Source organism: Actinophytocola sp. NPDC049390 (assembly GCF_044466355.1).
Classification (GTDB): domain Bacteria; phylum Actinomycetota; class Actinomycetes; order Mycobacteriales; family Pseudonocardiaceae; genus Actinophytocola.
The window spans coordinates 290,509-385,589 of sequence record NZ_JBITMQ010000008.1 but is presented as its reverse complement, the minus strand read 5'-3'; the positions used below and the strand labels follow the sequence as shown (position 1 = coordinate 385,589).

Annotated in this window: 92 protein-coding genes (1 of these 92 running past the window's edge); 37 read left to right on the top strand and 55 right to left on the bottom strand. The window is 70.7% G+C overall.

What is annotated here, in order from left to right:
* Positions 1–225 precede the first annotated feature (225 nt).
* Together ACIBVP_RS24335 and ACIBVP_RS24330 are read left to right on the top strand one after the other, a co-directional pair.
* On the top strand, positions 226–828 hold the full coding sequence (locus ACIBVP_RS24335; protein ID WP_396108567.1) for a peptidoglycan-binding protein: 603 nt from the start codon (positions 226–228) through the stop codon (positions 826–828).
* The gene (locus tag ACIBVP_RS24330) at positions 825–1,367 is read left to right on the top strand and encodes a hypothetical protein (protein WP_396108566.1); all 543 of its coding nucleotides are present in this window, start codon (positions 825–827) and stop codon (positions 1,365–1,367) included. The genes ACIBVP_RS24335 and ACIBVP_RS24330 overlap by 4 nt, the downstream gene beginning before the upstream one ends.
* Here the strand turns inward: ACIBVP_RS24330 and ACIBVP_RS24325 are convergent.
* The 3 genes from ACIBVP_RS24325 to ACIBVP_RS24315 form a co-directional block, all read right to left on the bottom strand.
* On the bottom strand, positions 1,364–4,393 hold the full coding sequence (locus ACIBVP_RS24325) for a helix-turn-helix transcriptional regulator (protein ID WP_396108565.1): 3,030 nt from the start codon (positions 4,391–4,393) through the stop codon (positions 1,364–1,366). The two genes, ACIBVP_RS24330 and ACIBVP_RS24325, sit on opposite strands and share 4 nt — an antisense overlap.
* Positions 4,394–4,631: 238 nt before the next feature.
* Positions 4,632–4,838: a DUF397 domain-containing protein gene (locus ACIBVP_RS24320; protein ID WP_396108564.1), complete on the bottom strand. Its 207-nt coding sequence runs from the start codon at positions 4,836–4,838 to the stop codon at positions 4,632–4,634.
* 23 nt (positions 4,839–4,861) lie between these two features.
* Complete coding sequence (locus ACIBVP_RS24315; RefSeq protein ID WP_396108563.1) at positions 4,862–5,713, bottom strand: helix-turn-helix domain-containing protein; 852 nt, start codon at positions 5,711–5,713, stop codon at positions 4,862–4,864.
* A gap of 325 nt (positions 5,714–6,038) precedes the next feature.
* On the opposite strand from ACIBVP_RS24315, the gene ACIBVP_RS24310 reads away from it, so the two are divergent.
* Complete coding sequence (locus tag ACIBVP_RS24310; RefSeq protein WP_396108562.1) at positions 6,039–6,368, top strand: hypothetical protein; 330 nt, start codon at positions 6,039–6,041, stop codon at positions 6,366–6,368.
* A 335-nt stretch (positions 6,369–6,703) separates the two neighbouring features.
* Here ACIBVP_RS24310 and dacB read toward each other — a convergent pair whose 3' ends face one another.
* The 5 genes from dacB to ACIBVP_RS24285 form a co-directional block, all read right to left on the bottom strand.
* Positions 6,704–8,251, bottom strand: coding sequence for a D-alanyl-D-alanine carboxypeptidase/D-alanyl-D-alanine-endopeptidase (gene dacB, locus ACIBVP_RS24305; RefSeq protein ID WP_396108561.1), 1,548 nt, complete (start codon positions 8,249–8,251; stop codon positions 6,704–6,706).
* An 80-nt stretch (positions 8,252–8,331) separates the two neighbouring features.
* Positions 8,332–9,255, bottom strand: coding sequence for an acyl-CoA thioesterase II (gene tesB / locus ACIBVP_RS24300; RefSeq protein ID WP_396108560.1), 924 nt, complete (start codon positions 9,253–9,255; stop codon positions 8,332–8,334).
* A gap of 23 nt (positions 9,256–9,278) precedes the next feature.
* Positions 9,279–10,703 carry a pyruvate kinase gene (pyk, locus tag ACIBVP_RS24295; protein WP_396108559.1) on the bottom strand — a complete coding sequence of 475 codons (1,425 nt, stop codon included), beginning with the start codon at positions 10,701–10,703 and terminating at the stop codon, positions 9,279–9,281.
* 214 nt (positions 10,704–10,917) lie between these two features.
* Entirely contained in the window at positions 10,918–11,583 is a 666-nt protein-coding gene (locus tag ACIBVP_RS24290) for a DUF2461 domain-containing protein (RefSeq protein ID WP_396108558.1), read from the bottom strand.
* Positions 11,584–11,639: 56 nt separating this feature from the next.
* Positions 11,640–12,605, bottom strand: a complete 966-nt coding sequence (locus ACIBVP_RS24285) for a trypsin-like serine peptidase (RefSeq protein ID WP_396108557.1) — start codon at positions 12,603–12,605, stop codon at positions 11,640–11,642.
* Between the two features lie 139 nt (positions 12,606–12,744).
* On the opposite strand from ACIBVP_RS24285, the gene ACIBVP_RS24280 reads away from it, so the two are divergent.
* Together ACIBVP_RS24280 and ACIBVP_RS24275 are read left to right on the top strand one after the other, a co-directional pair.
* Entirely contained in the window at positions 12,745–14,181 is a 1,437-nt protein-coding gene (locus ACIBVP_RS24280) for an aromatic amino acid ammonia-lyase (RefSeq protein WP_396108556.1), read from the top strand.
* A 17-nt stretch (positions 14,182–14,198) separates the two neighbouring features.
* Positions 14,199–14,585, top strand: a complete 387-nt coding sequence (locus ACIBVP_RS24275; protein ID WP_396108555.1) for a hypothetical protein — start codon at positions 14,199–14,201, stop codon at positions 14,583–14,585.
* A 39-nt stretch (positions 14,586–14,624) separates the two neighbouring features.
* Here ACIBVP_RS24275 and ACIBVP_RS24270 read toward each other — a convergent pair whose 3' ends face one another.
* Positions 14,625–15,047 carry a MarR family winged helix-turn-helix transcriptional regulator gene (locus tag ACIBVP_RS24270; RefSeq protein ID WP_396108554.1) on the bottom strand — a complete coding sequence of 141 codons (423 nt, stop codon included), beginning with the start codon at positions 15,045–15,047 and terminating at the stop codon, positions 14,625–14,627.
* Between the two features lie 70 nt (positions 15,048–15,117).
* On the opposite strand from ACIBVP_RS24270, the gene ACIBVP_RS24265 reads away from it, so the two are divergent.
* Positions 15,118–16,002, top strand: a complete 885-nt coding sequence (locus tag ACIBVP_RS24265) for an LLM class flavin-dependent oxidoreductase (protein WP_396108553.1) — start codon at positions 15,118–15,120, stop codon at positions 16,000–16,002.
* A 68-nt stretch (positions 16,003–16,070) separates the two neighbouring features.
* On the opposite strand, the gene ACIBVP_RS24260 is transcribed toward ACIBVP_RS24265, so the two are convergent.
* Positions 16,071–17,591, bottom strand: a complete 1,521-nt coding sequence (locus tag ACIBVP_RS24260; RefSeq protein WP_396108552.1) for a glutamate synthase subunit beta — start codon at positions 17,589–17,591, stop codon at positions 16,071–16,073.
* Entirely contained in the window at positions 17,584–22,155 is a 4,572-nt protein-coding gene (gene gltB, locus ACIBVP_RS24255) for a glutamate synthase large subunit (protein ID WP_396108551.1), read from the bottom strand. Before gltB ends, ACIBVP_RS24260 begins: the two co-directional genes overlap by 8 nt.
* Positions 22,156–22,527: 372 nt before the next feature.
* Between gltB and ACIBVP_RS24250 the strand changes: the two genes are divergently transcribed.
* From ACIBVP_RS24250 to ACIBVP_RS24225, 6 genes are all read left to right on the top strand, one after another.
* Positions 22,528–23,910, top strand: coding sequence for a carbohydrate-binding protein (locus ACIBVP_RS24250; protein WP_396108550.1), 1,383 nt, complete (start codon positions 22,528–22,530; stop codon positions 23,908–23,910).
* A 220-nt stretch (positions 23,911–24,130) separates the two neighbouring features.
* On the top strand, positions 24,131–25,402 hold the full coding sequence (locus ACIBVP_RS24245; RefSeq protein ID WP_396108549.1) for an ABC transporter substrate-binding protein: 1,272 nt from the start codon (positions 24,131–24,133) through the stop codon (positions 25,400–25,402).
* Positions 25,399–26,391 carry a carbohydrate ABC transporter permease gene (locus ACIBVP_RS24240; RefSeq protein ID WP_396108548.1) on the top strand — a complete coding sequence of 331 codons (993 nt, stop codon included), beginning with the start codon at positions 25,399–25,401 and terminating at the stop codon, positions 26,389–26,391. The genes ACIBVP_RS24245 and ACIBVP_RS24240 overlap by 4 nt, the downstream gene beginning before the upstream one ends.
* A complete protein-coding gene (locus tag ACIBVP_RS24235) occupies positions 26,391–27,227 on the top strand; it encodes a carbohydrate ABC transporter permease (protein ID WP_396108547.1) in 837 nt (278 codons plus the stop codon). Before ACIBVP_RS24240 ends, ACIBVP_RS24235 begins: the two co-directional genes overlap by 1 nt.
* On the top strand, positions 27,224–28,597 hold the full coding sequence (locus ACIBVP_RS24230; protein WP_396108546.1) for a GH1 family beta-glucosidase: 1,374 nt from the start codon (positions 27,224–27,226) through the stop codon (positions 28,595–28,597). The genes ACIBVP_RS24235 and ACIBVP_RS24230 overlap by 4 nt, the downstream gene beginning before the upstream one ends.
* Positions 28,594–29,598, top strand: coding sequence for a LacI family DNA-binding transcriptional regulator (locus ACIBVP_RS24225; RefSeq protein ID WP_396108545.1), 1,005 nt, complete (start codon positions 28,594–28,596; stop codon positions 29,596–29,598). Before ACIBVP_RS24230 ends, ACIBVP_RS24225 begins: the two co-directional genes overlap by 4 nt.
* On the opposite strand, the gene ACIBVP_RS24220 is transcribed toward ACIBVP_RS24225, so the two are convergent.
* Complete coding sequence (locus ACIBVP_RS24220) at positions 29,595–30,575, bottom strand: hypothetical protein (protein ID WP_396108544.1); 981 nt, start codon at positions 30,573–30,575, stop codon at positions 29,595–29,597. The two genes, ACIBVP_RS24225 and ACIBVP_RS24220, sit on opposite strands and share 4 nt — an antisense overlap.
* A 251-nt stretch (positions 30,576–30,826) precedes the next feature.
* On the opposite strand from ACIBVP_RS24220, the gene ACIBVP_RS24215 reads away from it, so the two are divergent.
* From ACIBVP_RS24215 to ACIBVP_RS24195, 5 genes are all read left to right on the top strand, one after another.
* On the top strand, positions 30,827–31,789 hold the full coding sequence (locus ACIBVP_RS24215) for an ABC transporter substrate-binding protein (RefSeq protein ID WP_396108543.1): 963 nt from the start codon (positions 30,827–30,829) through the stop codon (positions 31,787–31,789).
* Positions 31,786–32,817, top strand: a complete 1,032-nt coding sequence (locus ACIBVP_RS24210) for a FecCD family ABC transporter permease (protein ID WP_396108588.1) — start codon at positions 31,786–31,788, stop codon at positions 32,815–32,817. Before ACIBVP_RS24215 ends, ACIBVP_RS24210 begins: the two co-directional genes overlap by 4 nt.
* On the top strand, positions 32,814–33,611 hold the full coding sequence (locus tag ACIBVP_RS24205; RefSeq protein WP_396108541.1) for an ABC transporter ATP-binding protein: 798 nt from the start codon (positions 32,814–32,816) through the stop codon (positions 33,609–33,611). Before ACIBVP_RS24210 ends, ACIBVP_RS24205 begins: the two co-directional genes overlap by 4 nt.
* Positions 33,612–33,706: 95 nt before the next feature.
* Positions 33,707–34,486 carry an SDR family oxidoreductase gene (locus ACIBVP_RS24200; RefSeq protein ID WP_396108539.1) on the top strand — a complete coding sequence of 260 codons (780 nt, stop codon included), beginning with the start codon at positions 33,707–33,709 and terminating at the stop codon, positions 34,484–34,486.
* Positions 34,483–35,547: a diacylglycerol kinase gene (locus ACIBVP_RS24195; protein ID WP_396108538.1), complete on the top strand. Its 1,065-nt coding sequence runs from the start codon at positions 34,483–34,485 to the stop codon at positions 35,545–35,547. Before ACIBVP_RS24200 ends, ACIBVP_RS24195 begins: the two co-directional genes overlap by 4 nt.
* A 23-nt stretch (positions 35,548–35,570) precedes the next feature.
* On the opposite strand, the gene lgt is transcribed toward ACIBVP_RS24195, so the two are convergent.
* The 6 genes from lgt to ACIBVP_RS24165 form a co-directional block, all read right to left on the bottom strand.
* On the bottom strand, positions 35,571–36,701 hold the full coding sequence (gene lgt / locus ACIBVP_RS24190; RefSeq protein WP_396108537.1) for a prolipoprotein diacylglyceryl transferase: 1,131 nt from the start codon (positions 36,699–36,701) through the stop codon (positions 35,571–35,573).
* A gap of 87 nt (positions 36,702–36,788) precedes the next feature.
* Positions 36,789–37,580 (bottom strand): tryptophan synthase subunit alpha, encoded by a 792-nt coding sequence (gene trpA, locus ACIBVP_RS24185; protein WP_396108536.1) that lies wholly within the window; start codon positions 37,578–37,580, stop codon positions 36,789–36,791.
* A 73-nt stretch (positions 37,581–37,653) separates the two neighbouring features.
* Entirely contained in the window at positions 37,654–38,904 is a 1,251-nt protein-coding gene (trpB, locus tag ACIBVP_RS24180) for a tryptophan synthase subunit beta (RefSeq protein WP_396108534.1), read from the bottom strand.
* Positions 38,883–39,692 carry an indole-3-glycerol phosphate synthase TrpC gene (gene trpC, locus ACIBVP_RS24175; protein ID WP_396108532.1) on the bottom strand — a complete coding sequence of 270 codons (810 nt, stop codon included), beginning with the start codon at positions 39,690–39,692 and terminating at the stop codon, positions 38,883–38,885. Before trpC ends, trpB begins: the two co-directional genes overlap by 22 nt.
* Before the next feature lie 214 nt (positions 39,693–39,906).
* Positions 39,907–40,428, bottom strand: a complete 522-nt coding sequence (locus tag ACIBVP_RS24170) for a Trp biosynthesis-associated membrane protein (RefSeq protein ID WP_396108531.1) — start codon at positions 40,426–40,428, stop codon at positions 39,907–39,909.
* Positions 40,421–41,962, bottom strand: a complete 1,542-nt coding sequence (locus tag ACIBVP_RS24165) for an anthranilate synthase component I (RefSeq protein ID WP_396108530.1) — start codon at positions 41,960–41,962, stop codon at positions 40,421–40,423. Before ACIBVP_RS24165 ends, ACIBVP_RS24170 begins: the two co-directional genes overlap by 8 nt.
* 185 nt (positions 41,963–42,147) lie before the next feature.
* Here ACIBVP_RS24165 and ACIBVP_RS24160 point away from each other — a divergent pair, with 185 nt between their 5' ends.
* Positions 42,148–42,756, top strand: coding sequence for a TetR family transcriptional regulator (locus tag ACIBVP_RS24160; RefSeq protein WP_396108529.1), 609 nt, complete (start codon positions 42,148–42,150; stop codon positions 42,754–42,756).
* 28 nt (positions 42,757–42,784) lie between these two features.
* Here ACIBVP_RS24160 and hisI read toward each other — a convergent pair whose 3' ends face one another.
* Positions 42,785–43,123, bottom strand: a complete 339-nt coding sequence (hisI, locus tag ACIBVP_RS24155) for a phosphoribosyl-AMP cyclohydrolase (RefSeq protein ID WP_396108528.1) — start codon at positions 43,121–43,123, stop codon at positions 42,785–42,787.
* A complete protein-coding gene (gene hisF, locus ACIBVP_RS24150; protein ID WP_396108527.1) occupies positions 43,120–43,881 on the bottom strand; it encodes an imidazole glycerol phosphate synthase subunit HisF in 762 nt (253 codons plus the stop codon). Before hisF ends, hisI begins: the two co-directional genes overlap by 4 nt.
* 43 nt (positions 43,882–43,924) lie before the next feature.
* Between hisF and ACIBVP_RS24145 the strand changes: the two genes are divergently transcribed.
* Genes ACIBVP_RS24145 through ACIBVP_RS24125 form a run of 5 tightly spaced genes read left to right on the top strand, consistent with a single transcriptional unit; the run spans position 43,925 to position 47,005 of the window.
* Positions 43,925–44,491, top strand: coding sequence for a TetR family transcriptional regulator (locus ACIBVP_RS24145; RefSeq protein WP_396108526.1), 567 nt, complete (start codon positions 43,925–43,927; stop codon positions 44,489–44,491).
* Positions 44,492–44,551: 60 nt separating this feature from the next.
* Entirely contained in the window at positions 44,552–45,277 is a 726-nt protein-coding gene (locus ACIBVP_RS24140; protein WP_396108525.1) for an ABC transporter ATP-binding protein, read from the top strand.
* Entirely contained in the window at positions 45,274–46,008 is a 735-nt protein-coding gene (locus ACIBVP_RS24135; RefSeq protein ID WP_396108524.1) for an ABC transporter permease, read from the top strand. Before ACIBVP_RS24140 ends, ACIBVP_RS24135 begins: the two co-directional genes overlap by 4 nt.
* A gap of 16 nt (positions 46,009–46,024) precedes the next feature.
* The gene (locus ACIBVP_RS24130) at positions 46,025–46,591 is read left to right on the top strand and encodes a Uma2 family endonuclease (RefSeq protein WP_396108523.1); all 567 of its coding nucleotides are present in this window, start codon (positions 46,025–46,027) and stop codon (positions 46,589–46,591) included.
* A gap of 36 nt (positions 46,592–46,627) precedes the next feature.
* Complete coding sequence (locus ACIBVP_RS24125) at positions 46,628–47,005, top strand: PPOX class F420-dependent oxidoreductase (protein ID WP_396108522.1); 378 nt, start codon at positions 46,628–46,630, stop codon at positions 47,003–47,005.
* Here the strand turns inward: ACIBVP_RS24125 and priA are convergent.
* From priA to ACIBVP_RS24095, 6 genes are all read right to left on the bottom strand, one after another.
* The gene (gene priA, locus ACIBVP_RS24120; RefSeq protein ID WP_396108521.1) at positions 46,992–47,723 is read right to left on the bottom strand and encodes a bifunctional 1-(5-phosphoribosyl)-5-((5-phosphoribosylamino)methylideneamino)imidazole-4-carboxamide isomerase/phosphoribosylanthranilate isomerase PriA; all 732 of its coding nucleotides are present in this window, start codon (positions 47,721–47,723) and stop codon (positions 46,992–46,994) included. The genes ACIBVP_RS24125 and priA overlap by 14 nt on opposite strands.
* A gap of 13 nt (positions 47,724–47,736) precedes the next feature.
* Positions 47,737–48,366: an imidazole glycerol phosphate synthase subunit HisH gene (hisH, locus tag ACIBVP_RS24115; RefSeq protein ID WP_396108520.1), complete on the bottom strand. Its 630-nt coding sequence runs from the start codon at positions 48,364–48,366 to the stop codon at positions 47,737–47,739.
* A gap of 9 nt (positions 48,367–48,375) precedes the next feature.
* Entirely contained in the window at positions 48,376–48,984 is a 609-nt protein-coding gene (locus tag ACIBVP_RS24110) for a fibronectin type III domain-containing protein (protein ID WP_396108518.1), read from the bottom strand.
* 16 nt (positions 48,985–49,000) lie between these two features.
* The gene (locus ACIBVP_RS24105; RefSeq protein WP_396108517.1) at positions 49,001–49,594 is read right to left on the bottom strand and encodes a hypothetical protein; all 594 of its coding nucleotides are present in this window, start codon (positions 49,592–49,594) and stop codon (positions 49,001–49,003) included.
* 86 nt (positions 49,595–49,680) lie between these two features.
* Complete coding sequence (locus tag ACIBVP_RS24100; RefSeq protein WP_396108516.1) at positions 49,681–50,556, bottom strand: transketolase family protein; 876 nt, start codon at positions 50,554–50,556, stop codon at positions 49,681–49,683.
* Positions 50,557–50,559: 3 nt separating this feature from the next.
* Positions 50,560–51,231 (bottom strand): thiamine pyrophosphate-dependent enzyme, encoded by a 672-nt coding sequence (locus ACIBVP_RS24095; RefSeq protein ID WP_396108515.1) that lies wholly within the window; start codon positions 51,229–51,231, stop codon positions 50,560–50,562.
* 84 nt (positions 51,232–51,315) lie between these two features.
* On the opposite strand from ACIBVP_RS24095, the gene soxR reads away from it, so the two are divergent.
* On the top strand, positions 51,316–51,777 hold the full coding sequence (gene soxR / locus ACIBVP_RS24090) for a redox-sensitive transcriptional activator SoxR (protein ID WP_396108514.1): 462 nt from the start codon (positions 51,316–51,318) through the stop codon (positions 51,775–51,777).
* 52 nt (positions 51,778–51,829) lie between these two features.
* Here soxR and ACIBVP_RS24085 read toward each other — a convergent pair whose 3' ends face one another.
* Entirely contained in the window at positions 51,830–52,249 is a 420-nt protein-coding gene (locus tag ACIBVP_RS24085; RefSeq protein WP_396108513.1) for a DUF1992 domain-containing protein, read from the bottom strand.
* Between the two features lie 30 nt (positions 52,250–52,279).
* Between ACIBVP_RS24085 and ACIBVP_RS24080 the strand changes: the two genes are divergently transcribed.
* The gene (locus tag ACIBVP_RS24080) at positions 52,280–52,837 is read left to right on the top strand and encodes a TetR/AcrR family transcriptional regulator (protein ID WP_396108512.1); all 558 of its coding nucleotides are present in this window, start codon (positions 52,280–52,282) and stop codon (positions 52,835–52,837) included.
* On the opposite strand, the gene ACIBVP_RS24075 is transcribed toward ACIBVP_RS24080, so the two are convergent.
* Genes ACIBVP_RS24075 through hisD form a run of 4 tightly spaced genes read right to left on the bottom strand, consistent with a single transcriptional unit; the run spans position 52,834 to position 56,040 of the window.
* On the bottom strand, positions 52,834–52,992 hold the full coding sequence (locus ACIBVP_RS24075) for a hypothetical protein (RefSeq protein ID WP_396108511.1): 159 nt from the start codon (positions 52,990–52,992) through the stop codon (positions 52,834–52,836). The genes ACIBVP_RS24080 and ACIBVP_RS24075 overlap by 4 nt on opposite strands.
* Before the next feature lie 38 nt (positions 52,993–53,030).
* A complete protein-coding gene (gene hisB, locus ACIBVP_RS24070) occupies positions 53,031–53,630 on the bottom strand; it encodes an imidazoleglycerol-phosphate dehydratase HisB (protein ID WP_396108510.1) in 600 nt (199 codons plus the stop codon).
* Complete coding sequence (locus ACIBVP_RS24065) at positions 53,627–54,721, bottom strand: histidinol-phosphate transaminase (RefSeq protein ID WP_396108509.1); 1,095 nt, start codon at positions 54,719–54,721, stop codon at positions 53,627–53,629. Before ACIBVP_RS24065 ends, hisB begins: the two co-directional genes overlap by 4 nt.
* Positions 54,718–56,040: a histidinol dehydrogenase gene (gene hisD / locus ACIBVP_RS24060; RefSeq protein WP_396108508.1), complete on the bottom strand. Its 1,323-nt coding sequence runs from the start codon at positions 56,038–56,040 to the stop codon at positions 54,718–54,720. The genes ACIBVP_RS24065 and hisD overlap by 4 nt, the downstream gene beginning before the upstream one ends.
* Before the next feature lie 179 nt (positions 56,041–56,219).
* Between hisD and ACIBVP_RS24055 the strand changes: the two genes are divergently transcribed.
* Positions 56,220–57,491 carry a M14 family metallopeptidase gene (locus tag ACIBVP_RS24055; RefSeq protein WP_396108507.1) on the top strand — a complete coding sequence of 424 codons (1,272 nt, stop codon included), beginning with the start codon at positions 56,220–56,222 and terminating at the stop codon, positions 57,489–57,491.
* Between the two features lie 45 nt (positions 57,492–57,536).
* Here ACIBVP_RS24055 and ACIBVP_RS24050 read toward each other — a convergent pair whose 3' ends face one another.
* The 3 genes from ACIBVP_RS24050 to ACIBVP_RS24040 are packed head-to-tail and all read right to left on the bottom strand — an operon-like array spanning position 57,537 to position 61,324.
* Positions 57,537–58,619, bottom strand: coding sequence for a TIR domain-containing protein (locus ACIBVP_RS24050; protein ID WP_396108506.1), 1,083 nt, complete (start codon positions 58,617–58,619; stop codon positions 57,537–57,539).
* A gap of 12 nt (positions 58,620–58,631) precedes the next feature.
* Complete coding sequence (locus ACIBVP_RS24045) at positions 58,632–59,807, bottom strand: aminotransferase class V-fold PLP-dependent enzyme (protein ID WP_396108505.1); 1,176 nt, start codon at positions 59,805–59,807, stop codon at positions 58,632–58,634.
* Positions 59,804–61,324: an ABC transporter substrate-binding protein gene (locus tag ACIBVP_RS24040; RefSeq protein ID WP_396108504.1), complete on the bottom strand. Its 1,521-nt coding sequence runs from the start codon at positions 61,322–61,324 to the stop codon at positions 59,804–59,806. Before ACIBVP_RS24040 ends, ACIBVP_RS24045 begins: the two co-directional genes overlap by 4 nt.
* 75 nt (positions 61,325–61,399) lie before the next feature.
* Between ACIBVP_RS24040 and ACIBVP_RS24035 the strand changes: the two genes are divergently transcribed.
* On the top strand, positions 61,400–62,164 hold the full coding sequence (locus ACIBVP_RS24035) for a carbon-nitrogen hydrolase family protein (RefSeq protein WP_396108503.1): 765 nt from the start codon (positions 61,400–61,402) through the stop codon (positions 62,162–62,164).
* On the opposite strand, the gene ACIBVP_RS24030 is transcribed toward ACIBVP_RS24035, so the two are convergent.
* Positions 62,161–63,468: a cytochrome P450 gene (locus tag ACIBVP_RS24030; protein ID WP_396108502.1), complete on the bottom strand. Its 1,308-nt coding sequence runs from the start codon at positions 63,466–63,468 to the stop codon at positions 62,161–62,163. The two genes, ACIBVP_RS24035 and ACIBVP_RS24030, sit on opposite strands and share 4 nt — an antisense overlap.
* A 49-nt stretch (positions 63,469–63,517) precedes the next feature.
* Here ACIBVP_RS24030 and ACIBVP_RS24025 point away from each other — a divergent pair, with 49 nt between their 5' ends.
* Positions 63,518–64,090 carry a TetR/AcrR family transcriptional regulator gene (locus tag ACIBVP_RS24025; protein ID WP_396108501.1) on the top strand — a complete coding sequence of 191 codons (573 nt, stop codon included), beginning with the start codon at positions 63,518–63,520 and terminating at the stop codon, positions 64,088–64,090.
* A gap of 848 nt (positions 64,091–64,938) precedes the next feature.
* Here ACIBVP_RS24025 and nadC read toward each other — a convergent pair.
* Genes nadC through nadA form a run of 3 tightly spaced genes read right to left on the bottom strand, consistent with a single transcriptional unit; the run spans position 64,939 to position 68,398 of the window.
* Positions 64,939–65,784, bottom strand: coding sequence for a carboxylating nicotinate-nucleotide diphosphorylase (gene nadC / locus ACIBVP_RS24020; RefSeq protein ID WP_396108500.1), 846 nt, complete (start codon positions 65,782–65,784; stop codon positions 64,939–64,941).
* A complete protein-coding gene (locus tag ACIBVP_RS24015; RefSeq protein WP_396108499.1) occupies positions 65,781–67,391 on the bottom strand; it encodes an L-aspartate oxidase in 1,611 nt (536 codons plus the stop codon). The genes nadC and ACIBVP_RS24015 overlap by 4 nt, the downstream gene beginning before the upstream one ends.
* Positions 67,388–68,398, bottom strand: coding sequence for a quinolinate synthase NadA (gene nadA / locus ACIBVP_RS24010; protein ID WP_396108498.1), 1,011 nt, complete (start codon positions 68,396–68,398; stop codon positions 67,388–67,390). The genes ACIBVP_RS24015 and nadA overlap by 4 nt, the downstream gene beginning before the upstream one ends.
* A gap of 70 nt (positions 68,399–68,468) precedes the next feature.
* On the opposite strand from nadA, the gene ACIBVP_RS24005 reads away from it, so the two are divergent.
* Entirely contained in the window at positions 68,469–69,185 is a 717-nt protein-coding gene (locus tag ACIBVP_RS24005) for an NUDIX hydrolase (RefSeq protein ID WP_396108497.1), read from the top strand.
* Between the two features lie 10 nt (positions 69,186–69,195).
* Entirely contained in the window at positions 69,196–69,936 is a 741-nt protein-coding gene (locus tag ACIBVP_RS24000; RefSeq protein WP_396108495.1) for an LON peptidase substrate-binding domain-containing protein, read from the top strand.
* 2 nt (positions 69,937–69,938) lie between these two features.
* Here ACIBVP_RS24000 and ACIBVP_RS23995 read toward each other — a convergent pair whose 3' ends face one another.
* From ACIBVP_RS23995 to bioD, 5 genes are all read right to left on the bottom strand, one after another.
* Complete coding sequence (locus tag ACIBVP_RS23995; protein WP_396108494.1) at positions 69,939–70,544, bottom strand: hypothetical protein; 606 nt, start codon at positions 70,542–70,544, stop codon at positions 69,939–69,941.
* Positions 70,545–70,565: 21 nt separating this feature from the next.
* Positions 70,566–70,928 (bottom strand): hypothetical protein, encoded by a 363-nt coding sequence (locus ACIBVP_RS23990; RefSeq protein ID WP_396108493.1) that lies wholly within the window; start codon positions 70,926–70,928, stop codon positions 70,566–70,568.
* A 30-nt stretch (positions 70,929–70,958) separates the two neighbouring features.
* Complete coding sequence (locus ACIBVP_RS23985; RefSeq protein WP_396108492.1) at positions 70,959–71,564, bottom strand: DUF2567 domain-containing protein; 606 nt, start codon at positions 71,562–71,564, stop codon at positions 70,959–70,961.
* A gap of 258 nt (positions 71,565–71,822) precedes the next feature.
* Complete coding sequence (bioB, locus tag ACIBVP_RS23980) at positions 71,823–72,857, bottom strand: biotin synthase BioB (protein WP_396108491.1); 1,035 nt, start codon at positions 72,855–72,857, stop codon at positions 71,823–71,825.
* Between the two features lie 188 nt (positions 72,858–73,045).
* A complete protein-coding gene (bioD, locus tag ACIBVP_RS23975; protein WP_396108489.1) occupies positions 73,046–73,765 on the bottom strand; it encodes a dethiobiotin synthase in 720 nt (239 codons plus the stop codon).
* Positions 73,766–73,830: 65 nt separating this feature from the next.
* Between bioD and ACIBVP_RS23970 the strand changes: the two genes are divergently transcribed.
* On the top strand, positions 73,831–74,523 hold the full coding sequence (locus ACIBVP_RS23970; protein ID WP_396108488.1) for a barstar family protein: 693 nt from the start codon (positions 73,831–73,833) through the stop codon (positions 74,521–74,523).
* Positions 74,524–74,701: 178 nt separating this feature from the next.
* On the opposite strand, the gene ACIBVP_RS23965 is transcribed toward ACIBVP_RS23970, so the two are convergent.
* Together ACIBVP_RS23965 and ACIBVP_RS23960 are read right to left on the bottom strand one after the other, a co-directional pair.
* On the bottom strand, positions 74,702–75,967 hold the full coding sequence (locus ACIBVP_RS23965) for an adenosylmethionine--8-amino-7-oxononanoate transaminase (protein ID WP_396108487.1): 1,266 nt from the start codon (positions 75,965–75,967) through the stop codon (positions 74,702–74,704).
* Between the two features lie 58 nt (positions 75,968–76,025).
* A complete protein-coding gene (locus ACIBVP_RS23960) occupies positions 76,026–76,904 on the bottom strand; it encodes an NADP-dependent oxidoreductase (RefSeq protein WP_396108486.1) in 879 nt (292 codons plus the stop codon).
* Between the two features lie 70 nt (positions 76,905–76,974).
* Here ACIBVP_RS23960 and ACIBVP_RS23955 point away from each other — a divergent pair, with 70 nt between their 5' ends.
* On the top strand, positions 76,975–77,928 hold the full coding sequence (locus tag ACIBVP_RS23955) for a GlxA family transcriptional regulator (protein ID WP_396108485.1): 954 nt from the start codon (positions 76,975–76,977) through the stop codon (positions 77,926–77,928).
* A 568-nt stretch (positions 77,929–78,496) separates the two neighbouring features.
* Here the strand turns inward: ACIBVP_RS23955 and ACIBVP_RS23950 are convergent.
* Both ACIBVP_RS23950 and dnaE read right to left on the bottom strand, forming a co-directional pair.
* Positions 78,497–80,050, bottom strand: a complete 1,554-nt coding sequence (locus ACIBVP_RS23950; protein ID WP_396108484.1) for a phosphodiester glycosidase family protein — start codon at positions 80,048–80,050, stop codon at positions 78,497–78,499.
* A gap of 110 nt (positions 80,051–80,160) precedes the next feature.
* The gene (gene dnaE, locus ACIBVP_RS23945; protein ID WP_396108482.1) at positions 80,161–84,900 is read right to left on the bottom strand and encodes a DNA polymerase III subunit alpha; all 4,740 of its coding nucleotides are present in this window, start codon (positions 84,898–84,900) and stop codon (positions 80,161–80,163) included.
* Positions 84,901–85,063: 163 nt separating this feature from the next.
* Here dnaE and ACIBVP_RS23940 point away from each other — a divergent pair, with 163 nt between their 5' ends.
* From ACIBVP_RS23940 to ACIBVP_RS23930, 3 genes are all read left to right on the top strand, one after another.
* Complete coding sequence (locus ACIBVP_RS23940; RefSeq protein WP_396108481.1) at positions 85,064–85,690, top strand: uridine kinase; 627 nt, start codon at positions 85,064–85,066, stop codon at positions 85,688–85,690.
* 131 nt (positions 85,691–85,821) lie between these two features.
* On the top strand, positions 85,822–86,247 hold the full coding sequence (locus ACIBVP_RS23935; RefSeq protein WP_396108480.1) for an OsmC family protein: 426 nt from the start codon (positions 85,822–85,824) through the stop codon (positions 86,245–86,247).
* 43 nt (positions 86,248–86,290) lie between these two features.
* Positions 86,291–86,809, top strand: coding sequence for a GNAT family N-acetyltransferase (locus tag ACIBVP_RS23930; RefSeq protein WP_396108479.1), 519 nt, complete (start codon positions 86,291–86,293; stop codon positions 86,807–86,809).
* On the opposite strand, the gene ACIBVP_RS23925 is transcribed toward ACIBVP_RS23930, so the two are convergent.
* Positions 86,806–87,006: a helix-turn-helix domain-containing protein gene (locus ACIBVP_RS23925; protein WP_396108478.1), complete on the bottom strand. Its 201-nt coding sequence runs from the start codon at positions 87,004–87,006 to the stop codon at positions 86,806–86,808. The genes ACIBVP_RS23930 and ACIBVP_RS23925 overlap by 4 nt on opposite strands.
* 68 nt (positions 87,007–87,074) lie before the next feature.
* Here ACIBVP_RS23925 and ACIBVP_RS23920 point away from each other — a divergent pair, with 68 nt between their 5' ends.
* Positions 87,075–87,707, top strand: coding sequence for a LysE family translocator (locus ACIBVP_RS23920; RefSeq protein WP_396108477.1), 633 nt, complete (start codon positions 87,075–87,077; stop codon positions 87,705–87,707).
* Here the strand turns inward: ACIBVP_RS23920 and ACIBVP_RS23915 are convergent.
* From ACIBVP_RS23915 to ACIBVP_RS23895, 5 genes are all read right to left on the bottom strand, one after another.
* Positions 87,704–88,759: an ABC transporter ATP-binding protein gene (locus ACIBVP_RS23915; RefSeq protein WP_396108476.1), complete on the bottom strand. Its 1,056-nt coding sequence runs from the start codon at positions 88,757–88,759 to the stop codon at positions 87,704–87,706. The genes ACIBVP_RS23920 and ACIBVP_RS23915 overlap by 4 nt on opposite strands.
* Complete coding sequence (locus tag ACIBVP_RS23910; RefSeq protein WP_396108475.1) at positions 88,759–89,580, bottom strand: carbohydrate ABC transporter permease; 822 nt, start codon at positions 89,578–89,580, stop codon at positions 88,759–88,761. Before ACIBVP_RS23910 ends, ACIBVP_RS23915 begins: the two co-directional genes overlap by 1 nt.
* On the bottom strand, positions 89,577–90,467 hold the full coding sequence (locus tag ACIBVP_RS23905) for a carbohydrate ABC transporter permease (protein WP_396108474.1): 891 nt from the start codon (positions 90,465–90,467) through the stop codon (positions 89,577–89,579). The genes ACIBVP_RS23910 and ACIBVP_RS23905 overlap by 4 nt, the downstream gene beginning before the upstream one ends.
* Positions 90,468–90,588: 121 nt before the next feature.
* Positions 90,589–91,992 carry an extracellular solute-binding protein gene (locus ACIBVP_RS23900; RefSeq protein ID WP_396108472.1) on the bottom strand — a complete coding sequence of 468 codons (1,404 nt, stop codon included), beginning with the start codon at positions 91,990–91,992 and terminating at the stop codon, positions 90,589–90,591.
* Positions 91,993–92,246: 254 nt separating this feature from the next.
* On the bottom strand, positions 92,247–93,485 hold the full coding sequence (locus ACIBVP_RS23895; RefSeq protein WP_396108471.1) for a CehA/McbA family metallohydrolase: 1,239 nt from the start codon (positions 93,483–93,485) through the stop codon (positions 92,247–92,249).
* 149 nt (positions 93,486–93,634) lie between these two features.
* Between ACIBVP_RS23895 and ACIBVP_RS23890 the strand changes: the two genes are divergently transcribed.
* Complete coding sequence (locus ACIBVP_RS23890; protein ID WP_396108587.1) at positions 93,635–94,633, top strand: AsnC family protein; 999 nt, start codon at positions 93,635–93,637, stop codon at positions 94,631–94,633.
* On the opposite strand, the gene ACIBVP_RS23885 is transcribed toward ACIBVP_RS23890, so the two are convergent.
* Positions 94,630–94,914 (bottom strand): hypothetical protein, encoded by a 285-nt coding sequence (locus tag ACIBVP_RS23885; RefSeq protein ID WP_396108470.1) that lies wholly within the window; start codon positions 94,912–94,914, stop codon positions 94,630–94,632. The two genes, ACIBVP_RS23890 and ACIBVP_RS23885, sit on opposite strands and share 4 nt — an antisense overlap.
* A 66-nt stretch (positions 94,915–94,980) precedes the next feature.
* Positions 94,981–95,081, bottom strand: partial view of an RluA family pseudouridine synthase gene (locus ACIBVP_RS23880; RefSeq protein WP_396108468.1) — the final stretch only. The gene runs 832 nt beyond the window's last position; the window shows 101 of its 933 coding nt (coding positions 833–933); its start codon lies beyond the right edge, outside the window; its stop codon occupies positions 94,981–94,983.

Genomic DNA, 95,081 nt, shown 5'->3' with positions numbered 1-95,081 from the left:
ACTCACAACATCAGATGTCATCACTCACAGTGCCCATCCCGCCAGACCATCAGCCCGGCGTGTCGGGCCAGAAACACCGATCTTGGAACAGTCCCGCGACTCGCGGTGTTCTGGGGCGTGACTCGCGGGGGGAGCGCCCCAAGTTCTGCCCTATTGGCCATCGGTTTCGTGATCAACGGGGACGTACGGTCGGGTGTGGGGTTGTGCTCGTGTTGGAGGAGTGCCATGGCGGGTGAGCCGGAGCTGTGTGGGGGCGACGGCGGAGAATGGGTGCTCTACCTCCAGCAGTCGCTCAACCACCACTACCAGCAACAGGTGATCGCCGAGTCGGGCGAGTTCGACGCCGCGCTGGACGGTGCCGTCCGGCACTTCCAGGCCCAGCAGGGACTCGACCCGACCGGCGTGGTGGACGCGGCGACGTGGCAGGCGCTCACCGGCACCCGCTACCGCTGGCCGGACGGCCCGGTGGCCACCGCCGAGGTACGGACCGGTGACGTCGTGGTCCACCTGGCGCTGACCCTCACCGGCGAGGCCGTCGACGCACTGGCCGACCTCACCGTCGAGAACCTGTCCGCCGAACCGGTGTTGACCTGCCCCGGCGCCACGTTCCTCCCCGGCAGCGCGGCACTGGTGACCGCGGCGACCGTCGAGTTCACGGGCACGTGCGCCCTCTCCGGCGCCGCCGACGCGACGGAGTACGTCCTGGCCGTCACGGTCGACCCGCCGACTCCGGCCACGTCGGTGACCGAGTGGCTCACCAACGAAGCGCTCACCGAGGTGGGCGTCGTCGCGCTACCGGTCACCGCGGGCCTCGAGGAGGTGGCGTGATGGTCGCCGCCGAGACCGACGACCACGTGGCGTTCCGGTACGCGCTGCCCCCGACCCCACTGGCGAGCGCGGCCATGGAGATCGGCCACGTCGCGGTGACCGTGGACCTGCGTCTGACGGGTGACCTGGACGTGCTGGCGACCGCGGGCCCCGACGACCGCACCAGGGCGCTGACCGCGCTGCGCACCGTCGCGAAAGGACTGATGGTCCGCGGCCTCGGCTCTCCGACCCCCAGCGTCTCCGCCTCGGCGGGGCACCGGTTCACGCAGAGCCACCACGACTTCCGCGCCCCGAACACGATCACCTTCACCGGCGACTGCGCGATCGGCTTCACGCACAGAGCGGTGACGATCCAGGGCTCGGCGACCTACGCGCTGTCGGTCACCGCCCTCCCCACCGGCAACCGCACTCCCGTTCCCGACGACACCGCGAGCGGCTGGTTCCTCCACCACGAGAAGGAACTGGCCTCGATCGGCATCGTGCTGCTGGTGGCCGCCCCCGTAACCCCGGCCAGACTCACCCCACGCCGACCGGCCTAGACGTTCTCCTCCTCCAGCAACCCCCGGTCGTAGGCGATGGCGACCGCCTCCGCACGACGGGCGGCGCCCAGCTTGGCCATGATCCGCGAGAGGTGCACGCTCACCGTCTTCTCGCTGATGAACAGCTCCTCACCGACCTGCCGGTTGGTCCGGCCCAACGCGACCAACCGCAGCACCGACCGCTCCCGAGGGGTGAACGGGTCCACCGTCTCCCTCGGCGTCTGCCCGTCGGACAACACGATCCGCCCCCGGCGCGCCAGCTTCCGCAGCGCCTCGCGCAGCGGCCGGGCGTCCAACCGGACCGCGACCTCGTCCGCCGCCTTCAGCACCTCCGCCGCCTCGTCCCGGCGCTCCGCCCCGAGCAGCGCCTCACCCAGCCGCCACCGGCAGATCGCCTGCTCGTAGACGGCGCCGTAGCCGAACGCCGCGGCCGCCTTCTCCCACAGCGCCGGATCGCTGGGGCCCCGCAGCCTGCTCCCCTCGGCCTCGGCGCGCGCGAGCCACGCCCGTCCCTCCGGCCCGAGCGTCCCGGTGCGGGGCCGGCCGAACTTGGCCGTCTTGCGCGCCAGCTCGACCAGCCGAAGCCCCTCGTCGAGCAGCGACCGGTGCTCGGCCGCGTCCTTGCGCCGGGCGGCCCGTTCCGCGCAGTCGGCGTACAACGCGGCTCCCAGCGCGGCCAGCCGGATGTTGACGAGCACCCACTGGCCACCGACCCGCTCCGCCCACTCCACGGCCTCGCTCACCAGCTTCGCGCCCTCCTCGGGGCGCCCCTGCCACAGCGCCAGCTCCGCCCCGACCGCGCTCATGGACGAGAAGATCTGGAAGTCCCGGTGCCACTCCGACCGAAGCTCCCCCGCCAGCCGGGCCGCCTCGGCGAGCCGCCCACGCGACACCATCACGTAGCTGCCGACCGCCGCGAGCCGCGCGGACACCGTGCTCGACACCCGCATGCCGGGTGGCTCCGCGGCCGCCTCGCTCTGGTCCCAGTCACCGCGGGCGTACCGGGCGATGACCGTGATGGCCCGCAGCTCGAAGCCGTACGTGCTCCACGTCAGACCGGTGTCGCGGGCCCGTTCGACGCCCTCCTCGATGATTCGCACCGCGTCGTCCAGCTCACCGGCCTCGTACGCGTTGAACCCGAGGTAGTAGCGGGCCCGCAGCTCGACGCTCAGCGCGTCGTCGTCACGGGCGAGGCGGATGGCCTCCCGCAGCCGTTCCCGGCCCGCTTCGACGCGGCCCTCCGACTCGTCCAGCGCGCCGAGGGTGATCAGCGCGTCGGCGATCACGCCGACCTCGTCGCACGCCCGTGCCTCCCGCACGGCCAGCTCCGCGAACTTCCGCGCCTCGACCGGCTCCCGCTCGGCACGCAGGATCAGCGCGTACACGGCGAGGATCCACGACTTCTCACAGCTCGGCGGCAGGTCCTCGGCGAGCTCCCAGGCCCGTTCGATGGCCTGCCGGGCCTCGTCCTCGCGGCCCTCGACCACGAACAGCGCCGAGGCGAGGCGCCTGCGCATCATCGCCCCGACCTCTTTGTCCCCGGCGGCGTCCGCGAGCTTCACCGCGGACCGCGCGAACGACACCGCCCGTTCTGGGTCGCCGGAGCTGCCCGCCATGAACGACGCCGTGCGCAGCAGTGTCACCTCGTCCATGCCCTCCGGCCGGTCGGCGGGTGCGACGCCGTCCCACAGCTTCAGCGCACGCTCCAGGTGCCCGAGCGCTTCGGCGGGCGCGCCGCTGTCGGCGGCCTCACGGGCGGCGACGACCGACGCGGCGAGTGCCTGCGGCAGCTGGTGGCTCTCCATGCTGTGGTGCGCGAGCGCGGCCGCGGCGCCGCGGCGGCCCTGCTCACCGACCAGTTCGCGGGCGTACGCCGCGTGCAGCCGCACCCGCTCGCCCGGCAGCAGGTCGCCGTAGACGGCCTCGGACAGCAGCGCGTGGCGGAACGCGTACACGTCCATCCACTGGTCCCGCTTGGCGACCAGCACGTGGTGCTGCACGGCCTCGCGCAGCGCCTCCTCCAGCTCGGGTTCCGACAGTTCGGAGACGGCGAGCAACCGGGCGTGCGGTGCGCGGCGGCCGGCCACCGACGCGACCCGCACGACACGCTGCGCGGCCTCGCTCAGCCGCTCCACCCGCGCGAGCAGCACGTCGACCAGCGTGGCGGGCAGCTCGTCGCCGTCCTCGGTGTACGCGGCGAGCAGTTCCTCGGCGAAGAACGCGTTGCCCTCGGAACGGCCCGCGACCTCGCGGACCAGGTCGTCGGGCAGGCCCTCCTCGGCCAGCGAGCTGACGAACAGGCGGGAGTCGGCGTTGTTGAACGGTGTCAGCTCCATCCGCTCCATCGCGGGCTGGCGGAGCAGCTCGGCGAGCAGCGGCCGCAGCGGGTGGCGACGGTGCAGGTCGTCGCTGCGGTAGGTGCCGACGATGAGGATGTGCTGGTCACGGAGCCGCGCGACCAGGAACGACAGGAGCCGCCGGGTGGAGCCGTCCGCCCAGTGCAGGTCCTCGAGGACCAGCACGACGGGTGCCGCCGCGGCGAGGTCGGTGAGGGAGGCGTGCACCGCGTCGAACAGCTGGAGCTGGCCGATGTCCTGTTCCGGCCGGTTGCCGACGCGGCCGCCGACGCCGGGGACGACGGCGGTGATCGCGGACATGTTCGCCTCGCGGCGTTCGGCGCCGACGGGCAACGTCACGTCGGGGAACAGGCGCGCGAGTGCGGGGTGGGCCAGCACGGCCTGCTCCCGGTCGGGGACCTGCGACATGGCCTCGGCGAACGGCAGGTACGGCAGACCGGTCTCACCCGCGTCGAGGCACCGGCCCGTGAGCACGAGCGCGCCCTTGTCCCGCGCGAGTGCGGCGAGTTCGTCGGTCAGCCTGGTCTTGCCGACACCGGCGTCGCCGGAGATGAGCATCGCGGTGGCGGTACCACTCGCGGACTGTTCGAAGGCGCCACGCAACCGGTCGAGCTCCCGGTCACGTGCCACCAGTGGAATTCCTGATCCGAGACGCGCCACGCTCTGCATACTGTCACGCCCCACCCAGGCCGGCGCGCATCATTTTCGTGGTCAGGAACACGGGGGCCACCCTGCCGCTGAGGGGCGGTGGCACGGCATCGGGTGTTCACGCAGATCCGGCGGGAACACGGAGGTGAGGGGGTAAGGGATCGGCCCGGCGGGCCGTGGGCGGTGCTCCGGGGTCAGGAGAGCACCTGGGCTGCGGTTGTGCAGGGGCTGGACGGTGTCCGGCGCAGCCTGGGGAGCCTCACACGCTGTCGAGGCGCCCCTCCTTGACGACTCCCATGAACGCGTCCCAGCCGGTCGTCTCGAACGAGACGTGTCCGGCGTCCGGGTTCTTGGAGTCACGCACCGCTGCGCCGATTCTGGCCACGACGAGTTCGACACAGTCGTTGCCCGCGCCGCTGCGGCTGCTCTTGCGCCACCGCGCCCCGGTCAGGTCAGAAACGGTCACGCTCTGCTCCTCTCGGTGTTGCACTAGGACAGCCGGTCGGCTGCCCGATCGACCATCTCGACGGTGTCGTCCGGTTTCAACGCAGCCGCACGCAAATGGTCAAACATCAACGTATACCGATGAACGTCCTCCGGTTGTTCCAAGTAGACACCGGAAGTGGAGTTCTCGACATACACGACATCGGGATCCGCCTGCTCCGGGAAGCCGAGGATCAGGAACGGCGCCTCCATGCCGGCGTGCGCGCCCGCGGAGAACGGCACGACCTGCAGGGTCACGTGCGGCAGCGAGGCCAGTTCGACCAGCTTCTTCAACTGGTCGCGCATCGCCTCCGGCCCACCGACCACACGGGTCAGCACCGCCTCGTCGAGCACCGCCCAGTACTCGGGCGGATTGGACTCCTCGGTGATGAGCTTCTGCCTGTTGATCCGGGCACGCACGCGAAGCTCCACATCGGCCTCGGTGACGTCCGGCCGGATCGCCCTGATCACCGCGCGCATGTACGGCTCGGTCTGCAACAGCCCCGGCACGAGCAGCGCCTGGTGCGTGTGCAGGAACGAGGCGTCGGACTCCAGGCCGACGAACGAACCGGTGAACACCTCGTTGTAGGCGTGCCACCAGCCCTTCTTGCGCGCTTCCCTCGCGAGTTGCACGAGTGCCTCGCGCTCGTCGTCGTCGACGCCGTACACCTCGAGCATGTCCCGCACGTCCCGCGGGGTGACACCGACATGGCCGGTCTCGATGCGACTGATCTTCGATGCCGAACACTCCAGTTTGTCGCCGACCTCGTCGATGGTCAGGTTGGCGTTCTCGCGCAGCTCACGCAGGCGGGCCGCGAGCCGTCGACGGCGGACCGTCGGGCTGGGACCTCGCGACATGGATCACCTCACTCTGGACGGGTGTTGCCGAATCGATGTTCTCATCTGGACACGAGTTGTCACGAGAACGTCGTAAACCGTGATCAGGGTGCATGCATAGCGTATGCAATTGCATCCACCCCGAAAGTGCTTCACCCGATCGTGTACTGCAACTTGCAATATGCTTGTTTCCCATCGCAAGCTGCTTACCGAGCCTCTGGCGCCGGCCGAGGCTTGGCAGACCAGGAGTGGCGTCCGTTAGCAATTTGACGCGTGGGCAAGGTTCGCGCAACTCGGGACGAGCACCCAGGTCGACCGCCTCCTCCAGGACCCGGGGAGTCACACCGTGAGCAGTCCGATCTTCGGTCAGTTGGAAACCTCGCTGGCCGACTATCTGACCAACATCACCTACCGCGCCCAGTTCGGTGACGAGCAGGCCGCGGCGCTCGTCGCCCGGCTCGAGCTGCCCAGGGTGGTCGACGCACTGAAGGCCGTGCTCGACGAGCACACACCGGACGCGAACGGGCGCTGCCCGAGCTGCCGGACCAGGCGTTTCGGTCGCGCACCCGCCCCGTGTCGGGCGTATCTCACCGCTCACCTCTGCCTGGTGGCCACCGAAGAGGAAGCCCCTGAGACCACCGCCCCGATGCGCAGGCAGGTCGCCTTCGGGAGCTGACCCCCGCAGCCTGCCCACGACGCGAGCCCCGGGCGCTCCCCTCACTCCCGCGGCTCGTCCCGGTCGAGCGGCTCGTCTCCCCCATCTCCCTCGAGCTGCCCGACGTGCCACGGGTCCGGGACCTCCCCCCGACAGGTTCCGGACCCGTGGCCTTTTGTCGTCACGCGGACAACTCAGAGTGTTCTTCACTATTCAAAGATGCCAGCAAACCAATCCCGAAACATCGTCACATATACGGAGAGTTGACTGAATCGGGAAAACCCCAGGAACTGGGATTCACGATCAACCCGATCAAGTTAACCCGTTTGAGTGACACCTCCTCGAAGGCCGCAATCTCAGCACGCCTTCACCCAGCTGCATTCCAGTTCGGTCATTTCCGGCGAGAGCCGCGGCGCGGGCACGACGGCCCGGGCAGTCACCGCGCCACCCTCCTCGGCGAGCCGCACCGCGACCGCGTCCTCGACGCCCTTCACGTTCACCCCGATCGAGTTGTTCGTGACCATCGAGAACACCCACTGTTCACCGCTCGTGGTCGTGACGTAGCCCGAGAGGCCGCTCACCCCGGTCAGCGACCCCGTCTTCGCGTACACGTCGCCCTCGGCGGCGGTGCCACGCATGCGGTTGCGCAGCGTGCCGCCGACCATGCGGTCCGCCTTGCCCGCGACCGGCAATGAGTCGAACCAGGCGTCGAACCACGGCCGCGACCGCACCGCGCCGAGCAGCGCCACCAGCTGGTCCGGTGCGATCTGGTCCATCCTGGACAGACCGGAGCCGTCCCGCATGGACAGCCGGGCCGGGTCGACCCCGTAGGACGGCAGCACCCCGGCGACCGCCGCCAGGCCGGCGCTCCACGTGCCCTTTCCGGACACCTTCCGGCCCATGGCCTTCACCAGGATCTCGGCGTGCAGGTTGTTCGACAGCTTCATGAACGGCACCGCCAGCTCGGACAGCGGCATCGACCGCCGCGACGCCAGCACCGGCGCGGCCTCGGGCGTCGCGCCGCGGGCCGTCGGGCCGAGCACCCGCACGCCGTGCTTGCCGAGCGCGGCACGGAACAGTGCGGCGGCGTACCCCGTCGGCTCCCACACGGCCATCCACTCGCTGGTGGTCGCGCCACCCGAAGGTATGGAACCACTCACCGTGATCGTGTTCGCACCGTGAACACGGTCGACAGTGATCGTGTTCCGTGAGCCCGCCGGTCCGGTGACGGCGGTGTTCACGATCTTGACGTAATCGGTCTTCGGTTCGGTCGTCACGACAGCCGCGCCGTCCTGGCCCGGCGCGACGCGGACGATGATCGAGCCCGCGTCGTAGTCGGTGTCGGGTGACGCGGTCAGCGCGGAGACCTGCGCGGAGTAGTAGTACGGCTCGTCGTCCCACGCCCAGCTGGTGCCGAGGCGGACGTCGTCGAACCAGGTGTCGTCGGCGAACAGCCTGCCGCGCACGACCTCCACGCCGCCGGCCGCGACCTGCGCGGCCAGCGCGTCGTAGTCGGCGGCGAGCATCGTGGGGTCGCCGGTGCCCTTGAGGTACAGGTCGCCGTTCAGCACGGAGCCGTCGGTCCTGCCCGTGGCGTGGACGGTGGTGTCGAAGCGGTGGTCGGGGCCGAGGACGTCGAACGCGGCGATCGAGGTCACGAGCTTCGCGTTGGACGCGGGCTGCTGTCTGCCCGCCGAGTCCCGGGCGTACACGGTCTCGCCGTCGAGCGTCGTCACCACGAGCCCGACGTCGGCGCCCGCCAGCCCGGGCGCGGCGAGGATCGCGTCGAGGTCGGCGGCGAGCGCACCGCGGTCCTGCGCGACGACCGGCGGGGTGAAACCGCCGCCGAACACCAGCAGGCCACCGACCGCCAGTGCGGACAAACCAACCAAGCGGGAACGCATGAGCGCCTCCCAGGGTCACAGGGGATGTTGGTGAGAAATCTTCCTATCCCCTGCGCGTTATGACAATCACCAACCTGGCCTCAGTCGTCCTCGTTCCTCGTGATGCGGAGCAGTCCCTCCTGGACCACGGTCGCGATGAGGGTGCCGTCCTCGGCGAAGAACCGGCCGGTCGCGAGCCCGCGCGCACCGGAGGCGCTCGGCGACTCGGCGTCGTAGAGGAACCACTCGTCGGCCCGGAACGGGCGGTGGAACCACAGGGCGTGGTCCAGGCTCGCGCCGATGACCTGGTCGAAGCCCCAGTACACGCCGTGCCGCACGAGCACCGAGTCGAGCAGCGTCATGTCGGAGGCGTAGGTGAGCACGCAGACGTGCAGCAGCTCGTCGTCGGGCAGCGTGCCGTCGGCCCGCATCCAGACCTGGTTGCGGGCCTCGTTGTCACGACGGCCGCGCACCTCCCACGGCGGGTCGGTGACGTAGCGGATGTCGATGGGGCGCGGCATGGTCGCGATCGGGCCGAGCTTCTCCGCGTAGGCCTTCATGCTCTCCATGCGGGAGGGCAGCGCGTCCGGCGGCGGCACGTCCGGCATGCGTTCGGCGTGGTCGACCCCGGGTTCGGGGGTGTGGAACGAGGCGGACAACGCGAAGATCGCCTTGCCGCGCTGGACCGCGATGACCCGCCGTGTCGTGAACGACCGACCATCACGGATGCGGTCCACCTCGTACACGATCGGGATGCTCGGATCACCCGGCCGAATGAAGTACGCGTGCAGCGAGTGCACTTTCCGTTCGGCAGGGACAGTCCGCCCGGCCGCGACCAGCGCCTGCCCCGCGACCTGCCCGCCGAACACCCGGACCGGTGAGTCCGACGGGCTGACGCCGCGGAAGACGTTCTCCTCGATGCGCTCCAGGTCCAGGAGCGCGACCAGCCCGTCCAGGACCGGCTGGCCGCGCAGCACCCGGTTCGTCGCGAGGTCGGCGGCGGCCTGACGTGCCGCTTCGGTCATGTGAGCACCCTTTGCGCCGGGGCTCAGGCGTGGTCTTCCTCCCCGAGCCGGTGGACTCGGATGAGGTTAGTCGAGCCGACGGTCCCGGGCGGGGACCCGGCCACCACGACCACGAGGTCACCCGGTTGGTACCGGCCGATGGACAGCATGGCGTTGTCGACCTGGCGGACCATGAGGTCGGTCGAGCTGACCTCGGGCACCATGAAGGTCTCGACACCCCAGGTCAGCGCGAGCTGGCTGCGCACGGCGGGTTCCGGCGTGAAGGCCAGCAGCGGCAGGTGGGTGTGCAGGCGCGCGAGGCGGCGGACCGTGTCACCGGACTGCGTGAACGCGACCAGCGCCTTGGCGTTGAGCCGCTCACCGATGTCGCGGGCCGCGTAGGAGATCACGCCACGCTTGGTGCGCGGGACGTGCGTCAGCGGCGGCACGACCACGGACTCGCTCTCGACCGCCTCGACGATGCGCGACATCGTCTGCACGGTCTCGATCGGGTAGCGCCCGACGCTGGACTCGCCGGAGAGCATGACCGCGTCGGCGCCGTCGAGCACCGCGTTCGCGACGTCGGAGACCTCGGCACGGGTCGGCCGCGAGTTGTTGATCATCGACTCGAGCATCTGCGTCGCGACGATCACCGGCTTGGCGTTCTCGCGCGCGATCTGGATCGTGCGCTTCTGCACCAGCGGCACCTGCTCGAGCGGCAGCTCGACACCCAGGTCACCGCGGGCGACCATGACGCCGTCGAAGGCGAGCACGATCGCCTCGAGGTTCGAGACGGCCTCGGGCTTCTCCAGCTTGGCGATGACCGGCAGGCGGCCCTTGCCGACCCGGTCCATCACCTGGTGCACGAGGTCGATGTCGGCGGGCGAGCGCACGAAGGACAGCGCGACGAAGTCGACGCCCAGCTGGAGCGCGAACTCCAGGTCCTCGATGTCCTTGTCGGACATGGCGGGCACGGAGACGTCCATGCCCGGCAGCGAGATGCCCTTGTTGTTGCTGACCTTGCCACCCTCGGTGACCTCGCAGACCACGTCCGGCCCGGCCACCTCGACGACGGTCAGGCCGACGTTGCCGTCGTCCACCAGCAGCCGGTCCCCGGCCTTCGCGTCCCTGGCGAGACCCTTGTAGGTGGTGGAGACGCGGTCGTGGGTGCCCTCGACGTCCTCGACGGTGATCCGCACGACGTCGCCGACCCGCCACTCGGCCTTGCCACCGGCGAACGTGCCGAGACGGATCTTCGGGCCCTGGAGGTCGGCCATGATGCCAACGGCGCGTCCCGACTCGTCGGAAGCGGCCCTGACCAGGTCGTAGACCTGCTTATGGTCGCTCTGGCTGCCGTGGGAGAAGTTCATCCTGGCGACGTCCATGCCGGCCGCGACCAGGTCGCGCACCTTCTCTGGCGTGGCCGTCGCTGGCCCCAGAGTGCATACAATCTTCGCTCGTCGACTCACGGACACGTAGCTTAGCCCCCTGCGCTGGAACGATCCCGAAATACTGAGCAGTAATAGGCGGATCGATCCAGAAAGTTATCGAGGTGTTGGTCCACCGGACGTCCGGCGGTCTGTTCCGTCCTCCGCGTTCCCTGGGTGGCACGGCTCAAACTTCGGTTTTGTCCGGTTTGCTGGGGTGGTGTCCTCGCCGGACGGGCGAGGCCGCCCCTGACCGTCAACGCCGGGGGACCTCCGAGATCCCCACGTGATCGGCGGCCCACTCGTTGATCGGCCGCAGTGCGCGGAACGCCTTGCGCACCCGGTTGAACGTCTCCCGCTCGTGGAGGGCGTCGTCCGGTTCCCACACCTTGATCGCGTACAGCGACTTGTGCCGCAGCAGGTCGATCCGGGGGTGGTCGGCGTCGAAGCCGCGCGGCCTGGTCTTCAGCTGCTCGCCGCGGAGCTCCCACCCGCCGCGCCGCAGCCGGGCGACGACGTCCTCGAGCGCCGTGCCGTGCACGTCCTCGGCGACCGCCGTGCGGAAGCGTGCCAGCTGGTCCGACTCGAGGTGGAAGCACCCGCCGCCGACCCGCAGCCCGGCCGGCCCGACCTCCACGTAGTACGCCCCCGCCCCGCGTCCCGGCTCGATGACACCGCCGCAGTGCGTCTTGTACGGGGTCTTGTCGCGCGCGAACCGGACGTCGCGGTACGGGCGGAACACGGTGACCCGGCTGGTCTCGGTCGCGAACTCCGGTGACAGCTCGGCGAGCAGCTCCTCCATCGGCGCGCGGACGTCGGCGGCGTAGACGTGCTTGTTGTCCTCCCAGTACGACTTCGAGTTGTCGGCCTCCAGGCCGTCGTAGAAGTCGATCGCGTGCTCGCCGAACCCCGTGAACGCCATGGCCGCAGTATGCAACGAGGGGGCGACCGCGACGGCCGCCCCCTCGTACCCCGGAATCAGGCTGCCTGCGCCTGGTTGTAGAGGTTCTGGGCGTCGGCGCCGAAGTACGGGCCGAACATCCACGTGGGGATGAAATTGATCTTGTAGCTGTTCACGGAGTTCACGAGGCCGGTACCGCTCGCCTCGCTGAACTGCAGGAACCACGGGCCACCGCTGGAGCCGCCGGTCATGTCGCACGTCATGCCGATGCCGTCGGACAGGAACGCGTCGAACACCTGGCCGCTGCAGTAGATCATCCGTGTGCCGTCGTACGGCGCGGCCGCCGGCCAGCCGAACGCGTACATGTTCTGGCCGCGTGCCTGGTTGAACGCGACGCCCTGACCGCCCACGACGTCGGTCAGGTTCTGGCCGTTCAGCGGGTTGACGACCGCGGCGCCGACGTCGTAGTTGATGTCCTCCGACGCGACCCACTGCGGCGTGGCCATCGTCTTCCGGGCGGTCCACGTGCCGTACGGGGCGTTGCCGTTGTTGTACGCGGGCACGAACGCCCAGTTCGTGTGGAACGCGCCGTCGAGCTTCACGCAGTGCCCGGCGGTGATCACCGTGCTCTCGTTACCGCTGGTCACGGCGTTGCCGGAGCACGAGGCCTGCCGGCCCTGGTACGTGAAGAACACGCGGCCCGCCGTCGAGACGACCTTGCCGCCGCCGGTCCACGCGGCACCACCGGACGGGAACGCCGTCGGCGAGACCCCGGACGTCGGCGCGACGACCTGCGACAGGCCCTTGGCCACGTCCTGGGTCAGCTTCGACGCGTCCACGCCCGGCAGCAGCCGGTCCAGCGGGATCGCGTTGCGCATCGCCTCCGGGGTCCACTTCGCGGCGACCGCTCTGGCCTCCGCCGCGGTGTCGGCCGCGAGGTGCACGGTGGCGGGCGCGGCCTGCGCCGTGGTCGCCGTGAACACCGGGACGGCGAGGCACGCGGCTGCGAGCGCCACTGCTGACCGCCACAACTTCTTGCTCATACACACCTACCTTTCGGCTTACCCCGTTGGAGTGAGCCGTGCAGGGGATAGGTCATCTTCGGGACGTTACCCGGGGGGTGTCAGGTCGCAGGACCCGCCATTCGAGGGATGACATTCACGGTCGTTCTACCCTGGCGGCATGTTCACTGTGGACGGTCGAACGCTGCGCTGTGAGGACGTGCGCCAGGTGGCGCTGGAGCGGGCCGCGGTGACGGTCGACGAGGCCGCCGCCCGCAGAGCGGAGGACGCCTGGCGGCTGGTCACCGAGCTGTCGGCACGTCGCGAGATCTACGGCCGCACCACCGGCGTCGGCGCCAACCGCGACCTCACCGTCGACGACGACTCCGGCCCCGAGCACGGCATGCGCCTGCTGCGCAGCCACGCGGGCGGCGCCGGGGATCCGCTGCCGGACGACCACGTGCGCGCTACGCTGCTGATCCGCCTCAACCAGCTCGCCGCGGGCGGTTCGGGCGTGCACCCGCGCCTGCTCACCGCACTCGCCGAGGCGCTGACGAGCGGGTCGCTCCCCCGCGTCCACGCGACCGGCGCCATCGGCACCGGCGACCTGACCGTGCTCGCCGAGACCGCGCTGACGCTGGCCGGCGAGCGGCCGTGGGCGGTCGGCCACCTGCCGCCGGTGCCGTTCGACACCTCCGACGCGCTCGCGTTCATGAGCAGCAACGCCGCGACCCTGGCGGAGGCGACGCTCGCGTGCCTGTCGCTGGAGCAGCTGCTGCGCGCGAGCCACGTGGTCGCCGCGCTGTCGTACGTGGTGCTCGGCGGCTCGCCGGAGGCGTACGCGACCGCCGTGCACGCCGCGCGGCCGCACCCGGGCCAGGTGCGGTGCGCGGGCGAGATGCGGCGGCTGCTGGGCATGACCGGCGCGCCCAAACCCGGCAGGCGGATCCAGGACCCGTACGGTCTGCGCGCGTTTCCGCAGGTCCAGGGCCCGGCACTGGACGCGATCGCGTACCTGCGCGGTGTGCTGACCATCGAGATCAACGCCAGCACGGAGAACCCGATGGTGTCGCTCGCCGCCGGGGAGGTGTTCCACCACGCCCACTTCCACACCGCGTACCTCGCGACCGCGCTGGACCAGGCGAGGGCGACGGTGCACCACGTCGCGGAACTGTCCGCGGCCCGGCTCGGTGACCTGGTGGAACCGTCGTTCACCGACCTGCCCGCGTTCCTCGCCGACGGCCCGCCCGGCAGCTCGGGCGTGATGATCCTGGAGTACGTGGCACACGACGCGCTGGCGATGCTGCGGCAGGCGGCGCTGCCGGTGACGCTCGGTACCGCGGTCGTGTCCCGCGGCGTGGAGGACCACGCGAGCTTCTCCACACAGGCCGCCCGCCAGGCCCGCGCCGCCGCGGACGCGTACCGCCAGGTGCTGGCCTGCGAGCTGGTCGCCGCGGTGCGCGCGCTGCGGATGCGGCCCGCGGACCTGATGGACCTGCCGGTGCGTGACGCGTTCGACCTGGCGGACGCCGCGCTGGACGAGAGCACCGCCGACCGCCCGTTCTCCGACGACCTCACCAAGGCGGCCGCCCTCCTGGAGCCGCTGTCCGAGATCTGACCTGGAATCATCACAGCGTGACCGACGAGGACAAAACGGGCAGTCAGGGGAGCGACGAGGAACCCACCGCCGGGCTGGCCTTCGCGGCCGTCGGATCGGTGCTCCTCGTGGGCCTCGGCGTGCTCACCTTCGTCGTCGGCCTCCTGTCCCCCCTGATCACCGACGGGTGCGGCCCGGACAGCCACTACGAGTCCGGCGAGCCGGACTACTGCCGCCACTCCGGCACGGTCGTCAAGCTGCTCACGGTGCCCGTGCTGCTGGTCCTGCCCGCCGGCCTGCTGTTCACGTGGCTGCGGTTCGCGCACCCGTACCGGCCACGCGCGTGGGTACCCCTCGCCTGCCTGGCGATCATCGCCGTGCTCTGGGTGGTGGCGACCACCCTGCTGGAGGGCAAGCTCTTCTGAAGCCGGTCCCCACGCAGGGGACAGCCGATCAAGAAAACCTCAGTCCGCTTCGTCCAGCAGACGACGGACGACGTCGGTCAGCTGCCGTTGGTCGGTGAGCGACAACCGGCTGACCAGCTCCGACGTGCGGGACGTGACCTCGCAGTGGGTCCGCACCGCCAGCTCGTGCCCCGTGGGCGTCAGCTCAACCCACGTCACGCGCCGGTCCTTCTCGTCGCGGACGCGTGTCAGCAGGCCGCGCTGCTCGGCGCGGTCCACGAGGTTGGACAGCGCCGACTTCTCCATGTGCAGCTGCCGCCCCAGCTCCGCCATCCGGATACGGCCCGGCACCACGACCGCGCAGATCAGCTCCGTCTGCTGCTGCGACAGGTCATGCGACCGGCCCACGTCGGCGAACAGGTGCAGCACGTGGTGCGACAGCCCGACCAGCGCGGTGGCGAGTTCACGATCGTCAGTGGTCATCGAGCCCCAGCCTACCCGAATGGTTCATGCTATAAATGGTTCACGACATGAACCAAAGGGAGGGATGGTCATGACCGTCTTCGGTTTCGGGCTCGACTCCGCCTCGTCGTCGGCGGGGACGCTGTTGCGGCACGCGGAGCAGGCCGACCGGCAGGGCCTCGACGTGGTCAGCGTGTCCGACCACCCGTACTTCGGCGACCGGCTCGACGCCTACGCCGCGATCTCCGTGCTGCTCGGGCGGACGACGAGGCTCTCCGGGCTCGTCAACGTCACCAACCCCCTGCGCCCCACCGCGATGCTCGCGCGGACCGTGACCAGCCTGTCCGAGCTGACCGGCGGCCGGATCGTGCTCGGCATGGGCGCGGGCGGCTCCTGGGACGACATCGAGCGGATGGGCATGCCGCGACGCGAACCGGCCGCGGCCGTGCGCGCGTTCGAGGAGGCGATGACCGTGGTGCGGCTGCTCTCCGGCGGCGGCGACCCGGTGACCTTCGACGGCGAGTTCCACCGGCTCGAGAACATCCCGCCGTCGGCAGCGGCGGCGCCGCGCATCTGGACCGGGTCGAACGGGCCGCGATCCCTCGCGGTGACCGGCAAACTGGCCGACGGCTGGATCCCGGGGCACGCCGCCGACTGGCTGAGTGACCGGTACCGCTGGTCGCGCCCGATCATCGACGAGGCGGCCGCGAATGCCGGACGGCAACCGTCCGATGTGGACACCATCTACAACCTGCCCGGCCGGATCACCGACCGGCCGCTGGCGCAGACGCGGCGCGACGGGCGCTGGCTCGGCGGCTCCGTCGGGCAGTGGATCGACGAGCTGACCGGCGCGGTGCTCGACCACGGCGCCGCCGGGTTCACCTACTTCCCCATCCACGACGGCACCCCGACGGACGTGCTGCTGGGTCGTTGGGCGGAGGAGATCGCACCCGCGGTACGAGAAGAAGCAGCCTGACCCCGCACTCCGTTGTGCGGGGTCAGGCGTCAGGCGGCCCGCACAGCGTCGTGCGAGGCCAAGCTCCGCTAGACGACGGCCAGTGGCAGCGCCGTCGGGATCACCGGGGCGGGCAGGTCGGAGTGGCCGGTGAGGAACGCGTCGACGGCGCCCGCCACGGACCGGCCCTCCGCGATCGCCCACACCACGAGCGACGCGCCGCGGTGCGCGTCGCCGCAGACGAAGACACCCTCGGACCGGGTCTGCCAGTCCGAACCACAGGACAGCGTGCCGCGCGCGGTGAGCGACAGGCCGAGACCGTCGAGCAACGGCATGTGCTCCACGCCCTCGAAACCGATCGCCAGCAGCACCAGGTCGGCAGGCAGCTCCTCGACGTGGTCGTTGACCGGGGTGACCTCGCGGACACCGGTCACCGGGTCGCGGCGGACGCGGACCTCGCGCAGCCGGACCGCGCGGACGTTGCCCTCGCCGTCGTCCACGAACGACTCGACCGCGACCGCGAACCGCCGCTCCCCCGCCTCCTCGTGCGCGGGGTAGGTCCGCAGGATCCACGGCCACACCGGCCACGGCGACCGGTCGTCGTCGCGGGCCGTCGGCGGCTGCGGGTACTGGTCGAGCTGCGTGACGGACAGGGCGCCCTGGCGGGTCGCCGTGCCGTAGCAGTCGGCGCCGGTGTCGCCGCCGCCGATCACGATCACGTGCTTGCCGCGCGCGGAGATCGTGGTCGGGCCGTCGCCCTCGCACTCCTTGTTGGCGGGCACCAGGTGCTCCATCGCGAGGTGCACGCCGTTGAGCGCCCGGCCGGGGATCTCCGGCGCGTCCCGGCCGCGCAGCGCGCCGACCGCGAGGACCACCGCGTCGTACTGGGCCTTCAGCGTCTCCACCGACAGGTCCCCCGGCTCGCTGCCGCCGACCTCGCAGCCCGTCACGAACCGGGTGCCCTCCTCACGCAGTTGTGCGAGGCGCCGGTCGAGGACCTTCTTCTCCATCTTGAACTCGGGGATGCCGTACCGCAGCAGCCCGCCGAGCCGGTCGTCCCGCTCGTACACGGTGACCTCGTGCCCGGCACGGGTCAGCTGCTGCGCCGCCGCGAGCCCGGCCGGGCCGGAGCCGACGACCGCGACCTTCTTGCCGGACGACACGATCGCCTGGCGCGGGCGGATCAGGTCCTTCTCCCACGAGACCTCGGCGATGGCCTCCTCGACGCGCTTGATCGCGACCGCGCCGCCGGACAGCGGGTTGATCGCCAGCACGCAGGCCGCCTCGCACGGCGCCGGGCACAGCTTCCCGGTGAACTCGGGGAAGTTGTTGGTGGCGTGCAGCCGGTTGCTCGCCGCGCTCCAGTCACCGACCCGCACCAGGTCGTTCCACTCGGGGATCAGGTTCCCGAGCGGGCACCCGGCGGAACCCGAGTGGCAGAACGGGATGCCACAGTCCATGCACCGCGACGCCTGGCCGCGGACCTGCTTGTCCCGTTCCGCCGGTTCCTGGTCGAGGTACACCTCGCGCCAGTCGGCCAGCCGGTCCGGCTTGGGCCGCTTCGGTGCGTCTTTCCGTTCATGCTTGAGAAAACCGCTGGGGTCAGCCACGCGAAGCCTCCATGACCGCCTCGTCGATGTCGCGCCCCTCGGCGGCGGCGAGCCGCATCGCCTCGAGCACGCGCTGGTAGTCGCGCGGCATGACCTTCGTGAAGGACGCCGCGCGGCGTGTCCAGTCGCCCAGCAGCGACGCTGCTACCGCCGATCCGGTGTGCTTGTGGTGCGCGGCGACGACGTCGCGCAACCACCTCAGGTCTTCTGTGGACGGTCGCTGCAGGTCGACCATCGCCGAGTTGACCATCTTCTCGTCCAGGTCGAGCACGTACGCGATGCCGCCGGACATGCCGGCCGCGAGGTTGCGCCCGGTCGGCCCGAGCACCACTGCCCGGCCGCCAGTCATGTACTCGAACGCGTGGTCCCCGACACCCTCGGCGACCGCGGTGGCGCCGGAGTTGCGGACGCAGAACCGTTCTCCGACGCGGCCGCGCAGGAAGATCTCCCCGCTGGTCGCGCCGTAGGCGATCACGTTGCCGCCGATCACCTGCTGCTCGGCGGCGAACGCCGACGCGGTGTGCGGCCGCACGATGATCCGCCCACCGGACAGGCCCTTGCCGACGTAGTCGTTGGCGTCGCCGACCAGGTCGAGCGTGATGCCCGCGGGGAGGAACGCGCCGAGCGACTGCCCGGCCGAGCCCGTCAGCTCGATCTGGATCGTCCCGTCGGGCAGGCCCTCACCGCCGTAGCGGCGCGTGACCTCGGCGCCCAGCAGGGTGCCGACGGTGCGGTTCACGTTGCGCACCGGCAGCTCCAGCTTCAACGGGTGCGCGTCCTCCAGCGCCGCCTCGGCGAGCTGGATGAGCGTGCGGTCCAGAGCCTGGTCAAGGCCGTGGTCCTGGCCGCGGATCCGGCGGCGGGCGCTCGAGTAGGTCGTCTCCGGCACCTCGAAGATCGGCGACAGGTCGAGGCCCTTCGCCTTCCAGTGGTCGACGGCGTCGTCGACGTCCAGGAGCTCGGCGTGGCCGATCGCCTCGTCGATGGTGCGGAAACCGAGTTCCGCCAACAACTCCCGCACCTCGTTCGCGACGAAGTGGAAGAAGTTGACCACGTGCTCGGCCTGGCCCGTGTACCGCTCGCGCAGCACCGGGTTCTGCGTCGCGACGCCGACCGGGCAGGTGTCGAGGTGGCAGACGCGCATCATGACGCACCCGGCCACGATCAGCGGCGCGGTCGCGAAGCCGTACTCCTCCGCGCCGAGCAGCGCCGCGACCACGACGTCGCGGCCGGTCTTCATCGCGCCGTCCACCTGCACGGTGATCCGGTCGCGCAGACCGTTCAGCATCAGCGTCTGCTGCGTCTCGGCGAGCCCGACCTCCCACGGCGTGCCCGCGTGCTTCAGCGAGTTCAGCGGGGAGGCGCCGGTGCCGCCGTCGTGGCCCGAGATGAGCACCACGTCCGCGTGCGCCTTCGACACCCCGGCCGCGACCGTGCCGACACCCAGCTCGCTGACCAGCTTCACGTGCACCCGGGCGTGCTCGTTCGCGTTCTTCAGGTCGTGGATGAGCTGCGCGAGGTCCTCGATCGAGTAGATGTCGTGGTGCGGCGGCGGCGAGATGAGCCCGACGCCCGCGGTCGAGTGCCGCGTGCGCGCGATCCACGGCCACACCTTGTTCGGCGGCAGCTGACCGCCCTCGCCCGGCTTCGCGCCCTGCGCCATCTTGATCTGCAGGTCGGTCGCGTTGACGAGGTACTCGCTCGTGACGCCGAACCGGCCGGACGCGATCTGCTTGATCGCCGAGCGGCGCTCGTCGTCGTAGAGCCGGTCGACGTCCTCGCCGCCCTCCCCGGTGTTGGACCGGCCACCGATGCGGTTCATCGCGACGGCGAGGGTTTCGTGCGCCTCGGCGCTGATCGAGCCGTAGGACATGGCGCCGGTGTTGAAGCGCCGCAGGATGTTCTCGACCGGCTCGACCTCGTCGAGCGGGATCGGCTCGCGGTCGCCGTTCTTGAACCTGAACAGCCCGCGCAGCGCACCGCCCTCGCGGTTGAGGCGCTCCACCTCTTCGGCGTACTCGCGGTACACCTCCTCGCGCCGCGTCTTCGTCGCGTGCTGCAACAGGAAGACGGTCTCCGGCGTGAACAGGTGCAGCTCCCCCTCGCGGCGGTAGGCGTACTCGCCGCCGACCTCGAGGCGCCGGTGGACGCGGTCGGTCGGGTTCTCCGGGTAGGCGTGGTGGTGCCGCACGGCGACCTCGGCGGCGATCACGTCGAGGCCGACGCCGCCGAGTTTGCTGCTGGTGCCGGTGAAGTACTCGTCGAGCACGTCGTTCGCGAGCCCGAACGCCTCGAACACCTGCGCCGCCGTGTAGGCACCGACGGTCGAGATGCCCATCTTCGACATGATCTTCAGGACACCCTTGACCAGCGCACCCACGTAGTTGCGGACCGCGCGGTGCGGCTCGATGCCGGTGATGGTGCCGCGCCGGACCATGTTCTCGATGGTCTCGAACGCCAGGTACGGGTTGACCGCGGCGGCACCGTAGCCCAGCAGCAGCGCCACGTGGTGGACCTCGCGGGCGTCCCCGGTCTCGACGACCAGCGCGACGCGAAGGCGTTCCTTGGTGCGCACCAGGTGGTGGTGGACCGCGGACACCAGCAGCAGCGACGGGATCGGCGCCATCCGGTGGTCGGCGTCGCGGTCGGACAGCACGAGCGTGCGGGCGCCGGCCGCGATGGCCTCCGACGCCTCGCGCCGGACCCGCTCGATGGCGTCGGCCAGCGCCTGACCGCCACCGTCCACTTCGTACAGACCGGGGATCACCGTGCAGGCGTAGCCGGGCATGTCCCCGTCGTCGTTGACGTGGATGAGCTTGGCCAGCTCGTCGTTGTCGATCACCGGGTACGGCAGCTGGATGTGGCGGCACGACGCGGGACCGGGCTCCAGGAGGTTCTGCTCCGGGCCCATGATGCGCTGCACCGACGTGACGATCTCCTCGCGGATCGCGTCCAGCGGCGGGTTCGTCACCTGGGCGAAGTTCTGCTTGAAGTAGTCGTAGAGCAGCCGCGACCGCGTCGACAGCGCGGCGGGCGGGGTGTCGGTGCCCATCGACCCGATCGGCTCGGCGCCGGTGACCGACATCGGCGCGAGCAGGATCTTCAGCTCCTCCTCGGTGTAGCCGAAGGAGAGCTGGCGGCGCAGCACGGACTCGTTGGTCTGCACGACGTGCTCGCGGTCGGGCAGGTTGGCGAGCTTCAGCAGGCCCGCGTGCAGCCACTCCTCGTACGGGCGCTCGGCGGCCAGCGCGGACTTGATCTCGTCGTCGTCGACGATCTTGCCCGCCTTGGTGTCCACGAGGAACATCCGGCCGGGCTGCAGCCGTCCCTTCGCGACGACCTGGTCCGGCGGGACGTCCAGCACACCGGTCTCGCTCGCGAACACGACGCGGTCGTCGGTGGTGCGCCACCACCGCGCCGGGCGCAGGCCGTTGCGGTCGAGCACCGCGCCGACGAGCGTGCCATCGGAGAAGGTGACCGAGGCCGGACCGTCCCACGGCTCCATCAGGCTGGAGTGGAACTTGTAGAACGCGCGCCGCTTCGGATCCATGGTGGCGTTGTTCTCCCACGCCTCCGGGATCATCATCAGGACCGCGTGCGGCAGGCTGCGCCCGCCGAGGTGCAGCAGTTCGAGGACCTCGTCGAAGGACGCGGAGTCCGAGCCCTCGGGGTCGCAGATCGGGTACAGCCGCGTCAGGTCACCCGGCAGGAGGTCGCTCGCCAGCAGCGCCTCACGCGCGCGCATGCGGTTGCGGTTGCCGCGGATCGTGTTGATCTCGCCGTTGTGCGCGACGAACCGGAACGGGTGCGCGAGCGGCCACGACGGGAACGTGTTGGTGGAGAACCGGCTGTGCACCAACGCGATCGCGCTCTCCAGGCGCCGGTCGGTGAGGTCGGTGAAGAACACCGGCAGCTGTGCGGTGGTCAGCATTCCCTTGTAGACGACCGTGCGCGCGGACAGCGACGGGAAGTAGACGCCGCAACCGGCCGCCACGCTCTCGTGCTCGGCGCGCTTGCGCAGGCCGAACGCCAGCCGGTCCAGTTCGAGGCCGCCGACGACCCGGCCGCCGTCGCCGCCGGTGGGCGCGGCCACGAACGGCATCGCGAAGTGCGGCATGACAGAACGCGCGGTCGGGCCGACGTCGGCGGCGTCCGGCGCCACCGGCACGTCCCGCCAGCCGAGGACCTCCAGGCCCTCTTCCTTGGCGATGCGCTCGACCAGCGAGACAGCTCTGGCTCGCTGGCCGAGATCCTGGGGCAGGAAGGCGATGCCCGCCGCGTAGGTGGCGTCACCCGCTGCCGTCGGTGCGGGAAGTTCGAAGTCGACGACCGCGCGCAGCAGGCCGTCGGGGAGCTGGAGCAGGATGCCCGCGCCGTCGCCACTGGTGGGTTCGGCACCCGCGGCACCGCGGTGCTCCAGGTTGGCCAGCGCCACGAGGGCGTCGGTCACGATGCCGTGTGACCTGCGCCCCTGGATGTCGGCGACCATCGCCACGCCACACGCGTCACGTTCGGTGGTGGGGTCGTAAAGACCTCGTGCGGTGGGTACGGCGGAATAGATCACGCGTCGACCTCCCTCGTCGTCCTCGCGCTCAACTGTTAGCTGGGCGCGGGACGGCGGTGGCCCGCGTGTTGACGTGAGCTTAACAGTCCCGAAACCCAGGAGCCATGCGCCGACAGCGGATTTTCGCCGTCGGATGTAACGATCTGGGTGATCCCCGCGATAAAGCACCCTTCGCCCTGGTGGGGCCCTTCGGGAGCCGGCTGCCTCGCCTCCGTGAGCGTAACCGACGACACCGGGAATGGAAGAACAGCGAAACGTTGCGACCTGTTGACAATCTGTCGTGAGAGCGCTTCCATGACTAGCGGCAACATCTGCGGCCCACTTGCGGGCACTCGGAACCCCTGCCCGAGCGTGACGAGGAGGTCACCGCCCATGCCCAGTACACGCGCGCCGTCGCGGAGAAAGTTCGCACTCGGCGCGGCCGCGGCCGCGGCACTCGTGATCGCACCACTCACCTACACCGCGGAGGCCGCCGTGCCACCGCCCGAATCCGGCTGGACGCAGGTCTGGGCGGACGACTTCAACGGCGCGGCGGGCTCGCTGCCCTCGTCGTCGAACTGGATCTTCGACATCGGACACGGCTATCCCGGCGGCCCGGGCAACTGGGGCACCGGCGAGATCGCCTACCACACCAACAACCCGGCCAACGTCAGCCTCGACGGCGGCGGCAACCTGCGCATCACTCCCCTGCGGGACGGCGCGGGCAACTGGACCTCGGCTCGCATCGAGACGCAGCGCGGCGACTTCAAGCCGCCGGCGGGCGGCACGCTGCGCATCGAGGGCCGCATCCAGATGCCGAACGTCACCGGCAACGCGGCACTCGGCTACTGGCCCGCGTTCTGGGCACTCGGTTCTCCCTACCGCGGCAACTACTGGAACTGGCCGGGCATCGGCGAGTACGACATCATGGAGAACGTCAACGGGATCAACGCCGTGTGGGGCGTGCTCCACTGTGGCGTGAACCCGGGCGGCCCGTGCAACGAGACCCAGGGCCTCGGCGCCAGCCGCCCGTGCCCCGGCAGTTCCTGCCAGTCGGCGTTCCACACCTACCGGTTCGAGTGGGACGACGGCGCGAAGCAGTTCCGCTGGTACGTCGACGGCCAGCAGTACCACTCGGTGTCGCAGAGCCAGATCGGCGCGGACACGTGGAACCAGATGACCTCCCACGCCGGGTACTTCATCCTGCTGAACCTCGCGATCGGCGGCGCGTTCCCGGACGGTGTCGCCGGGTTCCGGACACCGACGGCCGAGACCGTGCCGGGCCGTCCGATGGTCGTGGACTACGTGGCGGTGTGGTCGCGCGGCGGCGGTGGCGGCGACCCGACCGACCCGCCGCCCGGCGGCGGCAGCGCCTACCGGCAGATCGAGGCGGAGAGCTTCCAGCAGCAGACGGGTGTCCAGGTCGCGGGTGCCGCGAACACCGGCGGCGGCCAGTACATGGGCTGGATCGCCAACGGTGACTGGGCCCGCTACGACGACGTCGACTTCGGCTCCACGGCGGCCAGGCAGTTCACGGCCAGGGTGGCGTCCGGCGCGGCGGGCGGGGTCAGCGGGCTGGTCGAGGTACGCCTCGACTCCAGGTCCAACGCCCCGATCGGCAGCTTCGCCATCGCCAACACCGGCGGATGGGAGAGCTGGCGCAACGTCCCGGCCAACATCTCCGGGGTCACGGGCGTGCACGACGTGTACCTGACGTTCACCAGCGGCCAGCCCGCCGACTACGTGAACGTGGACTGGTTCACCTTCGCCCGCTGAGCCCTTTCAGACAGCGATCCGCGCGACCCAACAGGCCATGCGGAGGCTCGGATCGCTTCTCGCCGGTCCCCCGTATCCCGTCCCAGGTGCGGGGGACCGGCACTTTGTCCGCAACGTCCCGGTTACGGGGGCTTGACTTGAGCGCATCGGCCCGAGATCCTTCGTGCACCCATGAGAGCGCTCTCACGCTCCACACCGATGTGGCCGCAGGAGGCCAGACATGCGTAACTCAGGGATCGTCGCGTGCGTTGCCGCGACCGCCCTCGTCCTCACGGCCTGTGGCTCAGGTGGTGACTCCGGCGAGAGCGGCGGCAGCGACACGATCACGATCAACGTCTTCGGCGACAGCTTCTCGCTGCCGGACAACCGCGCGCTCTACGAGGAGTACGAGAAGGCGCACGGCGTCAAGATCGTCGAGAACCGCAGCGACTTCGGCACCCATCACCAGAACCTGCAGGCCCGGCTCACCGCGGGCTCGGGCACGGCGGACCTCGAGGTGATCGAGGTCGGCCAGGTGTCCGGCTTCATCGGGCAGTCGGAGTCGTTCGTGAACTTCAAGGACCGCGACGTCGACACGAGCCAGTGGACCGAGTCCACCGTGCAGCGCGCGACCAACCCGGACGGTGGCGCGCTGATCGGCCTGCCGACCGACATCGGCGGTCTCGCCATGTGCTACCGGACCGACCTGTTCTCCCAGGCGGGCCTGCCGACCGACCGCGACCAGGTGTCCGCGCTGTGGTCGACGTGGGAGGACTACGTCGCGGTCGGCGAGCGGTTCCAGCAGAAGATGCCGAAGACCAAGTGGTTCGACGCGGGCGGGCACGTGTTCACCGGCATCCTCGGCAACGAGGAGGAGACCTTCTACAACGCCGACGGTGAGCTGGTCGTCGAGAAGAACCCGGTCGTCAAGGACGCGTGGGACCTCACGGTCGACGCGATCAAGGCGGGTCAGTCGGCGGCGCTGCCGGAGTTCTCGCCCGAGTGGAACACCGGTTTCCAGCAGGGCCAGTTCGCCACGATCACCTGTCCCGCGTGGATGATGGGCTACATCCAGGGCAACGCGCCGGACACCAAGGGCAAGTGGGACATCGCGAAGATCCCCGGCGGCTCCGGCAACTGGGGTGGCTCGTACGTGACGGTGCCCGCGCAGGGCAAGAACGTCGACAAGGCCGTCGAGCTGGCCAAGTGGCTGACCGCGCCGGAGCAGAACATCAAGCTGTTCAAGACGATCGGCAACTTCCCGAGCCAGGAGTCGACCTGGTCGCAGCCGGAGGTCGCGGACTTCTCCTCGGAGTTCTTCTCGGGCGCCCCCGCGGGCAAGATCTACCCCGAGTCGCTGGAGAACGCGCCGGTGCAGGTCGTCGGCCCGCAGAGCGGCGTCATCGGCAACACGTTCGCCGGCGCGCTGAACAGCGTCGAGCAGGGCACCGATCCCGAGAAGGCGTGGCAGTCGGCGATGTCCGACATCGAGGCCGCCGCGGGCGAGGGATGAGCACTCAGCTGAAGGACCGTGGGGCGCCACCGGCATCACCGGGGCGCCCCTCCGGGGCGCGCGAACGACGGGAGCGACGCCGGACCTGGTGGTACCGCTTCGACCTCAAGGGCTCGCCGTACCTCTACATCCTGCCGTTCTTCGGGCTGTTCGCGGTCTTCGGGCTGTTCCCGCTGATCTACACCGCGGTCATCTCGACCACCGCGTGGAGCCCGCGCAAGTCCGGCAGCGAGGACGTCTCGGTCGGCCTGGACAACTACACGAAGCTGTTCGCCGACGAGAACTTCCACAACGCCCTCGCCAACACCTTCGGCATCGGCATCGTCTCGACCGTGCCGCAGCTGTTGCTGGCGCTGGGGATCGCGCACCTGCTGAACTACCGGCTGCGCGGCAGGCTGTTCCTGCGCATGGGCGTGCTGGTCCCCTACATCACGTCGGTGGCGGCGGTCGCGCTGATCTTCAACCAGATCTTCGCGCGGGACTTCGGGCTGCTGAACTGGTTCCTCCAGCCGTTCATGGAGAACCCGGTCGACTGGCGTGCCGAGAAGTGGTCCTCGTGGCTCGCGGTGTCGTCGATGGTGATCTGGCACTGGACGGGCTACAACGCGCTGATCTACCTGGCCGCGATGCAGACCATCCCGTACGAGCTGTACGAGTCGGCGTCGATCGACGGGGCGAGCCGCTGGCAGCAGTTCTGGCACATCACGGTGCCCAGCCTGCGGCCCACGATCATCTTCACGGTCATCGTGTCGACCATCGGCGCGCTGCAGCTGTTCGCCGAACCGTTCCTGTTCGACACCACCCGCAACAACAACGGCGGCCCGGAACGGGAGTTCCAGACCGTGGTGCTGTACCTGTACCAGCAGTTCTGGACGAACGGCCGGTACGGCTACGCGGCCGCGATCGCGTGGACGCTGTTCCTGATCACCGTCGTGATCGCACTGGTGAACTTCCTGCTGGTGCGCCGGATCCGATCGGCGGACGACTGATGGCCCGCAGAAGATCTCCCGACCAGGCCCGCTGGGGCACGTACGCGATCCTGTTCGCGATCATCATCGTGTCGATCTTCCCGCTGTACTGGTCGATCGTGGTGTCCTCCCGCGACCAGTCCGCGATCGGCCGCTACCCCCCGCCGCTGGTGCCGGGCGGTTCGCTGTGGGACAACCTGTCGAAGGCGTTCGAGCAGGGCAACTTCGGGCTGGCGCTGACGAACTCGGTGGTCGTCGCCGGGACCATCACGGTCGCGGTGGTGTTCACGTCCACGCTCGCCGGTTTCGCGTTCGCCAAGCTGGCCTTCCGCGGCCGCGGCGGGCTGTTCACGGCGGTGGTCGCCACGATGCTGGTGCCGACCCAGCTCGCGATCATCCCGCTGTACATCATGGTCACCAAGTGGTTCGGCTGGGCCAACGATCTGCGCGGCGTGATCGTGCCCGCGCTGGTGAGCGCGTTCGGCGTGTTCTTCATGCGCCAGTACCTGTCCTCGGCGATGCCGACGGAGCTGCTCGAAGCGGGGCGCGTGGACGGCGCGTCGACGCTGCGGATCTACTGGAACGTCGTGCTGCCGATCGCCCGCCCCGGCGCGGCGGTACTGGGGCTGCTGACGTTCATCACCTACTGGAACGACCTGTTCTGGCCGCTGATCCTGCTGAACACGCAGAACCCGACCGTTCAGGTGGCGATCGCCAACACACGCAGCGGCATCGAGGTCGACTACTCGCTCGTGCTCGCGGGGACGGTCATCGCGACGTTCCCGATGCTGATCGTGTTCTTGTTGCTCGGCAGGCAGATCATCGGAGGGATCATGCAGGGGGCGGTGAAGGGATGAAGTTTCCCAAGGGTTTCGTGTGGGGCGCGGCGACCGCGGCGTACCAGATCGAGGGCGCGCACGACGCCGACGGCCGCGGGCCGTCCATCTGGGACACGTTCAGCCACACGCCGGGCCGGGTCGCGAACGGCGACACCGGCGACGTGGCGGCCGACCACTACCGGCGGTTCCGCGACGACGTGAAGCTGATGGCCGAGCTGGGCCTGCCCGCGTACCGGTTCTCGGTGTCGTGGCCGAGGATCCAGCCGACGGGCAAGGGCCCGGCCAACGCGCCGGGCCTGGACCACTACGAGCGTCTCGTGGACGAGCTGATCGCGCACGGCATCGAACCCATGCTGACGCTCTACCACTGGGATCTCCCGCAGGAGCTGGAGGACTCCGGCGGGTGGGGGACGCGGGACACCGCGGCCCGGTTCGCGGAGTACGCCGAGCTGGTAGGAGCACGGCTCGGCGACCGGGTCCCGGTCTGGACCACGCTGAACGAGCCGTGGTGTTCCGCCTTCCTCGGGTACGCCTCGGGTGAGCACGCACCGGGCCGCACCGACCCGGCGCTCGCGCTGCGGGCCGCGCACCACCTGCTGCTCGCACACGGCCTGGGCACCCAGGCGCTGCGTGGGGTGCTGCCGGAGTCCGCGCGGGTGTCGATCACGCTGAACCTGTCCTCGGTCCTGCCCGCGGAGACGTCGACGGCCGCGACGAACGCCGTGCGCCGGATCGACGGCCTCGCGAACCGGCTGTTCCTGGACCCGCTGTTCCGCGGCCACTACCCGGTCGACGTCCTGCGCGACACGGCCCGGCTCACCGACTGGTCGTTCGTGCTGCCCGCCGACCTGGCGGTGATCGCGGCGCCGATCGACCTGCTGGGCATCAACTACTACACGCCGACGCTGGTCGACAGCATCGGCCCGGGGGGCGCGCCGGCCGACGGCCCGTCCCCGTGGCCGGGCTGCCGCGACGTCCGGTTCGTCCAGCCCCCGGGCCCGCAGACGGCGATGGGCTGGGCGATCGACGCCCAGGGCCTGCGCAACGTGGTGCACCGGCTGCACGACCAGTACCGCCCGATACCGTTGATGATCACGGAGAACGGTGCCGCGTTCGACGACGAGCTGGGTGTCGACGGGGTGCGTGACGACGACCGGATCGCGTACCTGCGGGACCATCTGGAGGTCGTGCACGAGGCGATCACGCACGGGGTGGACCTTCGGGGATACTTCGTGTGGTCGTTGCTGGACAACTTCGAGTGGGCCTACGGGTACGCGAAGCGGTTCGGCATCGTGCACGTGGACTACGAGACGCAGGCGCGCGTGTGGAAGGACAGCGCACACTGGTACCGGCAGGTGATTCGGACGAACGGCATAGACGAGGAATGACTGCAAAGCCCACGCTCGACACCGTCGCCGCCGAGGCGGGGGTGTCGCGGGCGACCGTGTCCCGGGTGATCAACGGATCGCCGAGGGTGTCCCCCGAGGTGAAGGTGGCGGTCGAGTCCGCCATCGCCGCGCTCGGCTACGTGCCCAACCGCGCGGCCCGCAGCCTGGCGATGCGCAGGACGGACTCGATCGCGCTCGTGATGCGCGAGCCGGACGCCACCGTGCTCAACGACCCGTACCTGGGCAACATCATCATCGCGACGAGCCAGACGCTCATCGGCACCGGCGTCCAGCTGGTGCTGGTGAACGCCCAGAACACCGCCGAGCACGCCCAGCTGGCCGACTACGTCCGAAGTGGACACGTCGACGGCGTGCTGCTGGCCTCGATGCACGACGACGACCCGCTCCCCCGGGTACTCCTGGAGGCCGGCATCCCGACGGTCGTGGGCGGCCGCCCGGCCCACCCGGTACCCGGCCTGTCCTATGTGGACGTCGACAACGTGGGCGGCGCCCAGCTGGCGGCCGAACGGTTGCTGTCGTCGGGCCGCCGCCGCATCGCCACGATCGCCGGTCCTCCGGACATGACGGCGGGCATCGACCGCCTGACCGGCTACCGGCAGGCCCTGGCCGCCGCCAACCGCAAGGCCGACCGCGTGGCCTACGGCGACTTCACCCGCGAGTCGGGCCAGCAGGCCATGGCGACGCTCCTCGACCGCCACCCCGACGTCGACGGCGTGTTCGCCGCGAACGACCTCATGGCCATCGGCGCACTGCGCGCGTTGCGGGACGCGGGCCGCCGCGTACCCGACGACGTGGCGGTGGTGGGCTACGACGACATCGAGATGGCCCGCCACACCGAGCCCCCGCTGACGACCATCCACCAGCCGATCGTCGACCAGGCCCGCACCATGACGGAGCTGCTGCTGACCCAGATCGGCGGCGACCCGGTCGCGGACCCGGTGGTCCTGCCGACGGAGCTGGTGGAACGCGAGTCGGCCTAGCTGACCGGGGCGGTCACGGGCGTGAACGTCGCGAACGCGGCCAGCGGGTAGTCCGGGAAGCCGACCACACCGCCGTCGGCCACCCACAGCGTCTCCTCCCGCCATGCGGTGGCGAGCAGGTCGACCGGTACGCCGACCAGCTCGGCGGTGTACCGGTGCCCGTCGGGAAAGGCGAGTTCGACGGTGCCGTCCGCGGTGCCGTACTGGCGCGTGGTCCACGAGGTGCGGACCACCGTCGCCCGTCGCCAGTTGCTCGCGCCACACAACCGGACCGCTTTGCGCAGCCGGAGACCCAACACCGCGGCGACGACGACGCCACCCGCGGCGGCCACCGCGGCGAACACCCATTCACCCAGCAGGACCGTCGCGACGAGCATGCCGACCGCCAGCAGGACGGCGAACGCGAGGTCGCCGCGAGCCGCGCCGACCACGTGCCGCCCCCACGCCGCGACGACCGGCTCCGCACTCGGTGAAGCCGGTCCGGCCCGCACCGGCGACACCACCTTCGCGGGCCACGGTGTGTGGAGGCCGTCGACCCGCACCGCGAGCCAGCCACTCGCGTCCGGGCCCACGACCCGCACCCGCCCGGCACGAACAACCACGTCACGAGCGGGCGCGTCGAGCCCGTAGACGCGAACGTGCTCGCCGCCGGGCAGCGCGAGCACCGTGCCCCGGGTGGCGAGGACGGTCGCGGGTGTCTCCCGCCACGGCTCGTCCGTCAGCAGCCGCCGTGCCGCGACGATCCAGGCATGGCCGGGCTGCGATCCCCTCGCCGCCGTCTGCCATCCCCCGACCAGCATGGCGGCCCCGACGGCGAGGCCGACCACCGGCGCACCGCGCCACATCCACGCCGACAGCGCGAGCCCCGCCGCGAGAGTGAGCCAGGTCCACGTGTGGTTGCGCACCCATTGCGCGCGCACCTCGAAGAGACGCGCGGTGGTGTCGTCGTCGAGCGCGGGCTCGTCGGCAGGAGTCACGACTGTCACATCCGCGCGGTGGCCCGCGCCGTTACCGGATCGGGGTGATAGCGTCCCCGTGCTGGTCAGCTCAGCGACCAGCGACGCGACGAGGTGCGAAGTCCGGTGCGATTCCGGCGCTGTCCCGCAACTGTCATAGCCAGGTCGCCTCCCCGCCGCGTCGACGCCAACCGCCCCCGGTGCAGGGACGCGGCGTCCCGGGTCGCCCGGGTCGCGCCCGTGTGCCGGGCCAGAAGACCCGAGGTGGTCCGTTGTCCTCCACCGCCAGGCGCCTCGCGGCGCTGACCATCGCAGGCGCCCTGCTCGTCGCCGGGTGCGCGAACCGTGACCAAGCGTCCGACCAGCCGCCCGGTGACTCGTTCGACGCCGCCACCGGCTCTGAGGCGTTCCCCGTCACGATCGAACAGGCCGGTGGCGAGCCGGTCACCATCGAGCAGCGGCCGACGCGGATCGTGTCGCTGTCGGCCAGCAACACCGAGACGCTGTACGCCGTGGGCGCGGGCGAGCAGGTCGTGGCCGTCGACGAGCAGTCCGACTACCCGGAGGACGCCCCCAAGACCGACCTGTCCGGGCTCACCCCGAACGTCGAGGCCATCTCCGGCTACGAACCCGACCTCGTGGTGATCTCCGACGACGCCGAGAACCTGGTCCAGTCGCTGACGGCGATCGACGTGCCGGTGCTCGCGGTGCCCGCCGCGCAGACCCTCGACGACGTGTACGCGGGCATGACGGCCATCGGCAAGGCCACGGGCCACGCCGACGAGGCCGCCGACCTGGTGGAGCGGACCAGGGCGGACCTGGACAAGATCGTCGCGGACACGCCGAAGCCCGCGACCGCGCTGACCTACTACCACGAGCTGGACACCACGCTGTACAGCGCGACGTCCAAGACGTTCATCGGGCAGATCTACAGCCTGTTCGGCCTGACCAACATCGCCGACCCGGCGGACGTGGACGCGGGCGGCTACCCGCAGCTGTCCAACGAGGCGATCCTGCAGGCCGACCCGGACCTGATCTTCCTCGCCGACGTGCAGTGCTGCGGCCAGAGCGCCGAGACGGTGGCGCAGCGGCCGGGCTGGGACACGCTGAAGGCGGTCCAGAACGACAACGTCGTCGAGCTGAACGACGACCTGGCGTCGCGCTGGGGTCCGCGGATCGTCGACCTCGCGACGTCGATCGCCGACGCCGTGACCAAGGCCGGCGAGCAGAACTGATCGCGACCCCCACCCGCCTCCGCCCGGGCGTCCTCGCCCTGGCGGTGGCGGGACTGGTCGCCGTCGTCTCGGTGTCCACGCTGCTCGGCGCCGCCAACCTGGGCTGGACCAGGGTGGTGCACGAGGTGTGGGCACAGCTGACCGGCGGCACGTCACCGCTGTCGGCGACCGAGGCCGCGATCGTGTGGCAGGTGCGGCTCCCCCGCGTCGTGCTGGCGGGGCTCGTCGGCGCGGCGCTGGCGGTGTCGGGAGCGGCGTTCCAGGGCGTGTTCCGCAACCCGCTCGCCGACCCGTACCTGCTCGGCGCGGCCGCGGGTGCGGGCATGGCGGCGACGATCGTGGTGGTCGCCGCGCCGCAGACCGCCGGGTGGATCGTCGGCCCGCTGCCGCTCGCCGCGTTCGCGGGCTCGATCGGCGGGGTGTCGCTGACGTGGCTGCTCGGCCGGTCCGCCGGTGGCGGCACGGCGGTGCTGCTCCTGGCCGGCGTGGCGGTGGCGTCGTTCCTGACGGCGGTGCAAACGTTCGCGCAGCAGCTCAACACCGACACCATCAAGCAGGTCTACAGCTGGATGCTGGGCGGGCTGAACACGTCCGGCTGGACCGAGGTGCTGGTCACGCTGCCCTACATCGGGGTGGCGGCGGCCATCCTGTGCCTGTGCGGACGGCTGCTCGACGTGCTGGCGGTCGGCGACGACGAGGCCGCGTCCCTCGGCATCAACCCGGGGCGCGTGCGCGTGGTGGTCCTGCTGTCGGCGTCCCTCGCGACGGCGGCGGCCGTGTCGGTGAGCGGGCTGATCGGGTTCGTCGGGATCGTGGTGCCGCACGTGGTGCGGCTGCTCGCCGGGGCGAGCTACCGCGTGGTGGTGCCGCTGTCCCTGTTGGGCGGCGGGATGTTCCTGATCATCGCCGACCACATCGCGCGGACCGCGTTCGCGCCCGCCGAGCTGCCGATCGGGGTGATCACGGCGTTCACGGGCGCGCCGTTCTTCCTGCTCGTGCTGCGGATGAACCGGAGCCAGCTGCGATGACCGCCCTGACCCTGCGCGGGGTGAGCGCCCGCTACGGCACGCGGGTGGTGGCCGCGGACGTCGACGTGACCCTGGAGCCGGGCGGGTGGCTCGCGATCATCGGCCCGAACGGCGCCGGGAAGTCGTCGCTGCTCAAGTCGATCGTCGGGATCGTGCCGCACGACGGCGAGATCCTGCTCGACGACGTGCCGGTGACGACGCTGTCGAACCGCGAACGCGCGCGGGCGATCGCGTACGCGCCGCAGACCCCGCAGCTGCCGGACCGGCTGACGGTGACCGACTACGTGCTGCTGGGCCGCACGCCGCACCTGTCGCCGCTGGCGCGGGAGCGCAGGTCGGACCTCGCGGTGGTGTCGCAGGTGCTGGAGCGCCTGGACCTGGGGCCGCTGGCGACCCGAGCGCTGCGGACGTTGTCGGGTGGCGAGCGACAGCGGACCGTGCTGGCGCGGGTGCTGGCCCAGGAGGCGAGCCTGCTGCTGCTGGACGAGCCGACGACCGGGCTGGACATCGGGCACGCGCAGGCACTGCTCGACCTCATCGACCGCCTGCGCCACGAGGAGGGCGCGACGGTCGTCAGCACGCTGCACGACCTGACGCTCTCGGCCCAGTACGCGACCCGGCTGTTGTTGCTGGACAAGGGAAACGTGGTCGCGGCGGGCACCCCGGAGGACGTGCTGACGAAGGACACGATCGCCCGCCACTACGACGCCCGCGTGGAGGTCCTGACCACCGAGGACGGCCAACTGGTGGTAGCCCCGACCCGAACCCCCACCCACCAGCCAACCCACCCCTGACCCCGCGAGTCGCGCTCCGCAACACACCGAGTTGTCGGTTTCGTGCACATGCGGGTTCGCGGCGAGCCCAGGTAGAACGTGTTACAGTTCTGCCCGTGATCCTCGACCGGTTCCGGGTTGCCGACCAGGTGGCCGTCGTGACCGGGGCCGGGCGCGGGATCGGGGCCGCGACCGCCGTCGCGCTGGCCGAGGCGGGCGCCGACGTGGTGATCTCCGCACGCACCACGAGCGACCTGGACGAGGTCGCCGAGCGGGTGGCGGCCACGGGCAGGCGCGCGCGGGTCGTCGCGGCCGATCTGTCCGACGTGGACGCGGCGGCCGGGTTGGCGCGGATCGCCCACGACACGTTCGGGCGCCTCGACATCGTGGTCAACAACGTCGGCGGCACCTACCCGCGCCCGTTCCTCGACACCGGCACGGACTTCCTCGAAAAGGCCTTCCACTTCAACGTCTCGACCGCGCACGCGCTGACCCGTGCTGCCGTCCCGCTGATGACGACGGGCTCGGTCGTGAACATCTCGTCGATCATGGGCCGGGTCACCGGGCGCGGCTACCTGGCGTACGGGACCGCGAAGGCCGCGCTCTCCCACTACACCGAACTGGCCGCGTACGACCTCGCCCCACGCATCCGCGTGAACGCGATCGCGGTCGGCTCTGTCGCGACGTCGGCGTTGGACGTCGTGCTGACCAACGACGAGCTGCGCGAGAAGATGACCGGGGCGACACCGTTGCGTCGCATCGGCGAAGCCGCGGACATCGCGGCGACGGTGCTGTTCCTGGTGTCCGCCGCGGGCGGTTACGTGACCGGCAAGGTGCTCGAGGTCGACGGCGGCCTCCAGCAACCGAACCTCGAACTGGGATTACCGGACCTATGAGAGTCATCCAGTGGAGCACCGGAAACGTCGGCAGGCACGCGCTCGCGGGCATCGCCGCACACCCCGAACTGGCGCTGACCGGAGTCTGGGTGTCCACTCCGGACAAAGCGGGGTGCGACGCCGGTGAGCTGGCCGGTCTCGGCCGCACCCTCGGCGTCGCGGCGACCACCGACGCGGACGCGTTGCTCGCGGGCCGCCCCGACTGCGTGGTCTACACGGCCATGGCCGACGACCGCCTGACCGAAGCACTGGCCGACCTGGCGCGCTTCTTGCGGGCCGGTGTGAACGTCGTGGCGAGTGGCCCCGTGTTCCTGCAGTACCCGTACGGCGTGGTCCCCGACGAACTGGTCGCACCGATCCACGCCGCCGCGGCGGAGGGCGGCGCGTCGCTGTTCGTGAACGGCATCGACCCGGGCTTCGCGAACGACTGGCTGCCGCTGGTGCTGACGTCGGTGTGCGAGCGGATCGACCAGGTGCGCTGCCTGGAGATCCTCGACTACGGGACGTACGACAACGCGAAGATCCTCTTCGACATCATGGGGTTCGGCCGCGAGCTCGACGACGTGCCGATGCTGCTGATGCCGGGTGTGCTGTCGCTGGCGTGGGGCAGCGTCGTGCGCCAGCTGGCCGCGGGCCTGGGCGTGCGGCTCGACCGCGTGGAGGAGTCGGCGACACGGCTGCCCGCCCCGCACCGGATCGAGGTGCCCGCCGGGGTGATCGAGGAGGGCACGGCCGCCGCACTGCGGTTCGAGGTACGCGGCATGGTCGGCGACAGAGCGGTGTGCGTACTGGAACACGTGACGCGGCTGCACCCGGACCTGGGCCCGGACTGGCCGCGGATGCCGGGCCAGGGCGGGTACCGGGTACAGGTGACGGGCGAGCCGAACTACACGCTGGACCTGCACATCGAGGCGACCGACGGCGACCACAACACCGGCGGCCTGAAGGCCACGGCGATGCGCCTGGTGAACGCGGTCCCGGCCGTGGTGGCCGCGAAACCCGGCCTGCTGACCGCCCTGGACCTGCCCCTGATCACAGGAAAGGGCCTGGTCGCTCGCTGAGCGACCAGGCCCTCCGTACGACGTCAGTTGTCGGACTTCGAGGAGGCGTCCGCCTTCCTGTCGGTACCGGCCTTCTCGTCGGTGTCGGCCTTCTCGGTGTCAGCCTTCTCGTCCGCGGCGGTGTCGGATTCCGCATCCGAGTCGGACGCCTTCTCCGGCTCCGCGTCCGCGTCCGGCTTGGCCTCCTGATCAGCCTCAGCCTCGTCGCCCGGCTCGTCGACCGGAGGCGCGTCCTTGCCGCGCAGCAGCGACGGATCCTCCCGTTCCCCGCGCGACCGGGCCATCAGGAAGTACAGCGCCGCCCCGGCGAACACGAGCATCGACACCCAGACGTTGACCCGCACGCCGAACACGAGCGTCGCCTCGTCGGTCCGCATCAGCTCGATCCACGTGCGGCCCAGGGTGTAACCCATGACGTACAGCGCGAACGCGCGGCCGTGGCCGAGGCGGAACTTGCGGTCCGCCCACACGACCAGCCCGGCGACGAGCAGGTTCCAGATCAGCTCGTAGAGGAACGTGGGGTGGACCGGGCTGCCCAGGATCGGGATGTGGTTGATCGCGACACCGTTGAGGTTGTCGTCGTCGCCGACTTCGTTGACCCGCCGGTACAGCTCCAGGCCCCAGGGCAGGTCGGTCGGCCCGCCGTACAGCTCCTGGTTGAAGTAGTTGCCGACGCGGCCGATGGCCTGCGCGACCACGATGCCCGGTGCGATGGCGTCCGCGTACGCGGGCAGTGGCACGCCCTTGACGCGGCAGCCGATCAGTGCGCCGACGGCGCCGAGCGCGATCGCGCCCCAGATACCGAGGCCGCCGTCCCAGATCCGCAGCGCGTCGAGCGGGTTCTTGCCCTCGCCGAAGTACCGGTGCCAGTCGGTCGCCACGTGGTAGAGGCGGCCGCCGACCAGGCCGAACGGCACGGCGAACACGGCGATGTCGATGACCGTCCCCGCGGTGCCACCGCGGGCGATCCACCGCCGCTCACCCCACCAGATCGCGAGGATGATGCCGGCGATGATGCAGAGAGCGTACGCGCGGATCGGAATGGGACCGATCTCCCACACGCCCCTGTCCGGGCTCGGGATGTTGGCCAGGAAGACACTGGACGCCACAGTCACGCGCGTCACCGTAACGGGCGACGTGTGTGGCGGGCGCATCAGGTCCGCAAAACCCGCCGTTGCGCATCGCGATCATGGTCACCGCCTGGCTGCGCCCCTGGCGTCCCGAGCCGAAAGTTCGGAACGCTAGCTGGTGACGAGTGGGCGGCGGACGCCGTCTGCCAGCTCCTCCGCCAGCTCACGGACGGCCGCGACGCTGTCGCCCGCTCGCGACACGAACGCCGAACCCACGATGACCGCGTCGGCGAACCCGGCCACCTCGGCGGCCTGGTCACCGGACCGGACGCCGAGCCCGACACCGACCGGCACCGACGTGTGCGCCCGCGCCCGCGCGACCAGCCCGGCCGCGTCCGAGCCCACGGCGTCACGGGCGCCGGTGACGCCCATGACCGCGGCCGCGTACAGGAAACCGCTGGTCGCGGCGGTGGTCAGGGCGATCCGCTCCTCGGTCGAGGACGGCGCGACCAGGAAGATCCGGTCGAGCCCGTGTGCCTCCGACGCGGCGAGCCAGTCCTGCGCCTCGTCCGGCACCAGGTCCGGGGTGATGATGCCGAGACCGCCCGCCGCCGCCAGGTCGCGGGCGAACCGGTCGACCCCGTAGCGGAACACCGGGTTCCAGTACGTCATGACCACGGCCTTGCCGCCTGCCGCCGACACCTGCTCGACGACCGTGAACAGGTCGCGGAGCCGGAACCCGGCGGACAGCGCGGTGTTCGCGGCGGCCTGGATCGTCGGGCCGTCCATCACCGGGTCGGAGTACGGGACACCGATCTCGACCAGGTCACAGCCCGCGTCGATCATGCCGGTCAGCACCTCGACCGAGCCGGGCACGGTCGGGTAACCGGCGGGCAGGTAGCCGACGAGCGCGGCCCGGCCCTCGGACTTCGCGGCCTGGATCGTGGCGGTCACAACGCTCATGACTCCCCCTCGCAGGCTCCGGGGAGCCGCTCGCGGTCGCCCTGTGCCTGATGATTCGCTCCGCAAGCTCCGCTCATGAGGTGAACCCGAAGTACGACGCGGCCGTGTCCATGTCCTTGTCCCCCCGCCCGGACAGGCACACCACGATGAGCCCGTCGGGTCCCAGTTCCCGGCCCAGCTTCAGCGTGCCGGCCAGCGCGTGCGCGGACTCGATCGCCGGGATGATGCCCTCGGTGCGCGACAGCAGCTGGAACGCGTCCATGGCCTCGGCGTCGGTGACCGGGTGGTACTCGGCGCGGCCGGTGTCCTTCAGCCAGGCGTGCTCGGGGCCGACGCCCGGGTAGTCGAGACCCGCGGAGATCGAGTACGCCTCGATGGTCTGCCCGTCCTCGTCCTGCAGCAGGTAGGACTTGGCGCCGTGCAGCATGCCGGGCGTGCCCTCGGACAGCGTCGCGCCGTGCTCACCGGACTCGATGCCGTGCCCACCCGGCTCGTACCCGACCAGGCGCACGTCCGGGTCGTCGATGAAGCCGTGGAAGATGCCGATGGCGTTGGACCCGCCGCCGACGCACGCCGTGACCGCGTCCGGCAGCCTGCCCGCCTTCTCCAGGATCTGCGCGCGGGCCTCCTGGCCGATGATCTTGTGGAAGTTGCGCACCATCATCGGGAACGGGTGGCCACCCGCGGCCGTGCCCAGGAGGTAGTGCGTGGAGTCGACGTTCGCCACCCAGTCGCGGAGCGCCTCGTTGATCGCGTCCTTGAGGGTGCGGGAGCCGGTGGTCACGGGGATGACCTCGGCGCCGAGCAGCCGCATGCGGGCCACGTTCAGCGCCTGCCGCTGCGTGTCGACCTCGCCCATGTAGACCACGCAGTCCAGACCCAGCAACGCGCACGCGGTGGCCGTGGCGACGCCGTGCTGACCCGCGCCGGTCTCGGCGATGACCCGCTTCTTGCCCATCCGCTTGGTGAGCAGCGCCTGACCCAGCACGTTGTTGATCTTGTGCGAGCCGGTGTGGTTGAGGTCCTCGCGCTTGAGGAAGATCCGCGCGCCGCCTGCGTGCTCCGCGAACCTCGGCGCCTCGGTGAGCAGCGACGGACGGCCCGCGTAGTCACGCAGCAGGCGCTTGAACTCGTCCACGAAGTCCGGGTCCAGGCGCGCCTTCTCGTAGACGGTGGCCAGCTCGTCCATGGCCGCGATGAGGGCCTCGGGCAGGAACCGGCCGCCGTACGGGCCGAAATGTCCGCGCTCGTCCGGATCGTGCCGGTCGTGCTCGTGCTGCTTGTCCTGTGTCACCTGATCGGTCACCGGCTCGGCCTCGGGCACGCGGGGTGCGACCCCGCGGTCACCAGCTGCACCAGCGCCGCCTTCGGGTCGGGTGCCGCGACCAGGCTCTCGCCGACGAGCACCGCGTCCGCGCCGGCACCGGCGTGGGTCATCAGGTCGCCGGGGCCGCGGATGCCGGACTCGGCGATCTTCACGGTCTCGAACGGCAGGCCCGGCGCGAGCCTGCCGAACACCTCGCGGTCGACCTCGAGGGTGTGCAGGTCACGGGCGTTGATGCCGACAACGGACGCACCGGCCTCCAGCGCGCGGTCGGCCTCCTCGGCCGTGTGCACCTCGACCAGCGCGGTCATGCCGAGCGACTCGACCCGGTCGAGCAGCGACACCAGCGCGTTCTGCTCGAGCGCGGCGACGATGAGCAGCACGATGTCGGCGCCGTGCATGCGCGCCTCGTGCACCTGGTACGGCGTGACGACGAAGTCCTTGCGCAGCAAGGGGACGTCGACCGCGGCACGCACCGCGTCGAAGTCGGCCAGCGAGCCGCCGAAGCGCCGCTGCTCGGTGAGCACGCTGATGACGCGGGCGCCCGCGTCGGCGTAGTCCTTGGCGAGCGTCGCCGGTTCCGGGATGTGCGCCAGGTCGCCCTTCGACGGGCTGCGGCGCTTGATCTCGGCGATGACGCCGATGTCCGAGGCGCGGAGGGCGGAGATGGCGTCCCTGGGCGGCGCGGCCTTGGCCGCGCGCTCCTTCACGACGTCGAACGGCAGCGCGGCCTCACGCACCGCGAGGTCCGCCCGCACGCCCTCGATGATCGATTCGAGAACGCTCACGACCGTGCCTCGCAGGCTCGGTTCGGCCGCTCGCGGTCGCCCTGCGTCCATGGTTCGCTCGCAAGCTCGCTCACGACCGTGCCTCGCCGGCGCTCGTCGGTCCCGGCAGTGGTGCGGCCGAGTTCGATGTACCGCTCGTGTTCTCCGTCACCAGCCATGCCCCTTCCCGCTCAAAGGATGCTAACCCCGTGCCCTGAAGGCACATTCCACGGGTTCACGTTCGCGGTCCCTCGGCCGTCGGATCCTCGCCTTCCGACAGGCCGTCCCACATGTCCTTGTCGGGATCGCCGGAACGTCGCGTGGCGTTAGCGCGGTCGTAACGAGCGCCCATCGTGGGCAGCGTGGCGGCGTGCACGACGACCAGCACACCGGCCGCGAGGAACAGCACGCCGCCGAGGACCGCCACGCCACGGCCGGACAGCAACTCGAAGGGACCCGGGGTGTCGACGGCGCGCCAGCACACCCAGCCGCCCGCGACCACGACGATCGCACCGAGCAGCCTGCGCATCCATCCGCCGACGGCGAACACGCCCGCGAGCGAGGCGAGCGCGAGCCAGGCGACCGCGGTGAAGCTCGGCGCCTCCCGCGTACCCGGCTCCAGGAGGTAGGGACTGCCCGGGTCCTCCGGCGCCGGCTCGGGAGGGCCGGGGAACCAGTCCAGGCTCCCGGCGCCCCACAGCGCGGCGGCTGCCCCCAGCAGCAGCACCGCGATGATCCACAGTGGACGTTTAGACATCGGCCGCCGGTCGCATCGTCTGCGCGGTCGCGACGGCCGCCAGCACCGCGCCCGCCTTGTTGACGCACTCGTCGTCCTCGGCGACCGGGTTCGAGTCGGCCACGATCCCGCCACCCGCCTGCACGTAGGCCGTGCCGTCGCGCATCAGCGCCGTGCGGATGGCGATGGCGGTGTCGGCGTCGCCCGCGAAGTCGAGATAGCCGACGACGCCGCCGTACAGGCCGCGCCGCGTGGGCTCCAGCTCCTCGATCAGCTCCATCGCCCGCGGCTTGGGCGCCCCCGACAGGGTGCCGGCGGGGAAGCACGCCGCGACGGCGTCGTAGGCCGTCCTGCCCTCCGCCAGCTCGCCGGTCACGGTGGAGACGATGTGCATGACGTGGCTGTACCGCTCGACCCGGAAGAAGTCGACGACGTGCACCGAGCCGGGCTTGCAGACCCGCCCGAGGTCATTGCGCCCGAGGTCGACGAGCATGACGTGTTCCGCTCGCTCCTTCTCGTCGGCGAGCAGGTCCTTCTCGAGCAGCGCGTCCTCGTCTGGGTCCGCGCCACGCCACCGAGTTCCCGCGATCGGGTGCGTGGTGGCCTGCCCGTCGCGGACGGTGACCAGCGACTCGGGGCTGGAGCCGACGATGTCGAACCCGTCGAGCCGCAGCAGGTACATGTACGGGCTCGGGTTGGTGGCCCGCAGCACCCGGTAGACGTCGAGCGGGTCGGCGTCGGTGGTCATCTCGAACCGCTGTGAGAGGACGACCTGGAAGGCCTCCCCCGCCCGGATGGCCTCCTTGGCGACGTTGACCGCCGCGACGTGCTCCTCCTGCGACCGGCGGCGCACGTAGGACGGCTTGGGCCGCTCGTAGACGGCGGCGGTCGGCGGGGCGGGCGTCTGCAGGCCGCGGGTCATCTCGTCGAGGCTGCGCACGGCCGCGTCGTAGGCGGCGTCCACCCGTTCGGGGCTGTCGTCCCAGTTCACCGCGTTGGCGATGAGGGTGATCGTGCCCTCGTGGTGGTCCAGCGCGGCCAGGTCGGTCGCGAGGAGCATCACCAGTTCGGGCAGGTGCAGGTCGTCGGTGGTGTGCTCGGGCAGCCGCTCGAGGCGGCGCACCGCGTCGTAGCCGATGAAGCCCACCATACCGCCGGTCAGCGGCGGCAGGCCCGGCAGCTGGTCGGTGTGCAGCCGCTGGATGGTCTCCCGGAGCGCGGCCATCGGGTCGCCGCCCTCGGGCAGCCCGACCGGCGGCGTCCCGGTCCAGACGGCCTCTCCGTCACGCTCGGTGAGCGCGGCGGCACTGCGCACCCCGACGAACGACCAGCGCGACCAGGACCGCCCGTTCTCCGCGGACTCGAACAGGAAGGTGCCCGCGCGCCCGGCAGCGAGCTTCCGGTAGACCCCGACCGGTGTCTCGGCGTCGGCGAGCACCCGCTTCACCACGGGAATCACCCGCCGGTCCACGGCGAGCCGGTGGAACTCCTCCCGGGTGGGACTGACCACCCCGAGCCCGACGGCGGGAGCCGCGGTTTCGATCACACTGACCATGCGGGCCATTCTGCCCGCAGCGGCATCCGCCGCCCGCCCGGCCCGCGCCTGTGGACAGCTCCGCCCGACCTCGCCGTTTCCGTCAGTGCCGTACCGTAACGTGGTTCGAGGGGGCCGGAGGCCAGCCGCTCACCCCAAATTCAGCGTTTGTTGAAAAAATCCCCGACCTGCCGCATCATGTTCTCGTGACCGAGAAGACGACCGGGGTGCGGCGACGTGGGCGACGACCGGGCGGCACCGACACGCGCGAGGCCCTCGTCAACGCCGCCCGCGAGGTGTTCATCGAGCTGGGCTACGACGGCGCGACAGTGCGGGCCATCGCCGCACGCGCCGGAGTGGACGCGGCCATGGTCAACCACTGGTTCGGCGGCAAGGAGGGCCTCTTCGGCGAGGCGGTGCTCAAGCTGCCGTTCAACCCGCAGGAGATCGTCGAGATCCTGATCGCGGCCCCGGCGGACGACGTCGGTCAGACGATCGTGCGCACCTTCCTCACCAGGTGGGACGCGACCGGGGGTGGCGTGTTCACGGCGCTCATCCGCAGCGTCGCCAGCCACGAGGAGGCCGCCTCCATGCTGCGCGACTTCTTCTTCAAGCACGTCTTCAAGCTGGTCATCGGCAAGTTCGCGCCGGACGACAACGACTTCCGGGCCACCCTGATCGCCACCCAGCTCGTCGGGCTGGGCATGATCCGCTACGTCGCCCGCTTCGAGCCGCTCGCCTCGGCCGACATCGACCGGATCGCCGCGGCCATCGCACCCACGCTCCAGCGGTACGTCACCGGGGAGATCACCTGACCCGCCCGCGCGGCCGGGCCATCGGCGGCTAGAGCAGGCGGTCCTCGTCGAAGCAGGTCGCGGCACCCGTGTGGCAGGCCGCACCCTGCTGGTCGACGACCAGCAGCACCGTGTCGCCGTCGCAGTCCAGGCGCACCTCGTGCACACGCTGCGTGTGGCCGGACGTCTCCCCCTTCACCCACAGCTTGCCCCGGCTGCGCGAGAAGTAGGTGGCGCGCCTGGTCTCCAGCGTCAGCGCCAGCGCCTCGTCGTCCATCCACGCGACCATCAGCACCTCGCCGGTGCCCCGGCGCTGCGCCACCGCGCACACGAGGCCGTCGGCGTTGCGCTTCAGCCGGGCCGCGATCGTCGGGTCCAGCGTGGTCATCGGACCACGACCTCCGCCCGCCGCAGCGCGTCCTTGACCTCGCCGACGCGCAACTGTCCGAAGTGGAAGACACTGGCGGCGAGCACCGCGTCCGCGCCCGCCTCGACCGCCGGCGCGAAGTGGGCGACGTCACCCGCGCCACCCGACGCGATCAGCGGCACGTCCACCTCCGACCGCACCTTCCTGATCAGCTCCAGGTCGAAGCCGGCCTTGGTGCCGTCGGCGTCCATGGAGTTCAGCAGGATCTCCCCCACTCCGAGCGCCTGCCCCCTGGCGGCCCACTCGACGGCGTCGATGCCCGTGCCCGTGCGCCCGCCGTGCGTGGTCACCTCGAACCCGGACGGGGTGCCCGGCGCGCGGCGCGCGTCGACCGACAGCACGATGCACTGCGCCCCGAACCGTTGCGACGCCTCGGAAAGCAGCTCCGGCCGCAGAATCGCGGCGGTGTTGATCGAGACCTTGTCGGCCCCCGCCCGCAGCAGGCGGTCCACATCGGACACCTCGCGCACGCCGCCGCCGACAGTGAGCGGGATGAACACCTGCTCGGCGGTGCGCCGCACCACGTCGAAGGTCGTCTCGCGGTCCGAAGAGGACGCGGTGACGTCGAGGAACGTCAGCTCGTCCGCACCCTCCGCGTCGTAGGCGCGCGCCAGCTCCACCGGGTCGCCCGCGTCGACCAGGTTCGTGAAGTTGACACCCTTGACGACGCGCCCGGCGTCGACGTCCAGACACGGGATGACCCGAACCGCTACTGCCATGCCATCGAGGATACTGACGGCACCGAACGCAAAAGGAGCCAACGTGGCAGGCCGCCGTCCCGGGCAGACGCAGACGCGCGAGGACATCCTCGTCGCCGCGCGCAACCAGTTCGGCCAGCACGGCTACAACGGCGCCACAATCCGTGGCATCGCCGCCGAGGCCGGCGTCAACCCCGCCCTCGTGCACCACTTCTTCGGCTCGAAGGAGCAGGTGTTCGTGGCGGCGCTGAACGTGCCGATCAACCCGTCGACGCTCGCGGATCTGATCACGCAGGGGCCGCGTGACCAGATCGGCGAGCGGATCGTCCGCCTGTTCCTCGGCCTGTGGTCGTCGCCCGAGACCAGCCAGACGTTCCTTGCCCTCGTCCGGTCGGTGGCGGGCAACGAACAGATCGCGTCGCTGATGCGCCAGTTCCTCGAGCACACGGTCGTCGGTCCGGTGTCGAAGGCCCTCGAGCTGCCGCGACTGCGGATCACCGGGGCCGCGGCGCAAGCGTTCGGCCTGGCCATGGCCCGTTACGTGATCCGGGTCGAGCCGCTCGCGTCGGCCACCGACGACGAGGTCGTCGAGCTCGTCGCGCCCGTGTTGCAGTACTACTTCGCTCCTTGACCGATACCGACCTCCGTCTCGTGTTGACGCGCGTCGCTCAACGCGCGCAGAATTAAACGCATGGCTAATTCCACCGCGGTGGTCGTCGAGAACCTCCGCGTGCGACGGGGCGCGCGAACGGTCCTCCACGACCTCAGTTTCGAAGTCCCGCGCGGCTCCGTGACCGGACTGCTCGGCCCCAGCGGCTGCGGCAAGACGACCCTCATGCGCGCGATCGTCGGCGTGCAGATCGTGGAGTCCGGCACGGTCACCGTGCTCGGCCACCCAGCCGGCAGTAGGCAACTACGCGACAAGATCGGCTACGCCACGCAGAACCCGTCCGTCTACGCCGACCTGACGGTCAGCGAGGCGCTGCGGTACTTCGCGGCGGTCCTGCGCGCACCTGACGGTGACGTGGCCCGCGTGATCGACGAGGTGGGGCTCGGCACCCACGCCGACCACGTCGTCGGCCAGCTGTCCGGCGGCCAACTCACCCGCGCGAGCCTGGCGGTGGCACTGCTGGGCAAGCCCGAGTTGCTCGTGCTGGACGAGCCGACCGTCGGTCTCGACCCCGTTCTGCGCGAAGACCTGTGGGCCCTGTTCCACAGGCTCGCCGACGAGGGCGTGACCCTGCTCGTGTCCAGCCACGTGATGGACGAAGCCGCCCGCTGCCAGCGCCTGCTGCTGATGCGCGAAGGCCGGATCCTGGCCGACGACACTCCGGCGGCGCTGCGCACGAGCACCGGCGCGGACGACCTCGAGCAAGCGTTCCTCAGCCTCGTACGCCGGCAGGAGACACCCGCATGAACGTCACTTTCGCGCTGGCCACCGCGCGCCGCATCCTCACGCAACTGCGCCACGACCGCCGCACGGTCGCGATGATGGTCCTGGTTCCCTCGTTGCTGATGATCCTCCTTCGTTACGTGTTCAACACGGAGATGGCGTTCAGCGCGGCCGCACCCGCCCTGCTCGCCGTCTTCCCGTTCGCGATCATGTTCATCGTCACCTCGATCACCACCCTGCGAGAGCGCACGAGCACGACGCTCGAACGCCTGATGACGATGCCGATCGGAAAGTTCGACCTGCTGCTCGGCTACGCCATCGCGTTCGGCCTCGTCGCGGTGGTCCAGGTGGCGGTCGCGACCGCGATCTCCTTGACCTGGCTGGGTTTGGAGATCGACGGCTCGGTGTTGCTGCTCCTGCTCATCGCCATGCTCGACGCGCTGCTCGGGACCGCGCTCGGGTTGTTCGTGAGCGCGTTCGCCCGCACCGAGTTCCAGGCGGTGCAGTTCATGCCACTGATCGTGATGCCCCAGATCCTCCTCTGCGGGTTGTTCGCACCGAGGGAAACGATGACCCCGGTGCTGGAATGGCTGTCGAACGTGATGCCTCTATCGTATGCCGTCGAAGCCCTCGAATCAGTCACACGTTCGAATGAACTCGGCGGGACTTTCGCCCGCGATCTTGTAATCGTCGCAGGTAGCGGCGTTCTGGCGTTGATACTGGGCGCCGCGACCCTTCGCCGCCGCACCCCGTGACCGGTACCCTCGAACCATGACAGCGCTCCCCGACTGGATGGTCCGATCCGGCGAAGGCTTAACGGTGGCCGACTACGAGGCATTGCCTGAAGAAGTCTGCCGCCAGATCGAGATCGTCGACGGAGCCGTTGTCGTGAGTCCAAGCCCACGAAGGGCACATCAGCACATAGCCCACAACCTGGTCACCGCTTTGAAGGAGACGGCGGGGCCTGGGTACACGGCCGTCGGAGACGTGGATCTACGGCTGCGGGATGTGCCGCTGCTCAACCGACGGCCTGATGTGGTGGTCTACGACGCTGCGCTGCCGGACGACGAGCCCCTTCGCCCCGAGCACTGCCTGCTCGTCATCGAGATCATGTCCGAAGGGTCGGTGACGACGGACCAGATCGACAAGCCGGGAGAGTACGCGGCGTCGGGAATCCAACACTTCTGGCGTGTCGAGTACGACGACCAGGTCATCAGTGTCTTCCGCTACCAGCTGGATCCGACCACCCGGACGTACGGCTTGGCAGGCCTGGACAAGGGGAAGCTCGTGATCGCCGACCCCGTCGAACTGGAGCTGGACCTGGAGACGCTGCGCTGAGAGCTGTCACAGTTACCCGGAAGTAGAGTTTCCGGTATGTCTGATGTCGAGCGGCTCGGTCGCGGTTCCTACCTGCTGGTCACCACGTTCCGGAAGGACGGGACGCCGGTGCCCACGCCGGTGTGGGTGGGCCGGGACGGGGACGAGCTGATCGTCTGGACACAGACCACCGCGGGCAAGGTGAAGCGGGTCCGGAACAACCCGACGGTCGAGGTCGCGGCCTGTGACCTGCGGGGCAAGCAGCGCGGGGAGACCGTCAAGGGCACGGCCCGGATCCTCGATGCGGAAGGCACGGAGCGCGGGCGGCGGGTGCTCAGGAAGAAGTACGGCATCGCGGGCCACGTGGTCATCGGGTCCAGCAAGGCCTTCCGTGGCCGCGAAGGCACCGTGTGCCTCGCGATCACGCTCGACTGACCGCCGCCAGGGCCTCTTCCAGCGTGAACGCGCCCGAGTACAGCGCCTTCCCGACGATCGCGCCCTCCACCGGCAGCGACGCGAGCGCCAGCAGGTCCGCGATGCTCGACACGCCACCCGACGCCACGACCGGCGCCTTCGCCCGCTCGCAGACCTCGGCGAGCAGCTCCGTGTTCGGGCCCTGCAGCATGCCGTCCCGGCCCACGTCGGTGACCACGTAGCGGGCACAGCCGTCGGCCTCGAGGCGTTCGAGGACGGCCCACAGGTCGCCGCCGTCCTCGGTCCAGCCCTTCGTCTTCACGCGCCAGACGCCGTCGTCGTCGGCGCGGACGTCCAGGCCCACCGCGATCTTCTCGCCGTGCTCGGCGATGACCTCCGCGCACCACTTCGGGTTGGTGATGGCGGCCGTGCCGAGGTTCACGCGAGCGCAGCCGGTGCCGAGGGCGGCGGCCAGCGACGCGTCGTCGCGGATGCCGCCGGTCAGCTCCACCTTCACGTCGAGCCCGGCCACGATGTCGGCGAGGCGCGCGCGGTTGTCTCCCGTGCCGAACGCGGCGTCCAGGTCGACGAGGTGGATCCACTCCGCGCCGGCGTCCTGCCACGCCTTCGCCGCGTCGAACGGGTCGCCGTACGCGGTCTCGGTGCCGGAGCGGCCCTGGACGAGGCGCACGGCCTGGCCATCGCGGACATCGACCGCGGGGAAGAGCGTGAACGTCACCGCCAGAGACTAGCTAAAGGCTCTTCAGCCAGTTGGTCAGCAGGTGCGCACCCGCGTCACCGGACTTCTCCGGGTGGAACTGCGTCGCCGACAGCGGGCCGTTCTCGGCGGCGGCCACGAAGTCGCCGCCGTGCGTCGCCCACGTCACCTTGGGGGCGGCCATCGGCCCATCCGCCACGAGCTCCCAGTTCCGCACCGCGTACGAGTGCACGAAGTAGAAGCGGGTGTCGGCGTCGAGGCCGTCGAACAGCACCGAGTCCTGCGGCGCGCGCACGGTGTTCCAGCCCATGTGCGGCACGATCTCGGCCTCGAGGCGGTCGACCGTGCCCGGCCACTGCCCGCAGCCCTCGGTCTGCACGCCGTGCTCGATACCCTGCTCGAACAGGATCTGCATGCCGACGCACACGCCGAGCACCGGGCGGCCGCCCGCCAGGCGCTGGCCGATGATGCGGTCACCGGCGACCGAGCGCAGGCCCGCCATGCACGCGGCGAACGCCCCGACGCCCGGCACCACCAGCCCGTCGCACTCCAGCGCGGCATGGCGGTCGCTCGTCACCTCGACGTCCGCCCCGACCCGGCGCAGCGCGCGCTCGGCCGACCTCAGGTTGCCTGATCCGTAGTCCAGTACGACGACTCGTGCCACGTCACCAGGTTACGGGGTGCGCTCGCTGACCACGTTGGACGTTTCCCCGTAGCGATAGGCACGCACCCGATAGGTGTCGGCGCCGTCCCCGATCAGGCCGACGTAGTTGACCTCCGCGTCGACCACGAACGCGACCTCGAACCGGTCGCCGACCTGGTGCTCCACGAGGTAGCCCATCTCGTCGGACGCGTTGTCCGTCCAGGTCAGACGTAGTCCGTCGGCGCCGACGGACTCGACGAGGAGGTTCGTCGGGGTGCCGCCGGGCCTCGGCGCCGCCCGGTCGTCCGGCACCGTGCGTGGCACGAGCCAGTCCTCGCCTTCGACACGATCCGTGGCCGGGACCACCGTCACGGAGTCGGATGCGGGTCCCTCGATCGGGCGGACGCGGTAGTGGAACGTGGTCGCCGGCATCAGGTCGGGGTGTTCGTACGTGGTCTGTGCCCGTGGCACGAAGCCGAGGATCGTGTACGGCCCACCCGGTTCGGTGGCGAACTCGACGACGACGTCACCCCCGTGTCCCTCCCAGGCGAGGGTGACGTCGTCGCCGGTGATCGACGCGGACAACCGGATGCCCGCGTCCTTCGCCCCGGCTGACGAACAGGCCGACGCGAGCACCACGAGGCAGAGCGCCGCTCTACTTGCGCCAGAAGCGAATGCCACTCCACACCACCGAGATCGGTCCGGCGCCGCTGTTCGTGCGGTACGCGCCGAACTTGTCGTAGAAGCCGCCGGTCCCGCTCGAGACCGTGTGCTTGCGCGAGCCGTTGATATAGGTCCGATGTGTGCCGCCCACCTCGTGGACCGTGTTGACCCGGACCGTGGTGCCGACGGTCGCACCCGTGGCGAGCGTCGTGCCGCCGTGCACCGCGTAGAGGCGACCGCCGCGCTCCACCGCGAGCATGAAGTACGGCCCGCTGCCGGTCTCGTGGAAGGTCTGCTTGAGGCTGATCCTGGTGCCGGTCTGGCTGGTGATGCGGAAGTAGCCCTCGAACTGCCGCGAGCCGCCGGCGTAGGTGGCGTAGCGGCGCTCGGCACGCTGGTCACCGCTCGCGGTCGAGCAGGTCAGCGTGAAGGTGAGGGCGCTGACGTCGCCGCAGCCGCGCTCCTGGACGGAGAAGCCCGGCGAGTAGGAGGTCCACCCGCCGGGCTCGACCTCGGCGGTGGCGGCCGGTGCCGAGGCGAGCGTGAGCGCGGCGGCGGTGACGCCCGCCAGCAGTTGACGTTTCATGGTGTACCCCGATCAGGAAGGCAGGTTAACCAATCGTGGTCACTCGGCCACGGTACGGGAAACACGCTTCTTGGTCTAGACCACAATCATCGGAGGAATTCACGAACTGTCTTCGCGATCCCCGCCACATCGAGGCCGTGGAGGACGTCGTGTTCCTCGGCCGTGCCGTACGCGCGGACCTCGCGGTCGCGGCGGACGCCGACGGCGCGGAGCCGGTGCGCGACGTCGTCGAACGCGGCGGCCACCTCATGCGCGGAGGTGCCCGCCAGGTACGGCTCGACGAGCACGATGTCGGTGTGCCCGGCGGCCCGCAGACCGCGGTGGTCGAACGGGCGGATCGTCGACGCGTACAGGACGGTGACGTCCTGCCCCTCCGTCGCGGCGAGGACGTTGTCGAGGGTGGGGCCGACGGCGAGCACGGTGCCGCGGCGCCCCTCGCGCACCACGGTGAACCGGCCGGTCGCGGGGTGCGCGGTCGTGTTCTCCCGGCTCGAAAGCCGCAGGTAGACCCGGCCGTCACCGGCGAGCGCGGCGGGCAGGAGCGCGGCGACCTCGTCCGGGTGGCCGGGCACGTGCACCGTCCAGCCCGGCAGCGTGTCGAGCAGCGCGACGTCGCCCGGTGCCTGGTGGGTGCGGCCCCAGGCCGGGTCGTCGTACGAACCGCCGATGCTCACGAGGACGGCGCCGACGTCCTGGTGACCGAGGTCGAGCTTGATCTGCTCGAACGGGCGCTCGACGAGGAACGGCGTGTAGCTGTGCACGACCGGGCGCATCCCGGTGAGCGCCAGTCCTCCGGCGACGCCCACCATGGCCTGCTCGCGGATGCCGACGTTGAGCACGCGGTGCGGGTGCCGGGTGCGAGCGGTGTCGAAGGCGTCACGGGAGATGTCGGCGGTCACGACGGCGAGGCGCGGATCGTGGTCGAGTGCGGTGCGCACGGTGTCCACAAAGGTCTGTCGCATGGTTCATGCCTTCCCGATCGTTGCCACGACGGCGTTCGGGACGTCGTGACGGGCGTTGAGCGCGGCGTACAGCTGGTCGTGGTCGCGGCCATCCACTGTGGACGTGTGCCAGCCTTCGACGGCGAATCGGCGCGCGATGCCGCCTGGCCAGCCGTGGCTCGCGGAGCCGTTGTCGACCGCGATGGCGGTGAGGTTGGCGAGGTTCATGCGGCCCGCGAGCGCGATGGCCTCGTGGTTGCTGCCCTCGTCGAACTCGCCGTCGCCGACGAGGACGAACACCCTCGGCGTGGTCAGGTTCTGCGCGCGCAGGCCGAGCGCGGTGCCGACGGCGAGGCCGAGCCCGTGCCCGAGTGAGCCGCTGCCGATCTCGGCGCCGGGCACGAGCACGCGGTCGGGGTGCTGGCCGAGTGGGGAGGTGAAGGACGTCCAGTCGTCGAGGACGGCCGGGTCGAGGAAGCCCTTGGCGGCGAGGACGGCGTAGAACGCCATCGGGCCGTGCCCCTTCGAGAGGAGGAAGCGGTCGCGGGCGGGGTGGTCCACGGTGTCCGGCGAGATGTTCAGCACGCGGTCGTAGAGCACCCATAGCACGTCCAATGTGGACGCGGCAGCCCATTCGTGCTTCTCGTCACCGGTCATCCGCCGGAACAGGGCGGCGAGATCGAGTGTCGTCGTCATGTACCGAGGATGCGACTTCGAGTGCGGTGGAGGTCAAGGCCGACGACCTCGACCTAGGTGGAGGTCCACGGTAGTGTGAATCTTGTGCCGAAACTGCCCGACCACCTGACGATCGGCGAGGTCTCGCGGCGTAGTGGTGTGCCGCACACCGCGCTGCGGTTCTACGAGGAGCGCGGACTCATCGCGTCCGAGCGCACCGCGGGCAACCAGCGGAAATACTCGCGGGCGGTGCTCAGGCGACTCGCGTTCATCCGGACCGCGCAGCGGGTGGGGCTGAGCCTGGAGGAGATCCGCGACGCGCTCGGCACGCTGCCCGAGGGCCGCACGCCGACGAAGGCCGACTGGGCGCGGTTGTCGCACGTGTGGCGGGGTGAGCTGGACGCGCGGATCGACGCGATGCAGCGGCTGCGGGACCGGTTGACCGCGTGCATCGGGTGCGGCTGCCTGTCGCTGAAGTCGTGCCACCTGATCAACAAGGATGATCTGCTGGCGGCGTACGGGCCTGGGGCGCCCCGGCTGAAGGCGGCCACCGAGGGCGGGATCTGAGGGGTCGGCCTCCGGCCCCCGATCACCAGCGTAGAGCCTGGCACCGACGGTTTCAGGCCGGACGGTCCTCGCCTGTGGACAACTCGCGCCACTCGCGGACGACGTCCGCCACGTCCAGCGGGCCCAGGCGCAGCGGCGGGCCCACCTGCGGCTGTCGGTGCACGTCCACGATGCGTTTGTTGAGGTCGGCCACGATGTCGCGGACTTCCTGCTCCTTGCGAACCTTCCGCAGTCGGTCCGGCAGCGCGGCGACCTCCTTCGGCAGCGCCAGCGACGGTGGCAGCAACACGGAGGTGTCGTGGTTCTCCTCGCGGAGTTTCTCCGCCACCCACTCGAGGGCGCCGCCCCTCCGCTTCGGCAGGGGTTTGCCCATCCCCGGGAGGTTGTCCATCTCGCCGCGTTCCTGGGCCATGCGGATCTGCCGGTCGACCCAGTGTTCGACCGGCATGCCCTTCGGTTTCCTGTCGGTCATGTTTTCATAGTACAGCGGTACGATGATCGAGTGCCGAAACGTGTCGACCACGACGTCCGCAGGCGGGAGATGGCCGCCGCGCTGGTGCGGTGTGCGCGGACGCGAGGGCTGGGCCAGTGCGGGTTCCGCGAGGTGGCGGCGGAGGCCGGGGTGTCGGTCAACCTCGTGCAGTACTACTTCCCCACCAAGGAAGCCCTGCTGCTCGGCGGGCTCGTGTACCTGCGCGGGCTGATCGGCGCGCGGTTCGACGACCTGCCGTCCGAGCCCCGGGCGCGGGTGCGCGGGCTGCTGGAGTCGGTGCTGCCGACCGACGAGGCGAGCACCGACCTGTACCGGGTGCACGCGGCCTACGCGGCGCTCGCGTTCACCGACCCGGCGCTCGCCGCGCAGCCGCACGCCGCCGGGCCCGACGAGTTGCTACCGGTGCTGTCCGACCTGCTCACCGCGCTGGCGGTGCCGGAGCCGGCGGTGACGGCGACCGCGCTGCTCGCGTTGTGCACCGGGCTCAGCGCGTACCTGACCTCGGGGTTCCTCACCGCGGCCGACGCGCTCCGGGTGTTGCACGCGGAGCTGGACCGGGTGTGCTAGGAGTTCATCCAGACGACGGCGCCGCCGATGGCGAGCACGGCGCACACGCCGAGGATCATCGCGAGGCCCTTCGCGGTCTTGTACGTCGAGTAGACACCGCCGACGAGGAACCCGGCGACCGCGAGCAGGATGATGACGATGACTTCCTTGGACACGCGGACGAGCGTAGTTCACGTGCGGATCGGTCGACGCGCTAGAGGGTGCCCTTGGTGCTCGGGATGCCCTGCTGCCGGGGGTCGGACTCGGACGCCGCCCGCAGTGCCCGCGCGACCGCCTTGTACTGCGCCTCGGTGATGTGGTGCGGGTCGCGGCCGTGGATCACCCGTACGTGGAGCGCGATCCGGGCGTGGAAGGCCAGCGACTCGAACACGTGCCGGTTGAGCACGGTCGGGTAGTTGTTGCCGACCACGAAGCCGGTCATCATCTCCGGCTCGCCGGTCAGGACGCAGTACGGGCGACCGGACACGTCGACCGCGGCGTGGGCGAGGCACTCGTCCATGGGGATCCACGCGTCGCCGAAGCGGCGGATGCCGCGCTTGTCGCCCAGCGCCTTGCCGATCGCCTCGCCGAGCACGATCGCCACGTCCTCGACGGTGTGGTGCGCGTCGATCTCCACGTCGCCCTTGGCGTTGACGGTCAGGTCGAACATGCCGTGGGCGCCGAACGCGGTCAGCATGTGGTCGTAGAACGGGACGCCGGTGGACACGTCCACCTTGCCCGCACCGTCGAGGTCGATCTCCACGACCACCGACGACTCCTTGGTGGTCCGCTCGACGCGGCCGATCCGGTTCACCTGATCTCCTTGCTCGCGGCCAGGAACGCGTCGTTCTCCGCCGGGGTGCCGATGGTCACCCGCAGGTGACCGGGGATGCCCACGTCGCGGATGAGCACCCCGTGGTCCAGGTACGCCCGCCACGTCGCGGGCGCGTCGTCGAACTGTCCGAAGAGGACGAAGTTGGCGTCGCTCGGCACGACCTGGAAACCCAGGCCCCGCAACGACTCCACGACCCGGTCGCGTTCGGACGCCAGCTTGTGCACCGACGCGAGGGTCTCGTCGGCGTGGCGCAACGCGGCCCTGGCGGCGGCCTGCGTGACGACCGACAGGTGGTAGGGCAGCCGCACCAGCAGCAACGCGTCGACCATCGCGGGCGCGGCCGCGAGGTAGCCGAGGCGGCCGCCCGCGAACGCGAACGCCTTGCTCATCGTGCGGGACACGATCAGCTTCGCCGGGTACTCGGCCAGCAGCGTGACCGCGCTGGGCTGCGACGAGAACTCCGCGTACGCCTCGTCCACCACGATCAGCCCTGGCGCGGCCTCGATCAGCGCACGCAGCTCAGCCAGCGGGATGGAACCGCCGGTCGGGTTGTTCGGGCTGGTCACGAACGCGATGTGCGGCTTGCGCGCGGCCAGCACCTCGGCCGCCGCGGCCGTGTCCAGCGTGAAGTCCGCGCGGCGCGGGGTCGGCGCCCACTCCGTGCGGGTGCCCGCGGCGATGATCGGGTGCATCGAGTACGACGGCTCGAACCCCAGCGCCGTGCGGCCGGGGCCGCCGAACGCCTGCAGGATCTGCTGCAGCACCTCGTTGGAACCGTTGGCGGCCCACAGGTTCGCGGTGCGCAGCTGCACACCGGTGGCCGTGGACAGGTACGCGGCCAGGTCGGTGCGCAGCGCGACCGCGTCACGGTCGGGGTAGCGGTGCAGGTTCGCCGCCACCTCCGCGACCGCCTGCGTCACGTCCGCGACCAGCGCGGGCGGCGGCGGGTACGGGTTCTCGTTGGTGTTGAGCCGGAACTCGACGTCCAGCTGCGGCGCCCCGTACGGGGACCTGCCGCGCAGGTCGTCGCGCAGCGGCAGGTCCGCGAGCGAGACGTCGTCGCCGATCAAGACTCACCGCCGAAACGCGCGGTGACGGCCTGGCCGTGTGCGGGCAGGTCCTCGGCGTTGGCGAGCGCGACCACCTTGTCCGCCACCGACTTCAGGGCCTCGGCCGAGTAGTCGACGACGTGGATGCCGCGCAGGAACGTCTGCACCGACAGGCCCGACGAGTGCCGTGCGCAGCCGCCGGTGGGCAGCACGTGGTTCGACCCGGCGCAGTAGTCGCCGAGCGAGACCGGGCTGTGCGCGCCGACGAACACCGCGCCCGCGGCTCGGACCCGCGCGGCGACGGCGGACGCGTCGGCGGTCTGGATCTCCAGGTGCTCGGCGGCGTAGGCGTCCACGACGGACAGTCCGGCGTCCACGTCGGACACCAGGACGCAGCCCGACTGCGGGCCCTGCAGTGCGGTGGTGATCCGGTCGGTGTGCTTGGTGGCCTTGACCTGCCGGGCCAGCTCGGCGTCGACGGCGTCGGCCAGCTCCGGCGACGACGTGACCAGCACGCTCGCGGCGAGGGTGTCGTGCTCGGCCTGGCTGATCAGGTCGGCGGCGACGTGCACCGGGTCGGCGGTGTCGTCGGCGAGGATCGCGATCTCGGTCGGGCCCGCCTCGGAGTCGATCCCGATCATGCCGCGGAGCAGGCGCTTCGCGGCGGTCAGGTAGACGTTGCCTGGGCCGGTGACCATGTCGACCGGCTCCAGCGGCGTGCCGTCGGTGTCGGTGCCGCCGTAGGCCAGCAGCGCGACCGCCTGCGCTCCCCCGACGGCCCACACCTCGGTCACCCCGAGCAACTCGGCGGCGGCGAGGATCGTCGGGTGCGGGAGGCCACCGAACTCGGCCTGCGGCGGTGAGCACACGACCAGTGACTCGACGCCCGCGGTCTGGGCGGGCACCACGTTCATGACCACACTGGACGGGTAGACCGCGAGGCCGCCGGGTGCGTACAGGCCGACGCGGCGGACCGGCACCCAGCGCTCGGTGACCGTGCCACCGGGCACGACCTGGGTCGTCACGTCGGTGCGGACCTGGTCGGCGTGCACGAGCCGGGCGCGGTCGATCGACTCCTCGAGCGCCTCACGGACGGCGGCGGGCAGGAACGCCAGCCCGGACGTCAGCTCGCGGGCGGGGACGCGGACGGCCGCCGGCCGCACCCCGTCGAAGCGCTCGGACAGCTCCAGCACGGCCTCGACACCGCGTTCGCGCACGTCGTCGACCAGGGGACGGACCTGATGCAGCACCGCGTCCACGTCCACCTCGGCGCGCGGCAGGAGCGTGCGCAGCTCGGCCGGGGACGGGACTCGACCACGCAGGTCGGTGCGGCTCAGCATCGGGTTCCTCTCGTTTCGTCTGGCACCAGCCTAAGCGGTCGGTGGTGCGCCCGATCGGCCCACTACCTTCGTCGGGTGATGCGATCCTGACGCACCGTTCCCGACCAATGACGGGTTGTCGCCGCGTGGTCGCCGCCGGAGGCTCGGGCGATCACAACAACAGCCTTCGGGGAGGCGACATGCTCACCACACGTCGGGTGCTCGGGGCGAGCGCCGGCGTCACGGCGGCCGTCCTGGTGCTCGTCACCGGCTGGCAGGCCGGTGCTGCCGAGGAACCGGTGCCGGACCAGGGGCTCTACCAGGTGCGGGGCGCGGACACCGCGGGCGAACGGGCCGACGTCACCCGCACGGGCGTCGACGTGCTCGGTGTTCGCGACGGCGCCATGGAGGTCGTGGCGAGCCCGTCCCAGGCATCGGCACTGCGCGCGCAGGGACTCTCCCTGTCGCTGGAGGGCGACTGGGCGGCGCTGCTCGACCAGCGTGGCGGCGGCGTCTCGGCCCGGGCCGCCGACTTCCCCGCCGGTGACGAGGGGTACCACACGTACGACGAGATGGTGGCCGCGCTGCAGGCGGCCGCGTCGGCGCACCCGGACATCACGGCGGTGTCGAGCATCGGCTCCTCGTACGAGGGCCGCGACATCCCGGTGATCAAGATCAGCGACAACGCGGCGACCGACGAGGACGAGCCCGAGGTGCTGTTCACGTGCAACATGCACGCACGCGAGCACCTGACCACGGAGATGTGCCTGCACATCGTGGACCGCTTCACGTCCGGCTACGGGTCGGACGCCGGGGTCACCGGTTCGGTGGACGCGAAGGAGATCTGGGTCGTCCCGTCGCAGAACCCGGACGGCGCCGAGTTCGACATCGCGGGTGGCGAGTACGCGGGCTGGCGCAAGAACCGCCAGCCCAACGACGACGGCTCGGTCGGGACAGACCAGAACCGGAACTTCTCGTACAACTGGGGCTGCTGCGACGGTTCGTCGACCTCACCGTCCGCGGAGGACTACCGGGGCCCGTCGGCGGCGTCGGCACCCGAGGTGCGGGCCGTTCAGGACTTCGTGGACTCCCGGGTCGTCGGCGGTGCGCAACAGATCAAGGCGCACATCGACTTCCACACGTTCTCCGAGCTGGTGCTGTGGCCGTTCGGGTTCACCTACGACACGGTGACCGAGGGCATGACGCAGGAGGAGTACGACCGCTTCAGGTCGGTCGGCGAGGAGATGGCGGCGTCGAACGGGTACACGCCGGACCAGTCGTCCGGGCTGTACATCACGGACGGTGACATCAACGACTGGATGTGGGGACAGCACAAGGTGCTCTCGTACTGCTTCGAGATGTACCCGTCGGGCGGCGGCATCGACGGTTTCTACCCGCCGGACGAGGACATCGTCCCGCAGACGACCCGCAACGACGGCGCGGTCGACACCCTGCTGTCGAACGCGACCTGACCAGGGGTTTCGTGGTGGCCCGGCGGCTGCGTCGCCGGGCCACCGTCATGCCTCGGCCTCCGCCCGCTGCTCAAGGACGAACTCGGTGACCGCGTCGGAGAAGCGCGCCATCAACGCATGATCGAAGTCCAGCACCAGGGGGACCGCCAGGACGACGTCCGTTCCGGCTTCGGCGCGTTCGACCAAGGTGTCACCCTCGCGCACGAGTTCGGTCACGAGACCCCTGATGCGTTCGATCGGCTCATTCGCCATTCTCGCCTGCAAGTCGAGCATCTCCCGGAACGCCGACGAGACGGCCGAAGTCGCCCTGAGATCAGCCGCGTGATCCAGGAACTCCTCGTACAGGCCGACCAGCCGCCGGGCGAGATGCCTGATCCGGTCGGGGTCTCCGGCTCCCCCTTCGCGGCCGAACGCGGCGTCCTGGGCTTGTGCACTGAGTATCCGGTCGAACCCGTCGACGAGGCTGAGCAGGACACCCAGATTCCGCTCGATCAGCTCCACCGCGTCCGCGGGCCGGACGAACCTGCCGTTCCGCACCGCGTACCCGATCTGGTGGTCGCGGTACTTGTCCTCGAGGGCGTCCAAGCCCTGTTTCAGCAGCCCGAACCAGAGCAGGTACTCCCAGGCTGTCGGGCGTTCCCTGAGCACGACGGCGAACTCGGCCTCCGTGCGCGGCACGCGCCCGTTGAACCGTGGCGCGGCGGCCACGCGCGCGACGCCGAGCCTGTCCAGCGTGGTGTCGACGATGCCTCCGGCACCGACATCCCTGGCGTCGAGATACCCGGTCGTCACGTGGAGACCTGGCAGTTCCGTGTCGTCCAACCGCACGGGGAGGATGTAGGCCGAGTCCTGCTGAATGGCCCGGCTCTGGGCACTCTCACGTTCGTGACGGGTCCACATCTTGTCGCGGTAGTGGCGCGACACGAACATGATCACGAAGCGGGCACGCAACCGGTACACCGTCTGCAGGTAGTCGACCAGGTTCTCGCCCCACATCTCGGCGGTGAAGTCCTGGTCGTAGAACACGCTGACCCCGCGCGTCTTCAGGCCCTCGACGACCTCCGCGACCAGCGCGCGGTCCTCGCCCGCGAAGGAGACCGCCACATCGAAGTCGAACTCGTACGGCACGCGGTCATGGTGTCACGGGTGGGCGGCCAGTTCGCGCACCGACGCGACGGCCTCGTCCAGCTGCTCCTCCGTCACGAAGTAGTGCGGCGAAGCGCGGACGATCGTGTCCAACCCGCGGCGGGTCATGTCGTACTGCGTCGACGTCGTGCCCGACACGCTCACCGTGATGTGGTGGGCGCGCAGCCGGTCGCGGACCTCCGCCGCCACCACGCCGGCGACCGTGAACGTGACCAACCCGCACCGCCGTGTGCCGAGGTCGTGGACGGTCACGCCCGGCACGTCGGCCAGCCCGCGCCGCAGGTACTCACCGCGGGACGCGACCGTCGACTCGATGTTCGCCAGCCCCAAGTCCAGCGCGTACCGGAACGCCGCGACCAACCCAAGGCGGTCCGCGACGCTCGACTCCCACAGCTCGAACACCCGCGCATCGGACCGCAGCGAGAACCGGTCCGGCGCCTCCCACGTCCCGCTGTGCAGATCGACCTGCCGCGGCACCAGCCGGTCCCGGATGCGCTTGCGCACCACCAGGAAGCCCGTCCCGCGCGGACCCCGCAGCCACTTCCGGCCGCTGCCCGTGACGATGTCCGCGTCGAGACCCGCCAGGTCCACCTGCCCCGCGGACTGGCACGCGTCCAGCAGCACGATCGCGTCCGTCGCACGCGCCGCGGCGATCACGTCCGCCGCCGGGTTCACCAGGCCGCCGTTCGTCGGGACGTGCACCAGCGAGATCAGCCGGACGCGTTCGTCCAGCATCGAGCGCAGTGCCGCCACGTCCACGGCCCCCGACGCGTCCGACGGGACCGGCTCCACGGTCGCGCCGACCTCCGCTGCCCGGCGCAGCAACGGGACGGCGTTCCCGCCGTACTCCGCCTCCGTCGACAGCACGCGGTCGCCCGCGGCCAGTGGGATGGCGTCGAAAGCCGCCAGCCAGGATCTTGTGGCGCTGTCCGTGAACGCCACCTCGTCCGGTGCACAGCCCAGCGCCCTGGCCAGCACCGCATAGCCCTCGTCGAGGTCCTCCGCGCGTTCCTCCGCCGCTCGGTAGCCGCCCACCTCCGCCTCGCGGCGCAGGTGGTTCACCACCTCGTCCAGGACCTGCACGGGCGGCAGCGACGAACCGGCGCTGTCGAGGAAGACGCCGCGGTGGGTGCCGGGCGTGTCGGCACGGATCGCGTGGAGGTCGATCACCGTGGGGTCCACTCCTCGAGGTTCCACCAGGCCCCCCACGTGAAGTCCGCGCCGGACGCGTCGACGACCGGCACGTAACCGTCCCAGCTCTCACGCATCACGTACGTGTGGTTCGGCGCCACCAGCACCACCATGCCCGGCGCGGTCACCCATGCCCGCTGGAACTTGCGGTACGCGGTCGCCCGCTCCGCCGGGTCGGTCGCGGTGCGGCCGGTCACGAGGGCCCCGTCGACGGTCGCGTCGTGATAGCCGCCGAGCGCGGAGCCGCTGTGCACCAGCGGGTACAGCCTCGGGTCCGGGTCGAACGGGTCACCGAACCGCACGACCGCTGGGCCGGGCCCGCTGGTGGTCACGGCCTCCGGCGTCACCTCGACGCCGACGGCGAGCGCGTTCTCGGCGAACGACCGCGCCAGCGCGGCGGACACCGAGTCACCGGCCGGATACCGCAGGGTGAACCGCGCGGGCACGCCGTTCTTCGTCCGCACCCCCGCCGTGCCCGGCAGCCAACCGCCCGCGGACAACGCGTCGAGCGCGGTGGTCACGTCGAACTCGAAGGTGGCGTCCGGGTCGACGAACTCGGCCAGCACGTGCGGCATCGGCGTGTACGCGACCCGTGCCTTCGTGGCCACCGCCTCCTCGACCATGGTCCTGCGGTCGACGGCGTGGTTCAGCGCGAGCCGCATCGCCGGGTCGCCGGTCACCGGGTTGTCGGTGGGCAGCACGACGGCCCGCACGTCGGCGGCGCTGTGGTAGGCCACCATCATGCCGTCGGCCTCCTCGAACCCGGCGGCGAGTGGCGGCGGCAGCGCGGCGCCGTCGAGCTTGCCGTCGCGCAGGCGGTCGGCGCGGGCCTTGTCGTCGGGGATGAACTCGACGGTCACCTTCTCGATGGCGGGCGGGTCGTTCCAGTAGGTCTCGTTGGCCGCGAGCACCATCCGCTCGCCGCGCGTCCACGACTCCAGCTCGTACGGCCCGGTACCGACGGGCTCCCGGGTGGTCACCGACTCGCTCGACACGACACCGAGCACGAGCAGCTCGGGGAACGGCGCGTACGGCGCGGTCAGATCGAACCGCACGGTGGCCGGGTTGACCGCGGTGACGCCCTTCAGCATGGCGAACCGTTGGCGCAGCGGCGACTTCCGCTTCGGGTCGAGCACCGCGCGGTAGGTGGCGACGACGTCCTGCGCCTCTAGCGGCGACCCGTCGCTGAACGTGACACCCGACCGCAGACGCACCGTCCACGACCGACCGTCGGCGCTCGGTTCCGGCAGCCCGGTCGCGAGCGCGGGCCGCAGCGACAGGTCGGCCTGGTGCTCGACGAGCCCGTCGTACAACTTCGCGGCGCCGTGCTCCGCGAACCCGGACAGCGGGTTCACGTCGGCGGGCTCGTCGGCCACGGCGATCACCATGGCGGTGCCGTCCGGGTCGCCGGAAGCCGGTGGCGCCGGGTCGCCGGTGCAGGCGCCCGCGAGTGCGGCCGCGAGCAACGGCACGAGGAGACGCGACTTCTGACGCACGAGGCCCGACCCTAGCCGGGCGGCCTATCCTCGCGTGGAGGGATCAGACATTCTCACACCAGGAGGTCGGTCGCCGTGCGTGTCGCGTTGAGCCAGATCACGTCCGCTCCGTCGCCGTCGGCGAACCTCGAACTGGTGGCGGCACAGGTGAAGACCGCGGCCGCCGACGGCGCGTCCGTCGTCCTGTTCCCGGAGGCGACGATGGCGTGTTTCGGCACGTCACTGGGCCCGATCGCGGAACCGCTCGACGGCCCGTGGGCGTCGGCGGTGCGCGACATCGCGAGCGAGCACGACGTGCTCGTGGTGGCGGGGATGTTCACGCCGTCGCCGGACGGGCGGGTGTTCAACACGCTCCTGGCCACGAGCCGTGCGCACCACGTGGGCTACGACAAGATCCACCTCTACGACGCGTTCGGTTTCCAGGAGTCGCGGACCGTCGCTCCCGGTGACGATCTGGTTGTACTGGGCGACATCGGTCTGGCGACGTGTTACGACGTGCGGTTCCCCGGCGTGTTCACCGGGCTCGCGGACGAGGGCACGTCGGTGGTGCTGCTGGGCGCGTCGTGGGGTGCCGGGCCGGGCAAGCGGGAGCAGTGGGAGCTGCTCGTGCGGGCTCGGGCGCTGGACTCGACGTGCTGGGTCGTGGCGTGCGGGCAGGCCGACCCCGGTGTGCCGTCGAAGGCGCCGACCGGCATCGGGCACAGCCTCGTCGCGGCGCCGGACGGGTCGGTGTTCGCGTCGGCCGGCGCGGACCCGGAGCTGCTGGTGGTGGACCTCGACCTGGACCGGGTCGCGCGGGTGCGCGAGAACATCCCGGTGCTGGCGAACCGACGGCTCTAGCGCGGGATCGCGACGATCCGGGCGCCGCGCGACGGGACGAGCGTGATGTTGCGGGGCTTCGGGAACTCGGCGTGGTCGCTCGCCGGGCGGATGTCGTAGCGGGTCAGGGCTTCCTTCAGCACCGCGACCGCTTCCTGCAGCGAGAAGCCCGCGCCGATGCAGCGGCGCACCCCGCCGCCGAACGGAATCCACGTACCCGACTCCGGTGGCTTGCCGAGGAACCGGCCGGGCCGGAAGTCGTCCGGTTCGTTGTGGACGGTCGCGTCGCGGTGCACGAGTGAGATGCTCGGTGCGACGACGGTGCCCGCGGGCAGCCGGTAGCCCGCCAGCTCGACCGGCTCGGTCAGCACACGCGCCACGTTCTGGATCACCGGGCGGCGACGCATGGCCTCCTTCGCCACGGCCTCCAGATAGGTGTCGTCGCCGTCGTCGGCGGCGCGCTGTGCGGTACGCAGGATGTCGGGGCGACGCGCGAGTTCGTGGAAGGACCAGGCGAGCGCGGTCGCGGTGGTCTCGTGGCCCGCCAGCAGCAGGGTGATCATCTGGTCGCGCAGTTCGACGTCGGTCAGCTCGTCGCCCGCCGCGGTGAGCAGGCGGGACAGCACGTCGTCGCGTTCAGACAGGTCACCGACCGCGCGGCGGTCGGCGATCTCCGCGTACAGCAGCCGGTCCGCGGCGTGCAGGTTGTCCCAGTTGCGGCGCCAGAAGGCGAACCGGCGCAGCCGCGGGTAGCTCCAGCCGAGCACGGTGAGCGGGCCGATCTCGGAGATGCGGCGCAGCCGCGGCCGCAGCCGCGCCAGCCGTGGCCCGTCGGCCATGCCGAACACGACCCGCAGGATGATCTCCAGCGTGACCGCGTTCATGCGCGGGTGCACGGCGAACGGCGTGCCGACGGGCCAACGTTCGACGTCGGTCACGGCCAGCCCGGTCATGAGGTCGCGGTAGCCGCGCAGGGCGGCGCCGTTGAACGCGGGCATCAGCAGCTTGCGGGCCCGCAGGTGCTCGTCCTCGTCGGTGGTGAGCAGCGAGTGCCTGCCCATGACCGGTGCCAGCAGCCCGTTGCCCTCACCGGCGTGGAAGACGGTCGGCGCACCCGCGAAGACCTGGCGGATGTGCTCCGGTCGACTCAGCGTGACGATGGTCCGGCCGCCCGCGACGCGGGACGTGAACACCTCGCCGTAGCGGCGGCGCCAGCGCGCGTGGATCTGACGGCGGAAGGCCAGGAACAGGATCGTCTGGACCAGCGTGGGCAGGTCCGACCCGGGCGGCAGGGCGGTTGCGGAACGTGCCTCGACCGTGGCCATGCCCATTTTATACGCGCGTATAGATCGGCGGCACAAGTACGATCATCCGGTGGGCCACCGGGAACAGCTGCTCGCCGCCGCACGGCAACTGCTGGAGGACAAGGGATACGCGCACATCACCGCGCGTGACCTCGTCGCCGCGTCGGGCACGAACCTGGCCTCGATCGGATACCACTTCGGCTCGAAGGCGGGCCTCCTGAACACGGCGCTGGGTGAACTGTTCGAGGAGTGGGCGCGGCAGCTGGCGGAGATCGCACTGGCCGACCCACACGCGTCGCCGATGGAACGGGCGCACCGAACGTGGGCGGCGTTCCTCGAACACGTCGGCGGACGGCGGGCACTGCTGGTGTCGTTCGTGGAGGCGATGGCGCAGGCGGACCGCTCCCCGGATCTGCGCGAGCAGTTGGCGGGGACGTACCGCAACGTACGCACGGCAGCGAGCCGCATCATCGCCGACGCACTGTCGACCACCCCCGACGACCCACGCTGCGCCGCGGTGGCGAGCTGGGTGATGGCGGTGTGCGACGGCTTGGCCATGCAGTGGCTGCTCGACCCGGCCGCCGCACCGCGTGGCGAGGATTTGTTGCGCGGTCTCGCCGATCTGCGCGCGCTGTCCGGCTGAGAGTCCTGGGCTGTGACAGTGTGTGCCGGCCCAGCCGGTGCCGCGTCCACGCGGATGACCGAGCATGATCATTGGTGCTTGTGGGACGTTGAGCCCGAATCCGCCGATGATCAGGCTCGGTTGTGTACGGGCGGTTTGGGTTTCCCTCCGGGGGGTCCTCGCCGGACGGGCTGATCTCGGGGAGGGGGCTTCACGGTTCGGGCTTGTTGAGATTGGCGAGGATGGGTGTGCCTGCCCTCCCGTCGACCTCCCTCCGGGCTATCACACCGCGTCAAGGGGCCGGTGTTTCGGGCACGGGGTGCTTTCGGCTGGCCCCTTGACCCGGTGTGATCGGGCTTCGCCAGGTCGACGGGAGGGCAGGCAGGCCGTCTTTGTGGGCTTGCGCCCGGCCTGCTTGGGGGCCTTGCCCGCTTCGCGGGGTCTCGGGCGCTGCGCGCCCGGCCGGAGGATGCCCCGAAGGGGCCTTTCGGGACACTCAACGTCCTGAGGGACGCTTTCGGGACACTCAACGTCCCGGATCGACCGGTGATCAAGGTCGGCCGTGTACGAGCCTGGCCCGCTGCGCGGGCCGGGCGGTGCTGTGAAAGGCGCATTACCGGCGCTCAGTGCTGCGAAAGCGCCCTTCGCGGCACCCGGCGATGCCGCGAACGCGCCTTTCACAACACGGCGCCCGGCGGATGCCCGCCGGGCGCTGCGCGCCCGCCCGCGAAACGGACCCCGCCCACACGCAAGCCCACAAAGACGGCCTGCCTGCCCTTGCCAAATCTCCCACAGCCGAAATCGTGCCCTGCCCTCCCCGAGATCTGCCGTCCGGCGAGGACACCACCCACAACGGGGCCCGTCACGGCTCACCGCAGATCCAGCCCCAGGTCGAGCGCGGGCGCCGAGTGCGTCAGCGCGCCCACCGCCAGGAAGTCCACCCCCGTCTCCGCGTACACGCGCGCGTCGGCGATCTTCAGCCCGCCCGACACCTCGAGCTTCGTCGACGCGCCGACGTCCGCGACCCGACGAACAGCGGTCACACAGTGCTCGGGGGTGAAGTTGTCCAGCAGCACCAGCTCCGCCTTCTCCGCGAGCGCCTCGTCCAACTGGTCCAGACTGTCGACCTCCACCTCGCACGGCAGGTCCGGCGCCCGGTCGCGGGCCGCGCGCAACGCGGCCACCACCGAACCCGCGGCCGCGACGTGGTTGTCCTTGATCAGCACGGCATCGCCCAGGCCCAGGCGGTGGTTGACGCCACCACCGCAGCGGACCGCGTACTTCTCCAGCAGGCGCAGGCCCGGCAGCGTCTTGCGGGAGTCGCGGATCGCCACGCCGGTACCCGCCACCGCCTCGACCCACGCCGCGGTCGCGGTCGCCACGCCCGACAGGTGGCACAGCAGGTTCAGCGCCGTGCGTTCCGCCGTGAGCAGGCGCCGGACCGGAGCGCGGACCACCAGCACGTCGTCGCCGGGGCGGACACGCGCGCCGTCCGCCATGGTGGACAGCACCTCGTAGTCGCCGATCACCTCGTCGAACACCGCGCGTACCGCCGGGATCCCCGCCACGGTCCCGAAGGCGCGCGGGGCGATCGTCGCCGTCGCGACCGCGTCCTCGGGCACCGTCGCCTCGGTGGTCGCGTCCGGACCGTACCGCAGGTCCTCGTCCAGCGCGGTCCTCACCACGCGCATGAGGTCCTCGTGGTCGATGCTCATGCCGCTCCCCTCGCCATCGCGGGTTCCGGGATCATCGGCTGGCCCGACGGGGTGAGCCGCACCGTCAGGCTGCGGGCCCATTCCGGCTCGGTGGCAGGGAAATCGTCGCGCACGTGGCAGCCGCGGGACTCCTCGCGGGCGGCGGCCGCGGCGATCAGCGCGCGTGCCGTCAACGTCAGCGCCGCGTCCTCCACGAGCTCACGTGTCGACAGTGGACGGTCCACAGCGGACACGTCGAGCACGGAGCCGACCACCGCGAGGCCTTCCGCGTCGCGGCCGATCGCGGCGTAGCGGCTCATCACGCGCTGCAGTGTGTCGCGGTCGGCGACCGGCGCGGTCGGCACCGGCCGGCACGCCGCCAGCCGCCGCTCCGCCGGCACGCCCAGCGCCAGGTCGGCCGCGACCGACTCCGCCGCACGCGCGCCGACCACGAGCCCCTCCAGCAAACTGTTGGACGCCAACCGGTTCGCGCCGTGCAGGCCGGTCCGTGCCACCTCCCCCGCGGCGTAGAGGCCGGGCACCGCCGTTCGTCCGTCCACAGTGGTCACCACGCCGCCGCACGAGAAGTGCGCGGCCGGGGCGACCGGGATCGGCGCCACCGACGGGTCGACGCCGACCGAAAGGCACGCCGCCAGCACGGTCGGGAACCGGCGCCGGAACTCCGCCGCGGACAGGTGCGTCGCGTCCAGGTACACGTGGTCGTCGCCGAGCGCCGCCATACGGCGGGTGATCGCCGCCGACACCACGTCCCGCGGCGCCAGGTCCTCCTGCGGGTGCACCCCGGCCATGACGCGGTCGCCCCGCGCGTCGACCAGCACCGCGCCCTCGCCGCGCACGGCCTCGGTCACGAGCGGGCACCGCCCGCGCGCGCCGGAACCGGTGAACAGCACGGTGGGGTGGAACTGCACGAACTCCAGGTCCGCGACCGGCGCACCGGACCGCAGCGCGATCGCGATGCCGTCGGCCGTCGCGACGGACGGGTTCGACGTCGCCTGGTACAGCTGCCCGAGCCCGCCGGTGGCGAGCAGAACCGCCGGTGCCACGAGGATGCCCGGCACCCCGTTCGCGTCGAGGACCAGCAGCCCGGCGACCTCACCGGCCGGGGTGCGCAGCGTGTCGACGGCCGTGTGGTGCTCGAGCATCGGCACGCGCCCGTCCCGCGAGGCCGCGAGCAGCGCCCGCTCGACCTCGGCACCGGTGGCGTCGCCGCCCGCGTGGACCACGCGGAACGCGGTGTGCCCGCCCTCGCGGGTCCGCGCCAGGCGGTCGCCCTCGCGGTCGAACTCCGCGCCGAGTCCCCACAGCCGGGCGACGGCCGCCGGGCCCGCCCCGATGATCCGGGACGTGGCCACGGGGTCGCACAGGCCGACCCCGGCCACGAGCGTGTCGTCGACGTGCCGCGCCACCGAGTCGGCCTCGACGTCGCCCAGCACGACCGCGACACCGCCCTGCGCCCAGCGCGTGTTGCCGCCGTCGGCCGCGTCCTTCGTGACGACGAGGACGGAAAGGCCCAGCTCACGGGCACGCAGCGCGGCGGTCAGCCCGGCAACGCCGGTGCCGACCACCACGAGGTCGGCGCTCGCCTCCCAGTGTGGGTTGGCAGTCACTCGCCACCGCCGGGCTTGCCGATCTCGATCATCCGCTGCACGGCGCCGCGCGCGCGGGCCGCGGTCTCGGCGTCCACGTGCACCTCGTCCTTGTTCTCGCGCAGCGCGCGGAGCAGTGCGGCCGGGGTGATCATCTTCATGTACCGGCAGGACGCGCGGTCGTTCACGGCGTTGAACTCGATCTCTGGCGCGGCGCGGCGCAGCTGGTGCAGCATGCCGACCTCGGTCGCCACGAGCACCGACTTCGCCGACGTGGCACGGGCCTGCGTGACCATGTCGCCGGTCGAGAGGATCTTGACCTGCGCGCTCGGCACGATGCCCTCACCCGCGAGGTAGAGCGCGGAGGTGGCGCAGCCGCACTCGGGGTGGATGAACAGGTCCGCGTCGGGGTTCGCCGCGGCCCGCTCGGCCAGCTCGGGACCGTTGATGCCGGCGTGCACGTGGCACTCGCCCGCCCAGATGTGCAGGTTCTCCCGGCCCGTCTCACGCTTGACGTGCGCGCCGAGGAACTGGTCCGGGAGGAAGAGGACCTCCTGGTCGGCGGGGATCGAGGCGACCACGTCGACGGCGTTGGAGGAGGTGCAGCAGATGTCGGTCTCGGCCTTCACGTCCGCGGTCGTGTTCACGTAGGACACGACGACCGCGCCGGGGTGCTCGGCCTTCCACGCGCGCAGCTGGTCCGCGGTGATGGAGTCGGCCAGCGAGCAGCCCGCCCGCGCGTCCGGGATGAGGACGGTCTTCTCGGGCGCCAGGATCTTCGCGGTCTCCGCCATGAAGTGGACACCGCAGAAGATGATCGTGGACGCGTCGCTGGCGGCGGCGATGCGGCTCAGCGCGAGCGAGTCGCCGGTGTGGTCGGCGATGTCCTGGATCTCCGGCAGCTGGTAGTTGTGCGCGAGCAGTACGGCGTCGCGCTCCTTCGCGAGCCTGCGCACCTCGTCGCGCCACGCGGCGTCCGGCTCCACCCCCGTGAACGGCGCCAGGTCTTCGGTGAACGTTGCGGCCACTGATCCCTCCTTGGGCTACGGTCCGCCTGTCCGTTTCCTCTCCCGAGGTTTTCGCCTTAGGATCGAAAACATGCCCAATGCTACCACCGCGTTAACCGTGTCCGACCACGAAGTGCTGGCCGCGGTGCTCCAGGTGCGAGCGGGATCACTCCAGGTCCTGCTCTGGGAACGCGCTCAGGAACCGCACGCGCACCGATGGTCACTGCCGGGCGGACGGCTCGGGTCGACCGAGGACGTGGAGTCCTCGATCCGCCGCCAGCTCGAGGAGAAGGTCGACGTGCGGCAGTTGTCGCACGTAGAGCAGCTCGCGGTGTTCAGCGCGCCGGACCGGGTGCCGGGTGAGCGGGTGATCGCGTCGGCGTTCCTCGGGCTCGTCCCCTCCGACGGCGACCCGGCGCTGCCGTCGGACACGGCGTGGCACCCGGTGGACGCGCTCCCCCGCACCGCGTTCGACCACGAGTCCATCGTTCGTCGAGCGCGGGACCGGCTGCGGGCGAAACTGTCGTACACGAACCTGGGTTTCGCGCTGGCGCCGCCGACGTTCACGATCTCCGCGCTGCGCGCCCTGTACTCGGCCGCGCTCGGGTACCGCGTCTCGGCGACGAACCTCCAGCGGGTGCTGTCGCGGCGCGGTCTGCTCGAACCGACCGGTGACACAGCGCAACCAGGAAAAGCGGGCGGCCGCCCGGCCGCGTTGTTCCGGTTCACCCAGCGGGGCATCGAGGTCACGGACCCGTTCGCAGTCCTCCGTCCGCCGAACCAAGCGAGAGGTGGCGCGGCAACCTAACCTTGGGTCCGTGCCCACGGGTCCGACATCACCGCCGCCTCCGCCGACGCCTCCGTTGACGCCGCTGCCACTGCCGCTGTTCCCGCTGCAGACGGTGCTGTTGCCCGGGGTCACCCTGCCGCTGCACGTCTTCGAACCCAGGTACCGGCAGCTGACCGTCGACCTGATCACCGGCACCGTGCCGGAGAAGCGCTTCGGGGTCGTCGCGCTCGCACCGTCGGCCGGGGTCGAAGTGACGTCACTCGAACAGCTGAAACCAATCGGGTGCGCGGCCATCCTGCGCCAGGCGGCACGGCTGCCGGACGGGCGCTTCGACATCGTCACCCTCGGCGAGCACCGGTTCCGGCTGCTGTCCGTGGACCCCGAGGCGGCGCCGTACCTGATGGGCACGGTCGAGTGGCTGCCGGACGCGCCCGCGATGATCCCCGGGCAGCGGATGCCCGACGACACGGTCGTGGCGCTGGTCGCGTCGGCGAGGGCGGCGTACCGGCGGTACTGCCAGGCGGCGTGGAAGCAGGGCGACTGGACCGAACCCGCCGAGGACGTCGACGTGGCGTCGTTGGCACACCTGCTCGCCACGGACTGCCTGCTGCCGCTGGAGGACCGGCAGCGCATCCTGGAGGAGACGCGGCCGCTGCACCGGCTGCGTCTGGTGACCCGGCTGCTGAGCCGTGAGGCGGGCATCCTGGCGACGCTGCACGCGATCCCCGCTCCCCCAGCGGACCTGCACCAGCAGGCGATCGAGAACTGACCCTACGGGACGAAATCCTCGACGTAGTGCTTCAGCTCGCCGAGGAGGACGGCCACCGTGGGCTCGACGTGGCTGTCGACCGTGGTCACCTCGGATCCGTATTCCTCGTCAGGCACGACTACCACGCGCTCGCAACCGCCGTAGTCGGTGCTGTACACCGTGAACTGTCTCAACAACTCGCCTGTCGCTGCCTCGATGACGCTGAAGTAGTAGGACACAGTCTCGTGGACCACGGTTCGGCCACCGTGGTAGCGACAGGTCTCCTTCGGCAGTTTCGTCGACCCGGTTTCACAGACGACGAGCTGGATGTCGTCGGTCGAACTCGCCCGCCAGCTCCCGGGAAGCTCACTCGACAGTTCGCCCGCGTGGTGCTGGGGCCTGGATTCGTCACGGAGCATGAGGACGGGATGCGGGCCGTCGCCCCGATATGGCGCCACGTCCTCGTGGTACGGACCGCGATCCTCTTGGCGCAACGAGCAGTAGGCGCTGTCCGTGTACATCCCGCGAGGATCGACGATGGAGAACACCGCCACACCGAGCACCGCCACGGTGCAGGCCACGCCGACGATCAACGCGATCTTCGCCCCGAAGGACTGCGTGCCGCCCACCGATCCCCCTGCCCGAGTCAGTCAGACGTGCACTCTCGCCCCGCCGGGCCGGGACCGGTCCCGGCGCGTGCTCAGGTCCGCCAGCCGGGACCGACGCCGAGGTGACGACCGTCCCCGTGCGGGAGGCATCGCGCGGCTGGCGCGCGGCTTCATGACCGCGAGCAGCAGGTACGGGGTGATCGCGCACGCACGCAAGAACGAGCTGGACCGCAAGCTCGCCGGTCCGGTGCGGGAACTGCTGGCACGCGGCGTCGCCGACGGCACACTGCGCGCAGACGTGCCGGTGGAGATCCAGTTCGAGATGTTCACCGGGCTGCTGGAACGGGTGCTCCGGCTCGTCGCGGCCGGGCAGATCGGCACCGAGCAGGCCGGTGCCGCGATCACCGCCGTGTTCCTCGACGGGACAGCCCTGCGTCAGCCGAGGCGGCGGCCCAGGTCGTCCATGCCGTTCATGGCGGCGAGCACGCCGTACACCAGCGCGGTCGTGAGCGGCCACAACAGGATCGCCCACGCCGACTCGATCGACGGCGGCACCGACACGATGTCCAGCGGCTTCACCGAAGCGGGCGCGGGCCAGCGGCCGTCCGCCCACGCCTTGCCGACCGACATCGCGAGCCAGCCGCCCAGCGCACCACCGGCCGTGGCGGCCACCATGACCACCGGGCCACGGCGTTCCCGCAGGAACCAGACGGCGACGGCCGCCACCACCCCCGCCGCGACGCACAACAGCATGAAGATCACGAGCCCGTCGAAGCGGTGGTAGCTCTCGTCGATCAGGTTCGCCGGCTTCCCGTCCTGGGTGATGACCTGCCGCTGTGGCGGCGCGAGACGCGACCACAGCCAGCCGACGGCCAGTCCCAGCAGCGCGACCGTGGACAGCACGCTGACCGACGGCAGCAGGTCACGTTTGACCACGACGTGTGGCACCGGCGGACGCCACGCGTACGCCGGGGGCGGGAAGATCGGGTACTCGGGCCCCCGGTGCGGCGCTGCCTGCTCCCCGACCGGTTGTTCCGACACTCCGACCTCCCGCTAGTCCTGCCCCGGACCGGTACGGCCCGTAGCGAAAAGACTAGTACCCAGCGTCTACCGACGAGCGCTCACCGTGTCGGCTGCAGCGCGCCGACCACCCCGAGGGCGTGACCTGCACGATCATGCGCCGCGCGCACTCGGGGCAGAACCGCGGTGGGTCGAGGGCCGCCTGGGCCCCCGAGCACCGCGGGTGATCGCCGTCGTCCAGCGGTTTCCCGCAGTGGACGCAGAAGGCCGGGGTCTCGCTCACAGGTGCTCGCTCAGCGCCTTCACCGGCATCTTCAGCTCCGCCAGCATGTCGAGGTCCTGCTGCGCGGGCCGACCGAGGTTGGTGAGGTAGTTGCCGACGATGATCGCGTTGATGCCGCCCAGCATGCCCTGCTCGGCGCCGAGGTCACCGAGCGTGAGCTCACGGCCGCCCGCGAAGCGCAGGATCGTGCGCGGCAGCGCGAGGCGGAACGCGGCGATGGTGCGCAGCGCGTCCTTGCCCTCGACGATCTCGTAGTTCTCGTAGGGCGTGCCCGGCTGCGGGATCAGGAAGTTCATCGGGACCTCGTGCGGGTCCAGCTCGCCGAGCTGGGCGGCGAACTCGGCGCGCTGCTCGACGCTCTCCCCCATGCCGATGATGCCGCCGCAGCACACCTCCATACCGGCCGCGTGGACCATCTTCAGCGTGTCCCAGCGCTCCTCCCACGAGTGCGTGGTGACGACGCTCGGGAAGTGCGAACGGGCGGTCTCGAGGTTGTGGTTGTAGCGGTGCACACCCATCTCGACCAGCTCGTCGACCTGCTCCTGCGTGAGCATGCCCAGCGAGCAGGCGATCTGGATGTCGTTGCCGTCCTCGCGGATGGCCCTGATGCCGTCCCGCACCTGCGAGAGCAGGCGCTTGTCCGGCCCGCGCACGGCGGCGACGATGCAGAACTCGCTGGCGCCGGTCGCCGCGGTCTCCCGCGCGGCCTTGACCAGGCCCGGGATGTCCAGCCACGCCGAGCGCACCGGGGAGGGGAACTGCCCGGACTGCGAGCAGAAGTGGCAGTCCTCCGGGCAGCCGCCGGTCTTGAGGCTCACGATGCCCTCGACCTCGACCTCCGGCCCGCACCAGCGCATCCGCACCTCGTGGGCGAGTGCGAGCAGCTCCGGGATCCGGTCGTCGGGCAGGCGCAGGATCTCCAGGATCTGCTCCTCGCCCAGGCCGACACCGCGTTCGAGGACCTGCTCCCTGGCGGCGGCGATGGGGTCGGTCACCGACTCTGTCCCGGTCCGTTCGGCAGCTGCGGTCACGGTGCCTCCATGTTCGTCGAGCGCGTTGATCCGCCCCAGTGTGCCTGACCACCCCGGCCACCGGACGCGATGTATGTCACGCGTGCGAGCCGCGCTCAAGCGCGAGTACTCATCGACGCCTTCCGCCACCTGGGCAGGAGGGCAAAGGTGCCGGTGTACGTGAACCTCGACGTGCCGAGGTCGCCGGGCTAGGCGGCGTGCTCGGCCGCGAAGCCGCCGGCGTCGAACTCGCCACCCAGTTCGGGGGCGAGCGAGCGGATCGCCATGTCCAGGAACTTCGGCCTGGTCAGCTCGCCCGCACCGGCCGGGATGGCGCCCACCAGCGGCGCGTCCGCGGCCACCGGCAGGTCGTCGAGGTTGGACCGCGCGGCGAGGTCGGGCTCGGCGGGCCACGAACCCACCACGACACCGGCGCACTCGATGCCGCGACGGCGCAACGCCTCGGCGGTCAGCGCTGTCTCGTTGAGGGTGCCGAGGCCCGCGTTGGCGACGATCAGCACCGGCGCGGCGGCGGACCAGGCGACGTCGGCGAGGGTGCCGCCCTGGTCGTCCATGCGCACCAGCAGCCCGCCCGCGCCCTCGACCAGCACGAGGTCGTGTCCGCGGGACAGCTCGACGGCGGCCGCGGCGGCCTGCTTGGGGGTGACCGGCATGATGCCCGCGCGGCGCGCGGCCGTCGCGGGGGCCAGCGGGTCGGGGAAGCGCGCGAGCTCCCAGGTGGTGACGTCGTCGCCGGCGAGGCGCGTGACCTCGTCGACATCCCCGGGTTCACCCGGCTCGAGCCCCGTCTGCGCCGGTTTCAGCACCGCCACGCTGCGCCGTTTGTACAGCGCCAACGCGGCGACGGCCGCCGTGACGACGGTCTTCCCGACACCGGTACCGGTTCCCGTGAGCACCATGAAACTCACGGGGCGTCAGGCTAGTCCCACCCGCTCGCACCGACCTCAACCGCCCCTGCCGATACGGTCGCTGGATGGAGTGGCACTACGCCCTGACCGCGGGCGACGTCCTGTGGGGACACGGCACCGGCCTGGACGGCTTCTTCGAGGGCGACGAGCAGGTGGTCCTGTGTGGGCTGGCCCTGCGCGGTGCGGTGGCCGACCAGCTGGAACGGATCGGGTCGCGCCGCGCTTTCCGTGGTGCCGCGCGACTGTCGCTGCTCGACGCGGCCGGTGTACCTGTCGGCAGGTACGCGTTGACCGGCTTCTCCCCGGTGGCCGCACGGATGACGCCGGGGCGGCCCGGGCTGGTGGACCTGACCGTCCGAGCGGGTCGCGTCGTCGAGCCGGGCGCCGCGGCGGTGTGGGAGCTGGTGCGCACCGGGCGGCTCGACCGGCCGGGGTTGTGGCGGGCGTACGGGCGGCGGGCGTGGCTGTCGGTGGCGCTCAACCGTCGCGTCCACGGGCCGGCGGGCCCGCTCGACGGTCGCGACCTCGTGGACGTGGACGCCGTGTACTGCGCGCTCGGGGAGGCGGTGAACGGGCCGGGCGGGTACTACGGGTGGAACCTGGACGCGGTGGCCGACTGCCTGCGCGGCGGGTTCGGAGCGGTGCCGCCGTTCACGCTGGAGTGGCGCGATGCCGACGTGGCGAGGGCGCGGGTGCCGGAGTTCGCGGCGGTGGTGTCGGTGCTGCGGGAGGGCGGCGTGGACGTGCACCTTCGGTGAGCCTCCGGCCCCCGGTTTCCAGCCTACGGCACGGTACCGACGACGATCGGCCGCGCGAGCGGAGTTGTCCACAGCGGACGGTGTGGTCCACAGGCTGAGCCGAATCCGGTGCCTGCCACGGTTTCCTGTCGGTGGGTTGCCGTAGCGTGGTTCGAGGGGGCCGGCGGCCACGCCACGATCACGCCACGGCCGCCGCCGCGAGCACGCCCCTCGTGATACTCGCCAGGTCCGCGGACTCCGTGACGTACGGCGGCATCGTGTAGATCAGGTCCCGGAACGGGCGCAGCCACACCCCTTCGGCCACCACCGCCTCCGTCGCGGCCGCCATGTCGACGTGGTGGTCGAGCTGCACCACCCCGATCGCACCCAGCACGCGGACGTCCAGCACCCCCGGCATCGACCGCGCCGGAGCCAGCCCCGCCACCAGCTCCGCCTCGATGCGCTTCACCGTGGCCTGCCAGTCCTGGGACAGCAGCAGCTCCACCGACGCGTTCGCGACCGCCGACGACAACGGGTTGCCCATGAACGTCGGTCCGTGCGCCAGCACCGGGACCTCGCCCCGGGAGATGCCGTCGGCCACCGCCGGGGTGCACAGCGTCGCGCCCATCGACAGGTAGCCACCGGTCAGCGCCTTGCCGACGCACATGATGTCCGGCGCCACCGACGCCTGGTCCGCCGCGAACAACGTGCCCGTGCGACCGAATCCGGTCGCGATCTCGTCGAAGATCAGCAGCACGTCGTGCGCGAGGGTCAGCTCACGCAGCACGTGCAGGTAACGCGGGTCGTGGAAGCGCATGCCGCCCGCACCCTGCACCACCGGCTCCACGATCACCGCGGCCAGTTCGTCCGCATGGGACTCCACCACCGCCGCCAGGTGCGCCACGTAGTCGTGCTCGAACGCCGAGGGCGGCGCGTCCGCGAACACCTGCGCGGGCAGCACACCCCGCCACAGGCTGTGCATGCCACCGTCCGGGTCGCACACGCTCATCGGGTGGAACGTGTCGCCGTGGTACCCGCCGCGCCACGTCATCAACCGGCGCTTCTCCGGCCTGCCCAGCGACCGCCAGTGCTGCAGCGCCATCTTCACCGCGACCTCGACCGACACCGAACCGGAGTCGCAGAGGAACACGTGCTCGAGCGACCCCGGCGTGATCTCCGCCAGGGTGGTCGCGAGCCGTACCGCCGGTTCGTGCGTGAGACCGCCGAACATGACGTGGCTCATCCGGCCCGCCTGGTCGCTCAAGGCCTTGTCCAGCACGGGATTGCGGTACCCGTGGACCGCCGCCCACCACGACGACATGCCGTCGACCAGTTCGCGCCCGTCCGCGAGCCGCAGCCGCACGCCCGACGCCGACTCGACCACGAGCGGGTCGATCCTGCCCGGCATGGGGCCGTACGGGTGCCACACGTGCGCGCGGTCGAGCGCGACCAGATCCTCCGTCACCCCTGGAGGCTAGCCCGCCGGTCCCCGGCCGAGTGCGCTGAAGGGGTCCATCAGCACGTCAGGTCACCTGCAGGACGATCTTGCCCTGTGCCCGGCCGGTCTCGCCGCGTTCGTGGGCCTTCGCGGCGTCGGCCAGCGGGAAGACCGAGTCGATCGCGACCGTCAGCCTGCCCGTCTCCACCAGGTCGACCAGCGCGAGCATGCCCGCGTGGTCCGGTTCGACCAGCAGGAAGTCCTCGCCGGGGGTGAGCGCGATGTAGGTGCCGCCGGGGCGCAGCAGCGGGCGGGACCGCGGCGCGTAGTCGCCGCCGATGGTGTCGAGCACGACGTCCAGGTCGCCGGTCGCGGCGGTGAAGTCGGTCGTCGTGTAGTCGATCACCTCGTCGGCGCCGAGTCCGCGCACGAAGTCGTGCTTGGCCGCGCTGGCGGTGCCGATGACGTACGCGCCGCGTGCCTTGGCGATCTGCACGGCGACGTGCCCGACACCGCCCGCGGCCGCGTGGATCAGCACCCGTTGCCCTGCCCGCAGGTTCGCGAAGTCCACAAGGGACTGCCACGCGGTCAGCCCGACCAGCGGCAGCCCCGCCGCGGTGACGTGGTCGAGGCGCGCGGGCTTGCGCGTGAAGTGCCGGGGCGGCGCGACCACGTACTCGGCGTAGGCGCCAGGGTGCTTCGGGAACAGCGGCATGCCGAACACCTCGTCGCCGGGCGCGTACATCCGCACGCCGGGCCCGACGGCCTCGACCACGCCGGACACGTCGTAGCCGGGGACGAACGGGCCCGCGCCGCCGCGAGCGCGCCCTTTCCAGTCGGTGGGGTTGACGCCCGCGGCGTGCACCCGCACGAGGACCTCGACCGGACCTGGTTCCGGCCGGTCCACCTCGACCTCTTCGAGTACTTCGGGGCCGCCCGCTCGCTTCGCCATGATCGCTCGCATGACTCCATCCTGTCCCCGGGGTCGATGAACAGCCAGTGGCCCGGAGGCCATGATGTGACAAGATCGGGCCATGCACCGGGTCGCTGTTCTGGCGCTCGACGGGGTCATCCCGTTCGAGCTGAGCATCCCGTCGCGGATCTTCGGCACCGCGACCACCGACGACGGCAGGCCGCTGTACGAGATCGTGACGTGCACGGTCGACGGCGGCCCGGTACGGACGGCGGCGGACTTCGCGATCAGCGTCGACCACGACGCGTCGGTGCTGGCGACCGCGGACACGGTGGTGATCCCGTCGCCGACCAGCGAGGCGTGCCTGGCGAAGACCCTGCCCGCCGAGGTCGAGGCGGCGCTGGCGTCGGTGCGGCCGGGGACGCGGATGGTGTCGATCTGCCTGGGCGCGTACGTGCTGGGCGCCGCGGGCCTGCTCGATGAGCGGCCCGCGACGACGCACTGGCTGCACTCGGAGCTGTTCCGGTCGACGTTCCCGCGGGTGCGGATGAACGAGGACGTGCTGTTCGTCGACGACGGCGACGTGCTGACGTCGGCGGGCGCGGCGGCCGGGGTGGACCTGTGCCTGCACATCGTGCGCCGGGACCACGGCAGCGCGATCGCGAACGTGGTCGCACGAAGGTGCGTGGTGCCCCCGTGGCGCGACGGCGGGCAGGCACAGTACGTGAGCCGCCCGGTGCGGGAACCGACGACGGCGACGACCGCCGGCGCACGGGAGTGGGCACTGAGCAGGCTCGGCGAGGTGGTGGCGTTGGACGAGTGGGCGGCACGCGCGGGAATGAGCAGGCGCACGTTCACCCGGCGGTTCCGCGACGAGGTGGGGATGAGCCCCGGCCAGTGGCTGATGCGGCAACGGGTCGAGCTGGCGCGGGACCTGCTGGAGACGACGGAGCTGGCGGTGGACGTCGTGGCCGACAAGGCAGGTTTCGGCACAGCGGCGGCGATGCGCCACCACGTGCGGGCGGTGCTGGGCACGTCGCCCATGAGCTACCGGCGCACGTTCCAGACACGGTGAGGGAAGAAGTGAGATAGTGCCGGATTTTGCGGCAGATGTTGTACTGACCATGCCAGTACAGGATGGTCAGTACAACATTCACACAAGCAGTGGAACCGAACTGATCTGGCCCGACACCAACGACGGCTTGTTCGTTGGAGATGATTCGTGGGTCGCAATACTGTGCGGAACTGACTGGGGTCGTGTCACGCTGAGTCTGCGTCATCTCGATGGCCCCCCGCGCAGCCCACACGCCGAGTGGGAAATGGTTGCGGAACGGAGCCTCGACTGCGCCAACGGCACATTGACTTTCCAGGCACTGTACAGCAATGAATCGTCGAAGGCTGTGCAATTGCCAGAGGGTTGGGTGAGGCTCCGCGTCATGGTTCGCAACCGAATGGCAGCCGCGGAGGCACACGCGGAAAACACCGCCCCCGTTGAAGAACACAGAGTCGAGTACTGGGCTGTCGAAAACTATCAAGAACCTACGATCGTGCGCGGTCCGGACGCTTACGGCGCGAGGCGTCTAGGACCGAGCGCTTAGTTCGAACCCGACTGGTGCTCTCGCCTACGGCACGGGACCGACGCTTCAGGGCAAGATCAGGATCGCGTCGCCCACCGGGCGCTCGCCTGCCGCGTCCGACGGCTTGTTGATCACCTGGTCGTTCGCGACCATCGTCGTCGATCCGCCGCCGTCCAGGTTGATCGCGTCGCGCATGCCCAGCGCCTGTGCCACCGCGGCACTTTCCGCGATCGACAGGCCCAGGCTCGTGGTGCTCCGACCGTCGATCGTCGCCAGCAGGACACGGCCTTGCCGGTCGACACCGGCGATCGTGCGCGGGTTCCGCTTGTGGACCCAGCCGTAGTAGAAGCTCGGGTCGTTCGGACGCACCATGCCGTCGGTGGCCGGGGTTGCGTGCTGACGGCCGTCGCGAACCAGTTCCGGGCCGCCGTTCAGGACGTAGTCGCCGGTGGTGCCACGCAGCGTGCTCGTGATCGTGAGCCGTGACCCGAACGTGCGCAGTATGTCGGCCTTGTCGCCGGTGCCCTGGATCGCACGACTGCCGGGCGCCAGCGGCCCACCCCGCGGTTCACGCACGTCGGTGACCCGGTTCTTGTCGTCGACCACCAGCTCCACCCCCGGCCCCGCGGGCGTGGCGACGCCGTAGTCGCTCGTGAACAGCACCGCTTCGTCCGGGTCGGTGCACGTGGTGTCGTGCAGCGGCCGGTCCGTCGGCCGGTCACCGACGCCGCCACAGTTGCGGATCAGCCCGGGCACCCGGTTGACCCCGTCCAACCCGAGCACGCGGTGTCCACTCCGGACAGTCCCAGTCCACGTGTGCCGGGCGACGCCTGCGTCCTCCCCGTCCGCGGAGAACACGAACGCGGGCCGCCCGTTGGTGGCCTCGCTCAGCAACCGGTCGGCGTAGACGCCCACCCCGGCCGGGTCACCGGGCGCACCTGCGGCGGGGTCGAGCACGAAGAACCCGGCGTTCACCGCGGCCGTCGCACCCCTGGCCGCGGCGAGCGCGCTGGTGGTCTCGCGCAGCTCCAGGTCGGGACCGAAGTCACCGACGAGATCACCCCGGAACCGGCGCGGATCGATCGTCAACACCCGCACCTCCCACGGCCCGCGGTCGGCACGCTCCCCGTCCCAGCCCGTGAAAACGGTGGACGCGCTGAACTTCGCGGCCCGGATCGCGGCGCGCTCGGCGTCGGCGTCCGCCTTGACGGGAAAGTCGCCGACCCGGACCCGGAAACCGAGGACGCCACCGGCGAAGTCGGCCACCCGCGGCGTGACGACCTCCTCGACCCGCGGCGCGAAACCGGCCGCGGTCAGCGAGTCGGCGAGAGCGTCCGCGTGCGCGCGGTCGGCGAGCGCCGTCGGCGGCGTGTCGGGGTCGGGCGAGCCGCTCCCACCGGGGATGGCGACCTCGACCGTCCAGGTGGTGGCCGGATCGGCCGCGCCCCGGACGATCGTGGTCAACGTGACCCCGGGCTGGAGCGTCTGGACCGAACGGGTCTCGGGCAGGTCAGCCGGTCCCAACGGCAAACCCGCGCCGCGCGCCACGGCGTGCGGCGCCTGCAGGGTGGCGGCGAGCAGGGCAACTCCGGCCAGGACGGCCGACTTCCTCGTCCACATAGGCGTTTCCGTTCTGCGTCTGCGGTTCGCGGGACAACCTATCCCCCGATCCGCGGCAGACCGCTGAACTGGGAACGTTCACAGGTTGAACAGTGGACGCACCCGGCCGATCACGCGTCGACGGCGACTCCCGGGATGGCCTTGATCTCGCCCAGGAACGCCGGAGTGACCTTGATCGGGTAGTCGTCCAGCGCGAGGGTGATGCCGTTCTCCTTGTGCGCGAACCTGAGGTGCACCGGGGTGTCGCCGCGGTGGGCGGACAGGGTGTTCTTCAGTTCGCCCACCACCTCGTCGTTCAGCCTGCCCGGGTTGCACAGGAGGATGAACGGAGTCTCCTCCTCCGCGGCGGCCAGGTCCGCGTCGGTGAAGTCGAGCGGGATCAGACCCGAGCCGAAGACGGACATCTTGTCTTCTCTCCAGTTGACCCGGCCCTTCACCGCCACCGCGGCGTCCTCCACCAGGTCCTGGGACAGGACCGAGTAGCTCTTCGCGAAGAACAGCACCTCGATCGAGGCGTCCAGGTCCTCGATCGTGCAGATGCACCACGGTTCGCCCTGCTTGTTCACCCGGCGTTCCATCGCGGAGATCATGCCCGACAGGACGATCTCGCCTTCCTTGGGCGGGTTGTCCAGAATCTCCGCGATCGGCTTCGGTGCGTGTTTGCGCAGGAGGCGTTCCGCGCCGTCCAGCGGGTGGGCCGACACGTACAGACCCAGCATCTCCCGTTCATACGCCAGGAGCTGCTTGCGAGGCCACTCGTCCGGGGTGAACTTCAGATGGGCCAGCGGACTGGAATCGCTCGACTCGGCGGCCGACTCGTCGTCACCGAAGCCGAACAGGTCGAACTGGCCCATGGCCTCCTGGCGCTTCAGGCCCACCACCGCTTCGACGGCTTCTTCGTGCGCCTGCACCAGGGACAGCCGGGTGTGCCCCAGTGAGTCGAACGCGCCCGCCTTCACCAGCGACTCGATCACACGCTTGTTGCAGACCACCAGCTCCGACTTGTCGAGGAAGTCGGTGAAGCTCTTGTAGTTGCCCTTCGCCTCACGGGTCTTGATGACCGACTCGACCACGTTCGCGCCGACGTTGCGGACCGCGCCGAGACCGAAGCGGATGTCGGTGCCGACCGCGGCGAACCGCAGGCCCGACTCGTTGACGTCCGGCGGCAGCACCTTGATGCCCGCGCGGCGGCACTCGGACAGGTAGACCGCCGACTTGTCCTTGTTGTCGGCCACCGACGTCAGCAGCGCGGCCATGTACTCGGCCGGGTAGTTCGCCTTCAGGTACGCCGTCCAGTACGACACCAGGCCGTACGCGGCCGCGTGCGACTTGTTGAACGCGTAACCAGCGAACGGGAGGATCGTGTCCCACAACGCCTTGATCGCCGCATCCGAGAAACCGCCCGGACGCAGGTCACTGGCCTTCATGCCCGCCTCGAAGCGCGTGAACTCCTCCGCGAGGACCTCGGCCTTCTTCTTACCCATGGCCTTGCGGAGCACGTCCGCCTGTCCCATGGAGTAGCCCGCGACCTTCTGGGCGATGAACATGATCTGCTCTTGGTAGACGATCAGGCCGTACGTCTCCGAGAGGATGTCCTTGAGCGGCTCCTCCAGCTCGGGGTGGATCGGCTTGATCTGCTGCCGCTTGTTCTTGCGGTCGGCGTAGTCGTTGTGCGCGTTCATGCCCATCGGACCCGGGCGGTACAGCGCGCCGACCGCGACGATGTCCTCGAACCCGGTCGGCTGCATGCGCCGCAGCAGGTCACGCATGGGACCACCGTCCAGCTGGAACACGCCGAGCGTGTCACCGCGGGACAGCAATTGGTAGGTGTTCTTGTCCTCCAGGTGGAGCCGGTCGAGGTCGATGTCCTCGCCCCGGTTGGACTTGATGTTGTCGATCGCGTCGCCGATGACCGTCAGGTTCCGCAGGCCGAGGAAGTCCATCTTCAGCAGGCCGATGGCCTCGCACGACGGGTAGTCCCAGCCGGTGATGATCGAGCCGTCGTCGCGCTGCCACAGCGGGATCGACTCCATCAGCGGGCTCTTCGAGAGGATGACCGCACAGGCGTGCACACCCGCGTTGCGGATCAGGCCTTCCAGGCCACGCGCGGTCTCGAAGATCTTGCCGACCTCGGTGTCGGTCTCGATCAGCGTGCGGACCTCGGCGGCCTCGGCGTACCGCTCGTGCTTCGGGTCGACGATGCCGGACAGCGGGATGTCCTTCGCCATGATCGGCGGCGGCAGCGCCTTCGAGATCCGGTCGGCGATCGAGAAGCCGGGCTGGCCGTGCAGGACGCGGGCCGAGTCCTTGAGGGCGGCCTTGGTCTTGATGGTGCCGAACGTGATGACCTGGGCGACCTTGTCGGCGCCGTACTTGTCCGTGGCGTAGGTGATCATCTCGCCACGCCTGCGGTCGTCGAAGTCGATGTCGATGTCGGGCATGGCGGTGCGCTCGGGGTTGAGGAACCGCTCGAACAGCAGGCCGTGCGGGATCGGGTCCAGGTTCGTGATGCCCAGCGCGTACGCGACCAGCGACCCCGCAGCCGAACCACGGCCCGGACCGACCCGGATGCCGATCTCGCGGGCGTGCCGCACCAGGTCGGCGACGACGAGGAAGTACGCGGGGAAGCCCTTCTGGGTGATGACGCCCAGCTCGAACTCGGCGCGCTCGACGTACCCGTCGGGGATGGCCTCGGGGAACCGCCAGTTCAGGCCGCGCATGACCTCCTTGTGCAGCCAGCTGGCCTGGTCCTCGCCCTCCGGCACGTCGAACACGGGCATCCGGTCGACGTGTGCCCAGATCTCGTCGTAGGACTCCACCCGCTCGGCGATCAGCAGCGTCGCGTCGGCGGCGCCGGGGACCTCCTTGTCCCAGTACTCGCGCATCTCGGCCGCGGACTTCAGGTAGTAGCCGTCGCCGTCGAACTTGAACCGGTTCGGGTCCGACAGGGTCTTGCCCGACTGCACACACAGCAGCGCCGCGTGCGCCTCGGCCTGGTCCTTCGTCACGTAGTGCGAGTCGTTGGTGGCCAGCGGCTGCAGGTTCAGCTGCTTGCCGATCATCAGCAGGCCCTCGCGCACCGACCGTTCGATGGGCAGCCCGTGGTCCATCAGCTCGAGGAAGAAGTTCCCCGCGCCGAAGATGTCCTTGTAGTCGGACGCGGCCTGGATGGCCTCAGCGGTCTGCCCGAGCCGCAGCCGGGTCTGGACCTCCCCGGACGGGCACCCGGTGGTGGCGATGATGCCCTCGGCGTACTCGGAGATCAGCTCGCGATCGCAGTTGTGCACCGCGAAGTCGGTGACGTAGGAGTGGTCGTCCTCGACCTCGATGTTGAACGTCGGGCCCGAGTACGGCTTGCGCTGCACGTCGAGCACGGGCTTGTAGACGAACTCGTCGTCCGACAACGTCCGCCGATACCTACGCTCGCCGTACGGGGAGAAGTTCGCCCGATAGCTTGGCGCATGGTTCTCGTTGTCGTCCGGCTGGCAGTACGTGCTGGCGAAGTCGGCGTTGAGGCGCGCGGCGAGAGTTCGCATCTGCCAGTGCAGCTGGACCGACGTCTGCTCGATGCTGATGACCTCGGGCCTGGTCTGCGACCCGTCTCCGGCCAGCCCGCCCTCGAACACCCCGCGCATGAACTCTTCCGGGGCGTCGAACACGAACTCGGGCATGTGCTTGTTGGCGGCACCCTTGCCGCAGAGGGAGCTGAGCAGCTGCACGAGCAGTGTGGAGCTGACCGACACCGAGATGCCGTGATAGTCGGGGCGATCACCCCGACCGCGCACGACGGTCTCCTTGCCGGTGTACTTCTCGACCATCTTCGTGCAGAAGTCGGCGAGATCGCGCTCGTTCTCGTGCAGGTACCACGAGACCGTGTGATCGCGGTCGACTCCGCCTTCTGCGATGTAGAGCCCGAGAAAGTACCCGAAGTCGTAGTCGAGTTCGATCTCGTCCTGCAACGTCCCGTAGTGCCTGGTGGGGCCCATGTCACGGCGTTCGGCTACCCGGAAGTACCGGTAGGGTTCACCCTCGAGCGGTGTCCAGCGGACGTGCTCCGCCGTCCGGATCGACGTCACCGGTTCCGCATCCGAGCGCACCCTCGGCATGCACACCCAGCTGTTCCAGTAGTCGGCCATCTCACGCGTCCCGGTTCCCGGCCGGCCGGCGACGATGTCCCGCGCCTCGACCCAGGACCTGACGCCGTTCCGGTGCCGGATCAGGACCGGATGTTCGCCGGTCATCCACGTGACACGGTTGTAGCGGTTGTTGAGCTGAACGCCGTAGATGTCGCCGTCGTGGTGGTTGCGCATCACCTCGACGACCCGCCGGAAACGCCCACGGTGGGTGAGCACCTCGTCGCCGACGTGGACCTCCTCGATCCGCTTCATGCCACCCCTGGTCATGATCTCCTGACCGGGCAGCAAGCATCTCGGCTTGCGATATTGACCTTCCATGCTCGCCCGCGACGACAGGGTGAACAGGTTGCGGAGGCCGGTCGCGTTGCCCGCGAGCATGGTCATGTGCGTGTACGCACCGCCACCGGAGACGTCGCCGCCCTCGCCGAGCTCGTCACTGCTGCGCTGCCGCGCCTCGCCCCAGAAGATCGGCTTCTTGTGGTAGCGGCTGGCGGGCGCGATGTAGGCCTCGATGCCGATGATCGGCTTGATCCCGGCCTTGCGCGACTCCTGGTAGAACTGGTCGGCGCCGTACATGTTGCCGTGGTCGGTCATGCCGACGGCGGGCATGTCGAGGCGCTTGGCCTCGGCGAACAGCGGCGCGACCTTGGCGGCGCCGTCGAGCATCGAGTACTCGGTGTGCACATGGAGATGAACGAACGAATCAGCCGCCACGAGGCACCACCCTACGACGGGTCGACGCGGGGGTGAACGACCGGTTCGGGGCGTGTCGGAGTCTTCGGGCACATGGCTGATTTGTACCGCGCAGCACCGACACTGAGCGGAGCTTGCGGAGCGAATTAACAAGCACTGCTGGCTGGGAGGCATGATCGGGCGCATGCGTTTCCGCCCCGTCTCGCCTGACCTGCTGATCACCGAGGTGACCGAGACGATCATCACCCGCGCGGGCGATGAGTGGACGAGAGTGGGCGTCGACGGTGCCCCGCCCGCCGAGCCGGGCGCGTTCGCCGACCGGCTCGGCAGCGCGCTGCGGCTGGCGGGCAGGCCGGTACGGCGGGTGTCCACGCGGGACTTCCTGCGGCCCGCCTCGCTGCGGTTCGAGCGGGGCAGGACCGACCCCGACGCCCGCCACGACGACTGGCTGGACCTCGGTGGGCTCATGCGTGAGGTGTTCGAGCCACTGACCCCCGGCGGCTCCGGGCGGATCCTGCCCAGCCTGTGGAACGCCGAGACCGACCGCGCCACCCGCGCGGCGTACGTGGACCTGCCGCCCGGTGGCGTGCTGGTGCTCGACGGTGAGCTGCTGCTCGGCCGTGGCCTGCCGTTCGACTGTGCCGTTCACCTCTGGCTCTCCCCCGCCGCGCTGCGCAGGCGCACCGCGGAAGCCGACGCGTGGTCCCTGCCCGCGTTCGAGCGGTACCACTCGACCGCGCGCCCCCTGTACGCGGCCGACTTCGCGGTGCGGGTGGACGATCCGGCCCACCCGGCGCTGCTGGATGGATAGCAGTATATCGAACAGGTGAGCGAGTGTCTCGAGAGCCGCTGGCGAGCGGGTCACACGAGCGCGCGACTGTCGGTGCCGTGCGGCAGACTCAGGCCCGGCACTCGACAGTCCCGCTCGCAGGAGGAGAACACATGGCAACCACCCGCACCGCGAACGCCCACTGGGAGGGCGCGCTGCTCGACGGCTCCGGCACCGTGTCGCTGGACTCGTCCGGCATCGGCACCTACGAGGTGTCGTGGCCGTCCCGGGCGAACGAGGCGAACGGCAAGACCAGCCCGGAGGAGCTCATCGCGGCCGCGCACTCGACGTGCTACTCCATGGCGCTGTCGCACGGCCTGGCGGGCGCGGGCACCCCGCCGCAGACCGTCGACACCAAGGCGGAGGTGACGTTCCAGCCGGGTGAGGGCATCACGGGCATCCACCTGACCGTGCGCGCCAGCATCCCCGGCATCTCCGCGGAGGACTTCGCGAAGGCCGCCGAGGACGCCAAGAAGAACTGCCCGGTCTCGGCGGCGCTGACCGGCACGACGATCACGCTCGACGCCGAGCTGGTCTGAAACAGACGCGCTCCCCGGTCGTGTCCGCGGCTACGGTGCGGGCATGACCGAGGGGATGCGCCTGCGTCCGGTGACCGAACCGGACCTCGACACGCTCGACGAGATGTTCGCCGACCCGGAGCAGGTCGGCCTGTTCAACTGGAGCGGGTTCTCCGATCCGGGGATGTGGCGGCGGCGGTTCACCGAGAACGGGCTGCTCGCGGACGACCGCAGTGTGCTGATGGTCGAGGTGGACGGCACGGCCGTCGGGTTCGTGTCGTGGTACCGCGTGCAGACCGGGCGCACGGTGCACGTCTTCCAGTTCGGGATCAGCCTGTTGCCCGCCGCGCGCGGTCGTGGGCACGGGGCGGCCGCGCAGCTCCTCCTTGCGCGATACCTGTTCGCGCACTCCCCGGTCAACCGCATTCAGGCGATGACGGAGGCCGAGAACCTCGTCGAGCAGCGGTCGCTGGAGAAGGCCGGGTTCGTGCGGGAGGCGGTGCTGAAGGAGCACACGTTCCGCGACGGCGCCTGGCGGGACGAGGTGCTGTACCGGATGCTGCGCGGCGAGCTGCCCGCCTAGCGTTCGGCGTGCTCAGCCCGCGCCCCGTCCCGGAACGTCCTGGGCGATGATCCGACCACGCGGCGGAACGCGGTGCTGAACGCGCTCTCGGAGCGGTAACCGGTCGCGGCGGCCAGCTCGGAGATCGCGAGGGCGTCGCGCGCGAGACTCATGCGCCACTGGATCAGGTACTCCAGCGGCGTGGTCCCGGTCGTCACCGGCATCGTCGGGTGCGGCTGCCGGAATTCACGCGACGGCGAGCGGTTGTGGGGGTGAGGATGGCGGCATGGACCCCTCGATCCTGCTCACCTTCGCCCTCGCCTGTGTCGTGATCAGCATCGTGCCCGGACCGGACATGATGTTCATCCTCGCGAACGGGATCGCGCGTGGGCGCGCCGCCGGGGTGGTCGCGGCCGCGGGCATGTCGACCGGGCTCGCCGGGCACACGGTGGCCGCCGCGCTGGGGCTCGGTGCCGTGTTGCAGGCGGCGCCGATCGCGCTCGACGCGGTGCGGATCATCGGGGCGGTCTTCCTCGTGTACCTGGCGATCGGCGCGTTGCGGTCGGCCAAGGACGTCGCCGCGACCGCGCCCGCGGAGTTCGGCGGCCGGTCGCTGCGGCGGACCTACCTGATGGCGACGCTGGTCAACCTGTCGAACCCCAAGGTCGTGCTGTTCTACCTGGCGTTCTTCCCGCAGTTCGTGACCGAGGGCGGCTGGGCGATGCCGGTCCAGTTCCTGGTCATGGGCGCGATCCTGATCGTGGTCGGGTTCTGCGTGGACGCGGCCGTCGGGCTCGCGTCCGGCACGCTGTCGGCGCTGCTGCTGCGCAGGCCCGCGGTGCGGCGCTGGCTGAACCGGGTGTCCGCGGCCATCTTCGGTGCGCTGGCGGTGCGGCTGGTCGCCGACTCGGGACACTAGAGCAGTTCGGTGGTCTCCGCGGCGTAGACCAGCAACCGGCCAGGAGCGGGTGCCACGGTCATCGTGGTGCCCACCACCGGCTCCTCGTGTTCGGGCACCGTCAGCCCGACCAGAACCTCGCCGGGGCACTCCAGTGTCACGAGCGACGTCACGCCGAGGTTCTCGACGATGGACACCGTGCCCGTGATGCCCTCGGCCGCGGGCTGGAGGTACTCGGGGCGAATGCCCGCCACCACCTTCATGCCGTCCGCGACGGACAGCCCGGCGGGGAGCGCCAGCCGGGCGCCCGCCACCGACACCGCGGCGTCGGCCACCGTGCCGTCCAGCAGGTTCATCGGCGTGGACCCGATGAAGTTCGCGACGAACGTGTCCGCGGGCCGCTGGAACACGTCCTTCGGCGTGCCCAGCTGACGGATGCGGCCGTCGGCCATCACCGCGATCCGGTCGGCGAGCGCGAGCGCCTCCGCCTGGTCGTGTGTGACGAACACCGTGGTCAGGCCCAGGTCGCGCTGGAGGCGTTTGAGGAACGTGCGTGCCTCCAGCCGCAGCCGGGCGTCCAGGTTGGACAGCGGCTCGTCGAGCAGCAGCACGTCCGCCGCCATGGCCATGGCGCGCGCGAGCGCCACCCGTTGCTGCTGTCCGCCGGACAGCTGCGCGGGCCGCCGTTCCAGCAGTTCCGCCAGGCCGAGGCTCGCGGACGTGGACGTCGCCGCGTCCCGCTGCGCCTGGCGGGACGCCCGCCGCACCCGCAGGGGGTAGGCGATGTTCTGGGCGACCGTCATGTGCGGGAACAGGGCGTAGTCCTGGAACACCATCGCGACGCCGCGCTTGCCGGCCTCGGCGCGGGTGACGTCGCGGTCGCCGAGCGAGATCGTTCCCGACGACGACTGTTCCAGGCCCGCGATGGTGCGCAGCAGGGTGGTCTTGCCGCACCCGGACGGGCCGAGCAGTGCGAAGAACTCGCCGTCGCGGACCGACAGGTCCAACTCGTCGACCGCGCGGACCCCGTTAGGGTACACGGTGGACAGACCGGTCAGCTCGATCGACGTCATCAGGCCTTGATCCCTCCGTGGAAGCGGAACCCGTACCGCTTGCTGACGAACAGGTACAGCGCCACCACCGGGATCGCGTACAGCAGCGAGAACACCGGGATCACGGTCAGGTTCGCGCTGCCGCCCTCGTCCTTGAGCGTGCGCAGCAGCACGGCGGCGGGCTGTTGTTCGACCTCGCGCAGCAGCAGGAACGGCAGCAGGAAGTTGCCCCAGGCCTGCACGAACGCCCAGACCGTGATGGTCGCGATGCCCGGCCGCGCCACCGGGAGCACGACGTGGCGCAGCACCTGACCCGGTGAGGCGCCGAACACCCGCGCGGACTCCTCGTAGCTGCGGGGCACCGCGTCGACGAAGTCCTTCAGGATGAAGATCGCCGCGGGCAGCATGCCGCCCGCGATCACCAGCCCCGTCGCGTACTGCGAGTTGATCAGGCCGAGCTGGAACATCATCACGAAGATCGGCACCATCGCCGCGGTGCCGGTGACCACGCTGGACAGCAGCAACAGCACGTACAGCAGCGCGTCACGGCCCGGGATGCGTACCCGCGACAGCGCGTACGAGGCGAGCGTGCCGAACGCCGTGGTGACGATCGTGGCGACCGCGCACAGCACGATCGAGTTGACGAGCGACCCCAGCGCGTAGGGGTGTTCGAACGTGATGCGCCAGTTGTCCAGCGTCCAGTCCGGCCACCGCAGGCCGACACCGGGGTCGCTGTCGAACGGCGCGGACGCGAGCCACAGCATGGGGACGGCGAAGAAGGCCAGCACCACCGCGATCAGCACGGTGTACGCCGAGCGGCGCAGCATGGCGGTGAAACTCACGCGCGCCTCCGCAGCAACAGCAGGTACAGCAGCGAGACCAGCAGGTTCACGATCAGCAGCAGGAACGAGATGGCCGCCGAGTAGCCGAGCTCGCCGTTCGCGATGGCCTGCTGGTAGATGAACACCGGCAGCGTCTCCGACTCGTGGTTCGGCCCGCCCGCGGTGAGCAGGAACGGGGTGAAGTCGTTGGCCGTCCACAGGGAGATCAGCAGCGTGTTGGTCAGCACGTGGCCCCTGATGTGCGGGAACACCACGTCCCGCACGGTCTGCCAGCCGCTCGCGCCGACGGTCTTCGCGGTCTCCAGCTGGGAGGGTGGCACCGCGGCCAGCGCCGAGCTGTACAGCATCATCGAGAACGCGGTCCCGCGCCACGTGTTGAACACGATCAGCGACGCCATCGGGTACTCGACGAGCCAGGCAGTGGAACCGTTGCCCAGCAGGGCGTTCAGGGTGCCGCCGTCGCGGTCGAGCACGGCCGTCCACAGGTAGGCGACGACCACGCTCGGCAGGATCCACGCGAGCAGCACGAACGCCTCGACGGTTCGGCGCACCACGGGTTTCGCCGACCGCAGCACCCACGCGAGACCGAACCCGAGGAGGTTCTGGCCGAGCACGGCCGAGCCCATGACGAACAGGAGCGTCAGCCACAGCGCGTTGCCGAACAGGGCGTCGTCGAGCGCGTTCAGGAAGTTCTCGAGGCCCACGAACGACGGCGCGACCGACGCGGGGCCGGTGAGCGTGTAGTTCGTCAGTCCGATGTAGACGGTCCAGAGGGCGGGGAAGACGAGGAACAGCCCGATGAGCAGCAGGGCGGGCGACACGAACGCGACCGCCCGCCCCACGCCCAGGCCGGCTGAATCCCGTGTCTGATTGGTCGCTTCGCTCATCCCCGCCCACCTCCCCCGCCCACCTCATCGGCCGTCTTCCCTCGTCGCGTGCTCGGCGCTGGCGCGCCTGCGCGCGTTCCTCAGTCCAGACGGCGACCGCTCCTTCGCTCCGCTCCCGCCGCTAACCGCGCGCAACCTTGTCCTCGCCCACCGCCTTGACCAGTGCCTCCTCGTACGCCGACGCGGCCTCGTCCACGGACTTGCCCGCCACGATGTCGGCCGTCGCCTGCTGCAGCGCCGTGGACACCTTCGGGTACTCCGCGAGCCCGGGCCGGAAGCGGGTGATCGGCAGGACCTCCTCGGCGATGAAGCGCAGCATCGGGTCGTTCTCGAGGACCTCCTCGTTGACGTCGTCCCGCTGCGTGACCTGCGCGGTGTCACCGAGACGTGCCTTCGTGGCCGCCGCGGAGTTCATGAACTGGAGCAGCTCCCACGCCTGCTGCGGGTACTTCGTGTTCGGGTTGATCACGCGCACCGAGCCGCCGGACATGCTGACGAAGTCCTGCCCGCCGACACCCGAGCCGGGGTTCATGGCGGGGATCTTCGCCCAGCCGACGGCGGTGTCGCGGTCGGCCATCTTCGCCACGCCGACGGTCGGGTCGACGACGGAGCGCCAGAAGTAGTCGCTCTCCAGCAGCATGCCGATCTTGTTCTGGGCGAACAGCTCGAACGAGCGGTCGCGGCCCTTGGCCTCCTGCGCGAGCACCGGGTCGCCGAGCTTGCCCGCGTAGACCTGCTTGTAGAGGTCGAGGACCTGCTTGACGTTCTCCGTGGCGCCCTGCCACTTGCCGTCCTGGTGGACCTCGGCGCCGGTGCCGGCGAGCAGCGGGAGGACGCCCTGCATGGTGGTCGCCTCGGTCATCGCGGTGCCCGCGTTGAGCTGCACCGGGATGACGCCGGGGAGCTGCTTGAGCGAGACCGCGGCGGCGGTGATCTCCTCCCAGCTGGTCGGCTGCCAGTCCGCGGGCAGGCCGACCTGCGCGAAGAGCTTCTTGTTGAAGAAGATGACGCGGCCGTCGGTGCCGACGGGGATGCCGTAGCGCTTGCCCTCGTACTCGCCGACCGCCTGGACCGCGTCGGTGATCTGGCTCCAGCCGTCCCACGCGTCGACCTTGTCCTTGCCGACGACGTCGTCCAGCGGCTGGATCTGGCCGCCCTGCGCGAACTCGCCGAGCCAGATGCCGTCGACCTCGACGACGTCCCCGCCGATGTCGGTACCGAAGTCCAGCGCGATCTTGGCCTTGTAGTCGGCGTCGTCGACCCCCGTGCCGTCGAACTTGACGGTGACGTTGACGCCCTTGGCCTTCTGCTGCTTGGTGAACTCGGGAATCACCCAGTCGGTGATCCACGTGGCGGTGATGTCGTTCTTGCCGCCCGCGACCGCGTTGGCCGTGACGGTGAGCGTGACGTCCTTGGCGTCCGCGTTGCGGCCCGTGTCCGACTCCTGCTGCTGGCCGAGACACCCGGCCAGGGCCATCGTGGTGACCGCTGCGGCGGCCAGCGCCAGCGTGCGGCGAACTCGCATCTCGGCACCTCTCGTCATCGAGTCAGTTGGTCTTTCACCAACCGTGGTCCGAACGTGACGGAGATTAGTGCGAATGGCGGGCGTGTGCGAGCACGGCTTGGCGGCGATGTGGGAGCAGCCTGGGATGCGGCCCGGCGTGCCGGAGGGTCCTTCGGTGCGCTCGGCGGTGCGAGGGGTGGCCTCCGGCCCCCGGTAGCCAGCCCAGGTCGGAGGGCCGACAGTTCCGTGGGTCGTGCGGGTGGGTTGTGGACAACTCAGTGCGGGGTGCCCGCCAGCGCCAGGACCGAGCCGTCGTGGCCGCACAGCACGTGGCCGTGCGGTCCGGGTGGGTCGAAGGTGTCGCGGTCGAAGCGGACCTTGTGCGTGGTGTCCCGGCCAACGACGAGTGTGCCCGGCGCGTCCAGGGCGATCACCTTGCCGTCCACCGGCAGCAGGACCGGGCCGGTGCGGTCGGCCGACACGGCCGTGCGGCCCGCGCGCAGGCCCTCCAGCACCGCGGGCACCAGTTCGTCCGCGTTGCGGGCGTGGGAGTCCACGGCCACCCACGTCGTCGGGGCGCCGAGGTGTACACCCTCGTCGGGGCGGTGGAAGTCGCTGCCGCCGATCGGGGTGGCCTCGCTGCCCCACGCCTGCCACCACGCGACCGGGCCACCCCAGTTCGGGGCGTGCCAGCTCGAGTGCCACACCTCCGCGAGCGGTGGGTGCTCCGGCAGCGGGTGGCGCCACGCGCAGTCGCCGCCCAGCGGGTGGTTGATCGACAGGAGGCCACCGCGTTCGCGGACGGTCTTCACCCAGTTCGCGGCTGGTTCGCGGAAGTCGACCCAGCCGATGTCGCCGTAGGCGTTGGCGTGGCCGAACTCCGTGGTGATCTCCTGGCCGGGGATCAGCGCGATGCCGTAGTGGCGGCCGACCTCGGCCAGCTCGGCGTGGTGGCTGACCGTGTTGTGGTCGGTGACGGCCAGCGCGTCCAGGCCCGCAGCGACGGCTTCGGCGGCCAGTTCGGCGATGGTGAGGGAACCGTCGGAGTGCAGTGTGTGGGCGTGCAGGTCCACCGCGACCCAGCGCAGACCGGCCGCGGCGGGCAGACCCCGTGGCCGGGGCTTCGCGGGCACGGGTGGGTTCGGGCGCAGTGGCTCCGGCCGGGCGTCGCCGTCGGTGTCGATCGTGACGGTCACCTCGACGCCCGGCGACGGGATCCGGTGCAGGCCGAGGACGACGTGCCACTCCCCCGGCTCCAGCTCCCCGGCCACGTACCCGGGGGTGGCGGCGTCCGGGGTGATCACATAGCTCTTCCTGGCGCTGCCCGACCAGCCGCGCCAGCCGTTCGTGCCCTCGCAGCCCAGGTCGATGACGGCGCCCGACGCCGGGTCGAACTCGATGGTGACGGCGATGGACCGGCACCCGTCCGGCACGTGGAAGGGCAGTAGGGGCCAGTGCTTGTCAGCCCTCAGGTCGCGGGTCCAGAAGCCTCGGTGAGTCGTGATACCGCCCATGGGTAGATCCTGCCAGTAACGATCCGGACAGCGGAGGAGAGAATGGTCCCGCGTGGGCGCGGCTTCCGCCGCGATGATCGAGTGGACGGGGTAGCGTGCGAGCCGTGACGGATCCGGTAGACGTCCGCCTGCTCGGTGTGGTGGCCGAGATGGGCAGAGCAGCTGTGCACGAGGTCGCCGCCCGTATGGGAATGGACCCCCGGGAGGTGGCCTCGCGGCTGGTCGCGCTCTCGGCGACCGGGTTGCCCCTGCTCGTGGGTGTCGAGTGCGACCCGGCGCGGCTGGCCCAGGCGGCCGCCGCGGCCCTGGCCACCGCCTCCCCGCCGTACGGCGTGCAGAACCCGTACGGACAGCAGCAGCAGTATCCGCCGTCAGGGCCGATGCAGACGCCCTACCCGCAGCAGCAGCAACCCCAGCCGCCGCAGCAGATGCAGCCGCCGCAGCCCGGTCCCCTCGCCCCGCCGTCCGGGCCGCACTCCGTGCCGCAGCCGATGATGCCGCGCACGGGACCGCCGAGCGCGCCGTTCCCCGCGCAGTCGCTGCCGACGGGGCCGCCCAGCCAGCCGTTCCCGGCACCGGTTCAGCAGGCTCCGCAGCCGCCGGTGCAGGTCGAGGCGCCGGTCAGCACCTGGGGCCCGCCGCAGACGTCGACGTGGGCCCGTGGCGACGCACCGCCGCAGGACGTGACGCAACCCACGGTCCGGCCGGACCGGGCGGAGCCCGACGTGCGGCAGGGCAAGGTCGGGTCCGCGTTGCAGACCGAAGGACTCGAGGGCGAGCGGCTGTCGATCACGCTGGTGGAGGTCGTCGACCCGGCGGACTACCTGTTCACCGCGGCCGGGTACCGGCTGCAGGAGGGTGAGCGGTCGGTGGTCGTGCACACCGAGCTGACCAACCGGGGCTCGGTGGCGTTCCAGTCGCTGCCGGACCTGTACCTGGTGCTGGTGACGCCGGACGGCAAGACCATCTCGAAGGCGCCGGTGTCGTTGTCGTCGCGGCCGCCGCACCGGATCGGGGTGCCGCCGGGCGAGACGCAGGGCGGGCACACCGTGTACGTCGTGCCGGAGCACACGGAGATCACGTCGGTGCGCTGGAGTCCCCGACCCGACGAGGAGTCCCGCACGCTGACCTGGACCGTCGAGCCTTAACGTTCCGGTAATCGGAACATCTTGGCGACCCACGACCTGCGCTTCGGCTCCGCCCGTTCCTGGGGCTGACGCAGGACCGGGATCGGGTTCGTGGGCGGCTCGGCGCGGTGGCCGGGTTCGGGCCTGCGTGGCGGCGGTTGCCGAGTGTGGCGACCCGGGGGTTCGGGATCCGGTTCGACGTCGAACGGTGACTCCGGCGGTCCACCGCCGATCACCGGGGGCGCGACGCCGTCCTCGAGGAAGGGCTCCACCGGGTCGCCGTCGGCTCTGTCGCTGCGCACTCGCACCACCCCACCCTCGCTGGTTGCGCACCAAACTACGCGAAAACGGGCGGGAGTTGGAGGACCTCAGCTCTCGGCGGTGAGGCGGTCCAACGCTTTCCGCAGGTCCTCGGGGTACTGGCTGGTGAACTCGACCCACTGCCCGTCGGCCGGGTGGTCGAAGGCGA

Coding starts and splice junctions, on each gene's coding strand:
- ACIBVP_RS24315 (WP_396108563.1), bottom strand. CDS start 5,713: ATGTCGCGAGGTCCCAGCCCGACGGTCCGCCGTCGACGGCTCGCGGCC.
- ACIBVP_RS23890 (WP_396108587.1), top strand. CDS start 93,635: ATGGGCAGAGCAGCTGTGCACGAGGTCGCCGCCCGTATGGGAATGGAC.
- hisI (WP_396108528.1), bottom strand. CDS start 43,123: ATGACCACGCTGGACCCGACGATCGCGGCCCGGCTGAAGCGCAACGCC.
- ACIBVP_RS24250 (WP_396108550.1), top strand. CDS start 22,528: ATGCCCAGTACACGCGCGCCGTCGCGGAGAAAGTTCGCACTCGGCGCG.
- ACIBVP_RS23915 (WP_396108476.1), bottom strand. CDS start 88,759: ATGACGTCGATCGAGCTGACCGGTCTGTCCACCGTGTACCCTAACGGG.
- ACIBVP_RS24285 (WP_396108557.1), bottom strand. CDS start 12,605: ATGAGCAAGAAGTTGTGGCGGTCAGCAGTGGCGCTCGCAGCCGCGTGC.
- tesB (WP_396108560.1), bottom strand. CDS start 9,255: ATGACCGAAGCGGCACGTCAGGCCGCCGCCGACCTCGCGACGAACCGG.
- nadC (WP_396108500.1), bottom strand. CDS start 65,784: ATGAGCATCGACCACGAGGACCTCATGCGCGTGGTGAGGACCGCGCTG.
- ACIBVP_RS23970 (WP_396108488.1), top strand. CDS start 73,831: ATGGAGTGGCACTACGCCCTGACCGCGGGCGACGTCCTGTGGGGACAC.
- ACIBVP_RS24055 (WP_396108507.1), top strand. CDS start 56,220: ATGCTCACCACACGTCGGGTGCTCGGGGCGAGCGCCGGCGTCACGGCG.
- ACIBVP_RS24095 (WP_396108515.1), bottom strand. CDS start 51,231: ATGACGACGACACTCGATCTCGCCGCCCTGTTCCGGCGGATGACCGGT.
- ACIBVP_RS24235 (WP_396108547.1), top strand. CDS start 26,391: ATGGCCCGCAGAAGATCTCCCGACCAGGCCCGCTGGGGCACGTACGCG.
- ACIBVP_RS24165 (WP_396108530.1), bottom strand. CDS start 41,962: ATGGTCAGTGTGATCGAAACCGCGGCTCCCGCCGTCGGGCTCGGGGTG.
- ACIBVP_RS24130 (WP_396108523.1), top strand. CDS start 46,025: ATGACAGCGCTCCCCGACTGGATGGTCCGATCCGGCGAAGGCTTAACG.
- ACIBVP_RS24240 (WP_396108548.1), top strand. CDS start 25,399: ATGAGCACTCAGCTGAAGGACCGTGGGGCGCCACCGGCATCACCGGGG.
- hisD (WP_396108508.1), bottom strand. CDS start 56,040: ATGCTGAGCCGCACCGACCTGCGTGGTCGAGTCCCGTCCCCGGCCGAG.
- ACIBVP_RS24280 (WP_396108556.1), top strand. CDS start 12,745: ATGTTCACTGTGGACGGTCGAACGCTGCGCTGTGAGGACGTGCGCCAG.
- ACIBVP_RS24245 (WP_396108549.1), top strand. CDS start 24,131: ATGCGTAACTCAGGGATCGTCGCGTGCGTTGCCGCGACCGCCCTCGTC.
- ACIBVP_RS24270 (WP_396108554.1), bottom strand. CDS start 15,047: ATGACCACTGACGATCGTGAACTCGCCACCGCGCTGGTCGGGCTGTCG.
- ACIBVP_RS23935 (WP_396108480.1), top strand. CDS start 85,822: ATGGCAACCACCCGCACCGCGAACGCCCACTGGGAGGGCGCGCTGCTC.
- ACIBVP_RS24265 (WP_396108553.1), top strand. CDS start 15,118: ATGACCGTCTTCGGTTTCGGGCTCGACTCCGCCTCGTCGTCGGCGGGG.
- ACIBVP_RS24325 (WP_396108565.1), bottom strand. CDS start 4,393: ATGCAGAGCGTGGCGCGTCTCGGATCAGGAATTCCACTGGTGGCACGT.
- ACIBVP_RS24230 (WP_396108546.1), top strand. CDS start 27,224: ATGAAGTTTCCCAAGGGTTTCGTGTGGGGCGCGGCGACCGCGGCGTAC.
- ACIBVP_RS24105 (WP_396108517.1), bottom strand. CDS start 49,594: ATGAAACGTCAACTGCTGGCGGGCGTCACCGCCGCCGCGCTCACGCTC.
- ACIBVP_RS23955 (WP_396108485.1), top strand. CDS start 76,975: ATGCACCGGGTCGCTGTTCTGGCGCTCGACGGGGTCATCCCGTTCGAG.
- trpA (WP_396108536.1), bottom strand. CDS start 37,580: ATGAGCGTTGTGACCGCCACGATCCAGGCCGCGAAGTCCGAGGGCCGG.
- ACIBVP_RS24125 (WP_396108522.1), top strand. CDS start 46,628: ATGTCTGATGTCGAGCGGCTCGGTCGCGGTTCCTACCTGCTGGTCACC.
- ACIBVP_RS24195 (WP_396108538.1), top strand. CDS start 34,483: ATGAGAGTCATCCAGTGGAGCACCGGAAACGTCGGCAGGCACGCGCTC.
- ACIBVP_RS24335 (WP_396108567.1), top strand. CDS start 226: ATGGCGGGTGAGCCGGAGCTGTGTGGGGGCGACGGCGGAGAATGGGTG.
- ACIBVP_RS24100 (WP_396108516.1), bottom strand. CDS start 50,556: ATGCGACAGACCTTTGTGGACACCGTGCGCACCGCACTCGACCACGAT.
- ACIBVP_RS24170 (WP_396108531.1), bottom strand. CDS start 40,428: ATGTCTAAACGTCCACTGTGGATCATCGCGGTGCTGCTGCTGGGGGCA.
- ACIBVP_RS23905 (WP_396108474.1), bottom strand. CDS start 90,467: ATGAGCGAAGCGACCAATCAGACACGGGATTCAGCCGGCCTGGGCGTG.
- ACIBVP_RS24085 (WP_396108513.1), bottom strand. CDS start 52,249: ATGACCGACAGGAAACCGAAGGGCATGCCGGTCGAACACTGGGTCGAC.
- ACIBVP_RS23930 (WP_396108479.1), top strand. CDS start 86,291: ATGACCGAGGGGATGCGCCTGCGTCCGGTGACCGAACCGGACCTCGAC.
- ACIBVP_RS24290 (WP_396108558.1), bottom strand. CDS start 11,583: ATGGCGTTCACGGGGTTCGGCGAGCACGCGATCGACTTCTACGACGGC.
- ACIBVP_RS23920 (WP_396108477.1), top strand. CDS start 87,075: ATGGACCCCTCGATCCTGCTCACCTTCGCCCTCGCCTGTGTCGTGATC.
- ACIBVP_RS24030 (WP_396108502.1), bottom strand. CDS start 63,468: ATGGCCACGGTCGAGGCACGTTCCGCAACCGCCCTGCCGCCCGGGTCG.
- hisF (WP_396108527.1), bottom strand. CDS start 43,881: ATGGCAGTAGCGGTTCGGGTCATCCCGTGTCTGGACGTCGACGCCGGG.
- ACIBVP_RS23895 (WP_396108471.1), bottom strand. CDS start 93,485: ATGGGCGGTATCACGACTCACCGAGGCTTCTGGACCCGCGACCTGAGG.
- ACIBVP_RS24140 (WP_396108525.1), top strand. CDS start 44,552: ATGGCTAATTCCACCGCGGTGGTCGTCGAGAACCTCCGCGTGCGACGG.
- ACIBVP_RS23900 (WP_396108472.1), bottom strand. CDS start 91,992: ATGCGAGTTCGCCGCACGCTGGCGCTGGCCGCCGCAGCGGTCACCACG.
- ACIBVP_RS24005 (WP_396108497.1), top strand. CDS start 68,469: ATGCCCAATGCTACCACCGCGTTAACCGTGTCCGACCACGAAGTGCTG.
- ACIBVP_RS24225 (WP_396108545.1), top strand. CDS start 28,594: ATGACTGCAAAGCCCACGCTCGACACCGTCGCCGCCGAGGCGGGGGTG.
- dacB (WP_396108561.1), bottom strand. CDS start 8,251: ATGCGTTCCCGCTTGGTTGGTTTGTCCGCACTGGCGGTCGGTGGCCTG.
- ACIBVP_RS24135 (WP_396108524.1), top strand. CDS start 45,274: ATGAACGTCACTTTCGCGCTGGCCACCGCGCGCCGCATCCTCACGCAA.
- ACIBVP_RS23950 (WP_396108484.1), bottom strand. CDS start 80,050: ATGTGGACGAGGAAGTCGGCCGTCCTGGCCGGAGTTGCCCTGCTCGCC.
- ACIBVP_RS23960 (WP_396108486.1), bottom strand. CDS start 76,904: ATGCGAGCGATCATGGCGAAGCGAGCGGGCGGCCCCGAAGTACTCGAA.
- ACIBVP_RS23940 (WP_396108481.1), top strand. CDS start 85,064: ATGCGTTTCCGCCCCGTCTCGCCTGACCTGCTGATCACCGAGGTGACC.
- ACIBVP_RS24205 (WP_396108541.1), top strand. CDS start 32,814: ATGACCGCCCTGACCCTGCGCGGGGTGAGCGCCCGCTACGGCACGCGG.
- lgt (WP_396108537.1), bottom strand. CDS start 36,701: ATGCGCCCGCCACACACGTCGCCCGTTACGGTGACGCGCGTGACTGTG.